The 115,343-nt window shown below is 40.7% G+C and carries 106 protein-coding genes, 1 riboswitch and 2 other annotated features (1 of these 109 only partly in view); of the genes, 90 read left to right on the forward strand and 16 right to left on the reverse strand.

The features are described 5' to 3' along the window. The 3 genes from G7Y42_RS00340 to G7Y42_RS00350 all read left to right on the forward strand — a co-directional run. A protein-coding gene (locus tag G7Y42_RS00340; RefSeq protein WP_165002781.1) for an AAA family ATPase crosses the window boundary here: on the forward strand, positions 1-1,097 show its 3' portion. Its footprint begins 286 nt before the window's first position; the window shows 1,097 of its 1,383 coding nt (coding positions 287-1,383); its start codon lies off the left edge, out of view; its stop codon occupies positions 1,095-1,097. Continuing rightward, positions 1,066-2,031, forward strand: coding sequence for a DUF4435 domain-containing protein (locus G7Y42_RS00345; RefSeq protein ID WP_165002784.1), 966 nt, complete (start codon positions 1,066-1,068; stop codon positions 2,029-2,031). The genes G7Y42_RS00340 and G7Y42_RS00345 overlap by 32 nt, the downstream gene beginning before the upstream one ends. A gap of 817 nt (positions 2,032-2,848) precedes the next feature. Then, positions 2,849-3,196, forward strand: coding sequence for a DUF6176 family protein (locus tag G7Y42_RS00350; RefSeq protein WP_165002785.1), 348 nt, complete (start codon positions 2,849-2,851; stop codon positions 3,194-3,196). A gap of 590 nt (positions 3,197-3,786) precedes the next feature. Here G7Y42_RS00350 and G7Y42_RS00355 read toward each other — a convergent pair. The 4 genes from G7Y42_RS00355 to G7Y42_RS00370 all read right to left on the reverse strand — a co-directional run bounded on the left by G7Y42_RS00355 (position 3,787) and on the right by G7Y42_RS00370 (position 5,975). Beyond that, positions 3,787-3,963: a hypothetical protein gene (locus G7Y42_RS00355; protein ID WP_241161880.1), complete on the reverse strand. Its 177-nt coding sequence runs from the start codon at positions 3,961-3,963 to the stop codon at positions 3,787-3,789. 358 nt (positions 3,964-4,321) lie between these two features. After that, positions 4,322-4,615 (reverse strand): hypothetical protein, encoded by a 294-nt coding sequence (locus tag G7Y42_RS00360; RefSeq protein ID WP_165002787.1) that lies wholly within the window; start codon positions 4,613-4,615, stop codon positions 4,322-4,324. Between the two features lie 69 nt (positions 4,616-4,684). Further along, the gene (locus tag G7Y42_RS00365) at positions 4,685-4,828 is read right to left on the reverse strand and encodes a hypothetical protein (protein ID WP_165002789.1); all 144 of its coding nucleotides are present in this window, start codon (positions 4,826-4,828) and stop codon (positions 4,685-4,687) included. A gap of 367 nt (positions 4,829-5,195) precedes the next feature. Beyond that, the gene (locus G7Y42_RS00370) at positions 5,196-5,975 is read right to left on the reverse strand and encodes an AraC family transcriptional regulator (RefSeq protein WP_346773677.1); all 780 of its coding nucleotides are present in this window, start codon (positions 5,973-5,975) and stop codon (positions 5,196-5,198) included. A 237-nt stretch (positions 5,976-6,212) separates the two neighbouring features. Between G7Y42_RS00370 and G7Y42_RS00375 the strand changes: the two genes are divergently transcribed. The 13 genes from G7Y42_RS00375 to G7Y42_RS00435 all read left to right on the forward strand — a co-directional run bounded on the left by G7Y42_RS00375 (position 6,213) and on the right by G7Y42_RS00435 (position 21,794). Then, on the forward strand, positions 6,213-7,505 hold the full coding sequence (locus G7Y42_RS00375; RefSeq protein WP_241161881.1) for an MFS transporter: 1,293 nt from the start codon (positions 6,213-6,215) through the stop codon (positions 7,503-7,505). Positions 7,506-7,524: 19 nt separating this feature from the next. Then, the gene (locus tag G7Y42_RS00380) at positions 7,525-8,580 is read left to right on the forward strand and encodes an alcohol dehydrogenase catalytic domain-containing protein (RefSeq protein ID WP_165002793.1); all 1,056 of its coding nucleotides are present in this window, start codon (positions 7,525-7,527) and stop codon (positions 8,578-8,580) included. Between the two features lie 15 nt (positions 8,581-8,595). Next, the gene (locus tag G7Y42_RS00385) at positions 8,596-9,054 is read left to right on the forward strand and encodes an HIT family protein (RefSeq protein ID WP_165002795.1); all 459 of its coding nucleotides are present in this window, start codon (positions 8,596-8,598) and stop codon (positions 9,052-9,054) included. Next, positions 9,035-9,730: a D-lyxose/D-mannose family sugar isomerase gene (locus tag G7Y42_RS00390; RefSeq protein ID WP_165002798.1), complete on the forward strand. Its 696-nt coding sequence runs from the start codon at positions 9,035-9,037 to the stop codon at positions 9,728-9,730. The genes G7Y42_RS00385 and G7Y42_RS00390 overlap by 20 nt, the downstream gene beginning before the upstream one ends. Before the next feature lie 6 nt (positions 9,731-9,736). Beyond that, positions 9,737-11,215: a xylulokinase gene (xylB, locus tag G7Y42_RS00395; RefSeq protein WP_165002800.1), complete on the forward strand. Its 1,479-nt coding sequence runs from the start codon at positions 9,737-9,739 to the stop codon at positions 11,213-11,215. 1,083 nt (positions 11,216-12,298) lie between these two features. Beyond that, a complete protein-coding gene (locus G7Y42_RS00400) occupies positions 12,299-13,165 on the forward strand; it encodes a class C sortase (protein ID WP_165002802.1) in 867 nt (288 codons plus the stop codon). After that, complete coding sequence (locus G7Y42_RS00405) at positions 13,162-14,022, forward strand: class A sortase (RefSeq protein WP_165002804.1); 861 nt, start codon at positions 13,162-13,164, stop codon at positions 14,020-14,022. The genes G7Y42_RS00400 and G7Y42_RS00405 overlap by 4 nt, the downstream gene beginning before the upstream one ends. A gap of 67 nt (positions 14,023-14,089) precedes the next feature. Next, positions 14,090-15,730 carry a SpaH/EbpB family LPXTG-anchored major pilin gene (locus tag G7Y42_RS00410; RefSeq protein WP_165002806.1) on the forward strand — a complete coding sequence of 547 codons (1,641 nt, stop codon included), beginning with the start codon at positions 14,090-14,092 and terminating at the stop codon, positions 15,728-15,730. A gap of 70 nt (positions 15,731-15,800) precedes the next feature. Beyond that, a complete protein-coding gene (locus G7Y42_RS00415; protein WP_165002808.1) occupies positions 15,801-16,520 on the forward strand; it encodes a SpaA isopeptide-forming pilin-related protein in 720 nt (239 codons plus the stop codon). Then, positions 16,513-19,545: a BspA family leucine-rich repeat surface protein gene (locus G7Y42_RS00420; protein ID WP_165037792.1), complete on the forward strand. Its 3,033-nt coding sequence runs from the start codon at positions 16,513-16,515 to the stop codon at positions 19,543-19,545. The genes G7Y42_RS00415 and G7Y42_RS00420 overlap by 8 nt, the downstream gene beginning before the upstream one ends. Before the next feature lie 212 nt (positions 19,546-19,757). Further along, on the forward strand, positions 19,758-20,021 hold the full coding sequence (locus G7Y42_RS00425) for a hypothetical protein (RefSeq protein WP_165002812.1): 264 nt from the start codon (positions 19,758-19,760) through the stop codon (positions 20,019-20,021). 250 nt (positions 20,022-20,271) lie between these two features. After that, the gene (locus tag G7Y42_RS00430; protein ID WP_165002813.1) at positions 20,272-20,634 is read left to right on the forward strand and encodes a hypothetical protein; all 363 of its coding nucleotides are present in this window, start codon (positions 20,272-20,274) and stop codon (positions 20,632-20,634) included. Between the two features lie 251 nt (positions 20,635-20,885). Further along, positions 20,886-21,794 carry a peptidylprolyl isomerase gene (locus G7Y42_RS00435; protein WP_165002815.1) on the forward strand — a complete coding sequence of 303 codons (909 nt, stop codon included), beginning with the start codon at positions 20,886-20,888 and terminating at the stop codon, positions 21,792-21,794. Positions 21,795-21,932: 138 nt separating this feature from the next. Here G7Y42_RS00435 and G7Y42_RS00440 read toward each other — a convergent pair whose 3' ends face one another. Continuing rightward, positions 21,933-22,586, reverse strand: a complete 654-nt coding sequence (locus G7Y42_RS00440; protein ID WP_165002817.1) for a helix-turn-helix domain-containing protein — start codon at positions 22,584-22,586, stop codon at positions 21,933-21,935. 188 nt (positions 22,587-22,774) lie between these two features. On the opposite strand from G7Y42_RS00440, the gene G7Y42_RS00445 reads away from it, so the two are divergent. The 10 genes from G7Y42_RS00445 to G7Y42_RS00490 all read left to right on the forward strand — a co-directional run bounded on the left by G7Y42_RS00445 (position 22,775) and on the right by G7Y42_RS00490 (position 36,398). Next, on the forward strand, positions 22,775-24,751 hold the full coding sequence (locus G7Y42_RS00445; RefSeq protein WP_165003344.1) for a DUF1430 domain-containing protein: 1,977 nt from the start codon (positions 22,775-22,777) through the stop codon (positions 24,749-24,751). A gap of 295 nt (positions 24,752-25,046) precedes the next feature. Then, positions 25,047-25,865 (forward strand): PRD domain-containing protein, encoded by an 819-nt coding sequence (locus G7Y42_RS00450; protein WP_165003346.1) that lies wholly within the window; start codon positions 25,047-25,049, stop codon positions 25,863-25,865. Between the two features lie 110 nt (positions 25,866-25,975). After that, positions 25,976-26,728: a carbohydrate deacetylase gene (locus G7Y42_RS00455; protein WP_165002819.1), complete on the forward strand. Its 753-nt coding sequence runs from the start codon at positions 25,976-25,978 to the stop codon at positions 26,726-26,728. A gap of 16 nt (positions 26,729-26,744) precedes the next feature. Beyond that, on the forward strand, positions 26,745-28,163 hold the full coding sequence (locus tag G7Y42_RS00460; protein ID WP_165002821.1) for a PTS transporter subunit EIIC: 1,419 nt from the start codon (positions 26,745-26,747) through the stop codon (positions 28,161-28,163). Between the two features lie 15 nt (positions 28,164-28,178). Continuing rightward, the gene (locus G7Y42_RS00465) at positions 28,179-29,507 is read left to right on the forward strand and encodes a maltose-6'-phosphate glucosidase (RefSeq protein ID WP_165002823.1); all 1,329 of its coding nucleotides are present in this window, start codon (positions 28,179-28,181) and stop codon (positions 29,505-29,507) included. 10 nt (positions 29,508-29,517) lie between these two features. After that, a complete protein-coding gene (locus tag G7Y42_RS00470) occupies positions 29,518-29,973 on the forward strand; it encodes a PTS glucose transporter subunit IIA (RefSeq protein WP_165002825.1) in 456 nt (151 codons plus the stop codon). 109 nt (positions 29,974-30,082) lie between these two features. After that, entirely contained in the window at positions 30,083-30,967 is an 885-nt protein-coding gene (locus G7Y42_RS00475) for a diacylglycerol kinase family protein (RefSeq protein ID WP_165002827.1), read from the forward strand. 382 nt (positions 30,968-31,349) lie between these two features. Further along, positions 31,350-34,565 carry an Ig-like domain-containing protein gene (locus G7Y42_RS00480; protein ID WP_165002829.1) on the forward strand — a complete coding sequence of 1,072 codons (3,216 nt, stop codon included), beginning with the start codon at positions 31,350-31,352 and terminating at the stop codon, positions 34,563-34,565. A gap of 88 nt (positions 34,566-34,653) precedes the next feature. Beyond that, positions 34,654-35,652 carry a DUF916 and DUF3324 domain-containing protein gene (locus G7Y42_RS00485; protein ID WP_241161883.1) on the forward strand — a complete coding sequence of 333 codons (999 nt, stop codon included), beginning with the start codon at positions 34,654-34,656 and terminating at the stop codon, positions 35,650-35,652. Continuing rightward, positions 35,649-36,398 (forward strand): WxL domain-containing protein, encoded by a 750-nt coding sequence (locus G7Y42_RS00490; protein ID WP_165002831.1) that lies wholly within the window; start codon positions 35,649-35,651, stop codon positions 36,396-36,398. The genes G7Y42_RS00485 and G7Y42_RS00490 overlap by 4 nt, the downstream gene beginning before the upstream one ends. Before the next feature lie 133 nt (positions 36,399-36,531). Here the strand turns inward: G7Y42_RS00490 and G7Y42_RS00495 are convergent, their stop codons facing one another. Beyond that, positions 36,532-37,275: a response regulator gene (locus G7Y42_RS00495; protein ID WP_165002833.1), complete on the reverse strand. Its 744-nt coding sequence runs from the start codon at positions 37,273-37,275 to the stop codon at positions 36,532-36,534. Between the two features lie 94 nt (positions 37,276-37,369). Here G7Y42_RS00495 and G7Y42_RS00500 point away from each other — a divergent pair, with 94 nt between their 5' ends. The 25 genes from G7Y42_RS00500 to G7Y42_RS00620 all read left to right on the forward strand — a co-directional run bounded on the left by G7Y42_RS00500 (position 37,370) and on the right by G7Y42_RS00620 (position 62,885). After that, entirely contained in the window at positions 37,370-38,617 is a 1,248-nt protein-coding gene (locus G7Y42_RS00500; RefSeq protein WP_165002836.1) for an ATP-binding protein, read from the forward strand. Between the two features lie 100 nt (positions 38,618-38,717). Continuing rightward, positions 38,718-38,915 carry a winged helix-turn-helix transcriptional regulator gene (locus G7Y42_RS00505; protein WP_277424412.1) on the forward strand — a complete coding sequence of 66 codons (198 nt, stop codon included), beginning with the start codon at positions 38,718-38,720 and terminating at the stop codon, positions 38,913-38,915. Positions 38,916-39,033: 118 nt separating this feature from the next. Then, positions 39,034-39,360 carry a nucleotide pyrophosphohydrolase gene (locus G7Y42_RS00510; protein ID WP_165002840.1) on the forward strand — a complete coding sequence of 109 codons (327 nt, stop codon included), beginning with the start codon at positions 39,034-39,036 and terminating at the stop codon, positions 39,358-39,360. A 47-nt stretch (positions 39,361-39,407) separates the two neighbouring features. Continuing rightward, a complete protein-coding gene (locus G7Y42_RS00515; protein WP_165002842.1) occupies positions 39,408-40,121 on the forward strand; it encodes a class A sortase in 714 nt (237 codons plus the stop codon). A 569-nt stretch (positions 40,122-40,690) separates the two neighbouring features. Then, positions 40,691-41,539, forward strand: a complete 849-nt coding sequence (locus G7Y42_RS00520) for a PRD domain-containing protein (protein ID WP_165002844.1) — start codon at positions 40,691-40,693, stop codon at positions 41,537-41,539. A gap of 117 nt (positions 41,540-41,656) precedes the next feature. After that, positions 41,657-43,522 (forward strand): beta-glucoside-specific PTS transporter subunit IIABC, encoded by a 1,866-nt coding sequence (locus G7Y42_RS00525; protein ID WP_165002846.1) that lies wholly within the window; start codon positions 41,657-41,659, stop codon positions 43,520-43,522. A gap of 13 nt (positions 43,523-43,535) precedes the next feature. Further along, positions 43,536-44,978, forward strand: coding sequence for a glycoside hydrolase family 1 protein (locus tag G7Y42_RS00530; protein WP_165002848.1), 1,443 nt, complete (start codon positions 43,536-43,538; stop codon positions 44,976-44,978). Between the two features lie 116 nt (positions 44,979-45,094). Beyond that, complete coding sequence (locus tag G7Y42_RS00535) at positions 45,095-45,796, forward strand: GntR family transcriptional regulator (protein WP_165002850.1); 702 nt, start codon at positions 45,095-45,097, stop codon at positions 45,794-45,796. A gap of 265 nt (positions 45,797-46,061) precedes the next feature. After that, complete coding sequence (locus G7Y42_RS00540) at positions 46,062-47,396, forward strand: PTS sugar transporter subunit IIC (RefSeq protein WP_165002852.1); 1,335 nt, start codon at positions 46,062-46,064, stop codon at positions 47,394-47,396. Between the two features lie 34 nt (positions 47,397-47,430). After that, a complete protein-coding gene (locus tag G7Y42_RS00545; protein WP_165002854.1) occupies positions 47,431-48,519 on the forward strand; it encodes a MupG family TIM beta-alpha barrel fold protein in 1,089 nt (362 codons plus the stop codon). An 8-nt stretch (positions 48,520-48,527) separates the two neighbouring features. Further along, a complete protein-coding gene (locus G7Y42_RS00550) occupies positions 48,528-49,640 on the forward strand; it encodes an amidohydrolase/deacetylase family metallohydrolase (protein WP_165002856.1) in 1,113 nt (370 codons plus the stop codon). After that, a complete protein-coding gene (locus tag G7Y42_RS00555; RefSeq protein WP_165002858.1) occupies positions 49,624-50,718 on the forward strand; it encodes a DgaE family pyridoxal phosphate-dependent ammonia lyase in 1,095 nt (364 codons plus the stop codon). The genes G7Y42_RS00550 and G7Y42_RS00555 overlap by 17 nt, the downstream gene beginning before the upstream one ends. A 15-nt stretch (positions 50,719-50,733) precedes the next feature. After that, positions 50,734-51,489, forward strand: a complete 756-nt coding sequence (locus G7Y42_RS00560; RefSeq protein ID WP_165002860.1) for a KDGP aldolase family protein — start codon at positions 50,734-50,736, stop codon at positions 51,487-51,489. Further along, positions 51,486-52,493 (forward strand): sugar kinase, encoded by a 1,008-nt coding sequence (locus G7Y42_RS00565; protein ID WP_165002862.1) that lies wholly within the window; start codon positions 51,486-51,488, stop codon positions 52,491-52,493. The genes G7Y42_RS00560 and G7Y42_RS00565 overlap by 4 nt, the downstream gene beginning before the upstream one ends. Positions 52,494-53,259: 766 nt before the next feature. After that, on the forward strand, positions 53,260-53,412 hold the full coding sequence (locus G7Y42_RS00570; RefSeq protein ID WP_165002864.1) for a CAT RNA binding domain-containing protein: 153 nt from the start codon (positions 53,260-53,262) through the stop codon (positions 53,410-53,412). Positions 53,413-53,504: 92 nt separating this feature from the next. Further along, positions 53,505-53,969 carry a PTS sugar transporter subunit IIA gene (locus tag G7Y42_RS00575; protein WP_165002866.1) on the forward strand — a complete coding sequence of 155 codons (465 nt, stop codon included), beginning with the start codon at positions 53,505-53,507 and terminating at the stop codon, positions 53,967-53,969. A 16-nt stretch (positions 53,970-53,985) separates the two neighbouring features. Beyond that, a complete protein-coding gene (locus G7Y42_RS00580; RefSeq protein ID WP_165002868.1) occupies positions 53,986-54,876 on the forward strand; it encodes a ketose-bisphosphate aldolase in 891 nt (296 codons plus the stop codon). Continuing rightward, on the forward strand, positions 54,873-55,181 hold the full coding sequence (locus G7Y42_RS00585) for a fructose PTS transporter subunit IIB (RefSeq protein WP_165002870.1): 309 nt from the start codon (positions 54,873-54,875) through the stop codon (positions 55,179-55,181). Before G7Y42_RS00580 ends, G7Y42_RS00585 begins: the two co-directional genes overlap by 4 nt. 18 nt (positions 55,182-55,199) lie before the next feature. Next, positions 55,200-56,297: a PTS fructose transporter subunit IIC gene (locus tag G7Y42_RS00590; RefSeq protein ID WP_165002872.1), complete on the forward strand. Its 1,098-nt coding sequence runs from the start codon at positions 55,200-55,202 to the stop codon at positions 56,295-56,297. Then, positions 56,273-56,818, forward strand: coding sequence for a D-lyxose/D-mannose family sugar isomerase (locus G7Y42_RS00595; RefSeq protein WP_277424413.1), 546 nt, complete (start codon positions 56,273-56,275; stop codon positions 56,816-56,818). Before G7Y42_RS00590 ends, G7Y42_RS00595 begins: the two co-directional genes overlap by 25 nt. A gap of 325 nt (positions 56,819-57,143) precedes the next feature. After that, a complete protein-coding gene (locus G7Y42_RS00600; RefSeq protein ID WP_165002874.1) occupies positions 57,144-58,880 on the forward strand; it encodes an ABC transporter ATP-binding protein in 1,737 nt (578 codons plus the stop codon). Beyond that, entirely contained in the window at positions 58,870-60,741 is a 1,872-nt protein-coding gene (locus tag G7Y42_RS00605) for an ABC transporter ATP-binding protein (RefSeq protein WP_165002875.1), read from the forward strand. Before G7Y42_RS00600 ends, G7Y42_RS00605 begins: the two co-directional genes overlap by 11 nt. Before the next feature lie 411 nt (positions 60,742-61,152). Continuing rightward, positions 61,153-61,728: a TIGR00730 family Rossman fold protein gene (locus G7Y42_RS00610; RefSeq protein ID WP_165002877.1), complete on the forward strand. Its 576-nt coding sequence runs from the start codon at positions 61,153-61,155 to the stop codon at positions 61,726-61,728. Continuing rightward, positions 61,728-62,168, forward strand: coding sequence for a nucleoside 2-deoxyribosyltransferase (locus tag G7Y42_RS00615; RefSeq protein ID WP_165002879.1), 441 nt, complete (start codon positions 61,728-61,730; stop codon positions 62,166-62,168). Before G7Y42_RS00610 ends, G7Y42_RS00615 begins: the two co-directional genes overlap by 1 nt. Positions 62,169-62,183: 15 nt before the next feature. Next, positions 62,184-62,885 (forward strand): deoxynucleoside kinase, encoded by a 702-nt coding sequence (locus G7Y42_RS00620; RefSeq protein WP_165002881.1) that lies wholly within the window; start codon positions 62,184-62,186, stop codon positions 62,883-62,885. A 54-nt stretch (positions 62,886-62,939) separates the two neighbouring features. Here G7Y42_RS00620 and G7Y42_RS15190 read toward each other — a convergent pair whose 3' ends face one another. Both G7Y42_RS15190 and G7Y42_RS00630 read right to left on the reverse strand, forming a co-directional pair. After that, entirely contained in the window at positions 62,940-63,122 is a 183-nt protein-coding gene (locus G7Y42_RS15190) for a hypothetical protein (protein WP_346773678.1), read from the reverse strand. A gap of 108 nt (positions 63,123-63,230) precedes the next feature. Beyond that, positions 63,231-63,644 carry a hypothetical protein gene (locus G7Y42_RS00630; RefSeq protein WP_165002885.1) on the reverse strand — a complete coding sequence of 138 codons (414 nt, stop codon included), beginning with the start codon at positions 63,642-63,644 and terminating at the stop codon, positions 63,231-63,233. A 393-nt stretch (positions 63,645-64,037) separates the two neighbouring features. Between G7Y42_RS00630 and G7Y42_RS00635 the strand changes: the two genes are divergently transcribed. The 6 genes from G7Y42_RS00635 (at position 64,038) to G7Y42_RS00660 (ending at position 71,324) form a co-directional block, all read left to right on the forward strand. Next, positions 64,038-65,042 (forward strand): LacI family DNA-binding transcriptional regulator, encoded by a 1,005-nt coding sequence (locus tag G7Y42_RS00635; protein WP_165002887.1) that lies wholly within the window; start codon positions 64,038-64,040, stop codon positions 65,040-65,042. Then, entirely contained in the window at positions 65,043-66,434 is a 1,392-nt protein-coding gene (locus tag G7Y42_RS00640) for a glycoside hydrolase family 1 protein (protein ID WP_165002889.1), read from the forward strand. It begins immediately after the preceding gene. Between the two features lie 302 nt (positions 66,435-66,736). Further along, complete coding sequence (locus G7Y42_RS00645) at positions 66,737-67,363, forward strand: hypothetical protein (protein ID WP_241161884.1); 627 nt, start codon at positions 66,737-66,739, stop codon at positions 67,361-67,363. Positions 67,364-67,513: 150 nt separating this feature from the next. Continuing rightward, on the forward strand, positions 67,514-67,933 hold the full coding sequence (locus tag G7Y42_RS00650) for a hypothetical protein (RefSeq protein ID WP_165002891.1): 420 nt from the start codon (positions 67,514-67,516) through the stop codon (positions 67,931-67,933). Positions 67,934-68,147: 214 nt separating this feature from the next. Beyond that, complete coding sequence (locus tag G7Y42_RS00655; RefSeq protein ID WP_165002893.1) at positions 68,148-70,223, forward strand: LTA synthase family protein; 2,076 nt, start codon at positions 68,148-68,150, stop codon at positions 70,221-70,223. A 228-nt stretch (positions 70,224-70,451) separates the two neighbouring features. Further along, positions 70,452-71,324 (forward strand): helix-turn-helix transcriptional regulator, encoded by an 873-nt coding sequence (locus G7Y42_RS00660; RefSeq protein ID WP_165002895.1) that lies wholly within the window; start codon positions 70,452-70,454, stop codon positions 71,322-71,324. A gap of 12 nt (positions 71,325-71,336) precedes the next feature. Here the strand turns inward: G7Y42_RS00660 and ndk are convergent, their stop codons facing one another. After that, a complete protein-coding gene (gene ndk / locus G7Y42_RS00665) occupies positions 71,337-71,783 on the reverse strand; it encodes a nucleoside-diphosphate kinase (protein WP_165003352.1) in 447 nt (148 codons plus the stop codon). A 201-nt stretch (positions 71,784-71,984) separates the two neighbouring features. Beyond that, a riboswitch (M-box (ykoK) riboswitch) is annotated at positions 71,985-72,159 on the forward strand. A 362-nt stretch (positions 72,160-72,521) separates the two neighbouring features. Between ndk and mgtA the strand changes: the two genes are divergently transcribed. The 7 genes from mgtA (at position 72,522) to nhaC (ending at position 82,302) form a co-directional block, all read left to right on the forward strand. Next, positions 72,522-75,170, forward strand: coding sequence for a magnesium-translocating P-type ATPase (gene mgtA / locus G7Y42_RS00670; protein WP_165002897.1), 2,649 nt, complete (start codon positions 72,522-72,524; stop codon positions 75,168-75,170). A gap of 78 nt (positions 75,171-75,248) precedes the next feature. Beyond that, complete coding sequence (locus tag G7Y42_RS00675; RefSeq protein ID WP_165002899.1) at positions 75,249-75,920, forward strand: HAD family phosphatase; 672 nt, start codon at positions 75,249-75,251, stop codon at positions 75,918-75,920. A gap of 77 nt (positions 75,921-75,997) precedes the next feature. After that, positions 75,998-76,238 (forward strand) — a binding site (T-box leader). A gap of 44 nt (positions 76,239-76,282) precedes the next feature. Beyond that, positions 76,283-76,519 (forward strand) — a binding site (T-box leader). A gap of 64 nt (positions 76,520-76,583) precedes the next feature. Then, entirely contained in the window at positions 76,584-77,657 is a 1,074-nt protein-coding gene (locus G7Y42_RS00680) for an ATP-binding cassette domain-containing protein (RefSeq protein WP_165002900.1), read from the forward strand. Position 77,658: 1 nt separating this feature from the next. Then, positions 77,659-78,339 (forward strand): methionine ABC transporter permease, encoded by a 681-nt coding sequence (locus G7Y42_RS00685; protein ID WP_165002902.1) that lies wholly within the window; start codon positions 77,659-77,661, stop codon positions 78,337-78,339. Positions 78,340-78,356: 17 nt separating this feature from the next. Then, a complete protein-coding gene (locus G7Y42_RS00690) occupies positions 78,357-79,199 on the forward strand; it encodes a MetQ/NlpA family ABC transporter substrate-binding protein (protein WP_165002904.1) in 843 nt (280 codons plus the stop codon). 32 nt (positions 79,200-79,231) lie between these two features. Then, entirely contained in the window at positions 79,232-80,458 is a 1,227-nt protein-coding gene (locus tag G7Y42_RS00695; protein ID WP_165002906.1) for a M20 family metallopeptidase, read from the forward strand. A gap of 431 nt (positions 80,459-80,889) precedes the next feature. Further along, a complete protein-coding gene (nhaC, locus tag G7Y42_RS00700) occupies positions 80,890-82,302 on the forward strand; it encodes a Na+/H+ antiporter NhaC (protein ID WP_165002909.1) in 1,413 nt (470 codons plus the stop codon). 121 nt (positions 82,303-82,423) lie between these two features. Here the strand turns inward: nhaC and G7Y42_RS00705 are convergent, their stop codons facing one another. Together G7Y42_RS00705 and G7Y42_RS00710 are read right to left on the reverse strand one after the other, a co-directional pair. Then, positions 82,424-82,867 carry a DUF305 domain-containing protein gene (locus G7Y42_RS00705; RefSeq protein ID WP_165002911.1) on the reverse strand — a complete coding sequence of 148 codons (444 nt, stop codon included), beginning with the start codon at positions 82,865-82,867 and terminating at the stop codon, positions 82,424-82,426. Between the two features lie 467 nt (positions 82,868-83,334). Next, a complete protein-coding gene (locus G7Y42_RS00710) occupies positions 83,335-84,675 on the reverse strand; it encodes an amino acid permease (protein WP_165002913.1) in 1,341 nt (446 codons plus the stop codon). A gap of 282 nt (positions 84,676-84,957) precedes the next feature. On the opposite strand from G7Y42_RS00710, the gene G7Y42_RS00715 reads away from it, so the two are divergent. From G7Y42_RS00715 to G7Y42_RS00735, 5 genes are all read left to right on the forward strand, one after another. Beyond that, entirely contained in the window at positions 84,958-85,863 is a 906-nt protein-coding gene (locus G7Y42_RS00715; protein WP_165002915.1) for an oligosaccharide biosynthesis protein Alg14, read from the forward strand. Between the two features lie 150 nt (positions 85,864-86,013). Then, positions 86,014-87,327: a folylpolyglutamate synthase/dihydrofolate synthase family protein gene (locus tag G7Y42_RS00720; RefSeq protein ID WP_165002917.1), complete on the forward strand. Its 1,314-nt coding sequence runs from the start codon at positions 86,014-86,016 to the stop codon at positions 87,325-87,327. Next, the gene (locus tag G7Y42_RS00725) at positions 87,317-87,970 is read left to right on the forward strand and encodes an HAD family phosphatase (RefSeq protein ID WP_165002919.1); all 654 of its coding nucleotides are present in this window, start codon (positions 87,317-87,319) and stop codon (positions 87,968-87,970) included. Before G7Y42_RS00720 ends, G7Y42_RS00725 begins: the two co-directional genes overlap by 11 nt. 63 nt (positions 87,971-88,033) lie before the next feature. Beyond that, positions 88,034-88,726: a DNA repair protein RadC gene (gene radC / locus G7Y42_RS00730; RefSeq protein WP_165002921.1), complete on the forward strand. Its 693-nt coding sequence runs from the start codon at positions 88,034-88,036 to the stop codon at positions 88,724-88,726. 157 nt (positions 88,727-88,883) lie between these two features. Next, the gene (locus G7Y42_RS00735) at positions 88,884-89,084 is read left to right on the forward strand and encodes a cold-shock protein (RefSeq protein WP_165002924.1); all 201 of its coding nucleotides are present in this window, start codon (positions 88,884-88,886) and stop codon (positions 89,082-89,084) included. 234 nt (positions 89,085-89,318) lie between these two features. Here the strand turns inward: G7Y42_RS00735 and G7Y42_RS00740 are convergent, their stop codons facing one another. The 3 genes from G7Y42_RS00740 to G7Y42_RS00750 form a co-directional block, all read right to left on the reverse strand. After that, entirely contained in the window at positions 89,319-90,998 is a 1,680-nt protein-coding gene (locus tag G7Y42_RS00740) for a ribonuclease J (protein WP_165002926.1), read from the reverse strand. A 1-nt stretch (position 90,999) separates the two neighbouring features. Then, positions 91,000-91,212, reverse strand: a complete 213-nt coding sequence (locus G7Y42_RS00745) for a DNA-directed RNA polymerase subunit epsilon (protein ID WP_165002928.1) — start codon at positions 91,210-91,212, stop codon at positions 91,000-91,002. A gap of 522 nt (positions 91,213-91,734) precedes the next feature. Beyond that, complete coding sequence (locus tag G7Y42_RS00750; RefSeq protein WP_165002930.1) at positions 91,735-92,352, reverse strand: isochorismatase family protein; 618 nt, start codon at positions 92,350-92,352, stop codon at positions 91,735-91,737. Between the two features lie 239 nt (positions 92,353-92,591). Between G7Y42_RS00750 and efrA the strand changes: the two genes are divergently transcribed. From efrA to G7Y42_RS00770, 4 genes are all read left to right on the forward strand, one after another. Further along, entirely contained in the window at positions 92,592-94,322 is a 1,731-nt protein-coding gene (gene efrA, locus G7Y42_RS00755) for a multidrug efflux ABC transporter subunit EfrA (protein ID WP_165002932.1), read from the forward strand. Beyond that, positions 94,319-96,082 carry a multidrug efflux ABC transporter subunit EfrB gene (gene efrB / locus G7Y42_RS00760; RefSeq protein WP_165002935.1) on the forward strand — a complete coding sequence of 588 codons (1,764 nt, stop codon included), beginning with the start codon at positions 94,319-94,321 and terminating at the stop codon, positions 96,080-96,082. The genes efrA and efrB overlap by 4 nt, the downstream gene beginning before the upstream one ends. Before the next feature lie 69 nt (positions 96,083-96,151). Next, positions 96,152-96,346 (forward strand): hypothetical protein, encoded by a 195-nt coding sequence (locus tag G7Y42_RS00765; protein ID WP_165002937.1) that lies wholly within the window; start codon positions 96,152-96,154, stop codon positions 96,344-96,346. 142 nt (positions 96,347-96,488) lie between these two features. Beyond that, a complete protein-coding gene (locus G7Y42_RS00770) occupies positions 96,489-96,974 on the forward strand; it encodes a gamma carbonic anhydrase family protein (RefSeq protein WP_165002939.1) in 486 nt (161 codons plus the stop codon). 40 nt (positions 96,975-97,014) lie between these two features. Here G7Y42_RS00770 and clpP read toward each other — a convergent pair whose 3' ends face one another. Then, positions 97,015-97,608 (reverse strand): ATP-dependent Clp endopeptidase proteolytic subunit ClpP, encoded by a 594-nt coding sequence (clpP, locus tag G7Y42_RS00775; RefSeq protein ID WP_002289402.1) that lies wholly within the window; start codon positions 97,606-97,608, stop codon positions 97,015-97,017. Positions 97,609-97,787: 179 nt separating this feature from the next. Here clpP and G7Y42_RS00780 point away from each other — a divergent pair, with 179 nt between their 5' ends. The 12 genes from G7Y42_RS00780 to G7Y42_RS00835 all read left to right on the forward strand — a co-directional run bounded on the left by G7Y42_RS00780 (position 97,788) and on the right by G7Y42_RS00835 (position 109,916). Continuing rightward, positions 97,788-98,315 carry a hypothetical protein gene (locus tag G7Y42_RS00780; RefSeq protein ID WP_165002941.1) on the forward strand — a complete coding sequence of 176 codons (528 nt, stop codon included), beginning with the start codon at positions 97,788-97,790 and terminating at the stop codon, positions 98,313-98,315. Between the two features lie 93 nt (positions 98,316-98,408). Continuing rightward, the gene (locus G7Y42_RS00785) at positions 98,409-99,143 is read left to right on the forward strand and encodes a glycerophosphodiester phosphodiesterase (protein WP_165002943.1); all 735 of its coding nucleotides are present in this window, start codon (positions 98,409-98,411) and stop codon (positions 99,141-99,143) included. 7 nt (positions 99,144-99,150) lie between these two features. After that, entirely contained in the window at positions 99,151-100,074 is a 924-nt protein-coding gene (gene miaA, locus G7Y42_RS00790; RefSeq protein ID WP_165002945.1) for a tRNA (adenosine(37)-N6)-dimethylallyltransferase MiaA, read from the forward strand. Beyond that, complete coding sequence (gene hflX, locus G7Y42_RS00795; protein ID WP_165002947.1) at positions 100,074-101,309, forward strand: GTPase HflX; 1,236 nt, start codon at positions 100,074-100,076, stop codon at positions 101,307-101,309. Before miaA ends, hflX begins: the two co-directional genes overlap by 1 nt. Before the next feature lie 202 nt (positions 101,310-101,511). Further along, positions 101,512-101,904, forward strand: a complete 393-nt coding sequence (locus G7Y42_RS00800; RefSeq protein ID WP_165002949.1) for a MerR family transcriptional regulator — start codon at positions 101,512-101,514, stop codon at positions 101,902-101,904. Positions 101,905-101,932: 28 nt separating this feature from the next. Beyond that, positions 101,933-103,273: a type I glutamate--ammonia ligase gene (gene glnA, locus G7Y42_RS00805; protein ID WP_165002951.1), complete on the forward strand. Its 1,341-nt coding sequence runs from the start codon at positions 101,933-101,935 to the stop codon at positions 103,271-103,273. 226 nt (positions 103,274-103,499) lie between these two features. Then, on the forward strand, positions 103,500-103,826 hold the full coding sequence (locus tag G7Y42_RS00810; RefSeq protein WP_165002953.1) for a hypothetical protein: 327 nt from the start codon (positions 103,500-103,502) through the stop codon (positions 103,824-103,826). A 205-nt stretch (positions 103,827-104,031) separates the two neighbouring features. After that, complete coding sequence (locus G7Y42_RS00815; protein ID WP_165002955.1) at positions 104,032-105,642, forward strand: CTP synthase; 1,611 nt, start codon at positions 104,032-104,034, stop codon at positions 105,640-105,642. A gap of 287 nt (positions 105,643-105,929) precedes the next feature. Continuing rightward, positions 105,930-106,805 (forward strand): class II fructose-bisphosphate aldolase, encoded by an 876-nt coding sequence (locus G7Y42_RS00820; protein WP_165002957.1) that lies wholly within the window; start codon positions 105,930-105,932, stop codon positions 106,803-106,805. 185 nt (positions 106,806-106,990) lie between these two features. Continuing rightward, a complete protein-coding gene (locus G7Y42_RS00825) occupies positions 106,991-108,262 on the forward strand; it encodes a UDP-N-acetylglucosamine 1-carboxyvinyltransferase (protein WP_165002959.1) in 1,272 nt (423 codons plus the stop codon). Next, positions 108,259-109,554 (forward strand): transcription termination factor Rho, encoded by a 1,296-nt coding sequence (gene rho / locus G7Y42_RS00830; protein WP_165002961.1) that lies wholly within the window; start codon positions 108,259-108,261, stop codon positions 109,552-109,554. The genes G7Y42_RS00825 and rho overlap by 4 nt, the downstream gene beginning before the upstream one ends. Positions 109,555-109,652: 98 nt before the next feature. Beyond that, positions 109,653-109,916, forward strand: coding sequence for a type B 50S ribosomal protein L31 (locus G7Y42_RS00835; protein ID WP_002290330.1), 264 nt, complete (start codon positions 109,653-109,655; stop codon positions 109,914-109,916). A gap of 91 nt (positions 109,917-110,007) precedes the next feature. Here the strand turns inward: G7Y42_RS00835 and G7Y42_RS00840 are convergent, their stop codons facing one another. Then, a complete protein-coding gene (locus G7Y42_RS00840) occupies positions 110,008-110,904 on the reverse strand; it encodes an Rgg/GadR/MutR family transcriptional regulator (RefSeq protein WP_165002963.1) in 897 nt (298 codons plus the stop codon). A 258-nt stretch (positions 110,905-111,162) separates the two neighbouring features. On the opposite strand from G7Y42_RS00840, the gene G7Y42_RS14950 reads away from it, so the two are divergent. From G7Y42_RS14950 to G7Y42_RS00865, 5 genes are all read left to right on the forward strand, one after another. Continuing rightward, positions 111,163-111,984: a hypothetical protein gene (locus G7Y42_RS14950; protein WP_241161885.1), complete on the forward strand. Its 822-nt coding sequence runs from the start codon at positions 111,163-111,165 to the stop codon at positions 111,982-111,984. An 84-nt stretch (positions 111,985-112,068) separates the two neighbouring features. Further along, positions 112,069-112,461 carry a thioredoxin family protein gene (locus G7Y42_RS00850; RefSeq protein ID WP_241161886.1) on the forward strand — a complete coding sequence of 131 codons (393 nt, stop codon included), beginning with the start codon at positions 112,069-112,071 and terminating at the stop codon, positions 112,459-112,461. Positions 112,462-113,239: 778 nt separating this feature from the next. Further along, a complete protein-coding gene (locus G7Y42_RS00855) occupies positions 113,240-113,935 on the forward strand; it encodes a LytTR family DNA-binding domain-containing protein (RefSeq protein WP_165002965.1) in 696 nt (231 codons plus the stop codon). Positions 113,936-114,159: 224 nt separating this feature from the next. After that, the gene (locus tag G7Y42_RS00860; RefSeq protein ID WP_165037795.1) at positions 114,160-114,738 is read left to right on the forward strand and encodes a hypothetical protein; all 579 of its coding nucleotides are present in this window, start codon (positions 114,160-114,162) and stop codon (positions 114,736-114,738) included. A 221-nt stretch (positions 114,739-114,959) separates the two neighbouring features. Further along, the gene (locus G7Y42_RS00865) at positions 114,960-115,250 is read left to right on the forward strand and encodes a hypothetical protein (RefSeq protein ID WP_241161887.1); all 291 of its coding nucleotides are present in this window, start codon (positions 114,960-114,962) and stop codon (positions 115,248-115,250) included. Positions 115,251-115,343: the final 93 nt, after the last annotated feature.

The following is a 115,343-nucleotide window of genomic DNA, read 5'->3' on the forward strand; positions in this document are numbered from 1 at the left end:
TTGAAAAAAATGTAAGATATATAAGAGATTCTCTTTCAGAGCGTCAATTTCAGTCTATTTTAGAAGAAACAGCGAATAATGAAGAATTAGAAGAATATTTCAAAATTGTTAATAAAAAAACTAAAATGCCAAAAGTGATATTTGAAGATGCAATAAATTATATATCGAATGAGAACGGTAGCGGAGAATTGGGGCTTTTTATTAAAAAAATAGGAAAAATATTTGAGGAATATAAGATATTCTACTTTCCAACGTATCGTAGAATAGAAGAAGATGCTTCAAACCTAAGCTATGCCTCAAATTCAAGAAAAGAATATCTGACTGAGAGGGATATTCATGGAGAGCTTTTAGATACTGAACAAACAGGTGAACTAATTCAGTTTGGAATGGATGACGTAAAAAAAAGGTTAGAGTCATTATTAAATACTATAAAGAATAGTTCAATTGATAGTTTTAATACTATGACTAGCAAATTATTGAATCAGTATCTTGATGGAATTGTAGATGAAAATTTAAACAATACTACTGTTGAAACTATAGATATAGCTCTTCATCGAGTTGGGTCTAAAGTTTCGAAAGAGACAAGAAATAGGATAATAGAGATGTATCATAAAGGGGACTTATCTAAAGATAAATATTTAGCGAATTTGGTAATGAATATAGTTAATAATTATAACAATTTAAAATCTATTGATAACAGAATCGAGAATTTTGTAACTAAGTGTAATAATTATCTGTACAATAAAAAAATGATTTATGATCCTAGTGAAATTAAAATAGAAATAGTTCATAATAATATTCCTGATAAAAAAATTCCATTAGAAAAGCTATCTTCTGGAGAAAAACAATTGATTTCTACTTTCTCAAGAGTTTTTTTAGAGGATGCAAGAAATTTAATTATTCTTTTTGATGAGCCTGAACTTTCTTTGTCTTTAGATTGGCAAAAAAATTTTATTTTTGATTTATCTGAGTCTGATAATTGCAAGATGTTAGTTTCAGTGACACATTCGCCGTTTATATTTGATAAATTATTTGATGAGACTTACGAATTGGAAGATTTTACCTATGAAAGCGGTTTACGAAATGACGGGTATTAAAAGACGCATGGTTGAAGATTTGGAAAAACCTCCTTCAGTGTGGCTAGAGTATTCTTATGATAAAAAGATTGTAGCAGATGGTTGGTATTTTGCATTCTATGAGGGTGAAGATAGAAAATTTTATAATGATCGAATCAAACAGTATTTATCACCTGATTTCAATACTTACCATTGTGGTAGCAGGGAAAACGTACTAGATATTTATAAAAAGATAAACGAACATTCGGAGAGAAGAGAACTATACTTTATTGATAAAGATTATAATTTAAAAAGAAATGATAATTCCGATATTTATGAAACTGAAAGATATTCAATTGAAAATTATTACACTGATACACATGTATTAAAAGAGATATTGAAGAATGAGATGGGCATGAATATTTCTTCGAAAGATTATGAAGAGGTGATAAAAAGATACGAGAAGTTACATGGAGACTTTATAGCAGAAATAAAGGATTTTAATATTTTAGGTGCAGCCTGTATTCACAGTGGGATGTCCATTGAGCTAAATAAATTAAATTTAGAGAAAAATATTTGTATATCCATAGATAAGATAGAGACTAAAATAGATTTAAAATTTGAATCGTTAATTGAGCATTATCAAAATAAATTAGAAGAAGATGTTAGAAGAGGTAAAAAAAATGCAAGATCAAATTTTGACTCTTTCACGAAAAATAAAATGAAAATTATCAAATTCTATGAAGAGTACGGTGAAATTATATCAGAAGAAATAGAAAATTTTACAAGAGGAAAAAACGATCTGTGGTTTTTGAAGCAATTTATTGAGTTATTAAAGCAACTAAATAAACAAGGTAAATTCTCTAAAAAATATCAAAGCTTTTATCTTGAGGTGTCTAAAAACCAATTATCTTCATTAGGAGGTTATGTTGAAACCCCTAAACAGTTGATTGATTATTTACAATCTTTTGCATAAAAGAATGTTAGTTGGCCAATTAATTTTTTACTTGTTATTTTTGGGTATGATATTGATAGTAGTTTCCTCCTAACGCTTCAGCTCAATAATATAATAATGATTGATTAACTAGTTCTATAAAGTCTATTCCGCGATTTCTTTCAAAGAATAGTCATGGAAGGGTCTTTTGGTATGATACTTTAGGAATTTTCTGATTTTCTATTAAAAAACATGCCACGCAATTTGAATACGATCAGAAAATCAAGTAATAAGAACTATCATCCATGAATTGATAAAATCTATTTAAAAAATATTGAAATATCAACTCTCCTCACTTATTCACCACTGACTTAATTTCATGAGTGAAGCAGAAGAACTTGAATCCTCAAATAACTTCTCTACCTGCTATTTTGGATACGATATTGGCTACGTTATCGATGATAATACCTGATAATATACACTGTCAGTCTATGGTAATTTGTCAAATGAATTATTTATATAAAGCCTATCTCTTTTCTCTGATTCCCAAAAGAGTTATTGGAAGGCAGTGTAGAGTAATTGAATTGATTAAGCTAGAAATTCCTATTTGAAGGTATTTCTGGCTTTTTTTGTTTGGGTGTGTAGAAAGTAACATCAAAAGTAATACCAATGAGAAATGGATATGTAGATTGTTACGGTGAAAACTATCTAAGTAATGAAATCCTTTCAGAAGAAAACGAAAAAAATGCATAGGGGAAATAAAGACAAAATACTTTTTTGTAATACTTTTTTATAAGAGTAAAATATATAATGTCAATAATGATATACTAGTAATAAGACGATGAAAGGAACGGATATCATGCTTCAGACAGAACTTACAAGATTTAAAGTAAAAGTAGGAAAAACGGCTATAGTGGATGAATGGATGACGTTCTTAAATGATCATATGGAAGAAACATTACTAACATTAGAAAACGAAAAAATGTTTGTTGAAACGATCTTTAGAGAACAGCTAAATGGTGATGAGTTTTTGTACTGGTATTCTATTCAAGGGGAAGGTGGAATTCCTGTTGAGGATTCTGAGAGCTGGATTGATAAAAAACATTTAGAATATTGGGATGAATGCATAGATTCTACATACAAGCCAGTCGATTTGGCCACTGAAGTTGTGATGATTCCTAATAAAATACGTAGTAATATGAAATAAAAATGACTATTAGATTAAGCAAATAGATTTTATGGGCTATTAGAGCAAGTTTTTTTAGAATAAATTGGATGTATTGAGATTAATATTAATAGATGATGGATTGATACCAGTATTGAACGAAGAAAAAAAGTGGTATCAAGAAAACTGACTTGTTTAATAGGTTACATCCTGATATTGTTGATACAATTAGAGAAATATTAGTGAAGCTAGAGAGTTGTAGATAACACATATAAAGCTCGACTATCTAGTGAGAATAAAGAGAAATATTCTAGGAATAGATAATATTGACACTTTATTAGATATAGAGGCTGTTCTTAAAAATCGAATAAATGAGCTATTATAAAAATGAAATATTACTTTTGGGCTAGTTTGTTTATTGATTTACAGATTTGTTCGTAATATGAATTTGGTCTAAAATTGAAGATTAGAAAATTAACAGATGAAATGATGAAAATCAAACCATTTAAAAGAAGATAAATATTTTATGGTTGGAGAGTATAAAGAAATTAGTTTAAAAAATAAAAGCCAGGAAACAAAACAATTTAATGATTCCGAGCTTTTTCCAATTTTTATGGCTTAGAAAATTGCTGCTATTCTGCGCGAAGTACTGTATGACGAATAGCAGCACGCATCAACTCTTCCCAAATTTCGATAAAATCATTATTATTCACATCAGCATTTTTCAATATTTCTTGATGGATAGTAGTCATTTCAGTAAAAGATAACGTGTCTGGTTGTTGTAAATAATTTTCGTACGTTTGATCCAATTGGGATATTAAATCACTCCTAAAAATGTTTTTGTTTTAATTAATTTGCTACAAGCAATAAGTCAGTGCACCAAAAGAAAAAATAGTTAAGCATATCATTTCAGTAGTTTATTCTCATAGTTTTGGTAGAAATTAGATGAGTTTTCGTAATAAAGCGAAGCAAAAATAATTTCTTTCAAAGGGACGAGGGCTATCAGCTTTGTGAGAATGAATTTGTTGCGAAAAACAGAGCCAACACGGTCTTAGTGTTCGAGGCTCTGTTTGTATGTTTCGAATATAAGATTACTGTGTTATATAAACTAGGAAAAATACAATACTAGGTAACTAACTGTATTAAGCTGATTTTCAGCGATTCTTATTAGAAGATGTTTAGGAATATAACTAGGAAAATGACTATACAGGTAATTGTCATCTCAAGAATGTTTTCTAATTTTCGCGTCTTTTTTTTAAGAAAAAGGCCAGAATCAGTTGAAAAAAAGTTGGTACGATAGCGAAGTGGGATAAAATTTCCTACTAATATTCCCACTAATAAGAGATAAAGTGGCCAGTTTGGTGTGATCCCTCTATAAAAAAATGCCCACGCTACCGAAATCCCAAAGATTAGCAACTGAATGATTTTTACGATGAAAAAAATTTTTTTGCCATTACTCAAGGGCTATTCCTCCTTGTATCGTTTATTTGTTTTATTTTATCCTCACGTTAGGTACTTAAACATTAAGTTTTACATCTTCTTGAATAAACTACCAGCGATTATCCTATTTTGCTGACCATCTTGCCCCAGTAAGCGTGATACGTGCAGTACCAGTATCGCCATGACGATCGATTTGATCTCTACAAGTTTTTGATAAGCTTGCCAAATATGCATTGGCACCTCCTCCTGAAGCTCCAGCATCTCCTGACCACACACCCATTGTACACAGTTCTTGCAATTTGTTTGCCGTTACTGTTTTGTAGTAAATTTAGAAAAAATCTTTAATGGCAGTGGGAAGGTCGAATGAAAGGAAAACGTCTTTCTCGATACGGATTCTCGGCAGTTGATCCAACAAAAGCGAACAGAGAGTGGCTAAAAGTGGCTAGTATTTGAATCTGAGCAGTCAACTAGGGAATACGTCCAAGAAGAATGTCAGAAAAATACGGTGACTTGGTGTTTGACTCTTTCATGAGAAGGGGTTGATGGAAAAGGAAAATTGACGTCGATTTCCCATTGAAAATACTAGGCTATTTTCAGCCTATTATGGCTCCATCGACAAGTCAAAATCTTCTGATAAAGTAAGACTTTCGATTTTTTTCCTTCTAGATTTACGATAGGCTGTCGGGGTCACTCCTTTTTGTTCTTTAAAAAATTTAGAAAAATAATTTAAAGAAAGTCCGATAGAATTAGAGATGAATTCAATCGAATAGGTCGAAGAATCAAGCAGTTGTATCCCTTTTTCTAATCGTATTTTTTGAAGTACCTGATTGGGCGTCAGGTTGATTGCATCTCTGAAAATACGGGTAATGTAACTCTCACTATAATGGAATTTTTCTGATAACGTTTTTAAATCGATAGTTTCAGAATAATGATTGTTCAAATAATCGATCATTGGCTGGATTTTGGGATGATCATCGATCTGTATAAGAGAAGCATCGACAAAAGCTAAAGATTCATATTGGATTTTTTCCTGATAGAATTCAAGTAAGAAAAGTTTGAGCAGCGTGTCTAACGTAAGGGAACAGGTTTCTAATTTTTTTTGGAGAGAGGTGGTTGCGCCTGTGTGCAGTTGCTGCATAAGCATCAATAAAGATGGCGTATTTAAATAATATTCTTTTTTGTTCAGAATAGGATCGATCATCTCACAAAAAGATGGATCCGCAGTAAACTTAATATCAAGAACAGTTGAATTCTGTAAAAATTTGTAGCTATGCTCAGTATTTGGCGGGATAACAATCAAATGGTTCGCCTTTAAGGTCAACTGAGCCCGATCAATCGTCAATTGCTCTGAACCCGAAAAAAAAACTGTAATTGAAAAAATTGGTGTTTATGCTTTTTTACTTCCTCGCCAGCTTTGTATGATTTCCCGCTAATCCAAAGAATTTGAATCTCTCTATCTCTCATAGTAGTTCCTCCTTGTCCTAGATACAGCGATTTTGTTAATCATAACGGATAAATGTAACCGCTGTCAACAGGGTAAGATATAAACAGAACAAAGAAGTTGTTCTACGTTAACGGTATCAATTAAACTGGCCAGTTTAAGATGGAGGAATGTGGGATGCTTGAAAATACAGTGGGAAGCATGGCACAAAAAAAAGTAAGGTGGCATATCTTGCCCTATCTGTTCCTGATTTATTTCGTTGCCTTTTTAGATCGTTCAAGTATTACTTATGCATCATTAGGTGGTATGGACAGCGATTTAGGGTTAACAGCTACGATGTACGGATTTATCGCAGGTATTTTCTTTATTGGTTATTTTCTTTTTGGCATACCAGGAAACATGATTCTGGAAAAGGTGGGCGCAAGGAAATGGATTGCTTTGATCCTGGTACTATGGGGAACGGTTACACTCCTGACAGGATTCGTTCATTCAGCGGTAGAATTAACTGTTTTGAGATTTTTATTAGGGACTTTTGAAGCTGCATTATTTCCGGGGATGACACTGATCGTTACGTACTGGTTTTTAAATAAGACCCGTGCAGCGGCAATCGCATTGTTTATGATTGCTCCGCCTTTAGCCAATGCATTTGGCGCGCCAGTAGCTACAACGATCATTACTCAGGTCCATCAATTTTTAGGTTTTGATGGATGGCGCTGGCTGTTCATCATTGTCGGACTGCCAGCAGTTCTATTAGGATTTTTTACCTATTGGTATCTGAGTGATGATCCATCTAAAGCGAGATGGTTATCGGCAGAAGAAAAAAAATGGTTAGTTGAAGAGTTGGATAAAGATCGTTTGAAGAGTTCGAAGCATGGAGAGATCTCTGCTCCGTTTAAAGAAGCAATATCAGATAAGAAAATTTGGATCATGACACTTATGAACATTTTTTATGTCATGGGGTTGTACGGCATCACCTTTTGGCTTCCTCAGATGATCCAAGGGATTTCTAAAGATAGTTCTACCATGACTATCGGCTGGCTTACGGCAGTACCATACTTACTTGGTGCAGCAGCTTTGTTTCTAAATGCAAAGTCATCTGATAAAACGGGTGAGCGGATATACCATACGGCAAGTGGAGCGATCATAGGTGGAATTAGTCTGTTTATTTCAGCTTCAGTGTCAAATGTCTATCTTTCTTTGTTCTTCATCTGTATCGCGGCAATGGGATTATATGCCTGGTCAGGTCCTTATTGGGCAATTACCACAGACATCGATCCTAGAATAGCAGCTATCGGGCTAGGAATCGTGAATGCTTTAGGAAATTTAGGCGGGTTTATCAGTCCTTATGTTGTTGGATGGTTAAAGGACATCACGGATTCAACAGTATCAGGAATGTATTTTTTATCAGCTTCACTAATTATTGCAGGATGTTTAGTTATGTTATTGAAAAGAAGTAAACAAAATAATTGATTTAATAGGAGGCAATATCATGGTTAGAAAAATGGTTGTACCAGAAATGGAATGGACAGATGAAAGAGAAGAAGGTACGCAGCAAGTCGCAGTTATGGAAGAAATCGGGAAAATCGATATCAAATTTGCAAAAATACCACATGCGAAACCAAATGAGATAAGAGTAGACGTCAAATGGGTAGGGATTTGCGGTTCCGATCTAGAAGTATATCGAGGCGCTCGTACACCAGAATTTTTGACCTATCCAATGCGTTTAGGGCATGAAGTGGCTGGGATTGTCGATGAAGTCGGAGAACATGTGGTGGGCATCCAAGTGGGCGACCATGTATCGTTACGTTATGTATGGGGCGCATTTGCTGAGTACATCACATGTGACCCGTTTTCAGCCGTTGTTTTGCCAAAAGAATTTCCATTGATGCATGGTTCTTTGATTGAAATTACACCAACTATTCTGACTGGGATGGAACGAGCAGAGATCAGTCAGGCAAAAAATGTACTGATCATGGGACAAGGAGTCAGTGGATTACAATTAACGCAGTTTGCTCATCTGTACAGTCCGAAAAATCTTGTAGTGACGGATCTATTTGATGAAAAACTGGAGATTGCAAAGGATTTTGGAGCAACACATACGTACAAAATCCCTTCTGCTGAAACGCCAACAATGGATATTGTCGGGAAAGATTTCCCAGATGGGTTTGATGTAGTCATCCCAGCACTGTTAGAAGGTGATTCCGTCATAGATGCGCTAGATTGCTGTGCACAAAATGCAAAATTGATCATGTATGGTGGGATTGGAAAGACGTCAAACACAATGGATTTCTTCAAGATGCATCGTAAACGTGTGGATCTTCTGACAACGGAACCTAAGAGAGATGTGGATAACCACAGATTGTTCAGAGAAGGCAGAGACATGGTCGTCAATGGTTTGATTAATACAGAACGATCGGTAACGAACATTTTCCCGCTATCCCAGATCGACAAAGCCTTTGAGCTACGCAATCATACGCAGGCAGATGTGATCCATGTCATGATCGATTGTGATGCAAGTCATGATGATGGCAGATATGATCAGTAAGGAAGGCTGAGTGATATGCAAAATTATAAAGACGGCTGTTTCTATTGTGAGCACAATCAGACGCAACAAGAACGAATGATCGAAATCATGAAATTACCAGTATCTACCGTTTATCTGAATCGGGACCAAACGCATTTTGGGAGAACGATAGTCGCTTTGAACTGGCATGTAGATGAACTTTTCGAACTCGATCATTCTGATTTACAAGAATTTATACAAGAAGTGGCAGAGGTAGCAGAGGAAATCAAATCGATCACTCATTGCCAGAAAATAAACTATGCGATCTACGGAGATACAGTCTCACATCTTCATTTCCATTTGGTACCAAAGACCTCAAAAGACAGTGACTGGAATGAAGCGTTTGTCAATTCACCTCAAAATATTCGATTGATCGAGAACGAAGAGGAATACCGCCAGTTCATTCAACAAATGAAAGAAAGGCTGGAACGAAAACATGAAACGATCGATGATTAACCATATTATTGATGAAACAATTGAGTTTACCAAAGAAAGAGGCCTAGTCTATCCAAGGTTCGCCTACTTCACGCAGAAAGATTGGGAAGATCTCACTAAGCAGTCACAAGAGATAATCGATAACATGCTAGGTTGGGACGTCACTGATTTTGGTGAAGGAAACTATTCAGTGAAGGGATTAACGAGTTTTACGTTTCGAAATGGGAACTACAACCATCCCGAACAGTATCCAAAACCTTATTGTGAAAAACTGCTGATCGTGGAAGACGGGCAGGAATTACCTTTTCACTTTCACTGGAAAAAAATGGAAGATATCATTAACCGAGGCGGCGGAGTCCTTGAGATCACTTTGTATCATGCTGATGAACAGGATCAGTTAGACAAACATTCAGATGTTTCTTACGTCTCAGATGGACAAAGCTTCACAGTTCCGGCGGGTACGGTAGTTCGATTGTTTCCTGGAAGCAGCATCACTTTGATGCCGCGTGTCTATCATAAGTGGAAAGGCATAAAGGGCACAGGAAAAATCATGTTGTTTGAGGTGTCGTCTACGAATGATGATAAAACAGACAATCGTTTTTTAGAAGACATCCCTCGATTGATCTCGATCGAAGAAGATGATCAGCCTAAATATTATCTGTTTAGTGACTACGATACGATAAATTTAAAGGAATGATGGGCAATGAGTTATGTACTTGGGCTTGATCTGGGAACAAGTTCGTTAAAGGCTTTACTAGTCAATGAAGAAGGAGAAGTCATTGCAAGTGAATCCAGTCAATATGAGTCTTTTTCGGATGAAACAGGATTTAGTGAACAAAATCCTAGTGATTGGCTTGACGCATGTGATCGGATTTTCTCAAAATTAAATCAAAAAGCGGACGATTTCCAATCCAAATTGGAAGGAATCAGTTTTTCAGGTCAGATGCATAGTCTTGTCTTGTTAGATGAGCAGGGTCAGGTGTTGCGTCCAGCCATTTTATGGAATGACGTGCGAACGACAAAGCAGTGCGAAGAGATCATGGAAAAAGCAGGAACTGAATTATTGAGTATCACGAAAAATCGAGCGATTGAGGGGTTCACATTACCCAAGATACTTTGGGTGATGGAGAATGAACCTGAGATATGGAGAAAAGCAGCGCATATTCTGCTTCCTAAAGATTATTTGCGATGGTATCTAACTGGCGAATTGGCTATGGATTATTCTGATGCTTCTGGGACTCTTTTATTAGATGTGAAGGAACAGAAATGGTCAGAGACATTGCTTGATATTTTTGATATCCCTTTGGAAAAACTGCCAGCATTGGTGAATGCATTTGATCTTACAGGGGATGTAAGAGAAGAAATTAAAGGAAAGTACCAGCTTGAGAATAAGGTATCTGTATTTGCTGGAGCGGCAGACAATGCATGTGCCGCCATTGGCTCAGGTTTGAATTCAACAGATACGGCATTGGTAAGCATCGGCACATCTGGTGTTTTTCTAACTATAGAACCTGATATCGATGCGGATTATAAAGGGAAACTGCATTTTTTTAATCACGCTAACCCAAATGAATATTATTCCATGGGGGTAACACTTTCTGCGGGAGCTAGTCTAACTTGGTTTAAAAACACTTTTGCGCCCAATCAGACATTCGAAGCTTTGTTTTCGCTGATTAAACAAGTCCCGCCAGGTTCAGAGGGACTAGTATTTACGCCTTATCTTCAAGGAGAGAGAACACCGTATTTCGACAGTAGTGTAAGAGGAAGCTTTGTAGGCATAGATAGTCACCATTCATTACCAAACTTTGTCAGGGCCGTAGTGGAAGGTATTACTTTTTCTCTGAAAGATTCTCAGGAATTGATGGAAACCGTTGGACAAAAAAATTTTCAAACGATTATTTCAGTTGGTGGTGGGGCACGTAACAAGGAATGGCTACAAATCCAGGCAGATGTTTTTGATACACCAGTGGTTTCTTTGACTTCTGAACAGGGACCTTCTTTAGGAGCTGCGATAATTGCTGCAATGGGGTTGTCTTGGTTTCCATCATTAGAAAAATGCATAGAGATTTTCGTAGAATTTTCTGAGCGAGTGTACCCGAATAAGAGGAATGTCTCAACGTATCAGACTGTGTACGAAAAATACAAAAAAATCTATCCAGATAACACGGACTTTTTCCACTAAACCAAAAAAGCTTGCTACAGAAATCAGTAGCAGGCTTTTTTGCTGTGCCTTCATTGAACAATCAAAAAGAAATCATTCTTTCTATTGTCAACGCAATCAAATCAAAATCGCTAACGGTCATTCACAATGATATAATTATATCGAATTGTTGATACTAGTGAGAACTGAACAGAACAGTTAGTCCAGTTTCTAAATGAGGAACAGCTTAGCATGGGGAGGTAAAGCCCGAAATAGAATCACAGCTGACGAAAGCAAGAGAGGAGCGGTCAAGTCATGGATTTGAGAAAAATCTATCAATCTTTTTCTAAAAAACACCCTTACTTGAATGTTTTGCTAGGTGCCATTATTGCGAGCATATTAGGCATCACAGTAGAATACCTGATAAATAATGATTTTGTGACATCTGGTTTTTGGACAGTGCTATTTCTAGTAGTCCTCCAAATAATAACTATCAGAATCAGAAAAAAATAATGCTCCAATACTGTACGATGAATGCACAAAGGATGATTTGAACCTTTGCGCAACTCCTCCTCTGAATGGTTCTAACCAAATTTATTTTATATTACCTTATATTTTTTATTTTAAAAAATATAAGGTAATTTTTTGTGCATTCGCCCCCGTTTTTTTAATGCGTTTAGTTATAAACTAGCCATTAGAAAAATGAGAAAAACTGAGGTTGTGAGCCTGCCGTTTAACTCTGAGGCACAAGGAATAATTTCAAAAAACAGCTTCTCATGTTTGATGAATATTGTGACTTGTGCCCGAGGAGTTGGCAGGAGAACACCGTGAATCAGAGGTTGTGAAAACAGCGTTTTGACCTGAGTATTAGAGAAACAAACGGAAAAATAGTTCCTCATATTTTGCCGTTTTTTGAGCTAATACCGAGGGTCAGCTGATTGAACACCGTTTAGTGGAGAGGTTGTGACAGAAGTGGGCAACTCCACGAAAAACAGCACGAAAAATTCCCTGAAAATGTATGAACAAAACGAATGCAGCAGTCGATTTTGCCTCGGTCATGACCATGATAGGGATGGATTTTTTCATATAACTATTCAATAAAAGAATCAGGGGGGATGACCGTCTGTGAAAAGAAACATGGACAAGAAAAAGAAAAAGCGCAGGCTGATCTATACGTTATTCAGCAGTATGATCTTGTTAGGTGTCTTGTTATTATTAGCACCTATCATTTTCGACATGATAGACCTTGCGAAACGCAACGATCAGGTCGTTAAATATGAGCAGCAACTTCCCGTAGAAGACCCGCAGCTTAAATTAATCAATAAATACAATGAAATGATCGATCATCAGCAAAAAGAGGAACCAGCTGACAAAGTCGATGTCACAGAGATCCTGAAAGATTTAAAGACGCCGATCGGATATATCGATATACCAAGTATCAAGTTAAAAAACATGGTGATTTATTTTGGCGATTCTGACTGGGTTCTTAGTCGAGGGATCGGCACTCTGCCATGGACGAGCTTGCCATCTGGCGGTAAGAATACGTTGAGTGGCATCACTGGACATTCGGGGCTCGCCAACCAGATTCTGTTTGATAATATCCGTTATCTAAAAAATGGTGATGTATTTTATGTGAACGCTTTTGGAAAGCGGTTAGCCTATCAAGTCTACGACCAGAAAGTCGTTGATCCGAATGACAAAGAAGCTCCTAAAGCGTTTTATGTCCAAGAAGGAAAAGATCTTGCGGCATTGATGACTTGTACCCCATTGTTCATCAATAGTCACCGTCTAGTCGTTTATGGTAAGCGGATTCCCATCAAAAAAGCAAAAGAAGTCAAAACTGCGCATCGTACGGTCTGGTCATTGGATACGATCTGGATTGCAGTGATGCTATTGTTCTTGCTATTGCTTCTTTTCTGGCTGCTTTATCGGTATGTTCGTGACAAACGAAAGAAAAAAGAAATGAAGAAGAAAGACGTGACGAACTCATGATGAAACGAATCTTTCTTTATTTCTTTCTACCAGTTCTAGTGATTTTTATCAGCACATGCTGGATCGATCGAGGCTATGAACAGCTGTTAGAAATACCTGATACCTCTGTTTCATTATCAGATGGACAGGAACAAGCAGCAAAAAATCTACCAGAGTCTTCCCCACAAACAAATGAAAACCGTGAAAAGATTTCGGATGCAGGAATGCAAGTACTCGTACAAGCTCGAAAGAAACGAACAAAGACGATCGAACGATTCGGGATTGGACGCGTAGCCATTCCGGCAGTGAATCTTGAACTGCCAATATTAAACAAAATCACAGAACGCAATCTTTCTACCGGAGCAACGATGTACTTCCCCGAACGTCCTCTAGGTCAAGGCAATGTCGTTTTAGCGAGTCATAATTTTTCAGATGCAGACGTGTTACTCCATCGGATCGAACAGGTGACGAAAGGGACAAAAATCTATCTCACAGATTTTACGAATGTTTGGATCTATGAGGTAACAGCTAATGAGATCATTCAAGAAACACAGATTGATGTACTGGATCAACCCGCAGACAACACAGCGATAGTCACGTTGATTCGCTGTGAAGGTGGGCCGGGAACCGATTACCGGCGGGTCGTCCAAGGCACTTTGGAAGAAACAGTACCAATAACCCAACTCAGTGTAGCACAACAAAAAAAACTGGGAATCAGCAGGCAAACAGCAACTGCCAAAAAAGAATCAAGCTGGATGAGTGAGCAGTTGGCTCTCAGTATCCAAGAAAAACGACCGACAGTTCCGTTACTAATGATCGGTCTAGCGAATTTACTGTTTTTGATCGTACAAGGAATCCTTTTTGTACGTAAGAGCTAGTCAAACAAACTATCAGCGTGAATTATCTAAACGCTATTTAGGAAATATTCTTAAGGAGGAATTCAAAATGAAACATAAAACAGCCAAAAAATCCCGTAAACTATTGAGTACATTACTTGTTTCCGGCACATTACTCGGAGCAGTCAGCGCAGCGGGCGCGGTGTCCATCGTAGGAGGAGGATCACAGATCGTTTCAGCGGCAGTTATCTCGGATGATACAAGCAAAAGAAGCATCACGATCCATAAATACAGTGATACTGCAGGTGCGGGTGCAGCGGTTGCTGATGACGGGACTTATGAGAATTCTATCGACAAAACGGCACATCAGCCACTAGCAAACATCCCATTCAAAGTGATCCGAGTGAAGCCAAAATCTGGCACGACAAGCTCAACCATCAAAGCAGATGATCCTTCTACTTACGATGTCGATACAACTTTTACCGCAAAAACACAGATGACGGACGCTGACGGAGAATTGACCTTTGATTTCGGCACGGGTACGGCGAGTGACGGGCTTTACTTGGTAACTGAATTGTCATCAGCTTCTGTAAAAACACCGACAGCACCTTTTGTTGTCGCAGTGCCACTGACGCTTGAAGGAGCAGCAGCTGATGCAGATGATTCGCTACTATATGATGTCAATGTCTATCCTAAGAATGCTACAGAAAAAGTGACATTGAGCCCAACGAAATCCCTTGATACGGCAACAGGAACTTCCTCGACGACTTCTGTCAAAGCCGGAGAAGATGTTACTTGGGATCTAAACATGAAAGTCCCTTCAAACATCTATACCGCAGCGGCTTCTGATGGCTCTACGCAGGAAATCTATGCAGACAAGCTCCAACTGATGGACCCGATCGACACGACTTCATTGGGGATACCTGATCTTTCTAAGATCACCGGTGCAGCTACGGGCACACTTGGGAATGTGGACTTGATCAATGGGACAGATTTTACTGTTTCAGAAGACACAGCAGATGGATTAGCAGATCACTATACAGTAAAGATCGAACTGACTCAAGCAGGTATGAAGAAAGTTGCCGGCTATGAGAATATCTCTTTCAAGATCGCCACAGAAGTGTTGAAAGATAAAAAAGACGGCAGTATCTTGAACAGCTTTGATACGTTATACGTAGGTCCAACAGGTGAAAAAACACCAGAAACAACGAATCCGACCCCAGACCCTGATTCAGATGATCAAACACCGACGATCCCAGATCCGACTAATCCGGGAGAAAATACCCCAGAAGTCAAAATGGGGAATGTGGATGTGTTAAAAACGAATGAAACCAAACAACCGCTAGCAAACGCCGTCTTCAGACTTGCGGCAAGTGAAGCCGATGCGAAAGCAGAAAAATGGGTAACAGATGTAGACGACAAAGTCATCACTTTGACAACAGATGCGCAAGGAAAGGCTCAATTCACAGGTTTGAAAGTCGATCCGGAATCAGGTGAACAAAACTATTACCTAGTCGAAACTTCTGCACCAACAGGTTATGCGATCGATGGGAAAGTCCATGTAGTAACGGCAAAAAATGATTCAGACAACGATGCCACGATCATCGATGTGGACAATAAATGGATCCCGAATCTGCCGATGACCGGGGACAATGCCCGTCTGATCCTTTTAGTCACAGCAAGTATATTGATCGCGGCTGGCGGTGGAGCACTTTATATCTATCGTCTTAAAGAACAAGGAAATCACTAGCAGTCATAAGTGAAGAAGATGTATCTCGTACGCGAGGTACTTCTTTTCACATAGGAAGGAGGAATTTTACATGAAGCATAAAGGGACATGGTTTAGTGCGCTGATTGTTAGCCTCATTTATCTTGCATTTGGACAAGCGGTCATTGCGGATGTGCCAGAACTTCCAAATCCTTCGGTAACCGTCGTGAAACGAATGACTGCCAGTTCTTCTGAAGCAATGCAAGAAACGATCCCTCTTGCAGGTGCCCATTACCGATTGACCCGCATCTTACCTGTCGAGGGGAAAAAGATCGTTGCAGCAGATCCTGCCACGTATACGATTGCTTCTGGTGAACAAGGATTCACAACTGAACTTGTTACAGATGAAAACGGGCAAGTGGTTTATGATGACGCAGCAAAATTGCTCGAAGGTGCTTATTTGCTAGAAGAACTGAAAGGATATGGTGTGGCTGATCCTGCAGCACCGATTGCTTTTTCCTTGCCATTCACAGATGCAGAAGGTAAGGAATCAGATGATTTTATCTACGAACCAAAATCTGGTCTGACAGGATCTTCAGGAACCAGTGCGACAAATCCTTCAGGAACAGGTGATTCAATGAACGGACAAACAGGAGAAGATCAAAAGAACCAGCAAAATGAACAGAGCCAGCCAGTCATCATGCAAACGAGTGGGCGTGTCTGGATGATTTCGCAAAAGGCACTCTTTTCAATTGTTGGACTATTCTTAAGTATGATCATCGGTGGATTGGTTCTCTTGAGAAGATATGTAAGGGGGAGAAAGTATGAATAAAAAAAAGCAACTGCCCGCTTTCGACCAATCGCATCAAGCAGACAAGAAAAGCAGCAATAAAACAAGGCTCACTCTGTATTTACGAGGGGTAGTTGTCCTAGCCCTGATCCTCCAATTGACAGTTTCTGCGCTTGTCCCCATTTATCAGGTAGCAGCGGAAACGACTACCTCCACGACATCAGACAGCACAGTTCCAGTTTCGGATACAGGAACTCATACGAATACAGATACACTAAAAACTACGACAGCCCAGTCTGATGCCGCAACATCCGAAGAAACAGTGGAATCTACTGAAGTTTCTCAGCCAAAAGAGAGTGATCCCGAGCGGCTCATACAGGAGATGATGAGGGCGATTGCGCAATTTGGCGATATCAAAGGAACGAATATCAGCATCGCTGAGAAAAAAATAACTATTGAATTATCAGCGCAGCTCAGTCAGCAAGCAGATAGCATCAGAACGGTTATCACAACTCTGATACCCGAAGGATACTCTGTAGATATGACAGCAAAGCAAGCCACAGCGGAACTGAATTTTTGGACACCGCAAGCGGGTGCTAATACTACGCAGAATACCGGGATATACGGAGATGCAGGGCTAGAAAATTATGTTTACACGAATAATCCATTTCTAGATAAAGTCGCTAGTGACCCTATACCTAGTATGACACAAGTTTTGAAAAAAGGAATATTCGGTACGGCAAAATGGTATATCGATACGAATGGAACTTTGCATATCGGCTCAGGGGCTTTTGCTACTTCAAGTAATACCTCCCCATGGCAGACAATGAGCGCTCAGATTAAAAATATCGTTTTTGATGGGGAAGTGACTGCAGCATCAGATTCTGAAAGCTTATTTGATGATTTAAGCAATGTTATCTCTATCAAAGGATTAGAAAAACTGGATATGTCAAACGTTGAGAGTACAACCCGCATGTTTAATAATATGACATCTTTAACAGAATTAAGTGGGATAGGAAGCTGGGAAACAAGTAACATAACGACTATGGACAGAATGTTTTACAATGCGTCTTCTTTAACGAGTTTAGATGTTTCGAATTGGCATACAGACAAAGTAACAAATATGTCTGGGATGTTTTATGATAATACATCTCTAACTAATTTAGATGTTTCCCATTGGAATACGAGCAATGTAGAGGATCTGTCTTTCATGTTTAGCGGGACGAAATCTTTGACTAGTCTCGATGTATCAAACTGGGATACAAGTGGAGCATACAACATGCAAAACATGTTTCAACTTACAGGCTTGACGCATCTTGATGTGTCGAAGTGGGACACAAGCAATACAATGAATATGAATGGTGTGTTTAAAAATGCCAGTTCTTTAGTCAGTCTGAATCTGTCCAATTGGGATACTTCATTCGTCTCGAATATGTATCAGATGTTATCTGGTGTGTCAGCACTAAAACAAATCACTTTTGGTTCTGGATTTGTCACGCCTCAAGTAACCTCTGATCCAGTGGGGCAGATCGATCTACCCAATGATACGGCTACGATGCAATGGCGTGCCATTGCCGGCGGTACAGCGGATTCCCCTTTAGGTACTGAGTATATCGGTGCCTACAACAGTGCGGTCAATCCTGTAGACACCTACGTTCTTGTTCCAGTGACAGCTGATGCGAAAATCCAGTACATCGATGGATCAACTAATACAATGATTGCTGCGGATTCGGTTTCTGGAGCGCCTGCCAGCACGGTGAATTACGCTATCCTCGATCCATGGAAATCTGATTTATTGAAAAATTTACCCTATGTGTTTGCTGGTGATGGCATGGCAGCATTTGCCCATACCCCTGATCCGCTATCAATCAAATTGACCGTAGATACTTTGGATAATCAGACGATTCCGATGAAGAAGATCAAGATAGTAGGAACGACACCGGCTAAAGGGATCTTCGGAAACGTCAAATGGTATGTCGATGTAGACGGCATGCTCCATTTGGGCAGTGGCACCTTGGCGGATGCACCTGATACGAATAATGATAGCAAACCAAGATCTCCGTGGAATGCATTCAAGGATATAATCACTGGCATAACCATAGACGGTCCTGTAGCAACAACTGCTATTGCCAGCAATTTGTTTGCGAGTCTGGAAAATGTAAAAACAATCACTGGTTTATCCAATCTTGATGTATCAAAAGCTGAAAAAATGAATGGGATGTTCAGTAATATGGATAATCTAGATTCTATCGACCTTTCCAGCTGGAACACATCGAATGCAACAGACATGTCCTTCATGTTTAGTGACTCACCTTCTTTGAATAGTATCGATCTGACAGGTTTAGAAACAGGTAATGTGACTACGATGGAGAATATGTTTTATCAAGGAAAAGATCTGCCATCAAAATTGACTTCTTTAGATCTTAGCAGTTTCGATACTGCTAAAGTAACGAATATGTCTGGCATGTTTGCCTCGATCCCAGGAATCGAGACATTGGATATCAGTCATTTCGATACAAGCAATGTGACTACGATGGAGACGATGTTTGCATTGATGACAGGACTGAAAAAATTGGATTTAGGTAAATTGGAAACGGAGAACGTCACAGATATGATGAGTATGTTCGCGATGGATAAGTCATTTGAACAACTGACCTTAGATGTGACAGATACTTCAAAAGTGACAGCTTCAGGAATGCAGCTGATGTTTGAAGGGATGACCGGCTTGAAGGAAATCACATTCAGCAAGGGATTCGTGACCGATGATCCTTCTACAGGAGGATTAGATACAGTAGAATTGCCCAATGACACAGATACAGTGAAATGGCGGAATGTTGCATCTGGTACAGTAGATGATCCAGCTGGGGAACGTTTTATCGGGGCGTATGATGGGCAGCTGGCAGATACTTATGTTTTGTCCAGAGATAACAGCTTTGTCCCTCAGATACCTGACACAGGCAGCCACCTCCGCTTACTTGCACTGATTAGCGCTAGCCTCATGGTCTTATTCGGCGTGAGCGGTTTGATTTGGATCACAGATGACAGAAAAAACAGGAAGAGCGTGTAGAAGATAAGGAAACGACGGTTTTATTCCCGCTTTTCAAGTGAGTATATGTCAAAAAACATCAGAAAACATGGCATCGAACCTTGCAGGTGTTACAATGAAGGCAGGAACTTGGTCGTTATACATCCAAGCAACTGCATTGAAATAAACTGATCGTTATTTTTGATTCACCTCGGGACACAGAAAACCAATCACTATCCACGGAGGAGCAGAAGTTGTCAAAATTCAAGAAAAACATACTTATCATCGGATTAGGAATTGCTGTCTATTTGTTTACTGCGTATGTGAATAGCCATGTGCTTTTATTCGCACAACCTTTAGATAAATGGCATCAGTCGAATTCCTATATAGTTAGCGAATTCAGTAACATCTTGGTATGGCTGCTATTCACCCCAGCACTTCGAGTCATCACCATCCTAGTCTGCATGGTTCTTTTGATCGTTGTTAATAAAAAGAAAAAAGACTCTAAGCGAGTATGAAAGTGAAGAGATTGTAATAGACAGACAAATGTTTCCTTTGAGAACAGTGTTTTAGATAACGTTATTCTATCGGAAATTTTGTCTGTCTATTTTTTCACAAAAACTTGAAGGGGTAAAAACGTACTCGTTTTAGTAACTAACTTGCTCGAAATTCTTGGAAATCTCTTTTGTCATTATTCCCTAACCACCTAGCAATTCACCCCATCTCCCTATATAATTTAAATAAAAGGCTTCACTAAAGGAGATCACAATGGACAATCGGTATGCGAATTATTTTTTTCATTTTTCGCACCTGCTGCTTATGACTTTGCTTCTCGTAGGACTCGTAGATTTTGTTATTGAAGGAGAGGCAGTGGCCACGATCAATAAGGGTTACTTTGGAGTTGCATTTGGGCTGCCTTATATGGCTGTAAGGACTGCCAGTAAAGGATGGGGAAAAATCCGCCATGTCGCCTTGCTGTTTTTATTTTTTTACGTACCGTCTAAATTGGTCACTTTGTTTGGCATACAAGAAGTCGTCCTTGCGATTGGGCCGTATTCGGTGGTCTTGTTCGTGTGCGCTTTGATGGTACTGACAGGATCCTATCTCAAAAAGGCGATCAAAAAGAATTGATCTTTTTTGTGAGAAGCGCTTAGGCCCTCAATCATACCAGACTTGAAAAACGGTAACAAAACAAGTAGTATATGAATTAGTGGAATGCTACTGGAATTTATTTCTGCAGACTGGCTTGTCAGATTGTGGGAAGTGCATCGATTTGTCTTGGATAGTGCAGATGGATAAAGGTGTTCTCGATGGATTTCATCTTGAGCGCCTTTGTATTTTTTAGTGATTCACAAAAAAACAAGAGTAGGAGAATACGATAGATGAAAAAAAGATTTTTAGCCCTTGCGATTCTAATAGGAGGCGGCTTGCTGGCAGGATGTACGACAAATACTGGTGACGAAGCAGCCGTGACGTATAAAGGCGGCACGATCTCCGAGCAGGAATTGACAGATAGCTTGAAAAAAATGCAAGGTGCAGATTCGACCGTCCAGCAATTGATCGTTTTCCAAGTATTCGAAGAGAAATATGGCGATGATGTTTCAGATAAAAAAGTCGATTCTGAATACAACAAAACCAAAGAACAACTAGGCGATTCATTTGACTCTCAATTGAAAGCAGCTGGCTACACAGAAAAGACCTTCAAAGAAAATCTTAAACAAAGATTAGCATATCAAGAAGGCTTGGAAAAACACGTCAAATTGACGGACGAAGATCTAAAAACTGCTTGGAAATCCTTCCATCCAGAAGTCGAAGCACAAATCATCAAAGTAGCAAGCGAAGATGAAGCTAAAGAAGTGAAGAAATCAGCCGACAATGGGGATGACTTTGCTAAATTAGCAAAAGAAAAATCAACAGATACTGAAACAAAAGAAGACGGCGGCAAGATCAAGTTCGATTCTCAATCACAAACTGTCCCTGCTGAAGTGCAGGAAGCTGCGTTCAAATTGAAAGACGGTCAGGTTTCTGACGTGATCACAGCAACGAATGCTTCCACCTATTCCACAGATTACTATGTGGTCAAAATGGTGAAAAACCAGAACAAAGGCAACGACATGGACAAATACAAAGATCAATTGAAAGAAATCGCGACACAAACAAAACTGAACGATCAAGCATTTACGACAAAAGTGATCGGCGAAGTCTTGAAAGACGCGAATGTGAAAATCAAAGACAAAGACTTTGAGAACGTCTTGAGTACATTCACGACGACCTCTTCTTCAAGCAAATAATCCATCCATACTCACCTAATCATTGATTTTCAATGGTTGGGTGTTTTTTTGTCATGACTTTGCGAGAGAAAAGAGAAAACTGGATTGATTACAGCTTTTGTTTTATATACGAGAAATGCGTTCATGTAGACACCGGTTTTAGTGCGCATCAGGTTCTTTCGCTGTTTTCTTCAATGAATCGTCATAATCTAAGCTAAGGATATCTTGAAAATCAGCAGGGATCGATTCCCAGGCAATCAGGCGAACGTTCATCACATGTTTCCCTTTGTGTTTTACAACTGCATGGTTTTTACTGCTGGTTACTTCTCCTGCATGGAAAGACAGCCATGCACCATGGCCAAAAATGTCATGGCATACCCAATACTCAGTTGATTTGTCTATGTAACCTGTCGGAAGAGTCGTGTACCCGATTCGAGGCTTCAGAAAAGGATTGATCCGATCGATCGTTTCGTTCTTGTACTGATAATTGAACAAAAAAAGGAAGACAGCTGATAGCATGAAAACTAAGGGAAAACCAACTTTTTTTATGAATGGATGCTTTTTTTCTAGACAAGGCTGCTGTGAAGCAGATGATTCTTGCTCGGCGCCTTCATCAGGAATAGTGGTCTGGGGAAAATCGAACGTCAGGTCAAGTGTTTGGTGTAAAAGAGAAAGCATTTCGATATCAGGCAATGTACGATTGTTTTCCCAACTGGAAATCGTTTTATCAGAAACACCTATTTTTTCACCTAGTTCTTTTTGTGTCAGATTGTATTCTCTTCGTTTTTTCCTGATTTTCTCGCCTGTTTTCATTGTTTTTCTCCTCTCTTTTTTAAAGATTCTACACTTCTTAGATATATTCTACAGGACATCTACACTTGATAGATACGTTTTTTTATGAAAAACGCTATGATTTTGTCAAAGAATATTTTAAAGAAGGGAGAGTGTAGACGATCAAAAAAAATTTCACAGTTTTGCTGACGATGATAGTGATCGGTATCATGATTGGCTTTGCCTTAGTTAGTATAAATAAGCAGGTGCTCTATCGAACAAGTGAATTTTTCCATCGAACAGATGCCTATACGCCGATTCGATTACCACAGCATTTCGTCAGGCAAGAGGAATATGAGCAGTTGATCAAATTATTTGAAAATGTATCTTCAGAAACTGAGCTGTCTTATATGAAAAAAACCGTAAACGAATCCAATGAAGTGGATACGTCTTGGAACTTCAAGATACAGCCAAAGCTTGAAATGACATTGTATTATCAAGGAAGTGTCGACACATCTCATGAGAAGGTTGCGTATTCCAATACTTCATTTCGTCTCCTGTCCATTGAAGAATCAATCAGAATGAGAGATTTCGAAGGTGAATTCTTCTTGATGACGAGAGAAAAAGAAGACTATAAACGGTTCATTTCATTATTCGCTGAACGATTCAATCAAGAATTCCGCAGTGATTATGTGACTGATGTTTTTGAGGATTTTGAAAATAACTATCCATATTCGGTTATTTCAAGTACAGACTTATATAGCTATCAAATGTATCTATCGATCGGGCTGATTCTTTTATTCCTTTTGTTACCGTCTTTTTTCTTACTGATGAATAAAGAAATCAGTTTGTTGCTGAATCATGGCTTTTCATTACATCAAGTATTGTGGTACCTACTGGGGAAAAAGAAAATCGTCACTACATTAATAATCGCAGGGGTCATCGGCGGTTTTGTTTTTATATATTATAGGAGACAATTGCTTGATCTGTTCCAGATGTATGTTTTCTTGTTTAGCGGGATGTATGGTGTATCTCTGATTTCGCTTATATCAGTTAAAAAACTCTCTTTAGTAAGAGAAGCGTTTAAATATATCCAATTCATCATCTTTGCATTTGGCTTGTTGTCTTCTCTTGTTTTGGCCGTTTCCAATGTCGAACTAGCAACTATCGTTTTTTCTTCTTCCAAGTTATTTGTTTCTTACGAACCTCCAAAAGAAATCGTTGATGAAGACTATCATGTATTTTATCCAGTAACTATCGGGAAAAACCATGTGGATTTTATTTATTCCAATCGTTTTTCAGAAATGATCGATGACAGGTTATATGGATATTTAAATGAAAAAGGAAGTATTTTAGTGAATATAACGGATTATTTATTCGAAGAAAATGAAGTGTTTGGCAGAGGGATAAAGATAAATCCGAATTATTTGCGTAAGTTTCCTTTGCTAGACGAATCTGCAAACTTGATTAGGATAACAGAAGAAAAAGCGCGAGCTGTTCTTCTGATCCCCCAAAAGTATCAGGAAAAAGAAGGGGTGACGAAGATAATCAAACACTATGAGGAGCTGAACGATGAACAGCCAGAAATTATTTTCATCCAGGATGAACAACCTGTGTATACGTTCATCCCCCATACTCCTTGGATTGAGGAATACCCGTTTATTGAGGTCTTGACTCTGGAAAATAGTACGTATTGGGAGAGGAATATATTTAGCGGGGAAATCTATCCTCCGCTGAAAATCAAGACTGATGGGCAGATGTCACACGAAAAAATCATGAAGTTGGTGGCAGACAATCAGCTAAGCGACAATTTGCAGCTGTTATTTTCTTATACAAGAGCAGAAGAGATCTCTTTTAAATCATTGAGCAGGTCGTTCACTTATCTAATCAGTATTTTCATGCTAACGATCATATCGTTTTTTGTCTTGAGTTACTCAGTATTATGCATCTATTTTTCTTACAATCAAAGAAAAATCGCGATTCTGCGTACCAATGGCTGTTCTCTTTTTTCGACGCATAAAGATTTCTTTGTTTCAACGATGATGAAGTGGTGTGTCATAGCATTAGCATTTCTGTTCCTTTTAGAAAATGATCGAAAGTATCTTATCAACATCTTTTTATTCAGTGTGATCGATTTGTTGTCAGCGGCTTTTTTTCTTGTCTATCTGGAAAAGAAAAATATGATATCGCTAATGTTTGGAGGATAAATAAATGAATCTGATACAAAATTGTCGGAAATGGGAGCTACGAGTAAGGGCTATAAAAAAGTCAAATAACATCTTCTATAAAAAAACTCTCATCTCATACTCAAAAATTTCATGAAAAAGCGAAAACACACTATTGACACCGCTTTCTATTCTTGCTATATTGAATGAGTAAAAAACATATGGGTGTAACTATTGAATTAGGCACGACCAAGGAATGGCTTCATTCTTTGGTCGTTTTTTGTGTATTGAGGAGAATGGATTCAGACGATCAGCTATGGAAGGAATGATGATACACATGAATGTGCTCAAGAAGATCAATCATAATACGGTTTTGGTTGAGGATGGGGGGATCGAGAAAGTCGCAATGGGAAAGGGAATCGGTTTTTCAGCTATTGTCAACGAAACACTGGACGCTACGATGGTCGATAAATTTTTTGTATTGGATTCCAAAGAAAAAACAAGGACGTTCAGCGAGCTTGTTCGGCAGATACCTATCGAATACATTGAATTTTCAGAGGAAATGATTGAAGTGATAACAGAAAAAATCGATGTACCGCTCGATTCGACTATTTATATCACGTTGACGGATCATATTTATTTTGCCATCAAACGTAAGAAAGAAGAGAGACAAGTGAGTGCGATTATGCTGCCGGAAATGAAACTGCTTTACCCGGAAGAATACCAAGTGGCAACAGAGATCGTCGAAGAAATGAATCAGCGGTACCGAACAGATTTGGGAATCAATGAAGTTGGCTTTATCACGATGCATATTATCAATGCGGAACTGAGTGAAAAAAATAGCCTGAACAGTTTGAAGATTTTAGAGATGACAACAGCTATCCTGCAATTTTTAGAAACACAAGGAATCATAAAGAATAAAGAGTCGTTAGCTTATCAGCGGTTAATGCTCCATGTGAAATTTCTAGTGAAGCGATTGATTTATCAAGAAATGCCTCCAGTGGACAAACTTTCTTTTTTTAGCGACGCATTCAAACAGACGGTATCTTATCAAACAGCAACAAAAACCAAACGAATGATAGAAGAAACCTATCATTTTCTAGTTCAGGAAAATGAAGTGATTTATCTAGCTATCCATTTAGCAAGAGCAAATTAAATGAAATACAGGGTGCAACTATTCGGTAGGCATGACCTGATAAGAGACGAATCAACTACTCGCTCGTCTTCTTGTTAGGCATGCTTTTTTTATTCAGAAAGGAAGAGAGTATGGGAAAAGTGATTTTTAATTCAGATGATTTTGGCTACAGTCATGGCGTCAATTACGGTATCGTGGAGGCCCATCGGCGAGGGATTTTGACTTCGACGACATTGATGGCCAACATGCCGGGCTTTCAGCATGCAGTTACGCTGAAAAAAGATTGGCCTCAATTAGCTGTAGGGGTCCACTTAACACTGACTTGCGGGAAACCGCTGATTCCGAAGGTAGATAGTTTGATGGAAGGTACGCAATTTAAAAAGCTTTCTTTTTACGAAAAAGATTTTGAGATCGATTTAGACCAGCTCTATCAGGAATGGGACGCACAGATCAAAAGAGTATATCAGTCTGGGATCATCCCGTCACATCTTGACAGCCATCATCACACGCATACGTTCGGTGACAATCAGGAGGTAGTCATAGCGTTAGCGAAAAAATACGATCTTCCTGTACGCGGGAATTTTGATAAGAAGAAGCAGGTCAAACATACCAGTTATTTTGAACCTTATTTTGACAAAGTAGGGGAATGCGAAGAAGAGAATCCATCATTGTCAGAATATTTAGACCAGCTGTTAGTCAAGTTGCGACAGGAGGAATCAACGGAAGTGATGTGTCACACAGCGTACATCGATCAAAGTCTGAAGGTTGGTTCCAGTTTTGTCTTTTCAAGAATGAAGCAAGTTGAATTTATGATCCATTCTGAATTTGCCAAAAAAGTACGCGAAGATCAAGAGATTGAATGCATCACGTATAACGAAATTTGAATAGAGGAGGAAAAGTATGGTGGAAATAAAAGCAAATATCCAAAAGTTAGGCAGAGCGATGCTACTTCCGGTTGCGGCGATGCCGTTTGCTGGATTGATCATGCGGCTGGCTGCAGAAGATTTACTAGATGTTCCAGTGATCGGAGCTGCAGGGAATGCAGTATTTGGAAATCTGGACGTACTGTTTGCGATTGGAGTAGCGATCGGATTTGCGAATACAAAAGACAAGGGTATTCCTGCTCTGACAGGTTTCCTTGCGATCGCTACATTGAAAAAAGGACTGGAGGTGATGGCCCCTGAAGTGAGTATGGGTATCTTTGGAGGGATCTTATCTGGTCTGGTTGCTGCTTGGACATATAATCGTTTTAAAGACCAAAAGCTGCCCATGGTATTTTCTTACTTTACTGAAGAAAAATTTCCGTTGACGATGGTGATGCTCTTCCAGACAGTTGCCGCAGTTGTTTTTGGGTTTGTTTGGCCAGTGATCCAATCAGGGATTGATCGTTTTGCGGTATTATTGGTGGATATGGGCGCATTAGGTGTCGGGATATTCATGTTTCTCAATCGGTTGCTGATCCCTTTTGGTCTCCATCATGTATTGAATACGTATGTGTACTATGATCTCGGTAGCTATAAAGCACCAAATGGCGAGGTTTTTCGTGGAGAGATGACGCGTTTCATCAATGGTGATCCGCAAGCTGGTTTGTTTTTGTCCGGTTTTTTTGTTGTGATGATGTTTGGTGTACCTGCAATCTGCCTGGCTATTTATCAAGCAGCATTCAAAGAAAACAAACAGATGGTTAAAGGAATCATGGGAAGTGGCGCAACAACTTCCTTTCTTGCGAACATCACGGAACCGGTAGAGTTCAGTTTTATGTTTATCTCGCCGATGCTATATGTGATACATGCTGTATTTGCAGGTTTGGCAGGGATGGTTTGTTCTCTCTTGAACATCCGGATTGGCTTCACATTTGGTGCGTGTATCATCGACTATCTGATCAATTTTAAGATTGCGACGAATCCGCTCTTGATTTTGCCAGTCGGAGTTGTGTTTTTCTTTCTGTATTATGTTACTTTTTATTATTTGATCAAACGCCAAGCAATTCCCACACTTGGGAGAAAAACAGTAGTTGCATACAGTGCAGAAACAGATGAGACAGCAGAGAAAAATCTGACATTAGCAAGTAAGAATTATGAATATATGGCAAAAAAACTGTTACAAGCATTCGGTGGAACAAACAACCTACAAGATGCGTACAGTTGCAATACACGTTTGAGAGTAGAAGTAAAGAATCCGGACATTGTAGATGAAGAACGGATCAATCAGCTCGGTGTGAGTGGAATCATCAAGCCTGCAGAGAAGAATTATCAAGTGATTATCGGCTTAGAAGTGACTTATATCATGGCTGAATTCAATAAATTACTCGAACAGTAAAGGAAGGTGCAAAAAATGACAAGAAAACAAATCATTACGATTGCAGGCGGAGGAAGCACGTATACACCGGGGATTATACAGGCGGTTTTGAACAGCAGCGAGCGACTCCCTATCTCAGAAATCCGTTTGTATGATATCGATGCAAAAAGAAATGACGATATGTTGGTGATCATTACACATATGCTGAAGAAAAATGGTTTTTCCAACGTAGCAGTCAATAAGACAGAGGACCCGGAAAAAGCATTTACCGGATGTGACTTAGTCTTTTCACAGATTCGTGTAGGAGGACTGACAATGCGGGAGCTGGATGAAAAAATCCCGCTGAAATATGGATTAGTCGGTCAGGAAACCTGTGGGCTCGGCGGTTTTGCTTACGGCATGCGTTCAATTGGCGGTTTATTAGAAATCGTAGGTTATATCCAGCAATATGCGCCAGAAGCCTGGATCTTCAATTATACAAATCCTGAATCAATCGTAGCTGAAGCCATTCGAAGAGAATTTCCTGAAGCAAATATGATCAATGCTTGTGATATGACTATTTCAATTGAAGAAACGATTGCGGTGAATTATGGTTATGATCGAAAACAGTGGATTCCGACTTATTATGGTTTGAATCATTTTGGCTGGTATACTTCGATTTATGATCGGTCGCTGAAAAGAGAGATCATGCCGGAAATCATTGAAAAGTTGATAGAACAGGAAATGAAAGTAGCTGATTTCAATAAAGGCGATCAGACTTGGCAAGAAGCATTCCGCATGATGTCGCTTATTACGAAGAATTTCCCAACCCATATTCCTAACAATTATCTCGAATATTATCTGTACCCTGATATGGTTGTCGAAAATAGTGACAAAAATTACACAAGAGCGAACCAAGTGATGGAGGGGAGAGAAAAAAATACGAAAGAAATGGCAGCAGCGATTCGTGGAGGGAAAACAGAAGATGTTTTGAACTTTAACTTTGGTGAACATGGGCAATACATCGTCGATATGGCTGCTTCTTTACTGAACGATGAAAGAAAACGATTTATGCTGATCGTACCGAATCAAGGCGCTATTCCTAATCTAAGAGCAGATGCGGTGGTTGAGATCCCAGCGTATATCGGGGCAACAGGAGTCGAACCGATTGCGCTAAAAGAAGACATCCCGGATTTTCATAAAGGCTTGATGGAGGCTCAAGTAGCTGCTGAAAAATTATTAGTTGATGCTTACTTCGAACAATCCTATCAAAAAGCGCTCCAAGCTTTTACACTGAATCAAACCGTTCCAAGTGCGAGAATCGCAAAATCAGTTTTAGACGAGATGATTGAGAGAAACAAAGAATATTGGCCAATTCTAAGATAGGGGGACAACCATGCTTTGGAAAAGAAAGCAGACACTCAGAGCAATTGCATCAGGAAAAGTGATTCCGCTTGAAGCGGTAGGAGATGGTGTATTTTCAATGAAAATGATGGGGGATGGCTTTGCTGTTTCTCAGCATAATGGCCAGATTTATTCGCCGATCGCAGGGATCGTCAAGATGATTTTCCCGACCAAACATGCCATCACGATAGAAAGTAATGACGGGACGGTCTTACTCATCCATATGGGAATTGATACGGTCGAATTAAAAGGGATACCTTTTTCCTTAAAGGTACGTGAAGGGCAGTCTGTATCCTCAAAAACGCTTCTAGCAGAGATCGACATGGAGAAGCTGGATCAAGAAAACAAAGATACAACGGTTCTGGTTGTTTTGCCAGACGGTCCTAAAGGGAAGTTAGTGAAAGTGAATAAGCAAGTAAGCGTCAATGAAAAAGTCTTTGTTTTTTAATGAATAGAATAAATAACAACCTTCCATCGATCCGCAATGCTTTTTCAATGTCCTTTTTCACTCTTTATGTTATCGTTAAATCAAAAAGTGAAGGAAGGGAATCGATACGATGAAAAAAGCCCTGTTAGTGGTCAATCCCAGTTCTGGTGGTGAACAAGCAAAAGAATATGAGAAGCTGGCACATGAAAAACTTGATTCGGTGTTTGACGAAGTAGTGGTGCTGCATTCGAAAAAAGCAGGAGATGCTGAAAACTTCACGCGTGAAGCTGCTGTTGAAGGCTACCATAGTGTATTCGTGATGGGAGGAGATGGGACAGTCAATGAAGGGATCAGCGGGATCGCAGAACAAGCGCATCGACCGAATTTCGGCTTTTTCCCTTTAGGAACAGTGAATGATCTGGCTCGTGCATTGGATATGCCACTAGATCCAGAAGAAGCGATCAGTCATTTTTCACTCGAGTCTGTCAAACCGTTGGACATCGGGAAGATCAATGAACATTATTTCATGAATGTCGTGGCGATCGGGACGATACCTGAAGCGATCAATGATGTCGACACGCAAAAGAAAACCAAATTCGGAAAACTGGCTTACTTCATGTCTGGAATCAAACAATTAGCGGCTACTCAATCTTATTCTTTCAAAGTAGATATCGACGGAGAAGAAGTGAACATCACAAGCAGCACGCTATTGATCGGTTTGACGAATTCGGTCGGCGGGTTCGAGTCACTGATCCCAGAAGCAAAAGTCGATGACGGCAAGCTCCATTTGATCTATCTGAAAGATTCTTCGATTATCGATACATTGAAGACATTGCCGGATCTGCTCAAAGGCGTGGATGGCTCGACCAATAATCTTGCTTACCAGACTTGTGAAAAACTCGTCGTATCATTAGCTGACGAGGAGGAATTAGCGACGAATGTGGATGGTGATGAAGGAGATAAGCTGCCCGTATCGATCCAAGTACTTCCTTCCCATCTGAATGTTTATTGTTAATATTTCTTGAATAAAAAGTAGCTAGAGGAGAGGTTGTGAAAAAGCTGTCCTGCATCAAGTAATAAGAAACAGACAAACAAAAATAGTTCTTCATATTTTTCGTTTGTCTGGGCTTATTACCGAAGATGCAAGCTTTTGAACACCGTTTAGAGGAGAGGTCGTAACAACTGCGTTCTGCTTTAAGGAAAAAGGAGTGTGACAAAAATCTTGTCACACTCCTTTTTTCTGTATAAACAGTCTCCAAGCTACTGATGTTCGACATTCGCTTAGGAGAATGTCAGATATGGGATTAAAAATACATTTTTTGAAGGTGAAAGTACATTTAGGAAGAAAAGAAAACGATAGAATAAAATTGTCGAAACGAAAGAGAGGATGGTGGAAGATGAAAGAGATAAAAAAGCTAGTAGCATTGATTCTGATTGTTTCCCCCATTTTCAGCACAGTATCTGTGTCGGCAATACCGAAAATGACATCGGAATCAAGGCAACTAGAGAATAAAAGTTTTGACAGCTCAAAGATCGGCAGTCCGATAGAAAACACGCTTAGTTCTTCTGAAAAAAACGAGTCGAGTGGAAATATCGGATCGTCTTCAACAGGTACGACCCAAACAGAGGAGTCAACGATAGAATCGACAGCTCCGTCAAAAACGACCATGAGTACAAGCGACTCTGCGTCAACCCAATCCGAAAAACAAACGATCCAAAAACGAGCCGTATCTGCAGACGGCTATACGGAAGCTACTACGACAGCAGAGCTTGCTACATTACTTGCAGATGAAACAGTTTCTAAGATCCGACTGACTGGTCCGCTGACATTCGATCGGGAATTTGAGATCAAACGAGATATCGTGGTCGATTTTGGCGGTTTTTCACATGATTTCGGCACACATCATATTTATATAAATGAGCAACCTCACACGATCGAGTTCCAAAATTTCAAAGGGACGGCAGCTCATCCAGGCGGCATCACACCGAATATCGACGGCAATGCAATGATCATTGCCTACATGACCGATTTCTGGGGCAGCAGATACCATTTCACCGGAGAATTGAGATTTACAGGTACGCTGGATCTGTACAACGGTTCTAAAATCGGCCTCGTATATGCACCAAGAGCGACTGTCACATTGGACAGCGTTTCAGGGATATTAGATATCCAGCCAGTAAAAGAAGGACTTAACGCCGCGCCTGGAAAGGCTTATTTTTGCAGAAGCTATCAGTTGAACGTCATCAATGGAAGTAATCTGTACGGGCCTTATTTAGGGAAATTTTATGGATTTCTTGACTCAGGCGACGAAACAGGCAGTGGTAAATCTTCACCCGGTGTCCACATCCTTGATGGATCAAAAGTCGTGCTTGATTATGACCGCGCTGATGCTGTGAGCGATGAGGGAGAAGCAATCGATACGCTGCCATCGGATGTGACATTTGAAGTCAAAGGAAGTGGAAGCACGTTTTCAGTCCATACGAAAATCAATATCACAAATGATAATAATCGAGGGATCATCCAGATGCGGGGGTCAGGTTCTAAGGTCCTTGTTTCTGAAGGCGGTCAGCTCATAATTGACACAGCTACGACAGGTGGTTTTCGGCTGCAAGGTGACTCCAGCCAAATCAATGTATCGAGTGGCGGGAAGATACAAGTGCAGATGGCAAGTGATGGCGACCAGCCGGGCAATAATGGAATGCGCTTTGTTGGAAAAGGATTGTCGCTCACCGTTGATGGTCAAGGATCAGCAATCGATATAAAGAAACAAGCTGGTCGTTCTAGTGCAATCCGCTTTGAAAATGGGACACAAAAACTGACAGTCACTAACGGCGGAGCACTGAAAGTCACCAATAAAGGCGATGGGAAATCGTACGTCAATCGTTTGAATCAAGGGAATCAGGCGATCCAGTTTTATGATTCTTCTGGTTTTCTGGAAAGCCCGGGTTCAGCCGATTTTACAGTGACTGGCGAAAGATCAAGTATCGATATACGGGTGGATTCCGGTCCGACAGTAGATACGACTGGTGATATCGACTTGAATTTTACAGCAGGAGAAAAAACATATTTAGTCATGATCGGCAAGACTGGTGAAGATAAAACTGGGATCATCAGCGGCGATGCCTTGAAGGTAGATATCCAGTCGCCTACCTATTTTGATTTTCAAAACAAACGCGTTGGAGATACATCAACGGGTGTCGGCGGCTGGGTATTCCAAGGAAACGGAGAATCAAGCTTAGCAATCACGCATTCAGAAATCGCATTATGGCGAAAAGAAGGTGCAACCTTCGATAACATAGAAAAAGATCCGGATTATTTTTCAGACCTGACCGATTTGACCATCGATGGGACTGACCTTGGAAACTTTGTATCCAGTCAAAATGCAGGTTTGGCTGATGAATTTGCCCAAACCGGTGCCGGTATGCAAAAGTACAATCGGATCAGTGCCAACAACCAGATACCTGTGATTGAAAATCTCAGAGTACCAACTAACGCAGATAAAAAAATCTACGGACACGTTGTAGTACCAGAAGGGATCGAGGCAACGCCAAGAGATGCCTGGACGGACGAAGTGGAAGTCACAGTGCGGATCAGTTATGCGGATAAAAGCAAGGCCCCTGTTGAACTTACAGCCAAAACTCGCGGACAGGTGGATCAGCAAGGCGGAGAAGGGTATGATCCTTGGGGAGAAGGCGAACAAGGAGGATTGTTCGAAATCCAAGTGCCTAAAAATGAACGCTTGGCAGCAGGAGATGAGATTCAAGTGATTGCTGCGAAAAAAGTGAAAGGCAATCATGCAGTCATAGAGTTGAACACGGCAAAAACAGCCGTCGATATTATCCCCCCAGAACCCGCGAAGCTTTCTACTCAGATCGTCAATGCGGCCTCAAGTACTATCTCAGGAACAGGAGAGCCGGGCGCATTAGCGATTCTAAAAAAGGGACAAGAGGAGCTAGCACAAGCTACAGTAAATGATGAAGGAAACTTTACCTTAGCGATTCCACCTAATCAATTGACAGTCGGAGATACACTCGAAGTCATTTTGAATGACTGTACAGGAGAGGCTTCTGCAAAAGGAGTGATCAACAAGCCAACGACAAATGATGAACTTGGGAATCGCAATCCGTCAGAAGATGCTGTGACTTATCACGATGCCCCTGCTTTTCAACCAGCGCCTAAGCTAGTCGTCGAAGGCGGATTGTCTTTGACGGTCCCTTCAGCCATCCAGTTTGGCGAAGTGAAAGCGAATGGTCTGACACAAGAAGCCTATGGGAAAATCGATGCTGGTCAACTCTTGGTTTACGACCAAAGAGAAGTGAAAAATCCCTGGCTTTTGACGGTCAAGCTTTCAAAGCCGTTGACCGCACAAGACCAATCTGCCGTGGTTTTGCGAGATGCGCTTTATTTTAAAAGCGGCAGCGACTATCAACTCATGTCGGAACAGGAATTGCCTGTCGTGACAGGTCAAAATACTGATAACCACGCAGCTGATTATTCAGAATATTTAAATAATGGCGCAGCATTCAAAGCTGTTTTGATAAAAGAAAACCAGGTCGCGGGCAGTTATTCTGCTGAAATGACTTGGACATTGACAGATGCGCCGACCGAATGAAATGACCGATTGAACTCCTGTGGACAAAAAAGCAATGACTGCAGGAGTGGACATAAAATAGATGTTTTGACAAATTGGAGGAATTGACTTGAAAAAATGGTTTATTGTGCTGATGATCCTGTTTACAAGTTTGCTTACTGAATCGGCAGAGGCATCAGAATTCAACTTTGCAGTCAATTTTGACTTACCAGCGAATCAAATCGACAAGCAAAAAACGTATCTGGATCTAAAAATGGCGCCGGGACAAACGCAAGAGATCGACTATACTTTGTTCAATCACACAGATGACGAAGTGACGGTTGAAACACTGATCCGTTCGGCCACGACCAATTCGAATGGTGTGATCGAATACGGGGATTCCATCAGCAAAATCGATGAATCTTTATCTTATAAAATGGACGATCTTGCGAGTACAGATAAAGAAATCACGATCCCAGCACATGCGACTGTGAAAAAAAAACTGAGACTCACTGCTCCTGAAAAAGAAATCGCAGGAGTGACTGCTGGCGGGATCACCTTTCAGGAGAAACCTCTTGAAAAGGTAAATGAAAAAAAGAGTGTCGGAGTCGTCAACCGGTTTTCTCAAGTCAAAGCCATTTTGATCCGCAACAGTGAAAAAGAGTCTTCCCCAGATCTAGTTTTGAAAAAAGCTTACGCAGATCAAAACAATGCACGCAATGTGATCGCCGTCAATTTGCAAAACCCGAACGCAGCATACATGTTCGATCTGGACACTAAAATCAACATCTATAAAAAAGGCACGCGTGAACCTTATTTGACTTCGACTAGGGAAAAACTGAGTGTCGCTCCGAATACGAACTTTGACTTATACGTCCCTTTAGACAGTCAGAAGCTGGAACCGGGAAAATATCAAGCTGTCGTGCGTGGCACTTGGAAAGAAAACAGCTGGACACTAAAAAAAGATTTTGAGATAGCAGGAAGTACTGCAAAAGAGCTGAATGAAAAAGACATCGAGCTGAAAAATCAGCCGGACAACCATTATCTGTGGTGGATCATCGCTGGTTTAGCGATTGCTCTTTTGATCCTTGCTATCTACTTAACAAAAGAGAGAAGGAAGAAAAAATGAAAAAGACATTAGTTACAACGATTCTCTTAGCAGGAAGCTTAGTCGTCAATGCGCAAGGTGCATTCGCCGAAAATAAAAGCTCTGCCACAACGACAGGCTCTTTGACAGTGACGAAACCTGATGCAGAAAATCCCGATGATACAGTACCAGTTGCCCCAGTCGATCCCAATGATCCCGATACTCCTTTTACCCCAGATGAACCTAACCAAGGTACAGCAGGCCTGCTCACCATCGACCAGGCGCCGGATTTTGATTTTGGAAGCATCAAATTAGGGACGGCAAAAACTGTTTATGCCGCTTTGCAATCTGGGACAGATAGCTCAGGAGCATCTAAAGAAGTCCAGAATTTTGTGCAAGTGACAGATAAAAGCGGGAATTACGCAGGTTGGAAGCTTTCAGTCAAGCGAACAGAATTTACTGGTACGACAGCAGAAACCAATAAATTGACAGGATCAAAAGTCACTTTCAAGAATGCAGTGATCCGTAACAGTGCAACGAATGCCAGCGGGACACCTTCACGCTTTCAAGGTGCTGGTACAACTGGCGTGGAGATTCCTGCAGATCAGACAGTCGAATTAGTGACAGCAGGAGCAAATGAAGGGATTGGGACATGGATCTACTCATTAGGAGCAGATGCACAGCAAGGAAGAGAGTCTGTCGAATTATTCATCCCTGTATCGAATTACGCACCAGATAGTTATGTCTCCACCTTTACATGGTCATTGACGGATGCACCGTCTACATGAGTCCTCTGTGAATGAAGAGGAATGTTTGCAGTTTATCACAAAAAGGACCAGCTACAGAGAATGGAAATCAAAAGAAACTACAAACTCTCCCAGCATCGTAAATCAAATGCTGGGAGAGTTTGTGGGGTATCGGTCAATCAGGCAGGGAGGAGTGCTGATAGTCCAGAAATCCTTCTTTTACTTTCTCGAATATTTTACGCCCGACGAGTAAAGAATCCCCGGTGAAAAATTCTAAGATATAATGTGTAGAATCGATTCTTTGCAGCTGTGACAAGTTGAGACAGTAAGATTTCAACAATAAGAAGTAAGGGTATTTTTCCAGTTCTAATTTCAAAGATTTCAACGAAGTGTTGATCAGTTTATCTTCTGTCGTTGTTTTGACAAGCACTTGGTTCTTCAGTCCTTTGATACTTTCGATATAAAGGATCTCTCTGGGGTACAAGACGAGACTGCCGCCTTTTTGCTCAACGACGATTCGATCGATGTTCACGATCTGCTGTTCTTTCCAGTCGATCTGCTGTAAGACATGTTTCACCTGTCTGGCGAGATCGTCTTCTTTCTTGATATAGCCGATTGGCAAGATGCGTCTGTTGATCGTTTCTACTGCATAATTGGCATAAGCCGTGAAAAAAACGATGTTGGTATGCGCGTTTTTCTTACGTATGGCTTCTGCGACATCCAGACCGGTCAAAGATTGCTTCAAGTCGATATCAATGAAAAAAACGTCTTGGTTATCGATCGGTTCTAATTGGATCAAGTGCTTTATTTCAGATAAAGAAGACATTCTTGTAATATTTTCGATCTGATTATTGATTAATTCTTTCACCATTAGATCACTATGGAAATGGTTATCTTCTATGACAAAATATTTTTTCATCCTGCACGCTCCTACCTTTATTACAAGATTCGATTGTGATACGATCATATGATTGCAATGGAATCAGAAAACCAACAATGAATTGAGGAATACTATGTTTTCAGCTTTAATCCTTTATACAACGTTTTCTTTTATGCTGGAAATCGGCATTTTTTTATTTTTTTCTAAAAATCTTCTGAAAAAAACAGCTATAGGCTGTTGTATCGTGATGGCGCTGACATTTCTCTTGTCACTGCCGCCGATCCTGTTTCCTTACATGATCGGGATGCTGTTATTGATCCTCTTCTATTTTAAGACTAAAAACTTGTTCATCAGTTGTCTGATCAGCAATCTCTTTTTTGTGATCACTGGAATGAGCTTTTTCTTAGCATTCGATCTGACAGATTTTTTAGGAAGTATCCATTTGACTTATGCCAGTATGTTGGCTTTGTCAGCTTCTCTCTTTTTTTATCTCCTATTGAAAAGTATAGACAAACGAACACGATTTCTCAACTTGCTTTTTTCTTATACACAGGAACATTATTTTGGGAGTTTGTGTATCCTTTCGACATGGGTCTTGGTATTTGTTCTGCTAGGTAGCGTCTCGTTTCGTTCCTCTAGTTATCTGTGGCTATCGGTTGTTTCCATCCTCAGCAGCTTCTTTTCTTTGGTTTTTTCGATCATGATCGTCAGTTTGCAGTTGAAGACCCAGCAGTATCGGGATTCGCTCAAATCGTATCAAATGAAAAAAGAATATTACCGCAATTTAGAAGAATTCAAACATGACTACAAAGGACTGCTCCTGTCAGTAAAAAGCCTGCTCCAGGAAAACAATGAGAAAGAGGCACTTGGATACCTGCAAACTCTAGAAAAATATTCTGAAGAAGTCATGCAAGAAACAGAGAAACAGCAAATCGAAAAAATTTTGATCCCGGCAGTACGCGGTTCTTTTTATGAATTTCTTGAATCAGCAAAGGAAGAGAACATCCCTGTGAAGCTGTTTATCCCCGATGAGATCAGGGAGCTGCCGATCGATCTGATCCTATTCATCCGCTGCTTATCGATTTTTTTTACGAATGCATTAGAACACACGATAAGAGATCAGACACCAGTCAGCGTTTCTTTCTATAAAGAAGCGAGCGGTATCCGATTTGTTCTTTCAAACAAGACAAAAACAACTGATCTCGCACTTAGCGAGCTCTTGAAAAGAGGGACTACGACAAAAGCACAAGGCGGTTTGGGGTTATACATCGCCCAAAAAACGTTGGACGCCTGTGAGAACGCCGAGCTTTCGATCGATTATTCAAGAGAGAGCCGATCATTTTCAGTCGATATTTTTCTTATCGTTGAGGAGAGTAGTTAAATCTGGGACAGCTAGGCGTCTCAGATTTTTCGCCTTCTCATCACACGAGAGGTATGCCAAAGACATTTATGTTCACAAAATGGAAGGTGCGTGCTACTATATGGACCTGGAACAGGACAACATCGTCCAGCGAAAAGTATATAATCAAGTACCGCCAAAGGTTGGGTATTCTTTGACTGAGGAAGGAAAATCACTGCGGGAGATGTCTGTCTGGGGAGAAGAGCGGATCGAAAGACGAAGAGGTGCAGGAAAAGAAGTGAAGTTATTACATACACACGGTGGTTATCTAAATTACTGATTTCATCAAAACTATTTTTTTTGATAATAAATAAGAATTTTTGAAAGAAATGTTCGATCGTCCAAGCAAAAAAATGGTATGATGAGTACTAGCAAAAACTAAGAGAGAAGGCACAAGAATGGACAGCATGGAAAAAGTCAACCGATTTAGAGATGAGAGGAATTGGCGCCAGTTTCACAACGAAAAGGATTTGGCCATCTCGATCTCATTGGAAGCCTCAGAATTGCTGGAGCTTTTTCAGTGGAAACAGCCGGAAGAGGTCAGAGAAACGAATTTGGAGCGAATCAAAGAAGAATTAGCAGATGTGCTGATCTACTCTTATATGATGGCCGATAACTTGAACCTCGACCTTGATGAGATCATCGAAGAAAAACTGGAAAAAAACAATCTCAAGTACCCTGTTGAAAAAAGCAGCGGCAAACGGGAAAAGTACACAGAGCTGTAACGATCTCTTATTTCAGCTGACAAAAAAGAGAAGTGGAGGGACGAGCATTGAAGAAAAAAGGACGAGTGAAACGCTGGTTGGTCAATCTGTTGTTGTTTTTACTACTGCTAGTAGGACTAGCGCTGATTTTTAATGAACAGATCAAGGATTATTTTGTGAAAAACACAGGGGAAAAATATGCTATCACAAATGTGACAAAGGACGAATTGAAGAAAAACAATGAAAAAGAGGCAAGTTTTGATTTTGATGCAGTCGAATCGATGAGTACAGAAAGCGTCATGCGGGCGCAAATGAGCAGACCAGAATTGCCAGTGATCGCAAGTATTGCTGTACCTTCTGTTTCGATCAACCTACCTGTTTTCAGAGGTTTGGATAATGCATCGTTATTATACGGTGCAGGGACATTGTCGCCTGACCAGAAGATGGGAGAAGGAAACTACGCATTAGCAAGCCACAGAGCCAACAATCCCGAACTTTTATTCACACCTTTGGAGAATTTAGAATTAGGAGCAAAAATCTATCTGACAGATCTGGAAAACGTGTATACATACAAGGCTGTTTTTAAGGAAAAAGTCGCTCCGACTGATACGCAGCTGCTCGATATCGACGAGGACAAAAAGCTTGTCACGCTGATCACATGCGGAGATATGGATGCCGTCACTCGTCTAGTCGTCCAAGGTGAATTAGAAAGCGTGACTCCAATGGAAGATGCAACGGATGATATGCGTACTGCGTTTAACCTGCCAACTAAAACATTTTAAAAAAAGCTTGTGACAAACGCTATCTTGCCTCAAGCAGTAAGAACGGTCAGGGGATGTGACAAAAGTATTGTCACATCCCCTTTTTCCGAATAAACGGTGTTCCAGAGACAGCCTATCGGCAATAAGGCACGATTTTGTAAAATATGGGAAGCTATTTTTCAAAATCGATTCTTATCGCTCAAGGCTGAACCTCTCTGACACAACCTCTCCACTAAACGGTGTTCTCCTGCCAACTCCTCGGGCACAAGTCACAATATTTACAAAACATGAGTAGCTGTTTTTTGAAATTGTTCCCTGTGCCTCAGAGTTAAACGGCAGGCTCACAACCTCTGATTGGCTTAGTGCCGTAGTGGATTCGATCTTTTGCCACCGATCAGACGGGAACAGCGATGTTTCCCGTTTTTTTTTTAATTATCAAATGAAAAGGGTTGCAAAATAAAAAAGTAGATGTTATGATAAATATACATCAGAAATGGGTTGTTACTGTACGGCAGGCAAAACCAGAATTCAGCTAGGTTACTAAGGCGGATTCTCGGTTTTTTTATTTTTTCTTGAGAGGGCGAAGGAAAATGGTGATCGAAAAAGTTTTGAATAACAATGTCGTCATTTCAAAAAATGAATTAGGGGAAGAGATCATTTGCATGGGGAAAGGACTGGCTTTTCAGAAAAAACCAGGAGACTTCATCCCGTCAGAAGCAATCCAGAAAGAATTCATCTTGAAAGATTCGATTTCTACTTATCAATTCCAGCAGCTGATGGCAGACGTTCCCTTGGAAGAAGTAGAACTAGTGAAGCAGATGGTTGACCAGGCGGAAGAAAAACTTAATGTAAGCTTTTCTCCGAATATCTATTTGACCTTGACCGACCATGTCCACTATGCGATCAGTCGGGCAAAAGAAAACATCCAGTTGCCGAATCCGTTATTGTTTGAAACAAAAAAATTTTATCCAGACGAATACCAAGCGGCAAAAGAAGCGATTCAGCTGATCGAACAGAAAACTGGTCTGCTGCTTCCGGAAGATGAGGCGGGATTCATCGCTTCTCATTTTGTGAATAGTCAGCAGGGAAACGGAGATATGCAATTGACCATGAAAGCAACGAAAATGGTCAGAGATATTCTCAGCATCATCAGTAAATTTTTTGGTGTCGTATTTGACGAAGAATCACTGAATTACCAACGGATCATCACGCATCTGCAATTTTTCGCCCAGCGTTATCTAAAAGGCGAGCGTTCAGATGAAACAGACGAATTTCTCTATGCACTCGTTCAAGGAAAATACCCGAAAGCCTTTCATTGTGTCGAACGGATTAACGAGTATCTGGCGCAGACACAGCAGCAGGAAATGGGGGTAGCGGAGCAGATCTACCTGACTATCCATATCCAGCGAGTCGTAAACGAAAAGAGTACCCAATCATAAGGATTGTTACTGTTAGGCAGGCAAAACCCGGATTGAAAAAAGAAGGACACGAGGTTTCGTGACCATTTTTTCAATCCGGGTTTTTTTATTAAATAAACTAGAAAGAAGGAAAAAACAATGGATAATCAAGCAGTAGGCCGTCGCGTGTGGGAAGCAGTAGGTGGACAAAAGAATGTCATCAGTCTGGTGCATTGTGCCACCCGTTTAAGATTCAAATTGAAAGATGAAGCACTCGCAGATACGGAAAAATTAAAAAGTGATCCGGATGTCATCCAAGTCGTCCAAAGCGGCGGACAATATCAGGTAGTCATCGGAAGTAATGTGGCGGATGTCTATCAGTCGATTGTCGATGAAGAAGGATTGGCTGAACAATCAGAGGAGGAAAAATCCAACAATCCGTTGAATCGTCTGATCGATGTGATCTCAAGTATCTTCACCCCGCTTCTTGGAGCAATGGCAGCAGCAGGTATCTTGAAAGGTTTCTTGTCTCTTGTAATCGTTTTAGGCTGGTTATCGGCAGAAAGCGGTGCGTATCAATTGCTGTTTGCAGCCGCTGACGGTGTATTCACGTTTCTGCCAGTGATGCTTGCCTTTACAGCCGCTAAAAAATTCAAGACCAACCAGTTTTTATCTGTAGCAATTGCGATGGCACTTGTTTATCCTGCAATCACAGCTGTTGCTGGTGCAGGTGGCGGGCTTGACTTTTTCGGCCTACCAGTGATCTTGTCACCGTCTGGGTATACCTCATCTGTGATCCCGATTATTTTAGCCGTTTGGGTACAAAGCAAATTCGAACCTTTCGTCAAAAAAGTCGTTCCGCAATTTCTGCAAATGATTTTCGTTCCGCTGATCGTTTTGTTAGTCATGGTACCACTGACCTTTTTAGTATTAGGGCCATTAGGGACTATCGCTGGGAACGCATTGGGCAGCCTATTCAATTCGATCTACGGGTTTAGCCCACTGGTCGCTGGACTGATCATGGGAAGCTTGTGGCAAGTTTTCGTGATGTTCGGGATGCATTGGGGCTTTGTTCCGATCATGTTCTTGAATATCGAACAATTCGGGTTTGATGTACTGATGCCAATGCTTTTGCCAGCGGTTTTAGCACAAGGAGGGGCTGCACTTGCGGTAGCTGTCCGAACGAAAGATACGAAACTTCGCTCATTAGGGATCTCATCGATGATCACTTCTTTATTCGGTATCACAGAACCGACAGTATATGGCGTGACATTGCCATTGAAGAAACCATTCATCGTTGCTTGTATTTCAGGCGGGATCGGTGGAGCGCTGATCGGTTTTTCTGGAGTCAAGGCATTTTCAAGCGGATTAGTCAGTTTACTGACGATCCCGACATTCATCAGTACGATCGATGGAGTAGATTCCAGTGTCATGATGGCGGTGGTAGCTACAGGGATTTCATTTGCACTCGCCTTTTTGGGGACATTGATGCTTGGATTTGACGAAGCTGAGCAAGACAAAAAATTGGAGGACAAGCAACAGACAACTGCAGGAGAAACGATCCTGACCACACGACATACGTTGAAAAGTCCAATGACAGGAAAGATCCTGCCACTGAGTGATGTCCCTGATCAAGTGTTTTCTTCAGGAGCTATGGGGAAAGGGATCGCTATTGATCCAGAAAATGGTGAATTGATTGCACCGGCAGACGGTGAGATCACCACGATTTTTCCGACCGGACACGCAGTAGGGATCACCACGAAAGACGGGATAGAAATCCTGATTCATATTGGTATGGATACGGTAGAATTAGAAGGAGAAGGATTCGAAACTTTCGTGAACCAAGGCGACCAAGTCAAAGCAGGTGATTTGCTTGTTCGTTTCGATATCGAAAAAATCAAGGCAGCTGGCTACAGCACGATCACACCGATCGTCATTACGAACACGGATACTTTTGCCGATGTTTTAGAATTGGATCAAGAAGAGATCATCGCGAGTGAAGACTTTTTAGCTATTGTAAAATAAGGAGGAAATGAAGATGCACACACGTTTTTCAAAAGATTTTTTATGGGGCGGCGCGACGGCAGCCAATCAGTTAGAAGGAGCCTACGATCGAGATGGTAAAGGATTGTCCGTAGCCGATGCAATGCCTAGCGGGAAACAGCGTTTTGAGATCATTGGTAGCGAAGCATTCGATTGGACGATCGATTCAGACAAGTATATCTATCCCAATCATCGAGGCATCGACCACTATGATCGCTTCAAAGAAGACATTGCTTTATTTGCAGAAATGGGCTTCAAATGCTATCGGTTTTCGATCGCGTGGACACGCATTTTTCCAAATGGAGACGAGAAGACACCGAATGAAGCAGGCCTAGCTTTTTATGATCAAGTGATCGATGAATGTTTGGCATATGGGATCGAACCTGTGATCACGATCTCGCATTATGAAATGCCTCTTCATCTGGCAAAAGAATACGGAGGATGGAAAAATCGCCAGTTGATCGACTTTTATGAGCGTTTTGCCCGTACGGTTCTAGAACGATACAGCGAAAAGGTAAAATATTGGATGACGTTCAATGAGATCAATTCAGCTTTCCATTTCCCGGCATTGAGTCAAGGGTTGGTAAAGAGTAATGGTGCAGGAGAATACCAGAATATTTTCCAAGCTTGGCACAATCAATTCGTGGCAAGCAGTAAAGCTGTAAAAATCGGTCATGAATTACGTTCAGATATCCAGATCGGTTGTATGATCATTTACGCAACTACGTATAGTATCGATGCGAATCCGATCAATCAAGCTGCAACGATGATCCAAAATCAGGAGTTCAATTTCTTTTGTACAGATGTCCAAGTCCGTGGAGAATATCCAGCTTATACCGCGCGTACGTATCAGAAATATGGCGTTGATCCTGAAAAGTTAGAACAAACAGAAGAAGATTTCCGTCTCTTGAAGGAATATCCGGTCGATTATATCGGTTTCAGTTATTATATGTCGACAGCAATCAATGAGACTGACCCAGAGGCAGCGACTTCTGCTGGAAATCTCTTAGGAGGCGTGAAGAATCCGTTTCTTGAAGCCAGCGAATGGGGATGGCAGATCGATCCGGAAGGCTTGCGGATCGCCTTGAACGAACTCTATAATCGCTATCAAAAACCTTTATTCATCGTAGAAAACGGCTTGGGCGCGATCGATCAAGTAGCAGAAGATGGCACGATCGAGGACGATTATCGGATCGATTATTTGAGAAGACATATCGAAGCAATGGCAGAAGCAGTTGCAGATGGTGTTGAGCTGATGGGGTATACTCCTTGGGGCTGTATCGATCTTGTCAGCGCCTCTACTGGAGAAATGAGCAAACGTTACGGTTTCATCTATGTAGATCTTGATGATGAAGGAAAAGGGACCTTGGATCGTTCGAAGAAAAAATCATTTGAATGGTACAAAAAAGTGATCGCATCGAACGGCGAAAGTTTGTAAAAATGAAACCAGTCAACTAAATCCGAAAAAGAATACAAAGCCAACTTGGCATTTGTATTCTTTTTTTATTTTTTATGTGCTATTCTTTTAGTAATAGTAAAGCGAAGGGTGACGTTATGAGAAGGACACGTGTACTATACCTAGAAGTAGCAGATAAAATCAAAGAAGATATTTTTTCAGGGAAATACCCCGTCGGTTCGATGCTGCCTACCGAAAATGAATTGGAAGAAATGTTCCAAGTGAGCAAGATCACTGTACGTAAGGCGATCGAGCTGCTTGCATCTGATGAATATGTGGAAAAGAAAAGCGGACGTGGAACGACCGTGCTGAGCAACCGCCCTTACAATCGACTGTCAAAAGCGGCAAGCTTCACGCAGATTCTTGAGAATTCCCAGTATGACGTCCGAAAAGAGACACTTGAGCTGAAGAGGATCGAACTGCCGAAAGAAGCGCCTATGTATTCCTTTTTCGGAAATCAGGCAACTTGCTTCAAACGGCTGTATTATTTAAATGACAAGCCGTATATTTACTTCACGCATTACTTGCCGAAAGAGATGCTGGCATTCAGCCGCAAGGAATTTGACGAAGAATCCTTATATCGTTTGCTGACAAAAAAAGGGTATGCCATTGATTCTTTTTCTGATGATTTTTCAGCTGTTTTTTTGACCGACGAAGAAAAACGAGTCTTAAAGACCGATGTACAGCTAGGGATCAAACGTATCCGCCAGTCGACCACTCAAATGGGCGAAATGATCGAGTATTCAGAAGCTCTTTATCATACGGAGCTCCATCCTTATCATATCGATTATGAAACATAAATGATCCTGCTGACTGCTTCTCTTACACTGGATTGTTGAAATTCTTGCGTGTTTTCCGATATTTTTTCTGTGAGTGATTTTTTTAGAAATGAAGGGGCTGTGACAAAATTACTGTCGCAGCCCTTTTTTCTCTTTCATTAGTAGAAGTTCTAGAAGTTCGTCCTGCTAGTTAGCTAACATTTGTTTCGAAAAACGTTTACATAGTGTATGGGATGTGTTATTGTTTTGATATAAACATTATAATGTTATAAAAGGAGAGAGCGGAATGGATAAATTTGTAGGAGTGATCGAACAAAAAATCATGCCCGTAGCGAACCGGATCGGAACGCAGCGGCACATGACAGCAATCAGAAAAGGGATCATCGCGACGATGCCGCTAACGATCGTTGGTTCTTTTTTCACGATTTTATTGAATATCCCCATTGCATCTGTCGCAGCAGTTATCGAGCCTTATCGTGAAATCTTGGATATTCCTTTTCGCTACACTGTGGGTATCCTTGCACTGTATGCGACATTTGGGATTGCTTCTTCATTAGCGAAAAGTTATAAAGTAGATTCGCTGACTGCAGGTATTTTGGCACTGATGTCCTTCTTGATCGTGGCAGCACCGCCAACTCAAGTACTGGAGGACATGGAAGGAATCACCGCAGGACGTTATATCAATATTGCGAACCTAGGATCAGGTTCTTTATTCGGTGCGATCGTCACAGCGATTATTTCAGTAGAGATCTATCGCTTTTTCATTGAAAAAAAGATCACGATCAAAATGCCGGATGGTGTGCCGCCCGAGGTGACGAATTCTTTCGTTGCATTGATCCCGGGAGCAGTGATTCTGATTTTCTTTTGGATCATCCGACACATGCTAGGGTTTGATTTAAATGGCTTTTTGAGTCAGTTACTGATGCCGCTGAAAGGTATTTTAGCAGGGAACAGTTTATTCGGTGGTCTTTTGACGGTCTTTTTGATTTGCTTTTTCTGGGTATTGGGGATCCATGGGCCGGCGATCATGGGACCTGTTATCCGTCCATTCTGGGATATCTCGATTGCAGAGAATATCGACGCCTTCAACGCAGGGACAAGTGCCCATAACATGCCGAACATCTTTACTGAACAGTTCCTCCAATGGTATGTTTGGATCGGCGGAGCAGGAACGACGCTAGCATTAGTAGTGTTGTTCATGTTTTCGAAATCCAAATACCTGAAAAGCTTAGGACGTTTGTCTATCTTGCCAGGATTGTTCAATATCAACGAACCAATGATTTTCGGGGCACCGGTAGTCATGAATCCGGTGCTTGGTATCCCATTTATTCTCGCTCCGTTAGTCACAACGACGCTGTCTTATCTGTTGACCGTCAGTGGTGTCGTGCCGATGATGGTCGCTCGCTTGCCGTTTGCTATGCCGGCACCGATTGCTGCCTGGATGAGTACCAACTGGAGTGTTGCAGCCGGGGTATTAGTGATTGCCAATTTTCTGATCACTTTAGGTATCTATTATCCGTTTTTCAAGGTCTTCGAAAAGCAGCAGCTTGCACGAGAAGCAGAAGAAAAAGCGGAAGAAGCAGCAAATCTGACAGACGTGATCACACAAGAGCAAGTCTGATCGGTACGAAAAACAAAAAACGGAGGAAATTCGAATGAAACGTTCTTTAGGAATCTCTCTTTATCCCGATCATAGTGACGAGAAAAAAGACCGAGAATATATCGAAACGGCACACCGATACGGTTTTAACCGGATTTTTATGAGTATGCTAGAAGTAACGGAAGATCCAGTGATCGTTCAGAAAAAATTCCAGCAGCTGATTTTGTTTGCGAAATCTCTAGGATTTGAGACAATATTAGATGTAGCACCAGCGATTTTTGAACAATTAGGGATCTCCTATGATGACTTGCGTTTTTTCCATGAAATCGGTGCAGACGGGATACGTTTGGATGAAGGATTCGACGGAAGAAAAGAAGCAGCATTGACCTATAATCCGTATCAATTAGCGATCGAGCTGAATATGAGCAATGATGTCGCTTATTTAGACAATATTCTGACATACCAGGCAAACACGCCATTTTTATACGGCTGTCATAATTTTTATCCGCAAGAAGGAACAGGCCTTCCCTATGATTTTTTTGAATCCTGCAGCAAACGCTTCAAAAATCAAGGGATACGAACGGCTGCTTTTGTTACGTCACAAACAGGAACGATCGGACCCTGGGATGTCAACGATGGGCTAGCAACGTTAGAGATTCACCGACATTTACCAGTAACTGCTGCAGCCAAGCATCTATTTGCGACTAATCTGATCGATGATGTTATCATTGGAAACGCATACGCTTCTGAAAAAGAATTGGAAGCATTAGGAAAGATCGACCGTTACCAGACGGTTTTTACGATCGAATTTGTGCCTAGAGTCAATGAAGTAGAGCGCCAGATCGTATTAGATGAACAGCATGTACGACGTGGAGATATAACCGCTCAAGTCGTTCGTTCGACAGAAGTACGAAAAAAATACCGTATGGAAGAAAACAAAGCGCATGATACAGCAGTCGTATTCCAAAGAGGAGATGTCGTCATCGGGAATGACGGATTCGGTAAATATAAAAATGAATTGCAAATCGTTTTAGAACCGCATAGCGACCCTAGAAAAAATAAAGTTGGGACTATCGTTTCAGAAGAGCAGCTCTTACTGCCCTTCATCAAGCCTTGGTCTAAATTCAAATTCATAGAAAAGTAGGAATGGCCATGTTTGATTTAGTGATTAAAAATGCCAGAAATCTAGACGAAGAAATCATTGAGATTGGAGTATCTGATGGGAAAATCTGTCAAATTGCTCCGAAAATCACGCAAAAAGGAAAGCGAGAAATCGAATTGCTCCCGCATCAATATGTATCTGCTGGATGGATCGATGACCATGTCCATTGCTTTGAAGAGATGACACTTTATTATGACTATCCGGATCAGATTGGTATCAATAAAGGGGTAACGACAGTCATTGATGCAGGAACGACGGGCGCAGAAAATATCTCGGTTTTTTATGAACATGCGAAGAATGCAAAAACGAATGTCTATGCTTTACTGAATATTTCGAAATGGGGGATCGTCGAACAGGACGAACTGGCTGATCTTACAAAAGTACAAGCGGGATTAGTGAAGAAAAAGATACAGGAACTCCCGGATTTTATTGTCGGGATTAAAGCACGGATGAGCAAGACTGTTGTGGGGAAGAATGGCATCATACCGTTGCAGTTGGCAAAAAGAATCCAGAAAGAGAATCAGCCGCTGCCACTCATGGTACACATCGGCTCGGCACCGCCTCGTTTAGCTGAGATCTTAGCGCTGCTAGAAGAAGGGGATATTATGACTCATTGTTTCAACGGGAAGCCTAATGGTATTCTAGACACAGATACTCAGCAGATCAAGCCATTGGCATTCCAAGCAAAAAAAAGAGGGATCATTTTCGATACTGGACACGGCACAGACAGTTTCGATTTCCATGTAGCTGAGACCGCTTACCGTGAAGGGATCAAAGCAGATTCGATCAGTACGGATATCTATATAAGAAACCGCAAGAACGGACCTGTCTATGATCTAGCGACTACGATGGAAAAAATGCATACGATCGGTTATTCATGGAAAGAGATCATCGAGAAAGTCACGATTGTCCCTGCGAAGAATTTCCACCTCAATGGAAAAGGGAAGATCAAGGAAGGATATGACGCAGATTTTACGATTTTCGAACGGGTTTTTGAACCCAAAACGTTAGTGGACTCGAATGGAAACAAAAAAATAACAGAGGAACAGATCAGACCTGTACAAGTGATTATCGGAGGGCAGCAATATGAGTGTAAGTTATGAAAAATTCGATCTAAAAGAAGTCATCAATGCTTCTGGACGTATGACGATCTTAGGTGTATCAACGGTTTCCGAAAAAGTTCTTGAAGCGCAGCGTTTCGGCGGTGAACATTTTTTTGAGATGGATGAGCTGAGCCGCCAAGTCGGTGCTTATTTAGCCAAGCTTCTTGCGGTTGAAGACGTGCAGATCGTTTCTTCGGCATCAGCAGGCATTGCACAGTCAATCGCAGCGGTCATTGGAAAAGGAGATCTGAAACATTTGTATCACCCCTACTCGGAGAAAATCCAGAAAAAAGAGATCATTTTACCAAAAGGACATAACGTGGACTATGGCACAACTGTCGAATTGATGGTCCAACAAGGCGGCGGACAAGTCATTGAAGCAGGATATGCGAACATGTGCACGCCAGAGCATATCGAGATGGCGTTGACGGAAAATACTGCAGCGATCTTGTATATCAAAAGTCATCACACCGTTCAAAAAAGCATGCTGTCTGTTGCAGAAGCTGTCCAAATAGCAAAAAAACTCGGTGTCCCATTGATCGTTGATGCAGCAGCAGAAGAAGACCTGCTGAAATATACGAAGCAAGGAGCGGATCTAGTGATCTATTCCGGCGCAAAAGCCATCGAAGGACCAAGTGCAGGGATGGTCATCGGAAAAGAGCCTTATGTTTCCTGGGTAAGACTGCAGTCAAAAGGGATCGGACGTGCCATGAAAATCGGGAAAGAAAATATCCTGGGCTTTGCTCAAGCCGTCGAAGATTATCTGGCAAAAGAAAGCGAATCAGGTCAGGAAATGAAAGATCGTCTGCAGCCTTTTATCGAACAACTTAACCAGATCAGTGGACTGAATGCATCGATTGTCCAAGACGGTGCAGGAAGGGAAATCTATCGTGCTAGTGTGAGGATCTCAGGTGGAAAAACAGCACATCAAGTAATCACTGAACTCAAAGAAAAAGATCCGGCTATCTATACTCGTGAATATCAAGCGAACAACGGGATCATTGAGTTCGATATCCGTTCAGTCAATCAGAAAGAAATGAAAAAAATCGTTGCACGATTAAACGAGATCATGCAATAAAAAGGAGAATCGCTCATGTCATTGACCCCAAATTATTTAGAAGACAAGTTATGTTTGAATGTATTAGCTCATTCAGTAGAAAATGCGATCGAATGCTATGAAGCAGCAGAAGGACATATTCTATTAGGTGTGCTCTCAAAAAACTATGCTACTGACGATGAAGCATTAGCCGATATGGAAAAATATCAGCAAGCAGTAAACAACGCTTTGTCGATCGGCTTAGGAGCAGGCGATCCGAATCAGAGCCAGATGGTGACTCGCTTAGCAGAGAAACTGCAGCCTCAGCATGTCAATCAGGTATTCACAGGTGTAGGAGCTTCACGGGCCGTCTTACGTCAATCTGAAACGATCGTGAACGGTCTGATCTCACCAACAGGTAAAGAAGGCTACGTCAATATCGCGACAGGTCCATTGAGCTCACAAGGAACAGCTGGTGTCGTGACGATCGACACAGCGATCCGTCTGCTGCAGGATATGGGAGGAAGCTCGATCAAATTTTTCCCGATGAAAGGACTGGAACATCTGAAAGAATATGAAGCAGTTGCTGACGCATGTGCAGCAAATGACTTCTATCTGGAGCCAACTGGCGGGATCGACTTAGACAATTTTGAACAAATCGTTCAGATCGCCGTTGATGCAGGTGTCAAAAAAATCATTCCGCATGTGTACAGTTCGATCATTGATCCCGAGACAGGAAAAACAAAACCGGAAGATGTCCGCGAACTTCTTCGTTTGATGAAAAAAATCATGGAACAAGGTGAGCAAATATGAAAATAGGTGCCTTTGGTGAAGTGATGTTGCGACTGACGCCTCCTGAACATCTGATGCTGGAACAGACGCATACCCTTCGAATGGCGTACACAGGAACAGGTGTGAATCTTGTCGGAAATCTTGCCCATTTTGACATTGAAAGTTATCTGCTGACGTCATTGCCGGACAACCGTTTAGGAAAAGCCGCATTAGCAAGTTTGAATAGTTTAGGTATCCAGACGAAATATGTGATCCAGCAGCATCAGCATATCGGGACTTATTTTGCGGAGATGGGATACGGGATTCGACCAACGGAGATCACTTATCAGAATCGAAAAAACAGTTCGTTCGGTCTTTCCTCTTTTGCAGATTATCAGGTCAATGGTTTCATTGATGCTGTCGATCTTGTCCATATTTGCGGAATCAGCTTGTGTTTGACGGACAATACAGCGAACACTGCACTTCTTCTTGCAAAAACAGCGCATGAACAAGGAAAGAAAGTCTGCTTCGATTTTAATTTCCGTCCCAGTTTGAATCAGGAGAAAGGGAAAAAAGAACAAATAAAAAAACGCTATGAAGCGATCTTGCCTTACTGTGATCTGTTATTCGGTTCTGTTCGGGATCTTGTGGAATTGATGGAGTGGACAGATCCGTCTTCTCCGGAAGAAGACTCTGTGGCCTTTATCCAGTCATTCCTAGTGTATTATCAGATCCAATGGTTTGCTGGGACGAAACGGACAGCTTCAGAAGGAAAAAAATATTTGAGCGGCTATTTGATCACCCAGAAAGAAACAGAAGAAACAAAGGTATATCCTTTAGAGGTGCTTGATCGAATCGGTGCGGGTGACGCATTTGCCGCCGGGATCTTGTTTGGTTATGTAAAAGGATGGCCATTAGTTGAGACAGTGGAATTTGCTTTAGGGAACGCCCGTCTTGCCCATTCGATCCAAGGCGATGTGCCATTGACCACTCGAAGACAGGTAGAACGACTGTTGAATGAACCAGAAACAGACTTGATCCGGTAAACATTTAGGGTGAAAAGGTTAGGACCGTTTTTTGTCCTAGCCTTGTTTTCACTAAAGTAGCTGAAAGCAAACGAAGAGGAGTACACCAAGACAATTACATAAAGCTAAAAAAACACATGAGAGGATAATATAGGCGAAGAAGAAGCGAATGAATGTACTTTTTCAACATATTGAAAAGAAATAGAGCAACCACAGAAACAAAAGGGATCAGGAAATGCCAAAACAAAAGAAATGTTTTTACAAAAACTTGCCCCAAAAACAGCCCAGTTTTTCGCAGTTTTTATGTTTTTCTTGACTACTGGTTACGCTATCAGTATCATAAATGGCAGATAGAGACAGCCAAATAAAAAAAGGCACCTCTGATTCTAGTGGCAGCTAAAATCAGAGGCCTTGAAAAGTCAACACACGTGACCAGACAAGTTTGCCATAGTCAATGTAAATACATCAACCTTGTTCATTGTATCGAATCTGAAGGTAGAAATCCAGCCTTTTGAGGAGAAATTTCAACAAAATGTATGCGTTTTATTTGCTGTGCGAAGGGGATTGGACATTTCGTGTTCAATGCCTTTTTTTGTCTGACCGACACCCAAGGACAAAACCACTGGAAACAAAAATTATCTTTTCGTTTTGAGTGGCAGCCAGCAAAAAGGTCAGTGGAAAAAATTTGTTTTTCAAGAAAAAAGTAGGCAGATCGTGCGTAACTTTATTATGAAAGCCGGTTTTTGATTTGGCTGTTTTCTATCATTGAAAAGAAAGGAGCAAGCGGATGCAGGTGATCTTAGTGCTGAATCACAATGCAATCGTCGCAAAATCGGAGAAAGGGGAGTGGGTACTGATCAAACGAGGGATCGGGTTTGGACGCAAGATCGGAGATTCGATCGATGTGAAGGATATCGAAAGTATCTATCAAAAAATATGAGATCAATTCGGGGAGTTACTGTCTGGCAGGCTTGACCCATTTCGTTTCGGCGGAATGAGTCAGGCCTGTTTTTTAGTAAAGAAAGGAGAAATATGACAGCACTTGATATAACTAGTATTATCCGCAAAGATCTTTTGATCGCTGGTTCTAGATCGCAGACCAAAAGACAGATTTTGAAAGAGATGACCGATTTGCTTGAAAAACAAGGGATGATCTCCGATACTGCTGTTTTTTTGACCGCTATCTATCAGAGAGAAAAAGAAGGGCTTACGGGTATCGGACAAGGGATCGCTATCCCGCACGGAAAATCATCAGCCGTGAACCAAACGGTCGTTGCAGCAGCTACATTAAAGCAGCCGATCCCTTGGGAGACATTGGATGACGAAAATGTATCTGTGGTGATTTTATTTGCAGTAAAAGCAGAAGAGGCCAATGTCGAACATATCCAGGTATTGCAGAAGGTGGCGAGGCTATTAGCAAAAGATCATTTTATCAAGGAATTGAAAGAAACTTCGACCATTGAGGAATTATACGATTTATTCACAAAAAACAAATAAAAAGGAGTTTACTATCATGTTAGTTACAGGAAAAGAGATTCTATCAGTTGCAAAGAAAAAAGGATTTGCTGTACCAGCCTTCAACGCAGGTTCAGGTCAGCTGCTCAATGCAGTGATCGAAGCTTGTGAGGAAGCAAGTTCACCTGTCATGATCGCAATCCATCCAGAAGAGCTGTGTTTCCTGACAGACAGTTTCGTTGCACAAGTCAAATATGCAGCAGAAAAAGCCACAGTGCCCGTCTGTATCCATCTCGATCATGGAGCTGATTTCACGCAAGTCATCCATGCGATCCAGCTAGGCTTTACTTCGGTGATGATAGATGCCTCTCATTGTTCTTATGAGGAAAATGTCAAGTTGTCAAAAAAAGTGGTCGAGGCTGCTCACGCAGTCGGCGTTTCCGTAGAAGCAGAATTAGGGACGATCGGCGATACCGGGAATACGGTAGAAGGCGGGGTGAGTGAGATCATCTATACAGATCCAAAGACAGCGCAGGCATTTATCGAAGAAACAGGGATCGACAGTCTTGCTGTAGCCATCGGGACAGCCCACGGCATCTATCCAAAAGACATCGAACCTAAATTGCGCTTGGATATTCTGAAAGATATCGCAATGCTAACGGATATTCCGCTTGTCTTACATGGAGGATCAAGCAATCCAGATGAAGAAATCAGTAAAGCTGTCAGTATGGGGATCAATAAGATCAATATTTCAAGTGACATCAAGATTGTTTTTGCGGAAAAACTACGGGAAATACTGAATGGAGAAAATCAGGAGATCAGAGAACCGAATATGCTGTTCCCGCCATGTATGGAAGAAACGAAGAAGATCGCTTTAGAAAAAATCAGATTGTTCAAAGCAGAAGACAAAGCAAGATATTACACAAACAAGAAGGAGGATGACGAATGAAGATCGTAGGGATCGCAGCCTGTACAGCAGGGATCGCTCATACGTATATCGCAAAGGAAAAGCTCATCCAAGCAGCGAAAGACCGAGGACATCAGATCCAAATCGAAACCCAGGGACTAGCGGGCACTCAAGATACACTAGCAGCAAAAGCGATCGAACAGGCAGATATTGTCGTGATCGCTGCAGACATCAAGATCAGCGGAAAAGAACGGTTCAAGGGAAAGCGACTCGTGGAAATCCCGACAAGTCTAGTTGTAAAATCTCCGAACAAGCTGATTGAGAAACTAGAAGAGATGATCAAGTGAAGACTGGAGGAAACATCTATGGAAAAGATAAAAGCGATCGGTTTCAAGAAGCATCTGATGACGGCCATTTCCTTTTTCCTGCCGATCGTCGTTGCTTCAGGTTTTCTGTTGGCTGTCGGAAATATGATGGATGGGCAGACGATTGAACAATTTGCGGAAGGATTCACTTTTGCTGATACTATGACTACGATGGGCGGATACGGTTTGGGGCTGCTGCCGATGATCGTTTCTTGTGCGATCTCTTATTCGATTGCTGATAAGCCAGGGATCGCACCTGGCTTGATCATCGGGATGGTAGCTAGTGGTATCGGTGCCGGTTTTCTTGGCGGACTAGTCGGCGGATACTTGTCAGGACTTGTCGTTATGGGACTGACTTTAGCGATCAAAGTGCCAAAATGGATGGAAGGACTGATGCCGACACTGGTGATCCCTTTTCTCAGCTCGCTAGTTGCCGGTTTGACTATGTACTACGTGATCGGGACACCAATCAACTGGGCAACGAGTCTGCTCACAAATTATTTGCGTGATCTGGACACTTCTTCGCTCTTCATCTATGGCGCGATCATCGGTGTATTATCATCGATCGATTACGGCGGAGCCATCAATAAAGTTGTCTTTGCGTTTGTCTTTGCCCTATTCTCAGAAGGGATATATGAGCCGCTTACTGTCCTGATCTTAGCATCGATGGTCACGCCATTTGGTTTGACACTTGCATTCTTTTTAGGCAGATTGGTCAAAAAGAATATTTTCAATCGTCAAGAAATCGAGACGCTGAAAACAGCTTTTCCCATGGGAATCTGTCAGATCACTGAAGGGTGTTTTCCGATCGTACTGAATGATTTAGTACGCAATGTCATTGCGACTGGCATCGGAGGCGCAGTTGGCGGAGGGTTCAGTATGTTATGGGGCGCGGACAGCCGGATACCAGCTTCTGGTATGTTTGCTGTTGCTACGATGACTCGACCATGGGCGTTCATGGGCGCTTTGCTGCTTGGCTCTTCAGCGACTGCCTTGACGATCCTACTTCTGAAAAAACCAGTAGATCCCGATGCTGAGATCATTGTCGTTGAAAAAGAAGAGGAGGAGGTCTCATGGGAAGACTTGACGATCAGCTGAATCCTCAAAATCTCCATTATAAAGAACTGGTTCGGCAAATGTTTTTGTCTTCCGGCATGGTGTTCACCGAGGAGGAGCTTGCAAAAATCGAATATGCTGATTTTGGATTAGGGAACATCGAAAATGAAGGACTCAACCTATTTGTCTACGAAAACAATGAACGTTATTGTGCAAAGGAACTTGTTTTGCTTCCTTTTCAAACTTGTCCTGAACATCGGCATCCGCCTCGTGGAAACATGGAAGGGAAAAAAGAAACTTTCAGATGCCGGAAAGGACTGGTGTATTTGTATGTGGAATCTTGCATAAGTGACAAGAATCACTCATGCAAGATTCCAAAAGGTCAGGAGAACTATTACACTGCACAGCATGAAGTGGTCCTTCACCCCGGGGAACAATATACGATCGAACCAGATCATAGACATTGGTTCCAAGCTGGAAAAGAAGGGGCAGTCATCTCAGAATTTTCGTCTAGCAGTGATGATGCAAGTGACATTTTTACCGATCCAAGAATCAAACGATGAGACGGACAAGCCTAGAGAGGATGAAGAAATTCATTGTTCTCTAGGCTTTTTTGAGATGCGTTCAGATGATTCTGTTCTTTTTGGGCTGTTTATGAGAATACAGAAAGAAGCGTGATAATTTATTGATTATTCAGAAAATGGAAGACTATAATAAAAAAATAGTTATTCTAAGTAAGTATCTGGGACATCTAGCAAAGGGGGAATAGCTGCAGTGTGATGCAGATCATATCTTGATACGTAGAAGTGGAAAAAACAGAGATACATATCATTGAGGAAATGGATGAAGTAAGGAGTGTTACTTTTATCATAAGGGGGAATGTGGAAGATGTATAAAACATTAGGTAAATCATTGAGGCAGTATAAAAAACCATCTTTCTTTACGATGGTGTTCATGGCATTGGAAGTCTCGATGGAAGTCATGCTGCCATTTCTGATGGCAAAAATTTTAGATCGCGGATTCGGCACACAAGATATCGGTTATATTTTGAAAATCGGTCTGCTGATGTGCTTGATCGCATGTCTTTCGATGACATTCGGGATTTTAGGCGGGAAATTTTCTTCTGATTCATCGGCAGGCTTTGCTGGGAATCTCCGCGAAGATATCTATAAAAATATCCAGACATTTTCTTTTGAAAACATTGACCGGTTTTCAGCTTCGAGTTTGATCACTCGGCTGACAACAGATATTACGAATATCCAAAACGCATTCCAGATGGTACTGAAAACGATTATTCGAGCGCCATTTACGATCATTTTTGCTTTTACGATGGCTGCTTACACCAATACCAAATTAGCGCTAGATATTCTGATCATCATTCCGGTTGTCGCAGCTATTTTGATTGGGATCGTATATAAAGTCCATCCATATTTTATCCAAGTGTTTCGGAAATATGACCGGCTGAATCAGACAGTGCAAGAAGATATCAACGGTGTACGGGTGGTGAAATCTTATGTACGTGAAGACAAAGAAATCGAAAAGTTCAAACAAGCTTCTGAAGAGATCAAGCGGATTTTCATGAAGGCAGAAAAAATCATCGCTTTAAATAGCCCAATCATGCAGATTGCCATCTATAGTTCATTGTTGATCGTGTATTGGTTCGGTGCCAAATATGTCGTTGGCGGTTCAATGAGTGCAGGTGAATTGACGAGTTTTATCATGTATATGATGCAGATTTTGAACAGTTTGATGATGGTTTCGATGATTTTTGTCATGATCGTGATCTCAGAAGCCTCTGTCGAACGTGTCTCAGAAGTTTTAACAGAAAATAGTACATTGACAAGTCCACGCAACGCAACAAAAGAGATAGAAAACGGCGAGATCGAGTTTAAAGACGTGGCATTCAAATACCATGACCAATCAGCAGAATCAGATTTAAAGCATATCAGTCTACGTATATCATCTGGCGAGACAGTGGGGATTATCGGTGGAACCGGAAGCGGGAAGACTTCGCTGATCCAGTTGATTCCCCGTTTATATGATGTTTCTGAAGGAGCAGTTTATGTTTCAGGAAATAATGTAAAAGACTACGATCTAGTGACGCTTCGGGATCAGGTTTCGATGGTTTTACAAAAGAACACCTTGTTTTCGGGCACCATTCTTGAAAATCTCCGTTGGGGGAACGAGGAAGCTACATTTGAAGAGGTCAGACATGCAGCTAAGCTTGCTCAAGCAGACAGCTTTATCCAAGCCTTTCCAGATGGATATGAGACGATCTTGGATCAGGGAGGGACGAATGTCTCTGGTGGACAAAAACAACGGCTGACGATCGCACGCGCATTACTGAAGAATCCTAAAATCTTGATTTTAGATGACTCTACAAGTGCGGTCGACACAAAAACTGATCGAAGGATACGCCAAGCGCTTCTCGAAGAACTGCCGGATGTAACCAAAATCATCGTGGCTCAACGTATTTCTTCGATCCAAGAGGCGGATTGGATCATTGTGATGGATGAAGGGAAAATCAACGGGATGGGGACACATGAAGAATTATTGGATAAAAACAAGATTTATCAAGAAGTCTATGAATCCCAGATAAAAGGAGGCCGAATCAGTGAAGAATAAACCGCAAGTCAGCGCAATCAAGCTGTTGAAACGTATCTTTTCCTATGCGACAAGAACATACCGACTGCGCTTAGTCATCGTTTTCATCAGTATCCTCATTAGTGCTGCGACTAATGCGATCGGGATCAGCTTTACAAAACAATTGATCGATCGGTTTATCGAACCTCTTTCTAAGCAGCAGTCCCCTGATTTTACGCCTTTATTCCAGATGATCCTGCTGATGGGAGCGATGTACTTAACAGGAGCTTTCTTCACGTATGTCTATAATCGGACGATGGTGACCGTATCACAGGGGATACTGAAGGATATACGTGATGAGATGTTTACCCATATGGAAAAGCTGCCGATTCGTTATTATGACACGAATGCCACAGGAGATATCATGAGCAGATATACGAATGATATCGACACGTTACGACAGATGATCAGCCAATCCATACCGCAAACATTCTCTGCATTGGTTACTGTTACGGCTCTAGTGATCGCGATGTTCATCCTCAATATACCAATGACTTTTTTTGTCTTGCTGATGGTCTCACTGATGGTTTTTATTATTCGGACATTGGGAAGCAAAAGCGGCAAGTATTTTTCATTGCAGCAGCATTCGCTTGGTCAGGTCAACGGCTATGTAGAAGAGATGATTGAAGGACAGAAAGTAGTGAAGGTATTCAACCATGAACCTGAAGCAATCGCAGATTTTATCAAATTAAATGATGCGCTGAAAGAAAATTCGACGAAAGCGAACACCTATGCCAATATCATGATGCCTATCATGGGAAATATCGGAAACTTTACGTATTTGCTGACTGCAGTGATCGGTGCCATTTTTTCGATCACAGGTGTCACTGCGTTGACCTTAGGGAGTATTGCTTCTTTTGTCCAGTTTACAAAAAGTATCACGATGCCGGTTTCTCAGATTTCTCAGCAATTCAATGCAATCATTCTTTCTTTAGCAGGAGCGCAGCGGATATTTGATTTGCTCGATGAGAAACCAGAAGAGGACCAAGGGACTATAGAGCTAGTGAATATCGAGGAAACAGCAGACAAAACGATCAGAGAAACAAAAGAACGCACAGGAAAATGGGCATGGAAAACATCTGGAGAACATACGAATACGTATGTCGAATTAAAGGGAGAGGTACGCTTCGAGCATGTGACTTTTGGTTACCAACCGAACAAAGTAATCCTCCATGACATCCAGCTATTTGCAAAACCAGGACAAAAAATCGCATTTGTTGGAGCCACTGGCGCAGGAAAAACAACGATCACTAATCTGATCAACCGATTCTATGATATCCAGAAAGGAACAATCACCTATGACGGCATAGACATCACCAATATCCAGAAAGCTTCTTTACGGCGATCCTTAGGCGTCGTTCTGCAAGATACGCATTTATTTACTGGAACGATCAAGGAAAATATCCGTTATGGGAAACTAGATGCAACCGACGAAGATGTATATGAAGCAGCAAAGCTTGTGAATGCTGATCATTTCATTCGTCAGCTCCCGAATGGCTATGAAACGGAATTAAGTGATGACGGCAATTCACTGTCACAAGGACAAAGACAGCTTCTATCCATTGCGCGTGCTGCAGTTGCTGATCCACCTGTACTGATTCTAGATGAAGCAACTTCAAGCATTGATACGCGTACAGAAACGATTGTCCAAAAAGGAATGGATTCTTTGATGGAAGGGCGAACGGTATTCGTGATCGCACACCGGTTATCCACTGTCCAGAATTCAGATGCGATCATGGTGCTTGATCAAGGTAAAATCATTGAACGGGGGAATCATGAGGAACTCATTGCCAAACAAGGGGAATATTATCAATTGTACACAGGATCTTTCAAAACTGTATAACATTGAATACCATTTATTCGAAAAAGAGGAGCTGCGACAAGACCTTTGTCACAGCTCCTTTGTTTTGAGGAACATTCGTTTTTAGTGAAACATAACAATCACTGAGAGAAATAGCTATGGCGATAATCTTATAGGAAACAGCGGGATAAAAAACACTAAAAATAAATAGTGTTATTAAGAAATCGGATCAATTTCGTGTGCCTGTACGAAAGAAAGTCGTTTCAATTCTTTTTTAAATCGTTATTTTTAAATTCGAAAGCTGAAATTAGACAAAAAAATTCCTTTAGACAAAAACACTATATATGGTGGTTTGTGTTTCTTATACCACTAAAAAAATACAAAATCTAGTCTTTTATTTTAAAAAAACAAGCGTAGAATAAAAATAGAGTTTTGAGTTAGGGAGTGTTTTTTTTGAAGCTTACAGTTTTTTGCGGTTCCCGTTTCGGCAATAAAGAAAGTTATAAATTTATTGCTCAAACGTTAGGAAAATATATGGCACAAGAAGAAATCGAGCTCGTTTATGGCGGTTCCTATTCTGGGATCATGGGAACGATCAGCAAAACGGTCTTAGAAAATGATGGAAAAGTCACAGGGATCTATCCTACAGGGCTTTTCGAAACAGAGTTGCCAGGGACAGACGTCACCACGTTTATCCCAACAGATACCATCGACGAACGAAAAGTATTGCTGTTTGAAAAATGTGATGCTGTCTTGGTCTTTCCAGGAGGGCTTGGAACATTAGAAGAATTTTCTCAACTGCTTTCTTGGATCGCCATTGGTCTGACGCCGGACAAACCAATCGGTATTTTAGATATCGGTGGTTATTATACAGGCTTGAAGTTATTATTAGAAACATTTGCTAAAGAAGGATTCATGGACGCAAAATGGATGGAACGTGTGTTTTTTTCAAATAATCCATTAGAACTTGTCGATCGTTTGCGTACAGAAGCAAATAGAAACCATACATTATTGAAGGAGGCAAAATAATGAGTCAAATTTATCTAGCAGGTCCATTTTTTTCGGAGGAACAAATCGATCGAGTAAGCCGTATCGAAAAAGCATTGGAGGAAAACCCGACAGTCACAGATTTTTATTCTCCAAGACATCATCAAGAAAGCAACTATGAAATATTTAGTGCAGGCTGGGCACAAGAAGTCTATGAAAAAGATATGGAAGAGCTGACTGATGCTGATTTCGTGGTAGCGATCCTTGATTTTGAACATCAGACGATCGATCCGGGAACTGCGTATGAACTAGGTGTCGCAACCATGCTGAAAAAACCGATGATCATTTTCCAAGAAGAAACGGTACCTACGAACTTGATGGTCACACAAAGTCTGCATACTTATTTGAAAAAAGACCAGGAAGTACGCGACTATGATTTCAATACGCTTCCTGTCACACCATATGTTGGCGAATATTTATAGAAAAGGAAGGATGACATGTCAGTGATATTAATTTCAGGAACAATCGGCGCAGGCAAGAGCAGTTTGACAGATATGCTTGCGAACGAAATCGATTCTAAACCTTTTTATGAAAACGTAGAGGATAATGAAGTATTGCCGCTTTTTTATTCGAATCCGGAGCAGTACGCATTTTTATTGCAGATTTTCTTTTTGAATAAACGCTTTTTAGCAATGAAAAACGCACTAGTCAATGATGACAACGTGCTGGATCGTTCGATCTATGAAGACAGTCTGCTGTTTCATTTGAATGCAGACTTAGGTCGGGTAACAGATATCGAAGTGAAGCAATATGACAGCTTGCTGGACACGATGCTGAATGAACTAGACGATGTAGCACCGAAAAAACGGCCGGATCTGATGGTTCACATCAAAGTCTCTTTGGATACGATGCTGAAACGGATCAAAAAACGCGGACGCGATTATGAACAGTTAGAAAGCGATGAAACGCTGTATAACTATTACGAATCATTGAATCAACGTTACAATCAATGGTACGAAGATTTCGATGTGTGCCCAAAAATCCAAATCGATGGCGACAAATATGATTTTGTCGAAAAACCAGAACATGCCAAAGAAGTGATCTTGCAGATTCAAGAAAAACTGGCCGAGTTAGAAGGAAAGCCGGCTGGTAGATATTTCACAGATAATCAACATGCAAAAGGTCAGGAATTAGGCTGAATATGAACAGAAAACCTGCAGCATAAGTCGAATCGGCTTTACTGCAGGTTTTCTTTATTTTTTCATTTTCACAGAATTTCGTTTATGGCTTTCAGCTGCGTACATGTCAAAAGATTTAAACGAATCTTTGACTAATTTATGGCAGTGGTCACAAATACTAAGACTGCCTTGATCGCTAAATTCTGTATGAATATTTTTACTGTCCGTACATGTACAGTAATCATGACTATCAAATATGTTCATTTTTCTCTCCTCTGTCACTGATATGCGTATCCAATATAACAGAAAAGTGAGAGAGAAACAAAGAATGTTAAGAAATTTTACAAAAGAATCGATCAATCATACTTACAGACTGTAGATGTTCCCATCTTCATCCTTGATTCGATAGTTCCCGATTTTCGTAAAGGAGATTTTTACGTTTTTGTCATTCTGCTTCCCAGAAATGGTGTAGACATTCTTGTCTGTTGTAATTTTAATATCTGTCAAGGTTGTCTTTTTGTCCATTTCCTCAGAAGAATCGGAGCTTTTGATATCGTATTCTCGCGTCCATTCCATCTTGTTATCCGTAAATTTGATCGTTCCGCTCACCAGATTCAAGTCTTCCCGAACCTTGAGTGTGTAGATGCTGTCAGTAATATCCGCTTTATCCGCTTGATAAGTGGTGGTTTCAGTCGTTTTGTCTGTTGATTGACCTGTGTTGCAACCAGTTAAAGTAAAAATACCTGTCACCAAAGCCATCAATATGATTAATTTCTTCAAAAAAATTGCCCCCATATAATAGGATAAGGAAATTATACCATTGGAGACTGGAACTTGAAACGGATGTGAGAGAAAAAATCCAGATAAAGGAATAAAAACAAAGAGAAAGTGAAAAAAAGAGAAGTTTTTTCGAAAAATTCGTTGTTTATCCAAGAAAGGCCAATCTCTTCAAAACAACACGAGAAAACGCTTGAAGAAAGTGGTTGCAAAAACAGAGAAACATGTTATATTTATAAATGAACCGGTTCAATTACGGTTGAGAAATAGGAAAAGGAGAACCCAATAAAAAATCTTTGAACTTATAAACGATCAGAAGATGATCATCATCGTCTAGTAATTATGAACAACAAATGAAAAATAGCAATTGAGTGGAGCTAGCAGGAGTGAAGGAATATGTCATCGATTCGAGATGTCGCACAATTAGCAGGAGTGGCGGTTGGGACCGTTTCACGTTACTTGAATGGACAGCAGTTAAAAGAAGAAAATAGAGAAAAAATTGAAGCAGCTATCAAAACGCTGGATTATAAGGAAAACATCATCGCCAAAGGATTGAAAAACAATCGAAGTTTTTCGATCGGTCTGCTGATCAATGGCATCTCAAGCCGATTTGGATCCGAAGTCATTACAGGAATCGAAAAAGTAGCAGAAGAAAACGGGTATAGCTTGTTACTCAGTGGATTCACAGGAGAACAAGAGCTGATCAGCCGTAAAGTCGACCATTTGACGAAACATGCAGTAGATGGATTGATCGTTTTTTTATCGGAAGAAGAGTGGTCAGGCATCGAAGAACTAGGGGAAATCGAAATCCCAATAGTTGCATTGAATTGTCCGAAGACAGTGAACACGATCGATTCGATCCTTATTGATGATCGAAAAAGCGTGGAAACAGTCATCCGTCATTATGCAGCATCTGGTCATCAAAAGATCGGGTTTATTGCTGCCTCACAAACAGATTATGCGGCACGCGAACGCTTAGCAGGAGCTAGGAACGCGATCCAAGCATATCCTCAAAGCCAATTGGAAGTTTTTACAGGTGATTATTCCAGACGAAGCGGGTTTGCTGGAGCAAAAGAGTTGTTAGAAAAAGGGGTGACAGCACTGTTCGTCAGTAATTACAATATGTCGATCGGTGTACTCGAATGTTTCAATCAAGAGGGTGTACGCATTGGACAAGACATTGCGTTCAGCCACTATGATTATCTAGATAAAAACAGTCGGAGCAATCTTCCCCAGATAACGATCACACCTCCTACCGAAAAAATCGGGGAATGTGCCGCAGACCTGTTATTGAAACGGATAAAAAACCAAGAAATCAGTGCAGGGAAAGTCATCGTTATCGAAAATGAGATCGATGGAATCAATGTAGAGAAGAAAACAAACGAAGAAAGAGGCGAGTAGATGAAACGATATCAATTTCCAGAAAATTTCTGGTGGGGGTCTGCTGCGAGCGGACCGCAAACAGAAGGACGTGTCCCAGGTGACGGAAAAGGGGAGAATATTTTTGATTACTGGTATGGAATAGAACCTGAAAAATTCTTCAATAAAGTAGGTCCTGACAAAGCATCACAAGTGTATACCAAATATAAAGAAGATGTACAGCTGATGAAGCAGACCGGCCATAATTCTTTTCGAACATCCATCCAATGGAGTCGCTTGATTCCGGACGAAACGGGCGAGATCAATCCAGAAGCAGTCAGTTTTTACAATGATTATTTAGATAAATTGATTGAAAACGGTATCGAACCATTCATGAATCTGTACCATTTTGATCTGCCGATGTATTTACAGGAAAAAGGCGGTTGGTTGAACCGCGAAACAGTCCTGGCATATGAAAAGTATGCAAAGACTTGCTTTGAACTGTTTGGTTCGAAGGTCAAAAAATGGTTCACACACAACGAACCGATCGTCCCAGTAGAAGCTGGCTATTTGTATCGTTGGCATTATCCAGAGGAATCAAATATGAAAAAGGCAGTCCAAGTGGGATTTCATGAGGCCTTGGCTTCTGCACTGGCGATCCGTGCCTATCATTCCATGGAACAAGAGGGGAAGATCGGGATCATCTTGAATTTGACACCAAGCTATCCTCGTGATGAAACAAACGAAGCAGATGTAAAAGCAGCTCGGATAGCTGATGCGTTTTTCAACCGTTCTTTTCTAGACTCTGCAGTGAAAGGTGAATTTCCCGAAGATCTGATCACAATCATCAAAGAACTTGGGATCGTGCCAGAACATCAAGAAGGCGATCTTGCACTGATCAGGGAAAACACAGTCGATCTTCTCGGAATCAACTATTATCAACCACGACGGATCAAAGAAAAAGAGACCCCAATCGATGTCGAAAACAGCCCGATGCCAGAAGATTACTTCGATAATTACGAAATGCCGAATCGGAAGATGAACCCTTATCGCGGCTGGGAAATTTACGAAAAAGGCATCTATGATATATTGATCAATGTACGGAATCATTATGGCAATATCGATTGCTTTATCTCAGAAAACGGGATGGGTGTCGAAAACGAATCACGCTTCCTTCAAGAAGACGGGATGATCCATGATGACTATCGAATCGAATTTGTACGAGAACACTTGAAATATGTACATCAAGCAATCCAAGAAGGGGCAAATTGCTTAGGTTACCATATGTGGACGTGTATGGATAACTGGTCATGGACAAATGCCTATAAAAATCGCTATGGATTCATTTCAGTAGATCTGGATCAAAATGGGAAACGTACCATCAAAAAATCGGGCCACTGGTTCAAAGAAGTTGCTGATAACAATGGATTTTGAAAAATGAATGAGTGATAGAGAATAAGAGGTTGTAACAAAGCTGTCCTACATCAAATAATAAGAACAGCCAAATAAAAATAGTTCTTCCTATTTTTTGTTTGGTTGGGCTTATTATCGTAGATGCAAGCTTTTGAACACCGTTTATTCGGAAAAGGGAGGTATGACAAGTCTTTGGTCACACCTCCTTTTTCCTTCGAAAAAATAAAGTCCATTATTTCACTTCTTTTTTTAACTTTTTTGTCTTTCTATCCCATTTTTGTATATAATGGAATAGTCAAAATCGAATAGGAGTGGAGGAAGGCATGAGAAAAAAGAGACCATTTCTTCTCTTTTGGTTAGCTGGATTTTTCCTGCTGCTTATTTTATCCGCGGCAGTCTCGGGGAAAATGACAGCAGATCTCGCTCAAAAAAACACAGAAGAAATCGTAGCAAGTAAAGAATCAGTAGATAAATTCAAAAAAGAATTTAAGACGTATTGGTGGGAAGATTACAAAATAACAGCGAATTATGAAAAAGGCGAATTAGAAATCTACCTTCCGAAAACAAAAGAAGAAAACCAGTTCATCAATATTGATGATGTATTAAGTGCTATTTCTCTCAGACAGTATCAATACAAGGACAAACGATTGACGGTGCTCGTGTTATCGAACAGCGGAGAAAAGCTGGCACGTTTGAAAAACGGTAAAGTGATCAAACGTTTTTCTGAAAAAGTAGATGCCAAAGTAGTGGCTAGCCGTTTAGCAGATTGGAAAAAAACGAACGAAAAAGTGAAGAAAAACACAGAGAAAACGCAGACTTCGAATACGGCGGGCGCAGATTCAGAAAATCTTGGTACCTCATCCTCTGATACATCTGGAGAAAGTGATCCGGTCGGGACCAATCTCAACGATTATGATACAAGTACGCAAAACCAGGGATTTAATCCCTAACAATAGAAAAAGAACGAACGAAAGAGTAGTCCGCAAAAGAAAGCGGACTGCTCTTTTTCGGTATCAAAGACATTTGCATTTAGAATAAAATCCGTTCGGAGGCTTAAAAGAGAAAGGAAGTTTGTTATAATAGTCGATGGGAGTGATTGAATGAAAAAAGCATTTGAGTATCTGTTATTAATTCTTGCTATTGGGGTGTTGGGGGCTTGCAGTAGCCAAAAAAATCAATTTGATGCGCAAGCACAAGAGGCAATGGCTTCTTTTATGGAAAAAGAAAATCAGTGCTTTCATATGTCCAGAAAAGAACGGGACACATCTTCTTTTCATGAGGATCTGAATAAAGAAAGTATAAAAGAGATCTATTATTCAGAAAAAGATTTCAATTCGTATGTATTTGTAGTCAGAGACAAATTGTATAAAGACCCTGATCTGACAGTGTTGGAAGAAAATACCACCAGGGAATATTTGATGGAAAATGGGGATGAAAATCTGATATTTAGCGAAGGAGAATACAATCCATCCATGGTAGATAAAAAAAATAATTTTCAGCTGATTTATGAAGCGGAATAAAAAACGAAAAGAGTGGTATCTGCTGACTAAGGAGAGCTTGAGGTCGCTAAAAGCAGCATTAGGATCTTTCCCTCGAAATTACCGCCCTAATGATTTCTACGTAAATACAGAATCTTAATAAATAATAAAAAAATCTTAAGCTGATGTTTTTTTTATAAAAATTTCATTTTTTAGGAGCAGAATAATAAAAAATACGTAGAGAGAAGTGATAACTGTGACACAACTGAAAAAATTGTGCCAAAATCGTCTAACGGTCGTTTTGATCGCCGCGTTTTTCTTTTGGCTTAAAACGATCATTGCCTATTACACAGATTTTTCTTTGGGCGTAGAAGGGAGTATCCAGTATTTTATTTTATGGATCAATCCGATTGCGACAACCTTGCTGTTTTTCGGGCTCTCATTATATATAAAGAAAGTGAGACCGGCGCTCATTTTTCTTCTGATCGTCGATATCCTTAATACACTTTTGTTATATTTGAATATTATTTTTTATCGGGAATTCACGGATTTCATCACGGTGAAATCAGCACTCGGTTTTTCAAAAGTCTCGCAAGGACTATCAGGAAGCTCCTTTTCGCTGATGAAGCCGCATGATCTGATTTACTGGCTCGATATCCTCGTATTCATAGGGATTCTTTCGTGGATGTTCATAAAGAAGATACCTTTGAAAAGCAAACCTGTCACGAAATCAATGGCTGTTGCCGTCAGCTGTCTTTCCGTCCTGATTTTTTCCGGGAATCTGGCGTTGAGTGAAGCAAATCGCCCGCAATTACTGCAACGGACATTCGATCGTTCATATATCGTGAAGTATTTGGGAATCGATGCCTATACGATCTATGATGGGATCAAAACCGGAATGACAAGCAGTGTTCGAGCCCATGCAAGCAGTAACGGGATCGACGATGTATTGGCTTATACGAAACAGCATTACGCTGAACCTAATCCTGAGACTTTTGGGATCGCTAAAGGAAGGAATATCATCGTTCTTCATTTAGAAAGCTTCCAGCAGTTTTTGATCAATATGAAAGTCGATGGGCAGGAAGTGACGCCTTTCTTGAACAGTCTGTTCCAAAACCAGTCAACGATCAGCTTTGACAACTTTTTCCATGAAGTAGGACAAGGGAAGACGAGCGATGCAGAAAATATGCTGGAAACTGGCACATTCGGCTTACCGCAAGGCTCTCTCTTCACGGAACTTGGCTCGGACAATGTCTTCCAAGCTGCACCAGCTATCTTGAGTCAAACACAAGGGTATACAAGTGCAGTTTTTCATGGGAACGTCGCTAGTTTCTGGAACAGGGATCATGTTTATAAAAACATGGGTTATGATAACTTCTTTGACCGTTCTTATTTTAATGAATCCGATGAGACATTAGGGTATGGGATCTTGGACAAAGATTTATTCCGGGAATCTGTTCCTTATCTTGAGCATCTGCAGCAGCCGTTTTATGCGAAATTTCTTTCTGTCACGAACCATACGCCATATTATACGGATGATCAGAATTTTGATTTTCCATCCTTGAACACAGGGAATAGTACAGTCGATAATTACGTTCGTACCGCTCATTATCTCGACCAATCTCTGGAACAGTTCTTTACGTATCTGAAAAAATCAGGTATCTATCAGCAGTCGATATTCATGATCTACGGCGATCATTTCGGTATCTCGAATACAGATAATAAAGATCTGGCGACAGCTCTTGGAAAAGATCCAGATACTTGGAATGAATTCGACAATGCACAAATGCAAAGAGTACCTCTGATGTTCCATATCCCAGGTTATACAAAAGGAGAAGTCGATCATGAATATGGCGGAGAGATCGACGTGTTGCCAACACTGCTCCATCTCGTAGGTGTGGATGATCAGAACTATATCCATTTCGGCACAGATCTGTTATCTCCAAAACACGATCAAGTCGTAGCTTTTCGAAACGGCAATTTCGTGACACCGGATTATACGGAGCTAGGCGGTAAAACATATGCGAATAAGACCGGAAAAGTGATCGATCCAAAGAGTGCTGGAGTCGCTGAAGAGATTGCCAAAGATCAGGAACAAGTCAAGAAAGCATTGAGTCTTTCTGATAAACTGAATCAGGAAAATCTTTTGCGGTTTTATGTCCCTGACGGATTCCAGACCATTGATCCGAAACAATATGATTACCAGAATGAAGCAGAGCGAAATGCAGCGATTGAAAAACAAAAAGGCGGCAATTCAACAAGCGTCTATTCCAAAAATGGGAATAAATCGACGCAGGATCTTTATCCGATAGATGCTTCTTCAACCAAATAAAGAGTTGCTTCTAAAAAGTTGGGAAATCTCAACTTTTTAGAAGTTTTTTTATTATTTTTCGTAAAGTTTCTTCTTTTAGCGTATTTATTTAATGAATGCAGCAGAATTTTTTCTATTGAGGGGTTCTAAGAGTCGGGTCCGTGAGAAAAAAAGAGTCACACTCACTCCGTTGTCTTGTTCTTCATGAAAAAATCTGCTGATAAATTCAACCCATAAAGGAGAAATACTATGTACGATGGAGAATTGATCAAAAAGCTTCGAATGAACAGAAAACTGACACAATCGCAACTAGCGAAAGGGATATGTTCCAAGACCTCTTTGGTAGGTATGGAGAACCAGTCAGTCCAGAAAATATCATTTTTGACACTCAAATCATTTTTGGATCGGATGAATATGACCTTAGCTGAATATGAGTGGATCCGCAATCAAGTCGATGAACCGACAAAGGAAAAGAAAAAACGGGATCTGCTGAATAAGGTACATGAGGACAGTTTCGATCCCTACAAAGAGATCGCGGACAATCGCCGACAATTCAAAAAAACTGCAGATGTGTATTATTTGGTGCTGAATCTCCATTTATTCTGGAAAAACGGGACGCAACATGAGCTGCAGCTTGAGTTTTTGCGGTATGAGTGCCGAACGATCGAAGAATATTTTACCCGGATGCAGGAGTATGGACATTTTGAGCTGGCTATTTTAGCCGAGTTCCCTTCTATTTTCAGTGATTCGTTTATTGAGAACAATTATATGAAGATCAAAAAACGAATGCGGCAATTGGCAGATTTCAAAAGTGATGAACAGCGCTTTTTTACGTTCCTGAAAAATCTGACGCTCTATTATATCGAAAATAAGCGTTACAAAAAGGCGCGGAGTGTCAATGAGGACTTGCAGAGGAGTCTAGCTTTCAAGAAAAAATCGGAAGTTATCTATGAACGGCTGATGTCGGAATACCATCGGCGTCTGATTTCTGCAGCATTAGGCGAACCGATTCTTGCAGAAGAGATCCAGCCGCTTTTTTCAGTTATCGAGTACACTTTGGGAGAAAACCAACGTAAGGAACTAGAAGAAAAGCTGCTGGAATGTGCAAAGTCCAGCAGCTGAGTTCGATAAAAATCAGTTTGATTTTGGATGGATACTGTTTTCCAGCACCTGATCATCATAAGGCGGGAAAAAACGAGTGATTTCTTTTAGAGCAGAATCACGCGAATCAGAAGCATGGATGATATTCTCCGTTCCGGGAAGTGCGTAATCCCCGCGGATCGTACCGGGCGCAGCATCAACTGCTTTGGTTGCACCGACCATTTTTCGAACGAGGTCGATGACGTCTTCTCCGACTAGGACTAGATAAACAACAGGACCAGATGTCATATAGTCGATCAGCTCATCGAAGAAGCTGCGTTCTGACAGATGCTGATAATGTTCCTTCGCAAGTGTCGCAGACATCGTGGCGAATTTCATCTCAGCGATCGCTAATCCTTTTTCTTCAAAGCGCTGGATGATCCTGCCGACTAGATGCCGTCTGACGCCGTCTGGTTTGATAATGACAAGTGTTCGTTCCATATCCATACTTTCCAACTCCTCTCAGTATAGTTCCATTATACTGGGAGAGACTCGAGGTGACAAACAAAACCGCGTATACATCAGAGGAAGAAGTTGTACCGAACGAGGCGTGTAAGTAATGGGATCGAAAAAGAAATGGAAAAATTTAAAATCGGATTTGACATCTTCTCCGATAGTTGTTATATTGACAAAGGAAAACCGAATAAGATTTGTTAGGTGAGGCTCCTATACAAACACAGGCTACTGCCCAAAAACGTCGAGAGACGCCAATGGGTAGAACAGGAATTGTCGAGACAAGGCTTTTCATAAGGTAGCTAAAAGCAGAGAACTGCTTTTTACGTTGTACAGTGTCAAAACTCAACGATGAGATCATCAAAGCTTTTTTAGCATGCTTTTTCAACCTCTCGCTGAGTATTTGGCGAGAGGTTTTTTACATGCAATGAATCTTAAGGTCTTCCGAATACATCAAGAAGAAGGTGATTCTGTTGGGAAAATGACAAATAGACGGCAAACCGCAGGAAAAAAATCGAAAAAAAACGTACAAGTAAAGGAGATGAGAACAAATGGATGACAGTCCTTCGAAGAAAAAATCGTTAGAGAAAAGGCCGGTTGAGACTATTATCTATCTGTTTTCAGCCCCTTTAGATCAGCCTTTTTCTCTATCGATCCATTGAATAAGAAAAACATTCGAAAAACAAGCGTATCTGCTGTTTTTTGGATTCAAAGGAGAAGATCGATATGGAAAAAAAGAAAGATACACAAAAAATCTATGCTGCTTTTGCAGGCAAAAGCAAACAGGAATTATTCGCACATTTTCGTACAACGGACAAAGGATTATCCGAAAAGCAAATCGAAGTTTCCAGAGAACAATATGGGGAAAATGCGATCTCTTATGGAAAGAAGACGCCATTTATTATCGAAGTCTTAAAAGCATATATCACGCCTTTCACACTCGTACTGATCGCACTAGGTGTTATTTCATTCATCACAGAATACGTACTGGCAGCACCTGGTGACAAAGATCTATTTGGTGTCGCAATCATCTTCACGATGGTGATCGTCAGCGGAACGATGACCCTGATCCAATCTGTCCGCTCTAATCAAGCAGCTGAAAAATTGAAATCTTTAGTAAAAGTGACCGCGGCAGTGAAACGAAACGGCCGTTATACAGAAATCCCCATGGAAGAAATCGTGTGTGGAGACCTTGTACGATTATCTGCTGGAGATATGATCCCTGCAGACATGCGATTGTTATCAGCGAAGGATCTGTTCATTTCGCAAGCAGCGTTGACAGGTGAAAGTTATCCTGTAGAAAAACATGCAGCGATCTGCGACAATGCGAATCAAAGTGAAACAAGCTATGAAAATCTTGTGTTCATGGGAAGCAATGTGATCAGCGGAAGTGCGGAAGGGATCATCGTATCAGTCGGAAATGATACCTTATTCGGTCATGTAGCAGAGACCTTGTCTGAAAAACCGATCAAGTCAAACTTCGAATTGGGGATCCACAAGACGTCCTTGTTATTGATCAAATTCATGGCATTGATGGCGCCAACTGTGATCGTTATCAACGGTTTGACAAAAGGAGACTGGTTAGAAGCGTTCCTTTTCGGTTTATCTGTCGCTGTCGGCTTGACACCTGAGATGCTTCCGATGATTGTTACCACGAACTTGGTCAAAGGCGCAAGCGTGATGGCAAAAAAAGGAACAGTGATCAAGAATCTGAATGCGATCCAGAACTTCGGAGCAATCGACGTATTATGTACAGATAAAACAGGAACACTCACACAAGACAAGATTATTTTAGAATACCACATGGATTGTGAAGGAAATGAGGATGATCGTGTATTACGCCATGCGTATTTGAATAGTTATTATCAGACAGGACTAAAAAATCTGCTGGATGTCGCGATTATCGATGAAGCATCAGAAACGTTGGATACAGACAAGATCAACTATCAAAAAGTCGATGAGATCCCATTTGATTTCGAACGTCGGCGTATGAGTGTCGTCGTAGAAGATTCAGCCGGAAAAACACAGATGATTACCAAAGGCGCTATCGAAGAAATGCTGGATATCTCAAGTTATATCGATATGGGCGGAAACGTGAGCCCATTGACCAAAGAACGAAAAGAAGCGGTATTGAACAAAGTGAGAGATCTGAATGAAGATGGCTTGCGGGTCATCGGTGTCGCACAAAAAACGAATCCAAGTGTCGTAGGAGAATTTTCAGTCAAAGATGAATCCGATATGGTACTGATTGGGTATCTTGCTTTCCTTGATCCACCAAAGGAAACAACAAAGCAAGCACTACAAGCTCTGAAAAACCACGGTGTTGCTGTCAAAGTTCTGACTGGTGACAATGAATTAGTCACTCGTTCTGTTTGCCGACAAGTCGGATTAGAAATCAATGAACTGATCACAGGCGAAAAAATCTCAGAAATGGATGACCATAAATTAGCGAAAGTAGCAGAAGAGCATGACGTATTCGTCAAATTGAACCCGCAACAAAAAGCCCGTTTGACGACAGCGCTACGTAAAAATGGACACACAGTCGGATTCTTGGGAGACGGAATCAATGACGCACCTGCTATGAAAGTCGCTGATATCGGGATTTCCGTCGATACGGCTGTCGACATCGCCAAGGAATCAGCAGATGTCATTCTTTTGGAAAAAGACTTGATGATTTTAGAAAGAGGGCTGTTATCAGGAAGAGAAACATTCGGGAATATCATGAAGTATATCAAAGCAACTGCTAGTTCGAACTTCGGCAACATGTTTTCTGTACTGATTGCCAGCACATTCTTGCCGTTTTTACCTATGCTACCTTTGCAGATCCTGTTTTTGAATCTGATCTATGATGTTTCATGTATCTCGCTTCCTTGGGATCGGATGGACAAAGAATATCTGGACGAACCGAAAAAATGGGAAGCTTCAAGTATCGGGAAGTTCATGATTTACTTTGGACCTACAAGTTCTGTGTTTGATATCACTACGTATCTATTGATGTACTTCATCATTTGTCCTGCTGTCGTAGGCGGGAGTTTCCATACATTGACAAGTTCGCAGCAAGTTGTATTCATCGCATTGTTCCATGCAGGTTGGTTCGTGGAATCATTGTGGACGCAGACATTGGTTCTTCACGCATTGCGTACGCCAAAGCTTCCATTTATCCAAAGCAATGCGACATTTGCGATGATCATCATCACGACTTTAGGGATTTTAGTCGGTTCGCTTCTGCCGTTTACAGGTTTTGGGGCAGAACTTGGGTTGCTGCCATTACCAGGAACTTACTGGATCTGGCTATTTGTCACAGTACTTGCTTATTTAGCATTAGTCACATTCGTCAAAAAATTCTATATCCGAAAATTCGGTGAATTGTTATAAGAAAACCGGCTAATCTGTTTTTTCTGTGCCAATCATGATAAACTGAATGTAACGTTTTCTGAAAGGATTAGTGAAAGTATGAAAGGCGCAATATTTGATTTAGACGGGTTACTAGTAGACACAGAAAAAACATATCGTGACGGCTGGCTTTGGGGATTCGAACAATTCGATATCGAGATCCCTAAAGAAATCGTCGATGCGTGGGGTGGAAAAAATTGGAAGCAAAGCTTTGATATCTTAGTCCAGGCAGCTGGAAGTCCTGAAAAAGTACAAGAAGTTCGAGCAAAACGCGAAGAATATTTTTATGAACAGCTTCGCCATGGAGAAATCCAATTGAAACCTTACGCAAAAGATATTCTGATAGAATTAAAAAAACGTGAATTGAAAATCGGATTGGCAACGACTACTGTTACGAAAAGAGCCACAGACATTTTGGATCAATTTGGACTGAAACCTTTTTTCGATACATTTACCTTCGGAGATGAGGTGGCGGAGAACAAACCTTCTCCAATCCCTTACCTGACCGCTTTGGAACGAACGGATCTCCTTGCTCCTGAAGCATTTGCAGTAGAAGATTCATTAGTCGGAGCAACTTCTGCTTCTAGAGCAGGGCTTGGTGTGGTGCTGATTCCCGATTCAAGCTTTGAACGGAATTACTCGAAAGAAGAGAAAGAAAAATTGAACCTTCTGACGGAAGGAAATGATCTACGAGTTGTTATTGATCTATTGGATAAAAAAACAAACAATTGATGTTTTGGACACTTTATCCAATTTTTATGCTTGACTTTTTATTTTCACTCATGTAGGTTGATTCCAACAACAGAATAATCATTTCGTTGATGAGGAAAGTAAGCTTGGAAGACTTTACAGAGAGACTCTGGTAGGTGGAAAGAGTCAGGTGTGAAAAGTTGAAAATGGCCTTGGAGAATAATTTGTCGATAAGTAGGCAAATTCGGAAAAAACACGTTCGACCGTTAAAACGAACACCAATCTCTCGAATAGCGAGACGTTGGACTGAGGGAAGGAAACTTCCGAAAAAAGGTGGTACCACGACATGTCGTCCTTTTACCAGCATATCTTGTGCTGGTAAAAGGACTTTTTTATTTGAATCATTTTTCGCGATGAGGTAGTAAGTACAGCAGAACATCCTTTGACAGAGAGCTTCGGCAGCTGAAAAGAAGCAAGGACTTATGCTGGAAAATGGCTATTGAGCGATTCACCCCGAGCAGATCTGTAAGGCGGTGACGGCTGCGACCGATATCTTGCTAGAGTATGTTTGTACTTGAAGAGGAGCTGTGCGCGAGTGCAGCTTGAACTGAGGTGGTAACACGCAAAAAGGCGTCCTCAAGAAAATGACTTTGTTCGTTTTTTTGAGGACGTCTTTTTCATTTTATCTAAAAAAGGAGGAAAAAAATGATCGAATTACGAAATGTCTCTGTTTCTTTCCAGCAAAAAGGAAAAGAAATAAGAGCAGTAGAAGCAGTGGATATAAACATTGAAAAAGGGGATATCTACGGCATCGTCGGGTATTCCGGAGCAGGGAAAAGTACATTGGTGCGTGTCATGAACTTACTTCAGAAGCCCACAGAAGGGGAAGTGATCATCAACCGTACCAATCTAGGCGAACTTTCGCCAAAAGCGCTTCGGAAAGAACGAAAAACGATCGGGATGATTTTTCAGCATTTTAATCTGATGGAAAGCCGTACGATCTTTGACAACGTTGATTTTTCGCTCAAATATACAGGGAAATCAAAACAGGAACGTTGTCAGAAAGTAAACGAACTGCTTGAACTAGTCGGACTAGCAGACAAAGCCAATGCCTATCCTAAACAGCTATCTGGAGGACAAAAACAGCGAGTCGCGATCGCTCGTGCTCTAGCAAATGAACCAAAAGTACTGTTATGTGACGAAGCGACCAGTGCCCTTGATCCTAAAACGACCCAACAGATCTTGACATTACTCAAAAAACTGAATCGCACGCTTGGTTTGACGATCGTTTTGATTACCCATGAGATGCAAGTCGTCAAAGAAATATGTAACAAAGTCGCAGTCATGGAAAAAGGAAAAATCATCGAAAAAGGCAGCAGTATCCAAATTTTCAGTGATCCAAAAGAAGAACTGACGAAAGATTTCATACGCACAGCGACACATATCGACCAAGCACTTGAAAGAATCCAAGAGCATTCGGCATTTGCGCATCAGCTGGAAAATAAGTGGTTAGTAGAATTAAGCTATGTGGGGAATCGGACCAATGAGCCGCTGATCGCACATTTATACAGCAAATATCAAGTGACAGCTAACATTCTTTATGGAAATGTGGAATTTCTTCAAGAAACGCCTTTAGGAAGTCTAGTCGTTACCTTGTCCGGTGAAACCCATCAACGGCAAAAAGCCCTTGATTATCTGATCGGTCAAGGAGTGATCGTGCATATCCTGAAAAAAGATGAAAAAAACAGCCAGATACGAGTGATCGAAGGAGGAAAGTAGTATGACAAATTTTCTAGAGACTTATTTGCCGAATGCGTACACGATACCAGATGAATTTATCGAAGCAACGAAAGAAACGTTATATATGTCATTTTGGACAGCACTGGTCGCAGGTGTGATCGGGATAGTTTTAGGTGTGACATTAGTCGTGACACGTCCTAAAGGGTTATTAGCCAATCGTTTGTTATTCGAGTTCCTAGATAAACTGATCAATGTCGTACGCTCGATCCCTTTTATCATTTTACTGTCTCTTTTAGCATTGACTACTCGATTTCTGGTAGGCACAACGATCGGTGCAAAAGCCGCTTTAGTTCCGCTAGTTTTCGGCGTCGTGCCGTTCTTCGCTCGGCAAATAGAAAATGCTTTGCTAGAAGTTGATCCTGGCGTGATCGAAGCAGCAGAAGCGATGGGGACAAGTCCGATCGGGATCATTTTACGTGTCTATCTGATCGAAGGACTGCCTAGGATCATCCGGGCATCTGCACTGACGTTCATCAATGTGATCGGATTGACGACGATGGCTGGGGCGGTTGGCGCAGGCGGTTTAGGGAATCTAGCTATTTCACGAGGATATAATCGTTTCCAGACTGATGTGACGCTTGTTGCGACGTTATTGATTCTAGTTTTAGTTTTTCTAAGTCAATTTATCAGTAATCTATTGATCAAAAAAATAAGCCATTAAACAAGGAGGAACCACACATGAAAAAGGGTATTCGTTTTGCAGTACTTACGCTAGCAGCAGTGATCTGGTTAGCAGGGTGCAGTCAAGGAAAGGCAGCAACGACAAGCGACAAGAAAGAGACGACAGTGAAATTGGGGATCATCGGCGAAGATACGGATGTATGGGATGATGTGAAAACGCGTTTGGAAAAAGAAGGTATCCATCTGGACTATGTAAAATTCACTGATTACAATCAGCCAAATGCAGCATTAGCTGATGGATCTATTGATCTCAATGCTTTTCAGCATCAGTTCTTCTTGGATAACTACAACAAAGAACATGGCACGGATCTTGTGTCGATCGGGAATACAGTGAACGCACCATTGGGAATCTACTCTGATAAAATCAAGAAAATCGAGGAGATCGAAGAAGGGGCGAAAGTAGCTATCCCGAATGATGTGACCAATGGCGGAAGAGCGCTGCTTTTACTGCAAACAGCTGGGCTGATCAAAGTGGATGAATCCAAAGGTCAGACCCCGACTGTCTCGGATATCACTGAGAATAAGAAAAAATTAATTATTTCTGAATTGGATGCTTCACAAACGGCACGTGCACTATCAGATGTCGATGTCTCAGTGATCAACAGTGGCGTAGCAGTCGATGCTGGATTCAATCCAACCTCAGATGCGATTTTCTTGGAACCGGTAGATAAACACGCTCGTCCATATGTAAATATCATCGTTGCAAGAAAAGAAGATGAGGATAACAAAACATATCAGAAAATCGTCGACGCATACCAGACCGAAGAAACAGCGAAAGTGATCGAAGAGACATCCAAAGGCTCTAGTGTTCCGGCTTGGGAAACCTTTGGACGAAAATAAAAAATAAAAACATATTCAAGGAGGAATTTTTTATGACTATATCAACGAGTGTGAACGACCAATTGAAGGATTATATCAATGAACGCCTGTCAGAATACCAGGCACTGGCCTTAGATATTCACGAACACCCAGAAGTCAGCAATTATGAATTTTACTCTTCAGATGCACTGATCCAACAACTGGAAAAAGAAGGTTTCCAAGTAGAAAAAAATGTCGCTGGGCACCGTACTGGCTTCGATGCCCGCTATCTCTCAGAAAAAGACGGGCCTACGATCGCTTTTTTAGCGGAATATGATGCGCTGCCAGGGATCGGGCATGCATGCGGACACAATTTATTCGGAACCTATTCTGTATTAGCGGCAAGTGCCGTCAAGCAAGTGATCGATGACATCGGCGGAGAGATCCGAGTTTACGGGACTCCAGGAGAAGAAGGCGGGGAAAATGGCTCGGCAAAAGGAAGCTTTGTTCGAGAAGGATTTTTCGATGATGTGGATGCAGCATTATGTGTTCATCCGGCTTACCGTTATGGAAAAACGACTGAATCATTGGCAAATGATCCAGTAGACATCAAATTTTATGGTGTGGCTTCACATGCGGCAGCTGCTCCTGAAAAAGGTGTGAATGCGCTAGAAGCGCTGATCCAAGTATTCAATGGTATCAACGCATTACGTTTGCAGTTGCCAAAAGATGTCAATATCCATGGGATCATTACGGACGGCGGTGTAGCAGCCAATGTTATCCCAGAATACGCTGCAGGACGTTTTTATTTACGCGCTGCTAATCGTCAAACATTAGATAGCGTCTACGAGAAAGTCGAGAATATCGTAAAAGGCGCTGCGCTCAGTACAGGTACGACCTATGAATTCGGATTATTCCAAAACGCTGTCGATGACGTCATCGTGACACCTTCGTTTGATGATATCTTTTTCCAGCATGCTGAAGCAGTCGGCGTGCCTTTAGATGAGATCGAAGAGCAGCAGCGAACGAGCTTAGGCTCTTCAGACGTCGGCAATGTCAGTCAGGTCATTCCCACGATCCAGCCGACAGTAGCTATCTCAGATGAATACATCGCCGGTCATACGGAAGAATTTAAAGCAGCCGCAAAAAGCGAAAAGGGATTGGCTTCCATCGCTATCGCAGCTGAACTATTAGCACGAACAGCACTTGACCTCTTGAAGGAACCAGCATTGCTAGAAAAAATCAGAACGGAACATCAAGTGATATTGACTAAGAAAAAAACAGAAAGTTCTACATTCTAGAAAAAGCAGAAGGAACAGATAATTCCTGAAAACTACAAGTGTTATATTTAAAGAATATTCTCTTTTTTCAGAAAAATCTAAATTAATTTACACTTTCTAGTTGACAAATGATCGATTCAAAGGTAAACTTCATGAAAGTCATCTTTTCACACAGTAGCAGATAGGTGTTTTGTTCAGAAAGTCGGTGGTTGCTGCGAACCGATCAAGCCTAGCTGACGAATTACATGGAAAGTTTTTAAAATTAAATATGTTATTTAAAGTGAAAAACAGATCTGTTTTTAATTAAGGTGGTACCGCGGAGCAATTCGTCCTTAGTTGAAGACAGGTCTTTTTATTTTATCAAGAGGGGGAAACGTGATGAATTGTGGCGGAGTGATTCGATATTTATTCTTTTTTAGGACATCAGATTAACTAAAAAAGGAGAAATTATCATGGAGAAAAAAGGAAATCCAAGTTTTTTAGAAGCAACACTCGTATTGACACTTATTGTTTTAGGGATCGCAGCAGGGGTCGTAGGCTTGAAGATCTCGCCGAATATTACGATTTTAGCAGCCATCGGATTGATCATGCTTTACTCGGTCATTAAAAAATACCCATCTGAATGGCTCCATGAAGGAATCATCAATGGGATCAAACCAGGAATCATCCCGATCTTTATTTTTATTTTAGTTGGCTCATTGATTGCTGTATGGATACAAGCAGGGATCATCCCGACGTTGATGGTTGTTGGCTTCAAACTGATCAGTGTCCAGTGGTTCGTGCCATCTGTATTCGTTGTCTGTGCCATCGTAGGTAGCGCGGTAGGTAGTGCATTTACTGTCATGTCAACGATCGGGATCGCATTTTTTGGGATCGGGACGACTTTAGGACTGAATCCGGCATTAGTTGTCGGCGCCATTGTCTCAGGTGCGGTATTTGGGGATAAAATGTCGCCGTTATCTGAATCAACGAACCTTGCAGCTGCGATTGTCGATGCAGATCTATTCAAGCATATCAAGCACATGATGTGGTCCACTGTACCGGCATTTGTTGTTTCATTCTTTTTGTTCATGATCTTAGGTCATACGAATCAGGCAGCTAGCCTTTCATCGATTCGTGAAGTAACCGATATTCTTGAAGCGAACTTTACGATTTCATTCTGGTCATTGATTCCATTGTTCTTGATGCTGTTATGTGCATGGAAAAAAGTGCCAGCGATCTTAACTATTTTATTGAACATCGCCGTAGCAGTCGGAATGATCTTCATTCAAAATCCGCAGACATCTTTGACGAAACTAGCAGGAGTGATCGAATCGGGATTCGTTTCGAACACAGGCAATCAGCAAATCGATTCTCTGCTGAGTCGTGGAGGGATCGAAAGTATGATGCCGACTGTCTCATTGATCATTTTGACCTTGTCTCTTGGCGGATTGCTGATCGAATTTGGTTTGATTTCCACAGTGATGGAACGTGTATCAAGAAAAATGACAAATACACCGAAGCTGATTTTTACGACATTGATGACAAGTATCGGAGTGAATTTATTTATCGGTGAACAATTCTTATCAGTGATCCTTCCAGGAAATGCGTTTAAAGAAACTTACGAAAAAGCGGGATACGATCCGACTGTTTTAGGAAGAACGTTAGAAGATGGAGGAACAGTCATCAATTACTTAGTGCCTTGGGGAATTGCTGGAAGTTTCGTTGCAAGCACTTTTGGCATCCCGACTCTTACGTACTTGCCATTTGTCTTCTTTAGTCTTTTGTCACCAGTATTCTCAATGGTCAGTGCCTTCACAGGGTTAGGCGTTTCTAAAAGAGAGAATGAAGAAGTCATCGATAGCAAATCTGCACAGTTCGAATAAAGGCAGATTCAGCTAATCGGGTTTTACGGGCGGAGATACAAGCTTTTGTACAGCGTTTACCAAAAAATAGGTTGTGACAAGATGTTGTCACAACCTATTTTTGTATGGAATTCATGAAAAATCATTCCAATTCTTCGATCAGTTTTTTCATTTCATCGATTTCTTTTTCTTGTGCTTGAATGATTTCTTCTGCAAGTTTTTTGACCTCTGGATCTTTCAAATCTGCACGTTTACTTGTCAAGATCGCGATCGAATGATGCGGGATCATTGCCTTCATCCACGCAGTATCATTAACGGTTGCTTGACTTCGTACCATGAATAGAGAACCTGCGAACACAATGACACTTGCTCCGAGAATAAAGGCATTCATTTTTTTGTTCTCATACATCTTCCACATAAACAGCAACATGATCACCGCCATCACAGCGCCCATCATCAAAGCCATGAATACACGAGTGCGACTAAAGAAAATATGGTCAAGTTCATAGACATTGAGATACATCATCCCGAACATCACAACCGTCGACACCGCAATCATCAATAAAAATTTCCAGTACTGTTTCATTAGATCAAGCTCCTTTTCATTTAAATAACTCCCAATACAATGATGGCATGGGAAAAGAAAACAGGCAATTAATCTGCACATAAAAATAGTTCCTCAGCAGAAAATCTGCAAAAAAAAAAAGACTTTTTCAATACTACAGCGAGGATGTGAGCCTGCCGCTTAACTCTGAGGCACAAGGAACAATTTCAAAAAACAGCTTCTCATGTTTGGTGAATATTGTGACGTGTGCCCGAGGAGTTGGTAGGAGAGCAACGTGAATCAGAGGTTGTGAAAAGCTGTCCTGCATCAAGTAATAAGAACAGCCAAACAAAAATAGCTCTTCATATTTTTCGTTTGGTGGAGCTTATTACCGCAGATGCAAGCTTTTGAACACCGTTTATCCGGAACAAGGAGCTGTGACAAGATTTTTGTCACAGCTCCACTATCCAAGCAAAAGTCTTTTTAATCAGAAAATCAGTTGATCAGTACTAATCTTGAGAAAGAACGAAGGAATCATTCTTTCTTTGATAACTGAAGAAAATGATGAGGTAAAGGATACCTGTTAGGATCGTCACACCAATCGAATTGGTGAATAAGATCCCAATAAAGATCAGACCTAAGACAATCAAGGCAAAAAAGCTGAGCCCTTTGTCGAATAAAGTGCCTTTCTTAAGTGCAAGGATAAATGAAGCTGCACTGATCATGATCCAAATCAGCAAGACAGTATAAGAAAGCGAGCCTGCAAGATAACCAAATAATCTATCCCCGACAAAATAAGAAAGCACTACTCCTAGATACAAGACACTGGTACAAAACAAGACAGAACGTTGAGGAACCTGATGTTTATTCAAAACAGCCAACTTGTTCACAGCACTTTTCCGATCCTTCAAACGGAAGAATAAGATACGAGAAGAGGCATAGACGCCCGAATTGATCGACGAGAACAAGGCAAGGACAATCACAAAGTTAACGATATCCGCTGCAAATGGGATCTTCATCTGTTCGAAAACCATGACGAACGGACTAGCACTAGTTCCGGCTAAAGTATTCCATGGGAAGATGATCAAAAGCAAGAACAAAGGAATAATATAGAAGGAAACGATTCGCCCCATCACTCCTTTGATTGCTTTAGGGATCGCAGTTCTCGGGTCATCCGCTTCACTCACTGTGATAGCAATCAATTCAGAACCGCCGTAGGAATAGATGACGACCAGCAAAGAGCTAATGATCCCTTTCATTCCGTGAGGAGCAAACCCGCCATGATCCGTAAGTTGCTTCAGCGTAGGGAAAACTCCTGTTCCAAGCATCTGCTGGCCAACGAGATAGACAGCGAAGATGATCAATAGGATGATCACACTGATCTTAGCAAAAGCTAACCAATATTCGGTCTCGGCGAATAATCGTACAGAATACAAGTTGATCACCGTTGTTAGGACAGCTAAAAGGAAAACGAACACCCACGCCGGCACATGTGGAAACCATAATTGCAAAAAGGAGGCAGCAGCCACAGCTTCAGCGATGATATTGATGATCCACATCGACCAGTAGACCCAATCGGTGAAATCAGCTGAATGATTCCCAAGATACGGACGGATCAAGCCAGATAATCCGTGTTGCGTGTCACCGCCACTCAAGACGATTTTACCTAAGCCATTCATAACGATAAATAAAACGATACCGCCAATCAAAAAAGCAATCAACACAGAAGGACCAGCTATCCCGATCGCTTCGCCACTACCTTTGAATAAACCAGCACCGATCGCTCCGCCTAAAGCTAGCATCGTGATATGCCGGGAACTTAGTTGTTTTTTTAATTTTTTGTTTTCCATAACTAACCTCTTTTCTTTTTATGTTCAATCAAGCTATTTGAATTAATTTTGAATAACCAACTTTGTCTAATAATAACAAATTATCTGACAATTGCAACTATTCAGAAAACTTTTCAGTGATTTTTAATCATACCATCATCAGATTCCTAAAGTCTTGAGATGGATCACAAAGAGTTATCTAAGTTATCTCATTCTTTCCATCAACGGGAAGCGTTTTACTGGATTTTTGTTCTTTAAAAAAGCTATGATAAGTCAAAGCTATAAGAAAGTGAGGCGATTGGAATGCCTGAAAAAGAAATTTTATTAGTAGCGAAGGACAAAAAGTTGTATTTTCTCCCATCGATTGAATCGTTGGATGTATGTTCAGGAAAAGAGCTGCTGCAACCGGAATTTATCGAAGCGATCCGTCCTCAGCTGGCTCGTTATCAACTGATTGTTTTTTTGGATTATGGATTTGATCTGGAAATGGCGAGACGCATCCGACCATTTACGAAGGCCAAGATCATCCTGTTCTTCTGGAATCATTTCAGATTGGAACATGAACAATTGGCGGAGCAAGCAAAACAAGAGCCCGCGATTGATGACTTGTACCATTTCGATATGTTGGAAGCAAAAGAACTTGGTCTAAAACATAACAGTTCATTCTACTCGAAAAGGATGGAACTACCCGACGCAGAAATCCAATATGATCTGTTTTTTGGTGCGACAGATAACGGAAGAAAAGAACGAGCAGACAAGTATAAGCAGGAGTTTATCAAACGAGGATTGAATCCGTATTATTTTATATTGCCGCACCGAGGCAACGAACAAGCAGGTTACCTTACTTACAGCGAATATCTGGCGCAAACAGGAAAATCCCGAGGAATCTTAGAGCTATTGCGAGAAGGACAGCAAGGAGTCACTTTGCGGACCTTCGAATCGATCTATTTCCAGAAAAAATTAGTGACAGACAACAAGGCGGTTGCTCATTATCGATTTTATCATCCAGATAATATATTTTTGCTGCAGGAACGATCATTGGATGAATTGCCTGAATTTTTGCGTACGCCTTATCATCCGGTCGATCCGGAAATATTATCTTTTTTTGATGTGGAAAGCTGGGCGAAACGATTTCTTCATGCAGATCCTGAGATTTTCGAAAAATATGAATATGATCCGTTATCAGTGAAAGAAAAAGAGGACGACTGAGCCTCACATTGATTGAACTGGATTTTAAGTAAACGATTGGATAAGAAGAGATTTTCTGATTTTTCATAGCGGCAATCAAAATGAAAAAACAGGCTTCTCTTTTTTTCCTCATTCTATTTGCTATAATAAAGAGGAATGGGGGAATTGTTGATGACGATTGAAGAAGCGATTGCTTGGATTCATAGCCGATTGCCATTTGGCTCACGTCCAGGTCTTGATCGAATAAATGCTTTATTAGAAGTAGTAGGTCACCCGGAACAGAAAGTGAAAACGATCCATATTGCCGGCACGAATGGGAAAGGTTCGACGGTTGCCTATTTGAGGACATTGCTGGAAGAAGCTGGATTGACCGTTGGCACCTTCACTTCTCCATATATCGAATCATTTAACGAACGAATCTCGATCAATGGACAAGGGATACCCGATCAGGACTTGATCCAGCTAGTCAAGAAATATCAGCCGCTCGTGGGACATCTGGATCAGTTTGAAGCAGTGGCAGGTATCACTGAATTTGAAACATTGACCGTGATGGCCTTTGATTATTTCTTAGCGAAAGAAGTCGATGTCGCGATTATCGAAGTCGGCTTAGGCGGATTGCTAGATTCGACCAATGTGGCTGTGCCGATGCTTACAGGGATCACTACGATCGGTTTGGACCATACAGAAATCTTAGGGGAAACGATCGAAGAGATTGCTGCACAAAAAGCAGGCATCTTAAAACAAGGAATCCCTGTCGTGACTGGCAATATCGAGCAAGCAGCGCTAGAAGTGATCAAAAATACAGCAAAAGGTAAAAATGCCCGCATGTATGCATATGGAGAAGCATACCACGTGAATTATTTACATCCAGCCGAAAATTGGGGCGAAGTGTTTGAATTCAGCAATGAAGCCGGGAAAATCCCGCAAATCACGACACCTCTTTTAGGGCAGCACCAGACAGAAAACGCTGGAGTAGCCATCCAACTTTACTTTGTCTATTGTCAGCTGGAAAAACTTCCTTTTCGGGAAAAAGATGTATTGAATGGCTTGAAAAAGTCGTTTTGGCCTGGCAGAATGGAGCGGTTGCGCCGAGAACCATTAGTGATCTTAGATGGCGCACACAATACCCATGCGGTCAAACGACTGGCACAAAACTTGAAAAAAGAATTTAAAGACTATCATATCAATATCTTGTTTTCGTCCTTACGAACCAAAAACGCCGAAAGCATGCTTAAGGAGCTTCAGAAAGTCCCTGATGTCCATATTTATCTAACGACTTTTGAGCATCCTAAAGCAATCGAATTGAGCAATGTCTCGAACCTTGCAAATGATAAAGTATCGATTGTCTCGTTATGGCAATTCGGATTAGCCGATATTCTGGAAAAAATGACTAGCGAAGATGCACTAGTAGTCACGGGATCCCTTTATTTCATTTCTGAGGTGCGAAATCTGCTTTTACAATTAGGAGGAACCGATGAAGTATAACGCAGTAATTTTTGATATGGACGGGTTATTGTTTGATACAGAACTTGTCTATTATGAAGCATCACAAGTGGTAGCAGATAAGATGGGACTGCCTTATGACAAAGAGCTTTATCTAAGATTCCTAGGTGTGTCAGATGAAGAAGTGTGGGCGAACTATCACCGGATTTTTGCTGATTTTGGGAAACAGAACGTCCAACGATTCATCAAGGATTCCTATCAGGAAACACTCGATCGATTTTCCAGAGGCGCAGTACAAATGAAGCCAGGCGTATTGGAGCTTCTTTCATTTTTAGAAGACCATCAGATCCCCAAAGTCGTAGCTTCCAGCAATCAAAGAAAAGTGATCGAGCTGCTCTTGTCCAAAAATAATCTGCTGGATCGGTTTCAAGAGATCGTGTCAGCAGAAAACGTCCAACGGGCAAAGCCTGATCCGGAAATCTTTTTGTTGGCCCAGGAAAAGCTTGGGATACCTAAACCAGAAACGCTGATCTTAGAAGACTCACAAAATGGGATCTTAGCCGCTTCAGCAGCACAGATTCCAGTTGTGATGGTTCCTGATCTTTTGGCACCTTCACCGGAACTCATCCGCAAAACAGCAGGTGTCGTTTCATCTTTGCATGAAATCCCTGCATTGATAAAATAAAAAAATAAAAAACGGCTCTCTTTTCGTATCTTAATTATGACAAGGCGGAAAGGGGGTTTTTTTATGGAAAAACGTTTGATCAAGGAAGTACCATCTAGTTCACTGCCAAGAGAGCGGATGGAGATCTACGGAGTAAATGCCTTATCAGATCAGGAACTGTTGGCAATCTTATTGCGTACTGGGCACCATCCATACAATGTCATGGACATTGCCGGGCATGTATTGAAAAAATTCGGCGGCTTAGCACTTTTGCGGCAAACGACACTGCATGAACTGGAGTCTATTCGAGGAATCGGGCGGGTAAAGGCACTTGAGATCAAAGCCTTGATCGAGCTGGGGAAAAGGATACAAGAAGATCAAATCCACGCCAATCCAGTAGTTAACGCGAGCTATGAACTAGCACAGCAACTGATTTTAGAGCTGAAAGATCATAAGCAAGAACACCTGCTTTGTATCTATTTGGACGCGAAAAACCAAGTGATACTGAAAAAGACACTTTTCATTGGCTCGCTGAACCAATCGCTGGCTCATCCAAGAGAGATTTTTCATTATGCTGTGCGGTATTCGGCGGCGCGGATCATTCTAGTGCACAATCATCCATCCGGCAATGTCATTCCGTCCCAGCAAGATCTGAAGCTGACGAAACGTATCCAGAAATGCGGAGTGATGATGGGCATCGAAGTGATGGACCATCTGATCATCGGGCGCAAAAGGTATTTCAGTTTAAGAGAAGAAGGTTTGATGGAAGAAGTATAATTTCGTAAGTTGCTTTCTTGCAAAAAAAAAGAAGCAAGTGTACAATTATATTGTAATTTTGTTTGGGAATAGAAGTTGAAACATCTGTTGCACCTCTATCGTACACGAGCAATGTTACAATCAAAATAAGTGCTTTGGCACGAGGAGGGTATTATTAATGGAACACGGAACAGTAAAATGGTTCAACGCAGAAAAAGGATTTGGTTTTATCTCACGTGAAGACGGAAGCGACGTATTCGTTCACTTCTCAGCAATTCAAGGTGAAGGATTCAAAACATTAGAAGAAGGTCAAGCAGTGACTTTCGACGTTGAAGAATCAGACCGCGGCCCACAAGCTGCAAATGTTGAAAAAGCTTAATTATATCAGTAGATGAAACTGATTTGTTGATAGTTTTTTATCAGAGAACCAAATAAAGAAAAAATACCTGCGGCAAAAGGAGAAGTTCTTTTGCCGCAGGTGTTTTTTTGTAAAAAGCAGGCGAAACGGGCGTGCAGATACTTTTAAAAAAACGAAAGCCACAAAAATGAACAAGCATTTTCGTGGCTTTCGGCTGTAGTGATCGCGCTTGGAGACTTATCCTGGGCGCGTTGACTATTCTTCGTCCGGTGTCATGATCATCGGTAAGATCATCGGATGTCTTTCTGTTCGTTCGAATAAGAAAGGCTGGAGCGCGCCGGACATAGCTTCTTTCAATTTGTACTCAGAACAGTCAGGACCATTCAAGCATTCTCTTAAAGCATGGAAGAGGATGCGTTGTGCTTCGTTGATCATTTCACCAGATTCGCGCATATAGACGAATCCGCGTGACAAGATATCTGGGCCGGCCAGAATTTCTTTTTTCTTGATATCGACTGTCGCAACAGCTAAAACAAGACCTTCTTCAGAAAGCAGGTGGCGATCGCGCAGGACTACGCTACCAATATCGCCGACACCACTACCATCGATGTAAACATCGCCAGCAGCAAAGTGACCGGCAGGACGAGCTGTTTCACTTGTTAAAGCTAAGACATCACCATTTTCCATGATAAAGCAATTCTCAGCGGGCACACCGACATCTTGTGCTAAGGAAGCATGGATCTTCAACATCCGGAACTCTCCGTGGACGGGAACAAAATATTTAGGTTTCAATAAACGAAGCATCAATTTTTGTTCTTCTTGACCACCGTGTCCAGAGGTATGGATATTGTTGATTTTCCCATGGATCACTTCCGCTCCAGCTTCAGATAACAAGTTGATCAAATGATTGACACTTGTTGTATTACCTGGGATCGGTGAGCTAGAGAAAATCACTGTATCATCTGGCTGGATCTGGATCTGGCGATGTGTGCCATTTGCGATCCTGCTCAATGCAGCCATCGGTTCCCCTTGAGAACCTGTACATAAGATCATCGTTTCATTCGCTGGTAGTCGATTGATTTCATGGGCGTCGACAAAAGTTCCGTCTGGCACTTTGATATAGCCTAGACGTTGACCATTGACGATCGCATTTTCCATGCTTCGACCAAAGACAGCGATTTTTCGGCCAGTAGCTACCGCAGCATCAGCCGCCTGTTGCAGCCGAAAAATGTTCGATGCGAAACTGGCAAAGATGATACGGCCTTCGATTTTTTCAAAAATTTTCAAAATAGAAAGACCGATCGTTTTTTCAGACTTAGTGAATGTAGGGATTTCGGCATTCGTACTGTCTGACAACAAACAAAGAACGCCTTCTTCTCCGATTCTGGCCATTTTGTGCAAATTAGCCGGTTCGCCTACTGGAGTGAAATCAAATTTGAAGTCACCGGTAGCAACGATGTTTCCAGATGGCGTCTTCACGACGACACCTAATGCATCAGGGATACTGTGCGTGGTTCTGAAAAAGCTGACAGAGGTTTTTCTGAAGCGGATCACTGTGTCTTCATGGATCTCATGAAGTTCAGCATCTCTGAGCAGCCCGTGTTCATCTAATTTGTTCGTGATCAGAGCTAAGGCAAGTGGCCCAGCGTAAACGGGGATGTTTGCCTGCTTCAGTAAATAAGGGATCCCGCCAATATGGTCTTCGTGTCCATGTGTGATCACAAGTGCTTTTACTTTGTGTAAATTTTGAATGATGTAGTTGTAGTCAGGAATGACGTAGTCAATACCAAGCAATTCATCTTCAGGGAATTTGATCCCTGCATCAATGATGATGATTTCGTCTTGGAATTGTACCCCATACGTGTTTTTCCCGATTTCACCTAATCCACCAATAGCAAAGACGCCCGTCTCGTTATTTTTGATGGAAAGTTTCATCTTAAAACTCCACTAATGAAAATTGTGCATTTTCTTTTTCGTATTCTAGATGGTTTCCTTCTAGAAGCTGCACGAATTCAATATTGTATGGGGTATTTTCTTCCACGCGCTGGCGTGCTTCCACGTCACTATTTGCCTCAATATAAAGGGCTTGAGTTTCTTCCCGTTTAGGGTTGCGGACTTTTGTTTCTTGATAATAAACTTTGTAGATCATTTTTTTGTCTCCTTTATCTGCATAAAGCAGTGATTTAGCTAGTTGATTTTTTAAGACAACACAAAACGAGGGGACAAGCCACCTGTTTTTTCATATGCTTTGATCGGAATACTTGATTCAAATCAAAGAGACAAGCCTCGTTTTTGCTTATCTGTTCGGAATTTTCTTCAACCGTACCTTCTGTATAAAAATCATACAATAATTAATTGTTATTCTAGCACAAAATGGCTGATAAGTATAGAAATCAACAATGAGTAAAGAAAAAAACTAGCTTTATCTTTTGATCGTGTCCAAAAACGGACGAAAACAAAAATATGTACGTTGTGTACGCGGGTAAAAGAGAGGTCGTGAAAAAGCTGCCCTGCATCAAGCAGTAAGAACAAACAGAAAAAAACAGCTCTTCATATTTTGTATTTTTCTAAACGAATGCCAAAGATCAGCAGCTTGAAGACCATGTATTCAAAAAAAGGGCATGACAAGATATTTGTCACACCCCCGCCAAACAATAAACTACATCTATAATCAACGTAAATTGGAAAAAGCGCCAAATTCCGTCAGTAAAGCATCAAATCCTGGAACCGTTTCAGAACGGTCCCAATCGCGCTGCCATTCGCAAGCCAACTGTGGGATCGTAGTCAGTTGGGCACCAGCTTGTTGGACACGCTGCAAAGCAGTTTGATGAGCAAGTGGAGAAGTCCCTCCAATAGCATCGACGACAGGGTAAATCTCATATCCTTCACTTAACATGTCCAATGTCGGAAATGTCAGGCAAGCCTCGGTCCAGATCGCTAGCATGATGATTTTTTTTCGTCCTGTAGCTTTTATCGCTGCTTGATATTCAGCATCTTCCCACGCATTGATAGAACTACGGTCATAAGATGGTGTAGTTTGTCCGACGGCTTTTTTCAGTACAGGGATCGTATCAGTGTTCCATCCTTTTTCGACATTGACCGTAGACAAAACGATGGGGACATGGTAAAGATTCGCCAATTTGATCACGATCTCGGTATTTCGGATAAGCTCGGATCGATTCATCGAATTAATGGAATTGATTTGTGTTGGCTGGTAGTCGATGATCGTCAGCACACTGTTTTCCGGGGTCAATAAATGGTCTTCTGTTCTTTTTGCAAAACTAGTCATAATGTTCACTCCTTAATCGGTAAAGCGGTTTCAAAAATCTGGTTATTGAAATTATACAAAAAAAGATCTATTTTTGGAATCATTTCGTCTCGTATGCCAGTGTTGGATCATTCCTTTTGAAAACTGATCCAAGAAAAAGTATTTTCTCATTTATGTATCGAGGTGTTCTCTTAAAGAAGGGAATGTGCTATCATTTTTAGTAATGGCAAAATGAGTATTGATTAAAAGGAGATGAGAAAGTGAAACTAATGTGGCATTACACGATGCGCTATAAAAAATATTTAGTGCTCAATTTTATTTGCGTTTTCGGGTTTATCCTGATTGAATTAGGGCTACCTACGATCTTAGCACGCATGATCGATGTCGGGATACGAAATGACGATTTTGATTTCGTCAAGCAGCAGGGGATCTTTATGATCGTTATCACTGTGATAGGGATCGTGATGAATATTTTATTGGGGTATTTCGGTTCGAGAATCACGACGAACATCGTTGCAGATATCCGTGATGATCTGTTCCAAAAGATCCAAAGTTATTCGCATCAAGAATATGAGGATCTAGGTGTAGCGTCTTTGATCACTCGAACGACGAATGACGCGTATCAGATCATGCTTTTTCTACAGAATATTTTGCGGATCGGTTTTATGGCACCTATGATGTTCGTGGTCAGTTTGTACATGGTGATGCGAACAAGCGTGTCGCTGAGTCTTTATGTGGTCGGTGCCTTGCCTTTTCTGTTGATGGCAGTCGTTGCGATCGCTAAGATTTCTGAACCATTATCCAAAAAACAACAAAAAAATCTGGACAAGATCAATAGCATTCTACGTGAGAACTTGTCAGGCTTGCGCGTGATCCGTGCATTTGTCAATGAAAAATTCGAAGAAAAAAGGTTTGCGAAAGTCAATGAGAATTATGCTTCGAGCTCAAAAAGTCTATTTCGTCTGATGGCGGTCGCTCAACCTGGTTTTTATTTCCTATTTAATATCGTGATGGTTTTGATCATTTGGAGCGGTGCAGTGCAAATCGATGCTGGCGCCTTGCGAGTAGGTGATTTGATTGCATTCATCGAATATATTTTCCATGCGCTGTTTTCGTTCATGCTCTTTGCGAGTGTCTTCATGATGTATCCGAGAGCTGCTGTTTCGGCTGGGCGTATCCAAGAAGCGTTAGATGCAAGTCCGTCGATCGTTGAGGATCCGAATGGTGTGTCTGAAACAAAAACAAAAGGATATATCGAATTCAAAAACGTTACTTTTGCGTACCCAGGGCATTCACAAGAACCTGTGATCCGAAATGTCAGTTTCACTGCTTCTCCTGGCGAAACCGTTGCGTTCATTGGAAGCACAGGCAGCGGTAAATCTACACTGATCCAGTTGATCCCTCGTTTTTATGATGTCAGTGAAGGGGAGATCCTGATTGATGGTGTAGACGTACGCGATTATCAATTGAGTAAATTAAGAAATAAAATCGGATTTATTCCGCAAAAAGCACTTTTGTTCACTGGAACGATTGCTGAGAACCTGCGTTATGGGAAAGAGGATGCCACGCAAGAAGAAATGGAACGTGCAGCAGAGATCGCTCAGGCTGCAGAATTTATTTCGAGAAAAGCAGATGGCTATGATGAACATCTGTCAGAAGGAGGAGCAAACTTCTCTGGTGGACAAAAGCAGCGGCTTGCCATTGCCCGAGCGATCATCCGTCGTCCAGAGATCTATATCTTCGACGACAGCTTCTCTGCCCTTGATTACCAGACAGATGCGAAGCTTCGTGCTCGCTTGAAGAAAGAAACGACAGAATCCACTGTTCTGATCGTGGCGCAGCGTGTCGGAACGATCATGCATGCGGATAAAATCATTGTGTTGAATGAAGGAGAAGTAGTTGGTATAGGCACACACCGAGAATTACTCGAAACTTGTCCTATCTATTACGATATTGCCGCTTCACAATTGTCGAAGGAGGAATTAGCATGAAAAAGACCTTTTCTTCCTTGAAACGTTTAGCTCGTTACATCAAACCCTACAAGATGACCTTTCTTTTAGTGATCCTGTTTACAGTCCTGACTGTAGCATTCAATGCGGCGCTGCCTTATGTTACAGGATTGCCGACGACTGAGATCAGCAGGAATATCGCCAATAACGAGTCGATCAACTTTTCCTACGTATTCAAATGTTTGATATGGATCACGGTAGTGGGGATCGGATATTGCATTTCACAATTATTGTCAGGTGTATTGATGACTAATGTGGTGCAAAGTGCGATGCAGGATCTTCGAAGAGATATCGAAGAAAAAATCAACCGTTTGCCTGTCTCTTATTTCGACAAAAACCAGCAGGGAAATATTTTGTCTCGTGTCACCAATGATGTGGATGCTGTGAGTGGTGCGCTGCAGCAAGCGTTTATCGGAATCGTGAATGCGATTTTGGGTATCGCGATGGCTGCGGCGATGATGTTTTATATCCAGCCACTGATGGCCTTGATCTCTATGATCATGATCCCTGCTTCCATTTGGATATCGAAACGAGTCATCAATGCTTCTCAGAAATATTTCCAGAGCATGCAGAATTCTCTTGGTGAATTGAATGGATATGTGCAGGAAAACATGACTGGATTCAGTGTTTTGAAGGTATATGGACGGGAAAAAGAGACGTTCGAAGGATTCAAAAAAGTGAATCACAGTTTGAAATATTACGGTTTCAGAGCAGCTTTCATCTCAGGACTCATGATGCCACTCGTTCAATTGACGGCGTATGCGACTTATATCGGTATGGCCGTTCTGGGGAGCTTTTACGTGATTACAGGAGTGATCGTGGTAGGACAACTGCAAGCATTCATCCAGTATATCTGGCAGATCAGCCAGCCGATGGGGAATGTGACACAGCTTTCTTCTGTCTTGCAAAGTGCGTCAGCAGCGACAAAACGCGTATTTGAGATCTTGGATGAACCAGAAGAAAAAGAAAACAAAGTAGATGTCACTTTGCCTGAAACGATCTCAGGTGCAGTTACATTTGAACATGTCGATTTCGCTTATGATCCGAAGAAACCGCTGATCCAGGACTTGAACTTTGAAGTCAAAGCTGGTCAGACAGTTGCTGTCGTAGGACCGACTGGAGCTGGGAAAACGACCTTGATCAATTTACTGATGCGTTTTTATGAGGTGGATCGAGGCGCCATTCGGATTGACGGGATCGATACGAAATCCATGAGCCGAAGTGATGTCCGTTCGTTGTTCGGAATGGTACTGCAAGATGCGTGGTTGTATGAAGGAACGATTGCTGACAATATCCGTTTCGGAAAATTGGATGCGACAGACTACGAGGTCGTTGATGCAGCAAAAACAGCAAATGTCGATCACTTTATCCGGACGATGCCAGATGGTTATGAAATGGCGATCAATTCAGAAGGTGAGAACGTCTCGCTAGGACAGAAGCAGCTGCTGACCATTGCCAGAGCAGTGGTTTCAGATCCGAAAATTCTGATTTTGGATGAAGCGACAAGTTCGGTGGATACTCGCTTAGAAGCTTTGATCCAAAAAGCGATGGATCGCGTGATGGAAGGACGGACTAGTTTTGTGATTGCCCATCGTTTGTCAACGATTCGTGATGCTGACCTGATATTAGTGATGGATCAAGGGCAGATCATCGAAAAAGGGACACATGAGAGCTTGCTCGCGCAAGGCGGTTTCTATGAAAAATTGTATAACAGCCAGTTTGCTGAAGAAATCGAGGAGTAATCTTATTTTTTGTTCTCTTTTCTTGATAATGGTAAAGTAAATGTATCAAGAAAAGCGAGGACGCAAAAGATGGAACAATTTTTGAAAGAAAAAATCGTTGAGACCAAAAGAGAAATCGATCGTCTAACGAATGTCTGTCAAACAAAGCCAGTGGAATCTGCTGATTTTTTCGAAAATGAATTTCAGATCGAGCGTTTGGCAGCACAAATCGAAATCTATGAACAAATCTTGAAAAAAGTACAAGAAGAGCAGATAATGAAATAAATCGATAGAGAAAAGCAGGCAGAAATTAATCCTTTCTTGCCTGTTTTTTCTATACGCTGTGCAAAAATAAATGTATAGTAATATAAAACGGATACTTGGTGTGGAAATAAGACATACAAGTAAACACAAGGAGGAGAAACCGATGGAACGATTCATTGCACCGAATGCGACAGTGATCGGCGATGTCACATTAGCAAAAGAGGTGTCGATCTGGTATCAGGCAGTATTGCGAGGAGATAGCAACTGGATCAAAATAGGGCGAGGGACCAATATCCAAGACGGAACGATCGTCCATGTCGATCATGATGCACCTGTTGAGATCGCTGAACAAGTGACTGTGGGCCATCAATGTATGATACATGGCTGTAAAATCGAAAAAGGCGCATTGATCGGGATGGGCTCGACGATTTTGAACCATGCTGTCATTGGCGAGAACAGTTTGATCGGCGCAGGTTCTCTAGTGACAGAAGGAAAAGTCATTCCGCCAAACGTTTTGGCTTTTGGCCGTCCGGCGAAAGTCATTCGTCCTTTGACCGAAGAAGAAATCCAAAAAAACAAAGAAAATATCCAGCATTACATCGACATTGCCCAGCAGCACGCAAGAGGGGAATTCAAAGAGCAGAAATAAAAAATGCCCGCCATAAACGGCGGACATTTTTTGTTTATTTTTAGTTCAATGAAGAACTGTTTTCCATGACTTCATCGATCAAGCCGTATGCTTTGGCTTGTTCTGCTGTCATGTAGTTGTCACGATCTGTATCTTTTTCGATCACTTCAAGCGGTTGTCCTGTGCGTTCTGCTAAGATTTTATTCAAGCGTTCGCGTGTTTGCAGGATGTGGCGAGCAGCGATTTCGATTTCTGTCGCTTGTCCTTGCGCTCCGCCAAGTGGTTGGTGGATCATGATCTCAGCGTTTGGCAAAGCAAAACGTTTCCCTTTAGTACCAGCTGTCAGCAAGAAGCTGCCCATCGATGCAGCCATCCCCATAACGATCGTTTGAACATCTGCTTTGACAAAGTTCATTGTATCGTAGATGGCCATTCCGGCTGTTACTGAACCACCAGGAGAGTTGATGTACAAATAGATATCTTTTTCAGAATCTTGTGCGTCCAAGAAAAGCAATTGGGCGATGATTGAGTTTGCTAGATCATCTGTCACTTGTCCACTCAACATGATGATGCGGTCTTTCAATAGACGTGAGTAAATATCGTAGGCTCTTTCGCCTCTAGATGATTGTTCGATGACTGTAGGAATTAAATTCATAATAGATTTCCTCCTTAAATTTCTTTCAGAAATAGTGTAACATAAGTTGGTTTCGAATACCTAAAAAGTAGTATACATTTTTGGTCAAAAAAGGTCAAATAAAAAACTTTTGCAAAATAGTCGGAGAAAGTGGCTTTATGGTATGATAAACGGAGAATCGAAACAAGGAGGAACAATAATTGATAGTTGCTATCACAGGTTTTATCGGCGTACTATTAGGAGCTGTTTTAGTCTATGCTGGAATGGCACTCCAAATGCGTCACTTAGAAAACAAAGAACAGAGGCGACGCGAGCTGGAATTAAAGGTCAAAGAAATCGAGACATTGAATCAGCTCAATAAAAAAATCAATGAAATCTTACAAAAAAGAGCGACCATGCTAGACGAATACGTCAGCTTCGATGCCTTTGACGATTGTTATATCACGATCGATGATTTTGCTTATCTGCAATCATTCTCAGCTCAAAACAGCTTTTATCTGCCGAACTATATCTTGGATGAGCTATTCAAGAATATCTCCCACCGAAAAGTCGTCCTGTCGCCAGACGAGACAATGAAAATCGGCGGATATGCCTACAAAGGCGGACGGGTGATCTTGGAAAACTTCACGGATAACTTGACAGAGATGATCAATGAAAAAAAATCACAACTAAAAAATATGACGCGCCAACCGATCGGCTTCTTTTCAAAGGACGATGTTTGGAGCTGAGGCTAAATCCAGCCGCCGCTACTTGAAAAGTCTGTGGCGGTGCTTTCTTTTTTCTTGTGATACAATAAAAGAAGAACGGAAGTGTGAAATATAATGGTACAAATCTATGCTCATCGAGGAAGTAGCGGTACACATCCTGAGAACACGCTTCCAGCTTTTTCAGAAGCGATACGTGCAGGGGCAGACGGAATCGAATTAGATGTGCATTTGAGTAAAGATGGTCATCTGATCGTGATGCATGATGAGGAAGTGGACCGGACGACGAACGGCAAAGGGCTGATCCGGGAAAAAACACTTGAGGAAATCAAGAAACTCCACGCTGGCAGCTGGTTCGACAAAGAATTCGCTGCAACAAAAGTACCGGAGTTAAAAGAAGTGCTTGCATTGCTTCTTCAGAAAAATTATCGTGGTATGCTGATGATCGAAATCAAAACAGATCAGTACGAGTACCTGGGGATCGAAGAAAAACTAGCTAATTTGCTGACAAGCAGAGAGTGGCCGTTTCAACACGGCTACTGCAGTTTCAATCTCCATTCATTAGAACGGATCGCTGTTCTGGAACCAGATGCCCAGTTGGATCTGCTTCTAAGTACTTCTGAGAAAAAAATAGAATTAGCAGCAGAAGCAGGATATATCGAAGGAATCCATCCGAAGATCACCTGGCTGCTCGAGCATCCACATGACGCTGAGGCCTTTCCGAAAGCTATTCGGCCATGGACGATCAACACAGAAGAAGAGATGGAAAAGTGCATCCAACAGAATGTGAACGGAATCATTACGGACTTTCCCGAAAAGGCAGTGCGATGGAAGCAATCAATGAAAAAGTAGGAGAACGATGGAAAAAGTATTAGTGATCGTCGGTCCCACAGCAGTAGGAAAAACAGCTCTTAGTGTGGAACTGGCAAAAAAATTCAACGGAGAAATCATCAGTGGTGATTCGCTACAGATCTACCAGAAACTGGATATCGGTACAGCCAAAATCAAACTGAAAGAAATGGAAGGAGTCCCGCATCATCTTATTGACGTGATCGCGCCTACTCAAAATTATTCCGCAGCTGATTTTCAGCAGACGGGCCGTCAGTTGATCGCCGACATAACCAGTCGAGGTCGCTTGCCGATCGTTGCCGGAGGTACAGGACTATATATCCAGTCATTGCTTTACGATTATCAGTTAGGCGCAAAAGAAGATGAAGCAGGAGCGGCTGTCAGAAGAAAATATGAGGAACTCGCCGAAAAAATCGGTAAACAAGCACTGTGGGAACAGCTGAACGAAAAAGATCCCGCAGCTGCGGAAAAAATCCACTGGAACAATCAGCGAAAAGTCATACGTGCATTGGAAGTCTTTGAGACCACTGGCTACAGCATCACCGCACCTAAAGAAGCACCGAAACGGTTGTATGATTACTGTATGATCGGTTTGGATACAGAACGTGAGCTGCTTTATCAGCGGATCAATCAGCGAGTGGATCAAATGCTTGCGGAAGGATTAGTGTCTGAAGCACGATTTGTCTACAGCCTTGGAAAAATCCAAGCAAGTCAAGGGATCGGTTACAAAGAACTTTTTCCATACTTTGAAGGAAAAGAAACATTAGAAGAAGCAGTAGGCCAGATTAAGCAGAATTCTAGACGTTATGCCAAACGACAGCTCACGTGGTTTCGGAACCGCTTGAACGCACGATGGTTCGATCTTGTGCAGCATCCCGAAGAGAACAGACGAATCGAACAAACAATCAGTGAATGGCTGGAGGCGAAAGAATAATGGAAGAAAAAGAAAAAGTGATCATCGTAGGTGTAGAAACAGAACAAAATCAGCGATACTTTGCAGAATCCATGAAAGAATTGATCCAGCTCACCAATACAGCATCTGGCGAGGTCGTTTTTTCGGTGATGCAAAAACGTCCGCAAGTAGACCGTCAAACGATCATCGGTAAAGGCAAGTTGCAGGAATTGGTTCAGCAGGCGGACGCACATGAAGCAGACCTGATTATTTTCAATCATGAACTGACACCTAGACAAAGTCAATTGATCGCGGATGCAGTCGGATTGCCGGTCATTGATCGCGTCCAGCTGATCTTGGATATCTTTGCTATGAGAGCCCGCTCAAGAGAAGGGAAACTCCAAGTCGAGCTAGCACAGCTGGAATATCTTCTGCCTCGTTTAGCTGGACAAGGGAAATCGTTGTCTCGACTTGGCGGAGGGATCGGTACGAGAGGCCCTGGGGAAACCAAACTCGAAACAGACCGCCGACATATCAGAAATAAGATATTCGGTGTGAAGAAAGAATTGAAAGAAGTCGAAGCACATCGAGAACGGAATCGACAAAAAAGAAAAAACAGTGAAGTATTCCAAATCGGCTTGATCGGCTATACCAACGCAGGGAAATCAACGATCTTGAATCTGCTGACAGAAGCAGATACGTATTCAAAGGATCAATTATTTGCAACACTAGATCCTTTGACGAAAAAATGGCGATTTGCGGAAGGCTTTGAAATCACGATAACAGATACCGTTGGATTTATCCAAGACTTGCCAACGCAACTGGTCGATGCGTTCCATTCGACATTAGAAGAAAGCCAGAACATGGATCTTTTGCTCCATGTAGTCGATGCAAGCTCGCCTGATCGTATCTTGCAGGAACAGACGGTCTTGAAACTGATGGATGAGTTGGAGATGAAGGATATGCCGATTTTGACAGTTTATAATAAAGCAGATCAAATCGACCCGTCGATGTTCACACCGACATTGTTTCCAAATGTGCTGATCTCTGCCAGAAGCGAGGAAGGAAAACGTTCTTTGATAGAAGCAGTCAAACGTCAATTGATGGAGCTTCTGACACCGTATACGTTAGTCGTTCCAAGTGACAAAGGACAGACGCTCAGTGAATTAAGAAGGCAGACATTGGTTTTGGATGAACATTTCATAGAAGAAGACAATACCTATGAAGTGCGAGGTTTTGCAAAACCTTCTTCGAAATGGCTAAGAAAAAACCGGTAAACCAAACATTTTTCTTTTAGCAAGAGGATGAAATAGAGAAAGATAAGGCGATATCATCACGATATGGAGCCTTATCTTTTTTTGTTTTGCTTTTTTATAAAAAAAATTTAGCTTCATGTTAGAAAACCTCACATAGGTAGTTGACAAGCTTTTTTTAAATTGGTACACTTGACCCAACTTATGAAACGAAGGAGGACGTCTGATGGGAGAAAAGGAATTGCGCCGCTCGATGTCTGTGTTTCCGATTGGTACAGTGATGAAGCTGACTGATTTATCTGCACGGCAAATCCGTTATTATGAAGAACAAGAACTTGTTCATCCCGAGCGAAGCGAAGGAAACCGCCGCATGTATTCGTTGAATGATATCGATACATTGCTGGAGATAAAGGATTATCTTTCTGATGGGCTGAATATGGCAGGGATCAAACGCGTGTACGAAATGGCACAAGCGAAAAAAGAAGAAGCAAAAAGTAAAAAGCCGCTCACAGATCATGACGTTCGGCAAATCTTTCGTGATGAGATACTGGCGCAAGGCGGTCTAAGCAAAACAGGGCATTATCAGTCACAGGGACTGCAAAGACAATTCTTTGACTGAATTAATTAAAAAAAGAAAGAGGGATACCATGGTAAAGAAACAGATTACTGGCGAAGAAATCAAACGAATCATCGAGGAAGAGAACGTCCGGTTTTTGCGATTGATGTTTACGGATATTTTAGGGACAATCAAAAATGTTGAAGTACCAGTCAGTCAGATTGACAAAGTATTAGAAAACAAAATGATGTTTGACGGATCTTCTATCGAAGGTTTCGTACGAATCGAAGAAAGTGATATGTACCTGTATCCGGATCTTTCTACTTGGATGATCTTCCCATGGGAAAGCGACCACGGAAAAGTTGCCCGCTTGATCTGCGATATCTATAATCCAGATGGCACACCTTTTGCAGGAGACCCTCGCGGTAACTTGAAACGTGCGCTGAAGGATATGCGGGAGCTTGGTTTCTCCTCTTTCAATTTAGGACCAGAACCGGAATTTTTCTTATTTAAATTAGATGAAGATGGCGGAATCACGACCAACCTGAATGACAAAGGCGGGTATTTTGATTTTGCACCGACCGATTTAGGTGAAAACTGCCGTCGGGATATCGTGCTGGAATTGGAGAGCTTAGGATTCGAAGTCGAAGCTTCCCACCATGAAGTGGCACCAGGTCAGCATGAGATTGACTTTAAATACGCGGATGTCGTCGATGCATGCGACAATATCCAAACCTTCAAACTAGTCGTTAAAACGATCGCACGCAAACATGGTCTCCATGCGACATTCATGCCGAAACCATTGTTCGGGATCAATGGTTCAGGGATGCACTGCAACATGTCTTTGTTCAATGAGGAAGGGAATGTCTTCTATGATAAAGACGGCGAATTGGAATTAAGTGAAACAGCCTATCATTTCTTAGGCGGATTATTGAAACATGCGCGTGCCTACACAGCAGTCTGCAACCCGACAGTCAACTCTTACAAACGATTAGTGCCTGGCTATGAAGCACCTGTATATGTGGCATGGAGCGGACGCAACCGTTCGCCATTAGTCCGCGTGCCAGAATCTCGCGGTCTATCTACACGGCTGGAATTGCGTTCAGTAGATCCATCTGCTAATCCATATTTGGCGATGGCAGTCTTGCTGCAAGCTGGCTTAGATGGCATCCGTCATCAAATCACACCTCCAGCAGCAGTTGACCGCAATATTTATGTGATGAATGAAGAAGAAAGAGAAGCAGCGCATATCCAAGACTTGCCTTCGACGATCCACAACGCTATCAAAGAATTGCGCAAAGACAAAGTGATGATCGATGCGTTAGGTCAGCACATCTTCTCGAATTTTGTCGAAGCGAAACGTCTGGAATGGGCCGCATTCCGACAAACCGTTTCCGAATGGGAAAGAGAGCAGTATCTAGAACTTTATTAAACAGGACACCGTTTATTCGGGAAAAGGGGGCTGTGACAGTAATTCTGTCACAACCTCTTTTTTGACAAAAAATAAAGTTTATAGACAATCTTGCGCATAAATGAGTTGAAAAAGGTTAGTTTTGAAAAAAATCGTACCCAAAGCGATGATATGGTAGTGTTGAATAGAACAAAAAGATACAAAATCGTTAAGTTTCACCCATTTTATCATCAGGAGGCGTTCGCCATTGAAAGAAAAGGAGCTAGAGAAGCAGTTGGATCATACGTATAAACGGTTATTACTGATAGCAAAACAATTGATGTTGGTAGGTGGAATGGCATCTGTCATCCTCCTGTCTTTGTTTGCTTTTGTGTTGTTTCATGCTAGGCTTTTTAGCAAAGATTTCATGATTGGATTGTTCCTAGCGGGGACGATGCTGGCTTGTCTTATCCTGTTCCTTCTGTTTTATCAAAGCATCAACAAAAGCCTCAAGAAAGAGTTTCCAGAAGATGATCTGCAAAAAAAGCTGGGAAAGGCAGATATCAATAAGAAGAAAAACGACCGATCTACTTGATATAAAAACAAAATTGAAAGCGGATAGTATTGATTTGAGGGCTTGACTTTCCCTTGGCCAGATTGTATTATACACCTTGGGCACCCTTTTAAAGGGTCAGAAGTTTACAGAAATTTCGGCTCCCTATTCTTGTTGAAGAATAGGGAGCTTTGTTTATTTTCTGAGACTTTTCCTGCAGATAAAACAAGAAGGAGTTTTTGAACTTATGACAAAATACATTTTTGTAACCGGCGGCGTCGTTTCATCAATCGGAAAAGGGATTGTTGCAGCTTCTTTAGGCCGTCTGTTGAAAAATCGCGGCTTGAAAGTAACGATCCAAAAATTTGATCCGTATATCAACGTGGACCCGGGAACAATGAGTCCTTATCAGCATGGGGAAGTGTTCGTCACAGATGACGGTGCTGAAACCGATCTGGACTTGGGGCACTACGAACGATTCATTGACATCAATTTGAACAAATACTCCAATGTGACAACAGGAAAAATCTATTCTGAAGTATTACGTAAAGAACGTAAAGGGGAATATTTAGGCGCGACTGTTCAGGTGATCCCGCATATCACAAATGAAATCAAAGAAAAAATCATGCGTGCCGCAAAGATGACGGATTCAGACGTGATCATCACCGAAGTCGGCGGAACAGTAGGAGATATCGAATCTCTGCCATTCCTTGAAGCACTACGTCAAATGAAAGCAGATGTCGGTGCAGACAATGTCATGTACATCCATACGACATTGATTCCTTATTTGAAAGCGGCAGGAGAAATGAAGACTAAACCTACCCAACATAGCGTGAAAGAATTGCGTGGGTTAGGGATCCAGCCGAATATCCTGGTCGTCCGAACAGAACAGCCTGTTTCACAAAGTGTCAAAAATAAATTAGCACAATTTTGTGACGTGGAACCAGAAGCTGTGATCGAATCTCCAGATGTGGATACACTTTACTCCATTCCACTCGTCTTGCAAGCGCAAGGGATGGATCGCATCGTCTGTGAGCACCTGAAGTTAGAAACACCAGAAGCAGATATGACAGAATGGAAAGAATTGGAAGAACGTGTCTTGAATCTGAAGAAAAAAGTTCGCATTGCACTTGTCGGAAAATACGTCGAATTGCCTGATGCCTATATTTCTGTCGTTGAAGCCTTGAAACATTCAGGATTTGCTTATAATGCTGACATCGAATTGGATTGGATCAAAGCACAAGAGCTGACACGCGAAAACGTGGAAGAACGTTTGAAAGACGCTGACGGGATTTTGGTTCCTGGCGGTTTCGGTGATCGTGGTGTCGAAGGGAAGATCGAAGCGATCCGTTATGCTCGTGAGAATGATGTACCATTCTTAGGAATCTGTTTGGGGATGCAAATGGCATGTGTCGAATTTGCACGAAATGTCGTTGGACTGGAAGATGCGGCTTCAGCTGAAACCAATCCTGACACAACGAACAATATCATCGACTTGATGGCAGATCAGGAAAATGTAGAGAATCTAGGTGGTACATTGCGCTTAGGGTTGTATCCATGCAAAATCAAAAAAGGGACAAAAACAGCGGAAGCTTACGAAGGTGCAGATGTCGTCCAAGAACGTCACCGCCACCGTTACGAATTCAATAATAAATATCGTCAAATGTTTGAAGAACAAGGATTGGTCTTCTCCGGTGTCTCACCAGACAATCGTTTAGTGGAAATCGTTGAGATCCCTGAGAAGAAATTCTTCGTGGGCTGCCAGTTCCACCCAGAATTGATCTCTCGACCAAACCGTCCGCAAAAACTGATCAAAGCGTTTGTCGGTGCATCATTGTCAGACCGCGAAGCAAAATAAGCGATCCGGATGCCAAAAGAGAAAAACATCGAGAAAGCAGGTCAAGCTGTTTTCTTGACGTTTTTCTTTTTTTCTGTTGTTATTGTTACGAGAACAGAAGTTAGAAAAATCCAGACTTTTTTTACAAATCACCTACTTTTCGGTTTTATTTTTTACAAAAAACTTCTTGAAAATTTTCATTTTCACTGATTTTAGTAGAAAACTATCGGAATGTTTGGTAAAATAGGTTCGTTGGTTAAGAATTGTCTTAACAAATTTAGTTTTACAAAACTTAGGAGGAATTTATTATGCCAGTAGTATCAGGAGCTGAATTTTTAAAAGCTGCTCGTAAAGGCGGTTACGCTGTCGGCGGGTTCAACACAAACAACTTAGAATGGACTCAAGCTATCCTTGAAGCAGCTGAAGCAAAACAAGCACCAGTACTTATCCAAACATCAATGGGTGCAGCTAAATACATGGGTGGTTACAAAATCTGTAAAGATTTAATCACTGATTTAGTTGAAGCAATGAACATCACTGTTCCAGTTGCTATTCACTTAGACCACGGAGACTACGAAGCAGCTCTAGAATGTATCGAACTAGGCTACACTTCAGTTATGTTCGACGGCTCACACTTGCCATTTGAAGAAAACTTGAAATTAGCAAAAGACGTTGTTGAAAAAGCTCATGCTAAAGGTATCTCTGTAGAATGTGAAGTTGGTTCAATCGGCGGTGAAGAAGACGGAATCATCGGTAACGGCGAATTAGCTGACATCGAAGAATGCAAACAAATGGTTGCTACAGGTATCGACTACCTAGCTTGCGGTATCGGTAACATCCATGGTCAATACCCAGAAAACTGGAACGGTCTAGCATTTGACCACTTACAAGCAATTGCTGATGCTGTAGGTCCAGATATGCCTTTAGTATTACATGGCGGATCAGGTATTCCTCAAGATCAAATCGAAAAAGCAATCTCAATGGGTATCTCAAAAGTAAATGTTAACACTGAATTCCAATTATCATTTGCTGCAGCTACTCGCAAATATATCGAAGCTGGTAAAGATAAAGAAGGTAAAGGATTCGACCCTCGTAAATTATTAGCTCCAGGTAAAGCAGCGATCGTTGAAGATGCAAAAGCTCATATCGACTGGTTCGGTTCAGCAAACAAAGCGAACGCTTAATTTCAATTGAAATCCGTTCTTTGTGTTCGTTGAAACACAGTCCGAAGAGAATGGCTACACAGCTTGTCAAGCTGTGTGCCGTTCTTTTTTTGTGTAAAAGAAAAGTCGATACTCGTTTCTTTTTTTTATCTATGATAAAATACAGACATATGTAAGAAATACGATATCAAACAAGGTGGAAACAGATGAAAAAAATCGTAATCAAAGGAAACCGGCCGCTAACAGGTGAAGTAACGATCAGTGGCGCTAAAAACAGCGCAGTTGCATTGATACCAGCGGCGATCTTAGCTGATTCGCCTGTAGTATTAGAAGGCGTTCCGGATATTCAGGATGTCCATTCATTGATTGAAATTTTAGAGATCATGGGCGCAAAAGTCTGTTTTTCAGACAATGTTTTAGAAATCGATCCTCGAGGTGTCGTGTCTGTTCCGATGCCAAATGGGAAGATCAATAGTTTACGTGCCTCTTATTATTTCATGGGAACATTACTGGGCAAATTCGGCGAAGCCGTCGTAGGACTCCCAGGCGGCTGTTACTTAGGACCTCGTCCCATCGATCTGCATGTCAAAGGCTTCGAAGCATTAGGTGCTTCTGTCAATAATGAACATGGAGCAATGTATCTGCGCACTGAAAAGGATGGTCTGAGAGGCAACCGGATTTTCATGGATGTGATTTCAGTAGGTGCAACGATCAACGTGATGCTTGCGGCAGTGAAAGCAAAAGGGCAGACAGTGATTGAAAACGCTGCACGAGAACCTGAAATCATCGACGTCGCTACGCTGCTCAACAATATGGGAGCGAAAGTACGCGGAGCAGGCACGGATGTCATTCGAATCGAAGGCGTAGACAAACTCCACGGATGCCGTCATTTCATGATCCCCGATCGGATCGAAGCCGGGACCTATCTGTCGTTAGCGGCAGCAGCAGGAAACGGGATCAAAGTCAAAAATGTGATTTTCGAACACTTAGAAAGCTTCATCGCTAAACTGCAGGAGATCGGTGTCAACATGAAAATCAGCGAAGACGAAATCGAAGTCTACCCATCGAAAAATCTGACGATGGCAAATGTCATGACGTATCCTTACCCAGGATTTGCCACAGATCTGCAGCAGCCACTTACTCCTTTACTGCTGATGGCTTCAGGCACAGGCGAGATCACAGATACCATCTATTCTAAACGCAACAATCATGTGCCAGAACTTGCTCGAATGGGTGCAGACATCACAGTAGAAGGAAACATGATCATCGTGAACGGACCGAATAAGTTGCACGGAGCAGAAGTCGTTGCTTCAGATCTTCGGGCTGGCGCATGCTTGGTGATCGCCGGACTTCTCGCAGAAGGAACAACAACGATCTATAATGTCGACTATATCTTGCGCGGCTATGATCATATTATTGAAAAATTAACAGCCTTAGGGGCATCGATCGAAATGGTGGAGGAAGTGGGAGCCGAATGAGTGATTATTTGACAATGGCGGAGCTGGAAAACAAGACATTGAAGGAAGTTTACAGTTACGCAAAAGAATTTAAAATCCCTTATTACAGCAAAATGAACAAAAAAGAACTGTCATTAGCTGTGATTCGGGCGCAAGCTGAAAAACAGGGATTCTACTACATGGAAGGGATCTTAGATATCGTTGGGCAAGACGGTTATGGCTTTTTACGACCGATCAACTATGGACCAAGTGTAGAAGATATCTACATCTCAGCCTCTCAGATCAGACGTTTCAGTTTGAGAAACGGGGACAAAGTAGCAGGGAAAGCACGTCCGCCGAAAGAATCAGAGCGTTATTATGGATTGATGCACGTTGAAAGCGTCAATGGAAAAGACCCGGAAGAAGCGAAAGAACGTCCGCATTTTCCGGCGTTGACACCTCTTTATCCGCAAGAACAGCTTCAATTAGAAACAACATCGCAACGATTATCTACACGAATGATCGACATCTTCTCACCTGTCGGATTCGGACAGCGAGGACTGATCGTCGCTCCGCCTAAAGCAGGTAAGACATCTGTATTGAAAGAAATTGCTAACGGGATCACCGAGAACTATCCTGATGTGGAACTCATCGTCCTTTTGATCGATGAGCGCCCCGAAGAAGTAACAGACCTTGAACGCAGTGTGAAAGGTGATGTCGTATCTTCTACCTTTGATTTGCAGCCGCAAAACCATACCCGTGTGTCAGAACTGGTATTAGAACGTGCGATGCGTTTGGTAGAGGACAAACGAGACGTCGTTATTTTGATGGATAGCATCACGAGACTTGCACGAGCATACAATCTGGTAGTGCCGCCAAGTGGACGCACACTAAGCGGAGGGATCGATCCTGCAGCACTCTACAAACCCAAGAAATTTTTCGGTGCGGCCAGAAATATCGAAGAAGGCGGCAGTTTGACGATCTTAGCGACTGCGTTAGTCGATACGGGAAGCCGAATGGACGATGTCATTTATGAAGAGTTCAAAGGGACCGGAAATCTAGAGCTTCAGCTGTCACGTGAATTATCTGAACGGCGGATCTTCCCAGCCATCGATATCAAGAAATCTGGTACTCGTAAAGAAGAACTGCTCATGCCAAGCGAACAATTAGAAGAAATCTGGAAGCTTCGCAAAAATATGACCGGCGATTCGCTAGATTATACGGAACAACTGATCCGCTTCCTGCGCAAAACCAAAAACAACCAGCAATTCTTCAAAGAATTCCAAGATGTCTCCTTCAGTAAAAAAAATCAGACAAGAAATCTGAAAAGATAATTGCAACCTTGATAGAAACATGTTAAGATGTTACTGTTGTAAATTGACAAATCAACTCTGGTTCAGCAAATGGAGCAGGGCAAAGGAGCGAAAAAATTATGAAAGAAAATATCCATCCAGATTACCATCCAGTAGTGTTCATGGATTCAACAACTGGTTTTAAATTCTTGTCAGGTTCAACAAAAACTTCACAAGAAACAGTTGAATGGGAAGACGGTAATACATACCCAGTCATCCGTGTCGAAGTAACTTCTGACTCACATCCATTCTATACTGGACGTCAAAAATTCACACAAGCAGACGGACGTGTGGACCGTTTCAACAAAAAATACGGTCTCAAAGACGCAAACGCTGCGGAATAATAAAAACGCTGATAACTCAACGTTTAGCAGACTATCTGATAGGGATAGTCTGCTTTTTTGCGTTTTGACCATAATGAATAGATGGATATCGTTACTCAAAAATGGGTGGGATACAGTAAATTTTTTCGAATTTTATTAAATCAAATTTAAATTCATTGATTAAACTATCCATCTCTAATAATTCTAGCCCTTGTAAAATTTTCATTATTCGTTTTCGTCCTTTGATGCTATCTCCTTCTATATGACAGATTAATGCCTTATAAAATTGAATGGATATCTGAGTATCTTTTGCAAATAATAATCTATGATGAGTAGCTTCAAATTTTTGTAAGTATTGTTTAGAAAAGTGAATATTTTTGCGTTCTAACATTAAAAGAAAAGCATTATTATAAAGACTAGATAATATCGGATGAAAAATTTCAAAATCGTTGTATTTTTCAATTTTGCGTTCGATTTCTGTAAGCCTTTGGGATATATAGTTTGTATCAAAAAGAAATAGTAATGAGCTAAAACTGATCATTTCAAATCTTCCCCACTCATTTACTTTTTCTAAATAGTTGGCAAAGTGATCTAAGTGTTCTTTATCGTTTTTATTCAGCTTACGTTTTTCTACGGGCAGAGTATACCAATCAAAAGTTTTTATGATTAAATAGTTGCGAATATCAACAATGTCTCGTGTAGTATTTGCTTTTTTTTGAATGATTTCTAAAGTATACTTCCGTGATCCTCTATTCTCTCTAGTAGCTTTAATAAAATCTTTTATCTTTTTATTTTTCTCTCGTATGCTATCAAGTTCTAGATATAAGACAAATTCATCCATGGTTATATTCAATTTATCAATAAATTCCAATAAAATAACAAAAGGAATGCTATTTTTTCCAGTTTCATATTTAGATAATGTATTTCTTGTTGTTATATTTTTAGCTAAATTTTTTTGAGAGATACCTCTTTCTACACGCAATTTTTTAAGTAATTCCCCGCTATCCATATCACCGCTCCGTTCTTTTATAATTGTTATGCGCAAATTAATCACAAAATGAAAATAATACGTATTTTTAATCATAATAACATAGTAGATAAAATAAAAATACGGGAGGTGTGTATTTAATATTGAAAATCGGGGATAGGCTGTTACTTGGGTGGTGGATAGATTGTCGATTGATTATTTTTTCTAAAGGAGAAAGGGGATGGGAATAGAGTAATACTAAATGAAAAGAAGCTTACAAAAGATAAAGGAGGAATTTGGATGTCATATCTAATAAAAATTTTATGTAAGATAAGTATGGTAAAAGTTGGAACAATTTTTGCTTTATCACTAATATTAGTTAGCTCATTTATCCCAATTTTAAATGTTTCTGCAGGTGAAGCAGTTTTTTCTGTGACAACGAATGAAAAAATGATTTCAGATTTTACGGATGAAGAATTAGATACATTTGGGAAAATGTCTGATATTATGGAAACTACAAAGTTAGTAAGTAAAACAGAAACTAATGACATGAAGTCAAGATTTCAAAATGAATTACGCAATAGAAACATTATTATTCATGTACCAGAAAGCTCATTAGATTTAACAAATGTGAAAGTTCTGCAAGTTACACAAAATTCAGAGGATTTTTATACGATCACAGTGCCTATAGTAGGCGAAGGCTATAATTTATTTAGTAATTTGACGGTTACTTATAGTCAGAATGGGGAAAATGAAGGATATCAAGAAACTATTATTAGTCAAGGATTGAACAATAAAACTCAGATTGAATCTTACGTAAACGGTAAATTGACGAAATCTGATTTACTTAATGAAGAGTTTTTATCTAACGAGCAAATTAAGAAGGACATGCAAAATGTACAAAAACAAGGAGCTTTGTTACCTCAGAGTAGAGGTGTTGCTGCTAAAATTGCTTGTATTGTTGTTGTTCTTGGTATTAGTAAATACGTTGCGACTATAATTGCAGGAGCTTGTGTTGGTTCATGCCCAGCTATACCGGTAATTTGTGCTGCTTGTATTGGGGGGGTTGTAGCTTTAGGCACTGGTACGATGAGTTCTGTAGTAGCTTGTTTTAAACTTTGAATGGACTGATAAGATGTGAAAAAGTCGATTAAAACTAGCAGAATAATTGTATCGTTTCTATGTCTCTTTGTGGTAGTATTCTCGTTGATTTTTTTTCAAACAAACAGACTTGGTATGAGTAATATTCTACCTGAAATCAAAACAGAGATGTTAAAATCAAAGCTTGAAGGTTCGGATACTTTCTTGTTATATGTGGGTAGACCAACCTGTATTCAATGCCAAGAAATCGAACCTACACTTCGAAACTTATTAAAAAATGCGGGAATAAAAGTCAATTATTATAGAACTGATATAGCTCGAAACGAAGATGAAAAGAGCTTAGAGGCAGTAGCTGAAAAGCTTGATTTAACTGTAGTACCCTCATTATTAATGATTTCTAACGGTGTTCTGATTGATAGATTAGATGGTGTTTACACTGAAAAAGCTATTTCTGAATTTTTAGAAAATAATAAAAAATTTTTAAAGGAGGATGCATAGTTGTTTGTCCCTATATATAGCATGATACTTCTAGGCTTATTTTTAGTATTTTGTCTTTACGCGCTGAAAATACTTCAAAAAAATAATGATGATACGCAACGTCAAATAGCACAATTAAGAAAAGATATTGAGTTGATCTTGGAAAAAATTAGGGAAAATAATTAAAAATGGTGTATGTATGTTACCTAGTGGATGGATTTCCTGAGAAAAGGATCTGACATAAGTCAAACTAAAATTACTAACAACAAAAATTATTTTAGATTTACAATGAAAAATATTGTCAATATGAATTTGTCGAAAAAAATTAGAAAAATACTTGACTGTTAGTGATAAGAGGACAGTGCATTAAATTCAATAGTAATCAGCATAAAATCCCCCTAGCTAATATCTAAATACATTGACTTAGCAAATGTATATAGTGTTGAAGCAGAACAACTTAGGGCATCCATTATCTAAGTTTTTCTCTGCTTATCAGAAGCATTAGAAAGCAATCTAGCTCTCAATACGGTCTCAAAGACGCAAACGCTGCGGAATAATCAAAATATTGAGGTATCAATATTTGACGGGATTCTCTTTAAGAGGATCCCGTTTTTTTGTGTACTATACTTATAGGAATCAGGTGCGATCAATCTACTGATCGAAAGGTATAATGATCACTTTGCTTTTTTTTACAGTAGAAAGGTATTTTATTACATAGAGCTTAAACGCCGTTTTAAATATGATAAAATGAAAATGAAGGAAATTTTGTATAGAAGATAAACGAAAAAAGGAGAAAAAGATGTTTAAAATTGCTATTTGTAATGATGCGGAAGAAATAAATTCGCAAATTGAAGCATTTATTCATGCATATAGTCTCAATTCGTATAAAGTAGATGTCTTTCCTGATTCTCATTCACTGATTCAATCACTAAAAAATAATGATCATATGTTATATTTTCTCAATATTGAGAAGGATAACCAAGGAGTAGAGGTAGCCAAAACGGTGAGAAAATATAATCTCAATGCTTTTATTGTATTTCTCGCAAATCATAAGAAATATATGAGTGAAATATTTGAAATACGTACATTTGATTATGTGTTAAAACCTATTACTAAAGAAAGGGTTTTTAGAATCATGGATGATATTTCCCGTCTGCTGAATTTAAGCAAAAAGCAATTTGTTTTTTCAGTTAATAATATGAATAATTATATTTCTTTTGGAGAAATTATATATTTTGAAAAACATAAAAGACAAACAATGCTTCATCATGTATCTGGTATGAGTAAAGTTTTTTATATGAATACGGATCAGATATTAGAACAATTAGATGCCTGTTTTACACAGATACATACTTCTTTCATTATCAATATAAATTTTGTTAGACAAGCAAGTAGAACGAAAGTTATCTTAAATAATCATCGAGAAATAGAATTACCGATCAGTAGAAAATATAGAGAGAATGTATCCAATAAATTCATTCATTTACAAAAATGATTTGATGTAAAAAATATATATTAGCTAACTTTTCCTTGGATAAATAAGCATACATCAAAAAAGTTAAAACTAAAGTACAGAGGAAGCAAAAAAGATTATTCGTCAAATAAGTAACGTGTTTGTTGATATGTATTGAATACCGAAAAATGAGAACGTTTTATAAAGGCGTATGATAAACGAAAAACTTAATAGAAAAAATACATAAAAGAAAGGGGGCGAAAATAGTGAAAAAAGCAATTGGTTTTATGCAATATAGGAAAAAAATAGGGGAAATTTCGTTGATTCATATTGTATACCCGGTTTTTAATCAAAATAGTAAACGAATGTCTACTGTGCCAATTGCAAGAGGGATAATTGCAATCGGACCGATTTCAATTGGGTTAGTTTCTTTTGGAATCATGGGATTGGGACTTTTCACCTTTGGATTATCTAGTTCTGGGATTTTAAGTGCGGGGATTGTTCCATTAGGAATCATTGCTGTGGGAACTATTCCTATCGGCTACTTAGCGTTAGGGAATATCGCGTTTGGTTTTCAATCTTTTGGAAATATTGTGTTTGGAAAATGGGCGTTAGGAAATATTGCATACGGAGAAAATACCATAAGCTTAGGGAATCGTCCTCAATTTTCTCAAGTAAAAGAGGCTATAGTAGAGATGGATGGAATAGTAAATAATAAGATAAATATGTTTAATGTAATGGATGGCATCATTGAATCCCTTGAATGGTTTTGGGTAATAATTGCTATAAGTTTCTTAGTTGTATGTTTAATGTGCAGAGGTAATATATTTTCGTTGAAGATATAATCTACTGGACCCTTCCAGTCATTTGATTAGTACTCATGGAGTGGTATTCAAACAAGATTCAGGGTTATTTTCTTGGCGTTATTTATAAATAGCACTAGGAGTGTTAGAAGTGAAGTATAAAAAAATTTATTCTCTTATTCTAGTAACAATATTATTATGTACGGCTTGTTCATCTCCCGCTGATCAACCGAAGAAAAAAAACTAGAATTATCAAAGGCGGAATGGGAGAAGTTAACTTTTTTTGTGGAGAATGGGTATATACGGAAGATGAATCGATATGGACAATCAATATTGATAAGTATTCAATAGGTATTTCATATGATAAACACCAGTTTAACGGTTTTTTCACAGGTATAAAAGTAGATGATGAATTAACGATATATTGTGAAGACCATCAATGGTCCTACATATTGGATAAGAGAGATGAAGAGCGTATATTCGTTATACGCAGTAAATTAGGTTCTGGAACGACTTCAAATGTAATGGGAATAGAGTTAATTAAAATAAAGTGAGGTAACTAGGATAATTACAACAAAGGAGAGCAAATAAAGAAATTTAATTTTGTGTTGATTATTTTTAAGTTGTGCTGATATTTGGTTTTACAA

The organism is Enterococcus sp. ZJ1622, assembly GCF_011038845.1.
Taxonomy (GTDB): Bacteria; Bacillota; Bacilli; order Lactobacillales; family Enterococcaceae; genus Enterococcus_B.

Bases quoted from the DNA above. Each gene is read 5' to 3' on its own strand.
- G7Y42_RS00345 (WP_165002784.1), top strand. From the start codon at position 1,066: ATGAAAGCGGTTTACGAAATGACGGGTATTAAAAGACGCATGGTTGAA.
- G7Y42_RS00350 (WP_165002785.1), top strand. From the start codon at position 2,849: ATGCTTCAGACAGAACTTACAAGATTTAAAGTAAAAGTAGGAAAAACG.
- G7Y42_RS00365 (WP_165002789.1), bottom strand. From the start codon at position 4,828: ATGCATATTTGGCAAGCTTATCAAAAACTTGTAGAGATCAAATCGATC.
- G7Y42_RS00375 (WP_241161881.1), top strand. From the start codon at position 6,213: ATGCTTGAAAATACAGTGGGAAGCATGGCACAAAAAAAAGTAAGGTGG.
- G7Y42_RS00380 (WP_165002793.1), top strand. From the start codon at position 7,525: ATGGTTAGAAAAATGGTTGTACCAGAAATGGAATGGACAGATGAAAGA.
- G7Y42_RS00385 (WP_165002795.1), top strand. From the start codon at position 8,596: ATGCAAAATTATAAAGACGGCTGTTTCTATTGTGAGCACAATCAGACG.
- G7Y42_RS00390 (WP_165002798.1), top strand. From the start codon at position 9,035: ATGAAACGATCGATGATTAACCATATTATTGATGAAACAATTGAGTTT.
- xylB (WP_165002800.1), top strand. From the start codon at position 9,737: ATGAGTTATGTACTTGGGCTTGATCTGGGAACAAGTTCGTTAAAGGCT.
- G7Y42_RS00405 (WP_165002804.1), top strand. From the start codon at position 13,162: ATGATGAAACGAATCTTTCTTTATTTCTTTCTACCAGTTCTAGTGATT.
- G7Y42_RS00410 (WP_165002806.1), top strand. From the start codon at position 14,090: ATGAAACATAAAACAGCCAAAAAATCCCGTAAACTATTGAGTACATTA.
- G7Y42_RS00415 (WP_165002808.1), top strand. From the start codon at position 15,801: ATGAAGCATAAAGGGACATGGTTTAGTGCGCTGATTGTTAGCCTCATT.
- G7Y42_RS00420 (WP_165037792.1), top strand. From the start codon at position 16,513: ATGAATAAAAAAAAGCAACTGCCCGCTTTCGACCAATCGCATCAAGCA.
- G7Y42_RS00430 (WP_165002813.1), top strand. From the start codon at position 20,272: ATGGACAATCGGTATGCGAATTATTTTTTTCATTTTTCGCACCTGCTG.
- G7Y42_RS00435 (WP_165002815.1), top strand. From the start codon at position 20,886: ATGAAAAAAAGATTTTTAGCCCTTGCGATTCTAATAGGAGGCGGCTTG.
- G7Y42_RS00440 (WP_165002817.1), bottom strand. From the start codon at position 22,586: ATGAAAACAGGCGAGAAAATCAGGAAAAAACGAAGAGAATACAATCTG.
- G7Y42_RS00445 (WP_165003344.1), top strand. From the start codon at position 22,775: ATGATTGGCTTTGCCTTAGTTAGTATAAATAAGCAGGTGCTCTATCGA.
- G7Y42_RS00450 (WP_165003346.1), top strand. From the start codon at position 25,047: ATGAATGTGCTCAAGAAGATCAATCATAATACGGTTTTGGTTGAGGAT.
- G7Y42_RS00455 (WP_165002819.1), top strand. From the start codon at position 25,976: ATGGGAAAAGTGATTTTTAATTCAGATGATTTTGGCTACAGTCATGGC.
- G7Y42_RS00460 (WP_165002821.1), top strand. From the start codon at position 26,745: ATGGTGGAAATAAAAGCAAATATCCAAAAGTTAGGCAGAGCGATGCTA.
- G7Y42_RS00465 (WP_165002823.1), top strand. From the start codon at position 28,179: ATGACAAGAAAACAAATCATTACGATTGCAGGCGGAGGAAGCACGTAT.
- G7Y42_RS00470 (WP_165002825.1), top strand. From the start codon at position 29,518: ATGCTTTGGAAAAGAAAGCAGACACTCAGAGCAATTGCATCAGGAAAA.
- G7Y42_RS00475 (WP_165002827.1), top strand. From the start codon at position 30,083: ATGAAAAAAGCCCTGTTAGTGGTCAATCCCAGTTCTGGTGGTGAACAA.
- G7Y42_RS00480 (WP_165002829.1), top strand. From the start codon at position 31,350: ATGAAAGAGATAAAAAAGCTAGTAGCATTGATTCTGATTGTTTCCCCC.
- G7Y42_RS00490 (WP_165002831.1), top strand. From the start codon at position 35,649: ATGAAAAAGACATTAGTTACAACGATTCTCTTAGCAGGAAGCTTAGTC.
- G7Y42_RS00495 (WP_165002833.1), bottom strand. From the start codon at position 37,275: ATGAAAAAATATTTTGTCATAGAAGATAACCATTTCCATAGTGATCTA.
- G7Y42_RS00500 (WP_165002836.1), top strand. From the start codon at position 37,370: ATGTTTTCAGCTTTAATCCTTTATACAACGTTTTCTTTTATGCTGGAA.
- G7Y42_RS00505 (WP_277424412.1), top strand. From the start codon at position 38,718: ATGGACCTGGAACAGGACAACATCGTCCAGCGAAAAGTATATAATCAA.
- G7Y42_RS00510 (WP_165002840.1), top strand. From the start codon at position 39,034: ATGGACAGCATGGAAAAAGTCAACCGATTTAGAGATGAGAGGAATTGG.
- G7Y42_RS00520 (WP_165002844.1), top strand. From the start codon at position 40,691: ATGGTGATCGAAAAAGTTTTGAATAACAATGTCGTCATTTCAAAAAAT.
- G7Y42_RS00525 (WP_165002846.1), top strand. From the start codon at position 41,657: ATGGATAATCAAGCAGTAGGCCGTCGCGTGTGGGAAGCAGTAGGTGGA.
- G7Y42_RS00530 (WP_165002848.1), top strand. From the start codon at position 43,536: ATGCACACACGTTTTTCAAAAGATTTTTTATGGGGCGGCGCGACGGCA.
- G7Y42_RS00535 (WP_165002850.1), top strand. From the start codon at position 45,095: ATGAGAAGGACACGTGTACTATACCTAGAAGTAGCAGATAAAATCAAA.
- G7Y42_RS00540 (WP_165002852.1), top strand. From the start codon at position 46,062: ATGGATAAATTTGTAGGAGTGATCGAACAAAAAATCATGCCCGTAGCG.
- G7Y42_RS00545 (WP_165002854.1), top strand. From the start codon at position 47,431: ATGAAACGTTCTTTAGGAATCTCTCTTTATCCCGATCATAGTGACGAG.
- G7Y42_RS00550 (WP_165002856.1), top strand. From the start codon at position 48,528: ATGTTTGATTTAGTGATTAAAAATGCCAGAAATCTAGACGAAGAAATC.
- G7Y42_RS00555 (WP_165002858.1), top strand. From the start codon at position 49,624: ATGAGTGTAAGTTATGAAAAATTCGATCTAAAAGAAGTCATCAATGCT.
- G7Y42_RS00560 (WP_165002860.1), top strand. From the start codon at position 50,734: ATGTCATTGACCCCAAATTATTTAGAAGACAAGTTATGTTTGAATGTA.
- G7Y42_RS00565 (WP_165002862.1), top strand. From the start codon at position 51,486: ATGAAAATAGGTGCCTTTGGTGAAGTGATGTTGCGACTGACGCCTCCT.
- G7Y42_RS00570 (WP_165002864.1), top strand. From the start codon at position 53,260: ATGCAGGTGATCTTAGTGCTGAATCACAATGCAATCGTCGCAAAATCG.
- G7Y42_RS00575 (WP_165002866.1), top strand. From the start codon at position 53,505: ATGACAGCACTTGATATAACTAGTATTATCCGCAAAGATCTTTTGATC.
- G7Y42_RS00580 (WP_165002868.1), top strand. From the start codon at position 53,986: ATGTTAGTTACAGGAAAAGAGATTCTATCAGTTGCAAAGAAAAAAGGA.
- G7Y42_RS00585 (WP_165002870.1), top strand. From the start codon at position 54,873: ATGAAGATCGTAGGGATCGCAGCCTGTACAGCAGGGATCGCTCATACG.
- G7Y42_RS00590 (WP_165002872.1), top strand. From the start codon at position 55,200: ATGGAAAAGATAAAAGCGATCGGTTTCAAGAAGCATCTGATGACGGCC.
- G7Y42_RS00595 (WP_277424413.1), top strand. From the start codon at position 56,273: ATGGGAAGACTTGACGATCAGCTGAATCCTCAAAATCTCCATTATAAA.
- G7Y42_RS00600 (WP_165002874.1), top strand. From the start codon at position 57,144: ATGTATAAAACATTAGGTAAATCATTGAGGCAGTATAAAAAACCATCT.
- G7Y42_RS00615 (WP_165002879.1), top strand. From the start codon at position 61,728: ATGAGTCAAATTTATCTAGCAGGTCCATTTTTTTCGGAGGAACAAATC.
- G7Y42_RS00620 (WP_165002881.1), top strand. From the start codon at position 62,184: ATGTCAGTGATATTAATTTCAGGAACAATCGGCGCAGGCAAGAGCAGT.
- G7Y42_RS00635 (WP_165002887.1), top strand. From the start codon at position 64,038: ATGTCATCGATTCGAGATGTCGCACAATTAGCAGGAGTGGCGGTTGGG.
- G7Y42_RS00640 (WP_165002889.1), top strand. From the start codon at position 65,043: ATGAAACGATATCAATTTCCAGAAAATTTCTGGTGGGGGTCTGCTGCG.
- G7Y42_RS00645 (WP_241161884.1), top strand. From the start codon at position 66,737: ATGAGAAAAAAGAGACCATTTCTTCTCTTTTGGTTAGCTGGATTTTTC.
- G7Y42_RS00650 (WP_165002891.1), top strand. From the start codon at position 67,514: ATGAAAAAAGCATTTGAGTATCTGTTATTAATTCTTGCTATTGGGGTG.
- G7Y42_RS00660 (WP_165002895.1), top strand. From the start codon at position 70,452: ATGTACGATGGAGAATTGATCAAAAAGCTTCGAATGAACAGAAAACTG.
- ndk (WP_165003352.1), bottom strand. From the start codon at position 71,783: ATGGAACGAACACTTGTCATTATCAAACCAGACGGCGTCAGACGGCAT.
- mgtA (WP_165002897.1), top strand. From the start codon at position 72,522: ATGGAAAAAAAGAAAGATACACAAAAAATCTATGCTGCTTTTGCAGGC.
- G7Y42_RS00675 (WP_165002899.1), top strand. From the start codon at position 75,249: ATGAAAGGCGCAATATTTGATTTAGACGGGTTACTAGTAGACACAGAA.
- G7Y42_RS00680 (WP_165002900.1), top strand. From the start codon at position 76,584: ATGATCGAATTACGAAATGTCTCTGTTTCTTTCCAGCAAAAAGGAAAA.
- G7Y42_RS00685 (WP_165002902.1), top strand. From the start codon at position 77,659: ATGACAAATTTTCTAGAGACTTATTTGCCGAATGCGTACACGATACCA.
- G7Y42_RS00690 (WP_165002904.1), top strand. From the start codon at position 78,357: ATGAAAAAGGGTATTCGTTTTGCAGTACTTACGCTAGCAGCAGTGATC.
- G7Y42_RS00695 (WP_165002906.1), top strand. From the start codon at position 79,232: ATGACTATATCAACGAGTGTGAACGACCAATTGAAGGATTATATCAAT.
- nhaC (WP_165002909.1), top strand. From the start codon at position 80,890: ATGGAGAAAAAAGGAAATCCAAGTTTTTTAGAAGCAACACTCGTATTG.
- G7Y42_RS00705 (WP_165002911.1), bottom strand. From the start codon at position 82,867: ATGAAACAGTACTGGAAATTTTTATTGATGATTGCGGTGTCGACGGTT.
- G7Y42_RS00710 (WP_165002913.1), bottom strand. From the start codon at position 84,675: ATGGAAAACAAAAAATTAAAAAAACAACTAAGTTCCCGGCATATCACG.
- G7Y42_RS00715 (WP_165002915.1), top strand. From the start codon at position 84,958: ATGCCTGAAAAAGAAATTTTATTAGTAGCGAAGGACAAAAAGTTGTAT.
- G7Y42_RS00720 (WP_165002917.1), top strand. From the start codon at position 86,014: ATGACGATTGAAGAAGCGATTGCTTGGATTCATAGCCGATTGCCATTT.
- G7Y42_RS00725 (WP_165002919.1), top strand. From the start codon at position 87,317: ATGAAGTATAACGCAGTAATTTTTGATATGGACGGGTTATTGTTTGAT.
- radC (WP_165002921.1), top strand. From the start codon at position 88,034: ATGGAAAAACGTTTGATCAAGGAAGTACCATCTAGTTCACTGCCAAGA.
- G7Y42_RS00735 (WP_165002924.1), top strand. From the start codon at position 88,884: ATGGAACACGGAACAGTAAAATGGTTCAACGCAGAAAAAGGATTTGGT.
- G7Y42_RS00740 (WP_165002926.1), bottom strand. From the start codon at position 90,998: ATGAAACTTTCCATCAAAAATAACGAGACGGGCGTCTTTGCTATTGGT.
- G7Y42_RS00745 (WP_165002928.1), bottom strand. From the start codon at position 91,212: ATGATCTACAAAGTTTATTATCAAGAAACAAAAGTCCGCAACCCTAAA.
- G7Y42_RS00750 (WP_165002930.1), bottom strand. From the start codon at position 92,352: ATGACTAGTTTTGCAAAAAGAACAGAAGACCATTTATTGACCCCGGAA.
- efrB (WP_165002935.1), top strand. From the start codon at position 94,319: ATGAAAAAGACCTTTTCTTCCTTGAAACGTTTAGCTCGTTACATCAAA.
- G7Y42_RS00765 (WP_165002937.1), top strand. From the start codon at position 96,152: ATGGAACAATTTTTGAAAGAAAAAATCGTTGAGACCAAAAGAGAAATC.
- G7Y42_RS00770 (WP_165002939.1), top strand. From the start codon at position 96,489: ATGGAACGATTCATTGCACCGAATGCGACAGTGATCGGCGATGTCACA.
- clpP (WP_002289402.1), bottom strand. From the start codon at position 97,608: ATGAATTTAATTCCTACAGTCATCGAACAATCATCTAGAGGCGAAAGA.
- G7Y42_RS00785 (WP_165002943.1), top strand. From the start codon at position 98,409: ATGGTACAAATCTATGCTCATCGAGGAAGTAGCGGTACACATCCTGAG.
- miaA (WP_165002945.1), top strand. From the start codon at position 99,151: ATGGAAAAAGTATTAGTGATCGTCGGTCCCACAGCAGTAGGAAAAACA.
- hflX (WP_165002947.1), top strand. From the start codon at position 100,074: ATGGAAGAAAAAGAAAAAGTGATCATCGTAGGTGTAGAAACAGAACAA.
- G7Y42_RS00800 (WP_165002949.1), top strand. From the start codon at position 101,512: ATGGGAGAAAAGGAATTGCGCCGCTCGATGTCTGTGTTTCCGATTGGT.
- glnA (WP_165002951.1), top strand. From the start codon at position 101,933: ATGGTAAAGAAACAGATTACTGGCGAAGAAATCAAACGAATCATCGAG.
- G7Y42_RS00815 (WP_165002955.1), top strand. From the start codon at position 104,032: ATGACAAAATACATTTTTGTAACCGGCGGCGTCGTTTCATCAATCGGA.
- G7Y42_RS00820 (WP_165002957.1), top strand. From the start codon at position 105,930: ATGCCAGTAGTATCAGGAGCTGAATTTTTAAAAGCTGCTCGTAAAGGC.
- G7Y42_RS00825 (WP_165002959.1), top strand. From the start codon at position 106,991: ATGAAAAAAATCGTAATCAAAGGAAACCGGCCGCTAACAGGTGAAGTA.
- rho (WP_165002961.1), top strand. From the start codon at position 108,259: ATGAGTGATTATTTGACAATGGCGGAGCTGGAAAACAAGACATTGAAG.
- G7Y42_RS00835 (WP_002290330.1), top strand. From the start codon at position 109,653: ATGAAAGAAAATATCCATCCAGATTACCATCCAGTAGTGTTCATGGAT.
- G7Y42_RS00840 (WP_165002963.1), bottom strand. From the start codon at position 110,904: ATGGATAGCGGGGAATTACTTAAAAAATTGCGTGTAGAAAGAGGTATC.
- G7Y42_RS14950 (WP_241161885.1), top strand. From the start codon at position 111,163: ATGTCATATCTAATAAAAATTTTATGTAAGATAAGTATGGTAAAAGTT.
- G7Y42_RS00855 (WP_165002965.1), top strand. From the start codon at position 113,240: ATGTTTAAAATTGCTATTTGTAATGATGCGGAAGAAATAAATTCGCAA.
- G7Y42_RS00865 (WP_241161887.1), top strand. From the start codon at position 114,960: ATGGGAGAAGTTAACTTTTTTTGTGGAGAATGGGTATATACGGAAGAT.